The organism is Scytonema sp. PCC 10023, assembly GCF_963920835.1.
GTDB lineage: Bacteria > Cyanobacteriota > Cyanobacteriia > Cyanobacteriales > Nostocaceae > Kalymmatonema.
This window is the reverse complement of sequence record NZ_CAWUDP010000007.1, coordinates 1-115343: the sequence shown is the minus strand read 5'-3', so window position 1 is coordinate 115343 and position 115343 is coordinate 1. Positions and strand designations below refer to the sequence as shown.

At 43.0% G+C, this 115343-nt stretch carries 85 protein-coding genes, 1 other RNA gene and 3 pseudogenes (1 of these 89 running past the window's edge); 41 read left to right on the top strand and 48 right to left on the bottom strand.

All coding sequences use genetic code 11. The features are described from left to right. Positions 1–1868, top strand: partial view of a HAMP domain-containing protein gene (locus ACM0OZ_RS06645; protein ID WP_414582008.1) — the final stretch only. The gene continues 4969 nt to the left of window position 1, outside the view; only the last 1868 of its 6837 coding nucleotides appear in the window; its start codon lies beyond the left edge, outside the window; its stop codon occupies positions 1866–1868. Between the two features lie 276 nt (positions 1869–2144). Here ACM0OZ_RS06645 and ACM0OZ_RS06640 read toward each other — a convergent pair whose 3' ends face one another. Beyond that, positions 2145–2990, bottom strand: coding sequence for a CAP domain-containing protein (locus ACM0OZ_RS06640; protein WP_414582007.1), 846 nt, complete (start codon positions 2988–2990; stop codon positions 2145–2147). 1062 nt (positions 2991–4052) lie between these two features. Between ACM0OZ_RS06640 and ACM0OZ_RS06635 the strand changes: the two genes are divergently transcribed. Next, positions 4053–5831, top strand: coding sequence for an alpha/beta hydrolase (locus ACM0OZ_RS06635; RefSeq protein ID WP_414582006.1), 1779 nt, complete (start codon positions 4053–4055; stop codon positions 5829–5831). Positions 5832–5960: 129 nt separating this feature from the next. Here the strand turns inward: ACM0OZ_RS06635 and ACM0OZ_RS06630 are convergent, their stop codons facing one another. Further along, positions 5961–6275 (bottom strand): hypothetical protein, encoded by a 315-nt coding sequence (locus ACM0OZ_RS06630; protein ID WP_041034643.1) that lies wholly within the window; start codon positions 6273–6275, stop codon positions 5961–5963. 766 nt (positions 6276–7041) lie between these two features. Between ACM0OZ_RS06630 and ACM0OZ_RS06625 the strand changes: the two genes are divergently transcribed. From ACM0OZ_RS06625 to ACM0OZ_RS06585, 9 genes are all read left to right on the top strand, one after another. Next, positions 7042–7299, top strand: a complete 258-nt coding sequence (locus ACM0OZ_RS06625) for a hypothetical protein (RefSeq protein ID WP_414582005.1) — start codon at positions 7042–7044, stop codon at positions 7297–7299. A 64-nt stretch (positions 7300–7363) separates the two neighbouring features. Then, positions 7364–7852 carry a pentapeptide repeat-containing protein gene (locus ACM0OZ_RS06620; protein ID WP_414582004.1) on the top strand — a complete coding sequence of 163 codons (489 nt, stop codon included), beginning with the start codon at positions 7364–7366 and terminating at the stop codon, positions 7850–7852. Further along, positions 7849–9000, top strand: coding sequence for a 5-(carboxyamino)imidazole ribonucleotide synthase (locus tag ACM0OZ_RS06615; RefSeq protein ID WP_414582003.1), 1152 nt, complete (start codon positions 7849–7851; stop codon positions 8998–9000). The genes ACM0OZ_RS06620 and ACM0OZ_RS06615 overlap by 4 nt, the downstream gene beginning before the upstream one ends. A 60-nt stretch (positions 9001–9060) precedes the next feature. Continuing rightward, positions 9061–9245: non-coding RNA, 6S RNA (gene ssrS, locus ACM0OZ_RS06610), on the top strand. 270 nt (positions 9246–9515) lie between these two features. Beyond that, positions 9516–10793, top strand: coding sequence for a M16 family metallopeptidase (locus ACM0OZ_RS06605; protein WP_414582002.1), 1278 nt, complete (start codon positions 9516–9518; stop codon positions 10791–10793). A gap of 167 nt (positions 10794–10960) precedes the next feature. After that, positions 10961–12244: a M16 family metallopeptidase gene (locus tag ACM0OZ_RS06600; RefSeq protein WP_414582001.1), complete on the top strand. Its 1284-nt coding sequence runs from the start codon at positions 10961–10963 to the stop codon at positions 12242–12244. A 113-nt stretch (positions 12245–12357) separates the two neighbouring features. After that, a complete protein-coding gene (locus ACM0OZ_RS06595) occupies positions 12358–13614 on the top strand; it encodes a peptidoglycan-binding protein (protein WP_414582000.1) in 1257 nt (418 codons plus the stop codon). Between the two features lie 327 nt (positions 13615–13941). After that, entirely contained in the window at positions 13942–14295 is a 354-nt protein-coding gene (locus ACM0OZ_RS06590) for a phage holin family protein (RefSeq protein ID WP_414581999.1), read from the top strand. 229 nt (positions 14296–14524) lie between these two features. Then, positions 14525–16009, top strand: coding sequence for a serine hydrolase domain-containing protein (locus tag ACM0OZ_RS06585; protein ID WP_414581998.1), 1485 nt, complete (start codon positions 14525–14527; stop codon positions 16007–16009). Between the two features lie 209 nt (positions 16010–16218). Here the strand turns inward: ACM0OZ_RS06585 and ACM0OZ_RS06580 are convergent, their stop codons facing one another. The 3 genes from ACM0OZ_RS06580 to ACM0OZ_RS06570 form a co-directional block, all read right to left on the bottom strand. Then, entirely contained in the window at positions 16219–16611 is a 393-nt protein-coding gene (locus tag ACM0OZ_RS06580) for a cobalamin biosynthesis protein (RefSeq protein WP_414581996.1), read from the bottom strand. Beyond that, on the bottom strand, positions 16592–18361 hold the full coding sequence (locus ACM0OZ_RS06575; RefSeq protein WP_414581995.1) for a hypothetical protein: 1770 nt from the start codon (positions 18359–18361) through the stop codon (positions 16592–16594). Before ACM0OZ_RS06575 ends, ACM0OZ_RS06580 begins: the two co-directional genes overlap by 20 nt. Before the next feature lie 258 nt (positions 18362–18619). Then, positions 18620–19900 (bottom strand): ankyrin repeat domain-containing protein, encoded by a 1281-nt coding sequence (locus ACM0OZ_RS06570; protein WP_414581994.1) that lies wholly within the window; start codon positions 19898–19900, stop codon positions 18620–18622. Positions 19901–20166: 266 nt separating this feature from the next. Between ACM0OZ_RS06570 and ACM0OZ_RS06565 the strand changes: the two genes are divergently transcribed. Then, positions 20167–20637, top strand: a complete 471-nt coding sequence (locus tag ACM0OZ_RS06565; RefSeq protein ID WP_414582059.1) for a DUF4079 domain-containing protein — start codon at positions 20167–20169, stop codon at positions 20635–20637. Positions 20638–20698: 61 nt separating this feature from the next. Here ACM0OZ_RS06565 and ACM0OZ_RS06560 read toward each other — a convergent pair whose 3' ends face one another. Next, positions 20699–21382: a DUF1997 domain-containing protein gene (locus tag ACM0OZ_RS06560; protein ID WP_414581993.1), complete on the bottom strand. Its 684-nt coding sequence runs from the start codon at positions 21380–21382 to the stop codon at positions 20699–20701. Positions 21383–21571: 189 nt separating this feature from the next. On the opposite strand from ACM0OZ_RS06560, the gene ACM0OZ_RS06555 reads away from it, so the two are divergent. Next, positions 21572–22231, top strand: a complete 660-nt coding sequence (locus ACM0OZ_RS06555) for an SDR family oxidoreductase (RefSeq protein WP_414581992.1) — start codon at positions 21572–21574, stop codon at positions 22229–22231. A gap of 187 nt (positions 22232–22418) precedes the next feature. After that, positions 22419–23033 carry a glycoside hydrolase gene (locus tag ACM0OZ_RS06550; protein ID WP_414582058.1) on the top strand — a complete coding sequence of 205 codons (615 nt, stop codon included), beginning with the start codon at positions 22419–22421 and terminating at the stop codon, positions 23031–23033. Between the two features lie 294 nt (positions 23034–23327). On the opposite strand, the gene ACM0OZ_RS06545 is transcribed toward ACM0OZ_RS06550, so the two are convergent. Then, positions 23328–24377, bottom strand: a complete 1050-nt coding sequence (locus tag ACM0OZ_RS06545; RefSeq protein WP_414581991.1) for a 3-deoxy-7-phosphoheptulonate synthase — start codon at positions 24375–24377, stop codon at positions 23328–23330. Between the two features lie 167 nt (positions 24378–24544). After that, positions 24545–25351 carry a 2-succinyl-6-hydroxy-2,4-cyclohexadiene-1-carboxylate synthase gene (gene menH / locus ACM0OZ_RS06540; RefSeq protein ID WP_414581990.1) on the bottom strand — a complete coding sequence of 269 codons (807 nt, stop codon included), beginning with the start codon at positions 25349–25351 and terminating at the stop codon, positions 24545–24547. Positions 25352–26202: 851 nt separating this feature from the next. Here menH and ACM0OZ_RS06535 point away from each other — a divergent pair. Next, complete coding sequence (locus ACM0OZ_RS06535; RefSeq protein WP_414581989.1) at positions 26203–27825, top strand: GAF domain-containing protein; 1623 nt, start codon at positions 26203–26205, stop codon at positions 27823–27825. A 713-nt stretch (positions 27826–28538) separates the two neighbouring features. Here the strand turns inward: ACM0OZ_RS06535 and ACM0OZ_RS06530 are convergent. Beyond that, positions 28539–28940: a metal-sensing transcriptional repressor gene (locus tag ACM0OZ_RS06530; protein WP_414581988.1), complete on the bottom strand. Its 402-nt coding sequence runs from the start codon at positions 28938–28940 to the stop codon at positions 28539–28541. Positions 28941–29263: 323 nt separating this feature from the next. On the opposite strand from ACM0OZ_RS06530, the gene ACM0OZ_RS06525 reads away from it, so the two are divergent. Beyond that, on the top strand, positions 29264–30478 hold the full coding sequence (locus ACM0OZ_RS06525) for an HhoA/HhoB/HtrA family serine endopeptidase (protein WP_414581987.1): 1215 nt from the start codon (positions 29264–29266) through the stop codon (positions 30476–30478). 126 nt (positions 30479–30604) lie between these two features. On the opposite strand, the gene ACM0OZ_RS06520 is transcribed toward ACM0OZ_RS06525, so the two are convergent. The 6 genes from ACM0OZ_RS06520 to ACM0OZ_RS06495 all read right to left on the bottom strand — a co-directional run bounded on the left by ACM0OZ_RS06520 (position 30605) and on the right by ACM0OZ_RS06495 (position 43260). Then, positions 30605–33709, bottom strand: coding sequence for a plasmid replication protein, CyRepA1 family (locus ACM0OZ_RS06520; protein WP_414581986.1), 3105 nt, complete (start codon positions 33707–33709; stop codon positions 30605–30607). A gap of 118 nt (positions 33710–33827) precedes the next feature. After that, a complete protein-coding gene (locus tag ACM0OZ_RS06515; protein ID WP_414581985.1) occupies positions 33828–35135 on the bottom strand; it encodes a serine hydrolase in 1308 nt (435 codons plus the stop codon). Between the two features lie 401 nt (positions 35136–35536). Further along, entirely contained in the window at positions 35537–39289 is a 3753-nt protein-coding gene (locus ACM0OZ_RS06510; protein ID WP_414581984.1) for an MHYT domain-containing protein, read from the bottom strand. Between the two features lie 395 nt (positions 39290–39684). After that, entirely contained in the window at positions 39685–40968 is a 1284-nt protein-coding gene (iscB, locus tag ACM0OZ_RS06505; RefSeq protein ID WP_414581982.1) for an RNA-guided endonuclease IscB, read from the bottom strand. 420 nt (positions 40969–41388) lie between these two features. Further along, the gene (gene obgE / locus ACM0OZ_RS06500) at positions 41389–42417 is read right to left on the bottom strand and encodes a GTPase ObgE (RefSeq protein ID WP_414581981.1); all 1029 of its coding nucleotides are present in this window, start codon (positions 42415–42417) and stop codon (positions 41389–41391) included. Positions 42418–42567: 150 nt separating this feature from the next. Beyond that, positions 42568–43260, bottom strand: coding sequence for a Mo-dependent nitrogenase C-terminal domain-containing protein (locus tag ACM0OZ_RS06495; RefSeq protein ID WP_414581979.1), 693 nt, complete (start codon positions 43258–43260; stop codon positions 42568–42570). A gap of 283 nt (positions 43261–43543) precedes the next feature. On the opposite strand from ACM0OZ_RS06495, the gene ACM0OZ_RS06490 reads away from it, so the two are divergent. Both ACM0OZ_RS06490 and ACM0OZ_RS06485 read left to right on the top strand, forming a co-directional pair. Further along, the gene (locus ACM0OZ_RS06490; RefSeq protein WP_414581978.1) at positions 43544–44362 is read left to right on the top strand and encodes a class I SAM-dependent methyltransferase; all 819 of its coding nucleotides are present in this window, start codon (positions 43544–43546) and stop codon (positions 44360–44362) included. A 38-nt stretch (positions 44363–44400) separates the two neighbouring features. Continuing rightward, positions 44401–45504, top strand: a complete 1104-nt coding sequence (locus ACM0OZ_RS06485) for a glutamate--cysteine ligase (RefSeq protein WP_414581977.1) — start codon at positions 44401–44403, stop codon at positions 45502–45504. 159 nt (positions 45505–45663) lie between these two features. On the opposite strand, the gene ACM0OZ_RS06480 is transcribed toward ACM0OZ_RS06485, so the two are convergent. Continuing rightward, positions 45664–47115 (bottom strand): RNA-guided endonuclease InsQ/TnpB family protein, encoded by a 1452-nt coding sequence (locus ACM0OZ_RS06480; protein WP_414581976.1) that lies wholly within the window; start codon positions 47113–47115, stop codon positions 45664–45666. A 65-nt stretch (positions 47116–47180) separates the two neighbouring features. Here ACM0OZ_RS06480 and tnpA point away from each other — a divergent pair, with 65 nt between their 5' ends. Next, positions 47181–47594 carry an IS200/IS605 family transposase gene (gene tnpA / locus ACM0OZ_RS06475; RefSeq protein WP_414581975.1) on the top strand — a complete coding sequence of 138 codons (414 nt, stop codon included), beginning with the start codon at positions 47181–47183 and terminating at the stop codon, positions 47592–47594. A 62-nt stretch (positions 47595–47656) separates the two neighbouring features. On the opposite strand, the gene ACM0OZ_RS06470 is transcribed toward tnpA, so the two are convergent. Beyond that, a complete protein-coding gene (locus tag ACM0OZ_RS06470; protein WP_414581974.1) occupies positions 47657–47857 on the bottom strand; it encodes a hypothetical protein in 201 nt (66 codons plus the stop codon). 342 nt (positions 47858–48199) lie between these two features. Between ACM0OZ_RS06470 and ligA the strand changes: the two genes are divergently transcribed. After that, positions 48200–50263 carry an NAD-dependent DNA ligase LigA gene (gene ligA, locus ACM0OZ_RS06465; RefSeq protein WP_414581973.1) on the top strand — a complete coding sequence of 688 codons (2064 nt, stop codon included), beginning with the start codon at positions 48200–48202 and terminating at the stop codon, positions 50261–50263. A 91-nt stretch (positions 50264–50354) separates the two neighbouring features. Here the strand turns inward: ligA and ACM0OZ_RS06460 are convergent, their stop codons facing one another. Then, positions 50355–50534, bottom strand: a complete 180-nt coding sequence (locus ACM0OZ_RS06460) for a hypothetical protein (protein WP_414581972.1) — start codon at positions 50532–50534, stop codon at positions 50355–50357. Positions 50535–50582: 48 nt separating this feature from the next. Further along, positions 50583–51236, bottom strand: a complete 654-nt coding sequence (gene lipB / locus ACM0OZ_RS06455; RefSeq protein WP_414581971.1) for a lipoyl(octanoyl) transferase LipB — start codon at positions 51234–51236, stop codon at positions 50583–50585. A 670-nt stretch (positions 51237–51906) separates the two neighbouring features. On the opposite strand from lipB, the gene hpf reads away from it, so the two are divergent. Continuing rightward, positions 51907–52563: a ribosome hibernation-promoting factor, HPF/YfiA family gene (gene hpf, locus ACM0OZ_RS06450; RefSeq protein ID WP_414581970.1), complete on the top strand. Its 657-nt coding sequence runs from the start codon at positions 51907–51909 to the stop codon at positions 52561–52563. A 98-nt stretch (positions 52564–52661) separates the two neighbouring features. Here the strand turns inward: hpf and ACM0OZ_RS06445 are convergent, their stop codons facing one another. Next, positions 52662–53120 carry a peroxiredoxin gene (locus tag ACM0OZ_RS06445; protein ID WP_414581969.1) on the bottom strand — a complete coding sequence of 153 codons (459 nt, stop codon included), beginning with the start codon at positions 53118–53120 and terminating at the stop codon, positions 52662–52664. A gap of 86 nt (positions 53121–53206) precedes the next feature. Next, complete coding sequence (locus ACM0OZ_RS06440) at positions 53207–53332, bottom strand: hypothetical protein (RefSeq protein WP_414581968.1); 126 nt, start codon at positions 53330–53332, stop codon at positions 53207–53209. A gap of 258 nt (positions 53333–53590) precedes the next feature. Between ACM0OZ_RS06440 and ACM0OZ_RS06435 the strand changes: the two genes are divergently transcribed. Then, positions 53591–54724 (top strand): acyltransferase family protein, encoded by a 1134-nt coding sequence (locus tag ACM0OZ_RS06435; RefSeq protein WP_414581967.1) that lies wholly within the window; start codon positions 53591–53593, stop codon positions 54722–54724. Between the two features lie 67 nt (positions 54725–54791). On the opposite strand, the gene ACM0OZ_RS06430 is transcribed toward ACM0OZ_RS06435, so the two are convergent. From ACM0OZ_RS06430 to ACM0OZ_RS06395, 8 genes are all read right to left on the bottom strand, one after another. After that, complete coding sequence (locus ACM0OZ_RS06430) at positions 54792–55373, bottom strand: hypothetical protein (protein ID WP_414581966.1); 582 nt, start codon at positions 55371–55373, stop codon at positions 54792–54794. A 245-nt stretch (positions 55374–55618) separates the two neighbouring features. Continuing rightward, positions 55619–56722, bottom strand: coding sequence for an ATP-grasp domain-containing protein (locus ACM0OZ_RS06425; protein ID WP_414581965.1), 1104 nt, complete (start codon positions 56720–56722; stop codon positions 55619–55621). 160 nt (positions 56723–56882) lie between these two features. After that, positions 56883–58097, bottom strand: coding sequence for a DUF4336 domain-containing protein (locus ACM0OZ_RS06420; RefSeq protein WP_414581964.1), 1215 nt, complete (start codon positions 58095–58097; stop codon positions 56883–56885). 880 nt (positions 58098–58977) lie between these two features. Beyond that, the gene (bchB, locus tag ACM0OZ_RS06415; protein ID WP_414581963.1) at positions 58978–60504 is read right to left on the bottom strand and encodes a ferredoxin:protochlorophyllide reductase (ATP-dependent) subunit B; all 1527 of its coding nucleotides are present in this window, start codon (positions 60502–60504) and stop codon (positions 58978–58980) included. A 661-nt stretch (positions 60505–61165) separates the two neighbouring features. Beyond that, positions 61166–62557: a two-component system sensor histidine kinase RppB gene (gene rppB, locus ACM0OZ_RS06410; RefSeq protein WP_414581962.1), complete on the bottom strand. Its 1392-nt coding sequence runs from the start codon at positions 62555–62557 to the stop codon at positions 61166–61168. Beyond that, complete coding sequence (gene rppA, locus ACM0OZ_RS06405) at positions 62535–63248, bottom strand: two-component system response regulator RppA (RefSeq protein WP_414581961.1); 714 nt, start codon at positions 63246–63248, stop codon at positions 62535–62537. Before rppA ends, rppB begins: the two co-directional genes overlap by 23 nt. 40 nt (positions 63249–63288) lie before the next feature. Beyond that, a complete protein-coding gene (locus ACM0OZ_RS06400; RefSeq protein WP_414581960.1) occupies positions 63289–63774 on the bottom strand; it encodes a DUF2808 domain-containing protein in 486 nt (161 codons plus the stop codon). 185 nt (positions 63775–63959) lie between these two features. Then, complete coding sequence (locus tag ACM0OZ_RS06395; protein WP_414581959.1) at positions 63960–64433, bottom strand: hypothetical protein; 474 nt, start codon at positions 64431–64433, stop codon at positions 63960–63962. A 224-nt stretch (positions 64434–64657) separates the two neighbouring features. Here ACM0OZ_RS06395 and ACM0OZ_RS06390 point away from each other — a divergent pair, with 224 nt between their 5' ends. Next, a complete protein-coding gene (locus ACM0OZ_RS06390; RefSeq protein WP_414581958.1) occupies positions 64658–64882 on the top strand; it encodes a hypothetical protein in 225 nt (74 codons plus the stop codon). A gap of 17 nt (positions 64883–64899) precedes the next feature. Here ACM0OZ_RS06390 and ACM0OZ_RS06385 read toward each other — a convergent pair whose 3' ends face one another. The 8 genes and pseudogenes from ACM0OZ_RS06385 to rpmI all read right to left on the bottom strand — a co-directional run bounded on the left by ACM0OZ_RS06385 (position 64900) and on the right by rpmI (position 73236). Continuing rightward, the gene (locus ACM0OZ_RS06385) at positions 64900–65397 is read right to left on the bottom strand and encodes a hypothetical protein (RefSeq protein ID WP_414581957.1); all 498 of its coding nucleotides are present in this window, start codon (positions 65395–65397) and stop codon (positions 64900–64902) included. 146 nt (positions 65398–65543) lie between these two features. Continuing rightward, a complete protein-coding gene (locus ACM0OZ_RS06380; RefSeq protein WP_414581956.1) occupies positions 65544–68669 on the bottom strand; it encodes an efflux RND transporter permease subunit in 3126 nt (1041 codons plus the stop codon). Between the two features lie 45 nt (positions 68670–68714). Continuing rightward, positions 68715–70400 carry an efflux RND transporter periplasmic adaptor subunit gene (locus tag ACM0OZ_RS06375; protein ID WP_414581955.1) on the bottom strand — a complete coding sequence of 562 codons (1686 nt, stop codon included), beginning with the start codon at positions 70398–70400 and terminating at the stop codon, positions 68715–68717. A gap of 298 nt (positions 70401–70698) precedes the next feature. Next, positions 70699–71010, bottom strand: a pseudogene (locus ACM0OZ_RS06370) (alkaline phosphatase); the annotation flags it as partial. Between the two features lie 125 nt (positions 71011–71135). After that, a complete protein-coding gene (locus ACM0OZ_RS06365; RefSeq protein ID WP_414581954.1) occupies positions 71136–71660 on the bottom strand; it encodes a tetratricopeptide repeat protein in 525 nt (174 codons plus the stop codon). Positions 71661–71819: 159 nt separating this feature from the next. Beyond that, positions 71820–72647: a transporter substrate-binding domain-containing protein gene (locus ACM0OZ_RS06360; protein ID WP_414581953.1), complete on the bottom strand. Its 828-nt coding sequence runs from the start codon at positions 72645–72647 to the stop codon at positions 71820–71822. A 12-nt stretch (positions 72648–72659) separates the two neighbouring features. Then, on the bottom strand, positions 72660–73016 hold the full coding sequence (rplT, locus tag ACM0OZ_RS06355; RefSeq protein ID WP_073633973.1) for a 50S ribosomal protein L20: 357 nt from the start codon (positions 73014–73016) through the stop codon (positions 72660–72662). A gap of 22 nt (positions 73017–73038) precedes the next feature. Then, positions 73039–73236, bottom strand: coding sequence for a 50S ribosomal protein L35 (gene rpmI, locus ACM0OZ_RS06350; protein WP_069349133.1), 198 nt, complete (start codon positions 73234–73236; stop codon positions 73039–73041). Between the two features lie 323 nt (positions 73237–73559). Here rpmI and ACM0OZ_RS06345 point away from each other — a divergent pair, with 323 nt between their 5' ends. Continuing rightward, positions 73560–74180: a Uma2 family endonuclease gene (locus ACM0OZ_RS06345; protein WP_414581952.1), complete on the top strand. Its 621-nt coding sequence runs from the start codon at positions 73560–73562 to the stop codon at positions 74178–74180. A 111-nt stretch (positions 74181–74291) separates the two neighbouring features. Here the strand turns inward: ACM0OZ_RS06345 and ACM0OZ_RS06340 are convergent, their stop codons facing one another. Both ACM0OZ_RS06340 and ACM0OZ_RS06335 read right to left on the bottom strand, forming a co-directional pair. Further along, complete coding sequence (locus ACM0OZ_RS06340; RefSeq protein WP_414581951.1) at positions 74292–74816, bottom strand: hypothetical protein; 525 nt, start codon at positions 74814–74816, stop codon at positions 74292–74294. A gap of 123 nt (positions 74817–74939) precedes the next feature. Next, positions 74940–77423 carry an ATP-dependent helicase gene (locus tag ACM0OZ_RS06335; protein ID WP_414581950.1) on the bottom strand — a complete coding sequence of 828 codons (2484 nt, stop codon included), beginning with the start codon at positions 77421–77423 and terminating at the stop codon, positions 74940–74942. A 173-nt stretch (positions 77424–77596) separates the two neighbouring features. Between ACM0OZ_RS06335 and ACM0OZ_RS06330 the strand changes: the two genes are divergently transcribed. The 7 genes from ACM0OZ_RS06330 (at position 77597) to lepB (ending at position 94029) form a co-directional block, all read left to right on the top strand. Then, positions 77597–79372, top strand: a complete 1776-nt coding sequence (locus ACM0OZ_RS06330) for a glycosyltransferase family 39 protein (RefSeq protein ID WP_414581949.1) — start codon at positions 77597–77599, stop codon at positions 79370–79372. Positions 79373–79726: 354 nt separating this feature from the next. Continuing rightward, complete coding sequence (locus tag ACM0OZ_RS06325; protein ID WP_414581948.1) at positions 79727–82123, top strand: ATP-binding protein; 2397 nt, start codon at positions 79727–79729, stop codon at positions 82121–82123. A gap of 6 nt (positions 82124–82129) precedes the next feature. After that, positions 82130–82612 carry a response regulator gene (locus ACM0OZ_RS06320; protein ID WP_414581947.1) on the top strand — a complete coding sequence of 161 codons (483 nt, stop codon included), beginning with the start codon at positions 82130–82132 and terminating at the stop codon, positions 82610–82612. Further along, a complete protein-coding gene (locus tag ACM0OZ_RS06315; RefSeq protein WP_414581946.1) occupies positions 82612–85896 on the top strand; it encodes a PAS domain S-box protein in 3285 nt (1094 codons plus the stop codon). Before ACM0OZ_RS06320 ends, ACM0OZ_RS06315 begins: the two co-directional genes overlap by 1 nt. A gap of 25 nt (positions 85897–85921) precedes the next feature. Further along, positions 85922–87034 carry an ATP-binding protein gene (locus ACM0OZ_RS06310; RefSeq protein ID WP_414581945.1) on the top strand — a complete coding sequence of 371 codons (1113 nt, stop codon included), beginning with the start codon at positions 85922–85924 and terminating at the stop codon, positions 87032–87034. Between the two features lie 36 nt (positions 87035–87070). Beyond that, positions 87071–93091, top strand: a complete 6021-nt coding sequence (locus ACM0OZ_RS06305) for an AAA family ATPase (protein WP_414581944.1) — start codon at positions 87071–87073, stop codon at positions 93089–93091. Positions 93092–93456: 365 nt separating this feature from the next. Continuing rightward, positions 93457–94029: a signal peptidase I gene (gene lepB, locus ACM0OZ_RS06300; RefSeq protein ID WP_414581943.1), complete on the top strand. Its 573-nt coding sequence runs from the start codon at positions 93457–93459 to the stop codon at positions 94027–94029. A 31-nt stretch (positions 94030–94060) separates the two neighbouring features. On the opposite strand, the gene ACM0OZ_RS06295 is transcribed toward lepB, so the two are convergent. Further along, entirely contained in the window at positions 94061–94594 is a 534-nt protein-coding gene (locus ACM0OZ_RS06295; protein ID WP_414581942.1) for a helix-hairpin-helix domain-containing protein, read from the bottom strand. A 22-nt stretch (positions 94595–94616) separates the two neighbouring features. Next, positions 94617–94982 carry an NINE protein gene (locus tag ACM0OZ_RS06290; RefSeq protein ID WP_414581941.1) on the bottom strand — a complete coding sequence of 122 codons (366 nt, stop codon included), beginning with the start codon at positions 94980–94982 and terminating at the stop codon, positions 94617–94619. A gap of 415 nt (positions 94983–95397) precedes the next feature. On the opposite strand from ACM0OZ_RS06290, the gene ACM0OZ_RS06285 reads away from it, so the two are divergent. Continuing rightward, the gene (locus ACM0OZ_RS06285; protein ID WP_041034719.1) at positions 95398–95721 is read left to right on the top strand and encodes a DUF1825 family protein; all 324 of its coding nucleotides are present in this window, start codon (positions 95398–95400) and stop codon (positions 95719–95721) included. Between the two features lie 56 nt (positions 95722–95777). On the opposite strand, the gene ACM0OZ_RS06280 is transcribed toward ACM0OZ_RS06285, so the two are convergent. Then, positions 95778–97703, bottom strand: coding sequence for a transglycosylase domain-containing protein (locus ACM0OZ_RS06280; protein WP_414581940.1), 1926 nt, complete (start codon positions 97701–97703; stop codon positions 95778–95780). 170 nt (positions 97704–97873) lie between these two features. Between ACM0OZ_RS06280 and tyrS the strand changes: the two genes are divergently transcribed. From tyrS to ACM0OZ_RS06265, 3 genes are all read left to right on the top strand, one after another. Continuing rightward, a complete protein-coding gene (tyrS, locus tag ACM0OZ_RS06275; RefSeq protein ID WP_414581939.1) occupies positions 97874–99043 on the top strand; it encodes a tyrosine--tRNA ligase in 1170 nt (389 codons plus the stop codon). Between the two features lie 317 nt (positions 99044–99360). Next, positions 99361–100074 carry an orotidine-5'-phosphate decarboxylase gene (gene pyrF / locus ACM0OZ_RS06270; protein WP_414581938.1) on the top strand — a complete coding sequence of 238 codons (714 nt, stop codon included), beginning with the start codon at positions 99361–99363 and terminating at the stop codon, positions 100072–100074. Then, entirely contained in the window at positions 100071–100820 is a 750-nt protein-coding gene (locus ACM0OZ_RS06265) for a hypothetical protein (RefSeq protein ID WP_414581937.1), read from the top strand. Before pyrF ends, ACM0OZ_RS06265 begins: the two co-directional genes overlap by 4 nt. Here ACM0OZ_RS06265 and ACM0OZ_RS06260 read toward each other — a convergent pair. The 5 genes and pseudogenes from ACM0OZ_RS06260 to ACM0OZ_RS06240 all read right to left on the bottom strand — a co-directional run bounded on the left by ACM0OZ_RS06260 (position 100724) and on the right by ACM0OZ_RS06240 (position 103252). Beyond that, positions 100724–100993 (bottom strand): hypothetical protein, encoded by a 270-nt coding sequence (locus tag ACM0OZ_RS06260; RefSeq protein WP_414581936.1) that lies wholly within the window; start codon positions 100991–100993, stop codon positions 100724–100726. The two genes, ACM0OZ_RS06265 and ACM0OZ_RS06260, sit on opposite strands and share 97 nt — an antisense overlap. A 195-nt stretch (positions 100994–101188) precedes the next feature. Then, positions 101189–101710, bottom strand: a complete 522-nt coding sequence (locus ACM0OZ_RS06255; protein ID WP_414582057.1) for a uracil-DNA glycosylase — start codon at positions 101708–101710, stop codon at positions 101189–101191. Positions 101711–101827: 117 nt separating this feature from the next. Further along, positions 101828–102502, bottom strand: a pseudogene (locus tag ACM0OZ_RS06250) (hypothetical protein); the annotation flags it as partial. Between the two features lie 51 nt (positions 102503–102553). Further along, positions 102554–102949 (bottom strand): annotated as a pseudogene (locus ACM0OZ_RS06245) (uracil-DNA glycosylase); the annotation flags it as partial. Positions 102950–103039: 90 nt separating this feature from the next. Continuing rightward, on the bottom strand, positions 103040–103252 hold the full coding sequence (locus tag ACM0OZ_RS06240) for a hypothetical protein (RefSeq protein ID WP_414581935.1): 213 nt from the start codon (positions 103250–103252) through the stop codon (positions 103040–103042). A gap of 405 nt (positions 103253–103657) precedes the next feature. Here ACM0OZ_RS06240 and ACM0OZ_RS06235 point away from each other — a divergent pair, with 405 nt between their 5' ends. Continuing rightward, on the top strand, positions 103658–104188 hold the full coding sequence (locus ACM0OZ_RS06235; protein WP_414581934.1) for a hypothetical protein: 531 nt from the start codon (positions 103658–103660) through the stop codon (positions 104186–104188). 366 nt (positions 104189–104554) lie between these two features. Beyond that, positions 104555–105751 (top strand): acyl-CoA dehydrogenase family protein, encoded by a 1197-nt coding sequence (locus ACM0OZ_RS06230; RefSeq protein WP_414581933.1) that lies wholly within the window; start codon positions 104555–104557, stop codon positions 105749–105751. A gap of 277 nt (positions 105752–106028) precedes the next feature. Here ACM0OZ_RS06230 and priA read toward each other — a convergent pair whose 3' ends face one another. After that, positions 106029–108713: a primosomal protein N' gene (gene priA / locus ACM0OZ_RS06225; RefSeq protein WP_414581932.1), complete on the bottom strand. Its 2685-nt coding sequence runs from the start codon at positions 108711–108713 to the stop codon at positions 106029–106031. A 1206-nt stretch (positions 108714–109919) separates the two neighbouring features. Here priA and ACM0OZ_RS06220 point away from each other — a divergent pair. From ACM0OZ_RS06220 to ACM0OZ_RS06205, 4 genes are all read left to right on the top strand, one after another. Next, positions 109920–111089: an RpoD/SigA family RNA polymerase sigma factor gene (locus ACM0OZ_RS06220; RefSeq protein ID WP_414581931.1), complete on the top strand. Its 1170-nt coding sequence runs from the start codon at positions 109920–109922 to the stop codon at positions 111087–111089. A 181-nt stretch (positions 111090–111270) separates the two neighbouring features. Continuing rightward, positions 111271–111765, top strand: a complete 495-nt coding sequence (locus ACM0OZ_RS06215; protein WP_414581930.1) for an N-acetyltransferase family protein — start codon at positions 111271–111273, stop codon at positions 111763–111765. 766 nt (positions 111766–112531) lie between these two features. Further along, the gene (locus ACM0OZ_RS06210) at positions 112532–114640 is read left to right on the top strand and encodes a TonB-dependent receptor plug domain-containing protein (protein WP_414581929.1); all 2109 of its coding nucleotides are present in this window, start codon (positions 112532–112534) and stop codon (positions 114638–114640) included. 224 nt (positions 114641–114864) lie between these two features. Then, entirely contained in the window at positions 114865–115161 is a 297-nt protein-coding gene (locus ACM0OZ_RS06205) for a hypothetical protein (RefSeq protein WP_414581928.1), read from the top strand. Positions 115162–115343: the final 182 nt, after the last annotated feature.

The following is a 115343-nucleotide window of genomic DNA, read 5'->3' as shown; positions in this document are numbered from 1 at the left end:
CGAATGCTTTTAAATTTACAGAACGTGGAGAAGTGCGTTTGCACGTCTTTGTGGCAACGCAAGGGTGGAGTCCCGATCATGGAACTTTGAGGCACGCTCAAACTGTAATCGCCTTCGCAGTCAGCGATACAGGAATTGGCATTGCCCCTGAAAAGCAAAGAATTATTTTCGAGGCGTTTCAACAAGCTGATGGTACCACAAGCCGCAAGTATGGTGGTACGGGGTTAGGCTTATCAATAAGCCGCGAAATCACCCGTCTTCTTTGTGGAGAAATTAAACTAACGAGCCGTGTTGGGCAAGGGAGTACGTTTACACTTTACTTACCCCAGTCACTTGGGTATCATCAAGAAATGGGAACATGGGAAGATAAGCAGAGGATTTCACCACATCAGCCCACCACAGCACTTCGTCAAACACCCCAACCTTTGCTAAGCCCTATGCCTTCTCCTGACGGAGACGGTACGCGTGCCTCGCGAAGCGAGGAGCTTACGCTAAGGCGCAGCCTGTCCGCAGGACTTACAGCAAACCAGCAGCGAACTAGCACGCCAAGCGAGACACCGATTGCGCAAAACGCACCGCAAGCATACGCGGACTCTAGCCCCGAAGAAGCCGAACTGACAACAAGCCCCAACACCATATCACCAGAGCAAGTCACCACTTCTTTGCTTGATGACAGAGGCAATATCCAAGAGGGCGATCGCGTACTTCTGATTGTCGAAGATGACGTTCATTTTGCTCGTATCCTTTTAGATATGACGCGGGAACAAGGATTTAAGGGCATTGTCGCTCATAGTGGTAGTGCGGGTTTAGCGCTGGCAAAACAATTTCAGCCTTCAGCGATCATCTTAGATATCCGCTTACCAGGAATGGATGGTTGGACAGTACTGGATCGCCTGAAGCATGACCCAAGTACCCGTCACATCCCAGTCCATATTATGACAGTTGAGGAGGGACGACAGCGCGGATTGCAACTAGGCGCAATTGCTTATATCCAAAAGCCGGTTAGTGGTGAGGCGTTGCATCAAGCATTAACCAAAATCAAAGGTTTCGTCGAACGCCGGGTGAAAAATCTGCTCGTCGTGGAAGACGACGAGAATCAACGGCACAGCATTGTGGAATTGATTGGCAACACCGATGTTGCCACCACTGCTGTCCGTACCGGTGCCGAGGCGCTAGAAGCCATACAAAATGGGTATTTTGATTGTGTCGTTCTCGATTTGGGTTTGCCCGACATGAGCGGGTTTGAACTGATCGAAAAAATCAAACAACAACCCAATGGTGAAGCACTACCAATTATCGTCTATACTGCCAGAGAGTTGAATAGAGCAGAAGACACTCAACTCAGGCGCTTAGCAGAGACGATTATTATTAAAGATGTGCGCTCTCCAGAACGTCTGCTTGATGAAACAGCTTTGTTCCTGCATAGAGTTCAGGCAAATATGCCTGCCCCCAAGCGACAAATTCTAGAACAGTTGCATTCCACTGACTCAGTACTTGTGGGTAAAAAAGTTCTGATTGTAGATGACGATGTCCGTAATATCTTTGCCCTCACAAGTATGCTAGAGCGTTATCAAATGCAGGTCTTATATGCCGAAAATGGCAGAGATGGCATCGAAGTTTTGCAAAATACACCTGATATTGATGTGGTTTTGATGGATGTGATGATGCCAGAAATGGATGGTTATGAAACAACCCGCCAAATCCGACAGAACAATCAATTTAAATCCCTGCCGATTATTGCACTGACCGCAAAGGCAATGCAAGGCGACAGAGAAAAGTGTATTGAAGCAGGTGCATCAGACTACATCACCAAACCTGTAGATATCGAACAGTTGCTTTCATTGTTGCGGGTGTGGTTATTTCGGTAGGAATAACTTCAACATCTACAAAGCTAATTTGTGATCAATGCAGTAGCACTTTATGACGAGCTATATAGAGACGTAGCGTGCTACGTCTCTATGGACTCAACCGAGAACCGCTATAGTTATGATTTCCACGTTGAGTGCACCCCACCCCGCGTTTATCTGCGCTTAGGCTCCCCTCCCCGCTGGCGGGGAGGGGATAAAGGGGTGGGGTTCTTCAGGAATGATAAGTAATCAACCGAACCTGATATAAGTCCGGTTAATTACAGAAAACCTTTGTAACTAACCTTTGTAACTAAACGGTATTGATCCTGCTGGAATCAAAGCATTAGCGTTAACATCCTGTACTTGCGCAAACAAAGTTCCCGTATTCCTATCTTGAGTTAGAGTTTGGTTACTTATTTGAGTTTGAGGGGCTGGTAATATCTCAAACATTGTGTCGAAACCTGTAACAACTTTGTCGTTGCTGAGTTGAAGGTTTTTAATCCAGTCAGCGTTTGCACCTTCACCAACTACGAAACCCTCACCTTTAGGAGTGGCTGAGAGCGTGTTGTTGTCTACACCACCGTTAAGCAGCCAATCATTACCTTGATTGGCTATGATGTTCTCACCAGTTCCTTGAGTGTTAGAACCAGATTCAGGTGTAGGTTCAGAAATAGAGGTGGATGTTGGGGCAGGTGCTGATTGGGCTACAATCTCTGAGTTAGATGTAGAGCCTGGTATCTTGCTAATCGGGTTTGTATCACCACTACCAAAGTCCTGAACCCAATAGTTGTTATAAAAACCAACCCCGATATCAGTATATTGGGACTTGAGGATATTAGCTCGGTGTCCGGAGCTATTCATCCAACCTTTTACAACCTGTTCAGGTGTTCTTTGACCTGCAGCTATATTCTCTCCCATGATTCGAGCTTCATAGCCAACTGCCTCAGCTCGATCCCAAGCTTTAGAGCCATCTGGTCCTGTATGACTCAAGACACGACGTTTTGACATCTCTTCAGCATATTTGTCTGCAGCATAGTTCAACTCAGCATTTGCTTTCAGAGGTGAAAGACCATTCTTAGCTCGTTCTTGGTTAGTGAGTTCAAAGACTTGCTGCTCGAATGTCTTGTTGTTTGATGATTCCATGAATCCGTCCTCCTAAAGATTTGTTCAGATGAATTCAGCAGGGATAACAATTCTGCTGCAACTTTTGGTAGAAGCAAACCTGAGGAGCGCGACTCCCTTTCCACGCAAAGATTACCCATGATGGTAGCTTTCGGGAGCACTTGGGTTGCAGGGCGAGAGAAAATAGGAAATTTTACACTTTTATCGGCAAGGAACATCCTAGGATTTGTGGTCTAATCATTGAATCCTGGATCCATCAGATTTACAGATACGTTCTACAAAACACCCCGCATCCTCAAACAAAATGGAAACCTTTGTTGACGTAAAAGGTTAACTTGCAAGGGTATTTTGTAGTTATCGGAACCGCATACACTCAGAGCGGTTTGCTACTTTGCTTGATTGACAATTAAGCAAGTAGAAGCAAGCATCTCAATAAAAAAATGAGATACTTGCAAAATCTAGGGATTTGGATGCAAACCTGTATACGTACGTTGTATGGCGTATTTGCTTTAGAAGAAGTATATCAACTTGAGCGATTTTTGTATATATAAAAAATCGAAAATAGTTCTTCTGATTGAAAGATAAGTTAAAGTATTACCTTTATGACGTCTAGTCCTGCATATATGAAGTAAAGCTATCAAAACAAGCTGTTTCAGCAAAAATCATGCCGTTTAGTATGTTAAAATTTTCATCAACGTGAGGAAATTAACAATAATGTTTTTATACTAAAAAAATCATCAAATTAAGTAATAATATTGAAATTAATTTTCTACAATTGTAAAAAATTAATCAAAAATCGCAAGTGCAATTTTTAAGTGGCTTACAGCGCCCTTCACATGATTAGACCACAAATCGTAGGGTGGAGAGAAGTCCTGCAGGCGGGTTTCCCGCCGTAGGGAACTTCGGGGCATTGCCCGTAAAAGCTCATTTGGTGGACATTTGACATATTCGTGAGCAATGCCCACCTTATAGAAAACCGCTGTAAACACAGTTAAAGTAGGGGCACAAGGCATTGTCTTGTGCCCCTACCATGTAGTCCATGCAATTGAGAACCGCTATACGTGGGCAAGTAAAATTTTTCAAATGATAATACCTCACAACCAAACAAAAGTTAACACCAAAGTCCTACCAGGTGTGGTAAAAGATTGGTCTGCTCGCAAAAGTTGGCTACAAACATTATTAAGTGCTTTCACCTTCGGAATCCTCTCCAGTATTACCACGACAACTCCGGTACTAGGAGCAGAGGGAATTGAATTCTTCTATCCTCCGTTTGGTGAGTTTTCTATCTCCACAGCTTCCTTAGAAGTGTTTGCCAAAGAAGGTAAGATTACTAAAGAATTTTCCTTCTATGCTAATCGTGTCCCACCACAGCAGTTGGCACAACTGCGAAACTTCCTCCAGACAAGGTTTAATGTTACCCCCACCCTAGTCTCTCAATTCACCTACTCAGCCATTGGTGAAAACTTGCTGAAACGTCTGGGCGAATTGCTACTTACAGAAGCTAGACAAAGTGGTTTCTACGCTCTACGTTCTGCGCTCATCTTGGCTGCTGCTGACTCAGAAGGCTTAACTGTTGTGAATGTACTCCGTCGGTATCCGAGCCCAACTGTCAGGCTGAATTTGAGCGAAACCCAAGGAATTATCGCTAACTTGTCAGAACTCCTTCAGAAAAGAGATGCAGTTGTTGTTGTACTCAAACAAATAGCAGAAACAGAAGCAGCAAATCAGGCAAGCACTGTTTTTTCAAAACAGCCAGACTTACGACGTGCAGGTTCTTTTCGCTTCTCAAAACAAACCCTGACTCTCAATGATAACTCTCGAAGTCGGCGTTTTGAGGCTGATTTATATCTACCTCAAACAGTAACGAAAACTCAAAATACCCAAAAGCCTCCTTTCCCCGTGATCGTGATTTCTCACGGCGTAGCGGAAGACCGGGAGACATTTGCTTACGTGGCTCAGCATTTAGCTTCTTATGGCTTTGCAGTTGCTCTCCTCGAACATCCTGGGAGTGATGCTAAGAAATTTGAGCAATACTTTGCTGGTTTGGCTGGTCCACCACAACCTACAGAGTTAATTAATCGTCCATTGGATGTCACGTTTCTCTTGGATGAACTCCAGCGTCTTTCTGAGACTAACCCCACCTTTAAAGGACAACTGAATTTGCAACAGGTAGGCGCAATTGGTCATTCTTTAGGAGGATATACTGTTCTCACCTCGGCGGGAGCAACAATTAATTTTGAGCAAATCCGTAAAGATTGTTATCCCAATCGTTCTTTGAATTTATCAGTTTTCTTACAATGCCGAGCTGGTGAGCTGCAAGCTGATAACTATCCCCTACAAGACCAAAGGATTAAAGCAGTGATGGCACTCAATCCCTTGGGTAGTACGATTTTAGGACAAGAGGGATTTCACCAAATCCAAGTTCCTGCGATGCTGGTTGGAGCTAGTCAAGATATTTTTACGCCAGCTGTACCCGAACAGATTCGTCCGTTTACCTGGCTGCAAACTCAAAATAAGTACCTTGTCTTAATCGAGAACGGAACGCATTTCTCTACTGTGGACAAAATAAATCCTAATACGGGACTTTTACCTGTTCCCCCGAGTTTAATTGGTCCAGATCCGGCGATCGCTCACTCCTATGTCAACGCTCTTAGCTTGGTATTCTTCCAAACTCATTTGATCAATCAACAGCAATATCGCCCTTATCTGAGCGCATCCTACGCCAAATTTATTAGCCAAGCACCGTTAAACTTGAGTCTGGTACAGTCTTTTACAGCCGAACAGTTTGCCCAGATATTTAATGGGACGTATCCACAGTCAGGCACCTCTTCCAAAAGTCAACCAACCTTAAACACGCCCTAGCACCGCTGCGCGGAAGTCAAAAGTCAAAAGTCAAAAGTCAAAAAGCTTATGATGTAAACTTTTCGTTGATTTGGAATGGTAGCTTTATTTCCGCCGTAACGTACTAGTCACAATAACTCAACTTTTAGCTCACTCTACCTCAAGTTGAGCTGCCGTCACTGCATCAAAAGCAAAAGCCAAAACTAGAGGCATTGGACATTTGAGCAAATAGGTAGACATCACAGCTACAAGTGTGCCAATAACTGCTGATATCGACCAGAATTTTTCCTCATATGTGAGTCCCTTTTGAGCTTTAATCAATTTGAGAGTGTGAGTCGGAATTGGCTCAGGCATGACTGCTCCTGGAGGAAATGCCCAGTAGTTGTTACACCGCTCCTCAAAGAGATCTGTCCAGCCATTTTCTAGGCACCATTCCTCAATCCATTCATTACGATAATGCTTCATATTGGGGCTAGGAAGTTGAATTGGCATAATGTTTAGAACCTGAATAGAAATTACTTGCGCTCTTTTTGACTAGTCAACCAATTGGTATAGAACTAAAGATTATTCACTAATTGTGAAGCTTTGTTAAGAGTCTGAAACACCTGTAATAGAGTTCAATTGCTGCTTTGCTCAATTCACAGGCTAACAGTATTTACCCTATTCTTGCATTAAAAGAAAATAAATTTGGCTTGGAAATTTGAAATGCAATAATTCTAAACAAATCAGTGATTGCTCTAAAAACAGATATGGTGGGTTTCAATTGCATAGAATACCTTTTGAAAAAACCCAGAATGCTTCCTGATTGGTGAGTTCTGAGTTCTCGCTCTTGTTAGATATACTTCACAAATTGGAAAATGGCTGCTTTAAAGCTTTAGCTAAGTAGGTAGAAGAAACAGAACTACTTTAAGAAATATAAACTCTAAATCAATAGATATAAAAAAATGTGACAAAAACAAAGCCACCAGAAATAGAGCGTCTATATAGCGCTTCGAGTAATGGTTTTTGCTTAACAATGCAAAGAAATAGAACAGAGGAGTCAGGGCATTCCCAAGTCAGTATTTCTACCCTGGGCTAGTAGCTTAACAAAGAGTATTAACAGGTAGAAGCTGCTTTGCAATGACAATATCCAAGGAGACAGCATGCCTAATGCCGACTTTCAGAATAATCGACCATTGATTCTTGTTGTAGATAATGAAAAAGCTTTTCGCTTGGTGCTACAGCGAGCTGTGTGATTCCTTGTGCCAAACTATCTGCATCCGATCTCCTGACAATAGCCGACTCATCTGTTGATCAGGCAAAGCAAGAAGAATGCGATCGCATGATTGCGGGGCGTAGCCCCGAAGCGCTTTTGTGCCGATCTTGGGGGGCGATGCTTCCTCTAGAACCCACCCAAAGGGCGATGGCGGTTTGCGCCCACCCCTGCAAGGCGATTGCGCGGAGCGCAGTGCCCGCGCATGGCGATCGCGTTGTGATTCTATCACTCTAAAGTCTTGTAACATAGTGGTGCTAAGCTTAAAGGCAACATCTAAACACCAAACTGGCTATCCAATATGTTTTGGCAGCGATTGGCGGCTGTACTTTCGCTCATAAGTGTCTTCTTTTGTGCCTCCCCTGCACTGGCAGACTGGACTCATCCTATGTCATTTAGTAATGCAGACTTGACAAATCGCGATTTTTCTGGTCAAAGTTTGCAAGCAGCAGAGTTTTCTAACGCTAATATGGAACTGACTAACTTCACGGGCGCTGACTTGCGAGGAGCAGTTTTGAGCGCTTCTGTGATGACGAAATCGAATTTGCACGGAGCAGATTTAACAAATGCAATGGTAGATCAGGTAAACTTAACAGGGGCAGATTTGAGCGATGCTGTTTTAAAAGAAGCCCTCTTGTTCCGCGCTATATTCAATAATGTAAATATTACTGGTGCAGATTTTACTGACGCAATTCTAGATAAAGCGCAAATTAAGGAACTGTGCCAAAAAGCAAGTGGCGTAAACTCTAAAACTAACGTGGAAACTCGTAATTCCTTGGGGTGTCGATGAAGCGTGTTGGTGTCATTGGTGGCGGACAATTGGCATGGATGATGGGAGATGCCGCAAAGAAGTTGGGAGTAGAATTGGTGGTACAAACTCCTAGCATGAACGATCCAGCTGTATCTATATCAGTAGACAACATTTTAGCCTCAGTCGATGATGCTAACGCTACGGCTGAACTCGCTCAGAAATGCGATGTCATCACCTTTGAAAACGAGTTTGTTGACATAAAAGCTTTATCAAAGTTGGCACAACAAGGCGTTTGCTTCCGCCCTCAACTCGAAGCTTTGACTCCGCTTTTAGATAAATATCACCAACGCTGCTATTTACGGGATGTGGGTTTACCCGTTCCTCGATTTGTCGCCCTAGACTTGGCTTTTGCTGATGATGCGACTTTCAACCAACTGGGCTTTCCTGTGGTTCTCAAAACCCGACGCCACGGTTATGACGGTCAGGGGACTTTTATAATCAAGGAAATAGAAAGTTTAAAGCAAAAATTAGAATTTCATAACATAAATGAAAGTCAAAATATTTTTCTTCTAGAAGAATTTATTCCTTTTGAACGGGAATTAGCAGTGATTGCGGCGCGTTCTTTTCGTGGCGAGGTAGTCATTTACCCAGTTGTAGAAACCCAGCAGGAAGAACAGGTGTGCCGTCGAGTTATTGCACCTGCTGATATTTCACCAAACGTGGCTGTTGAAATAGAAAAGATTGCCCGCACTTTACTAAATAGTCTCCAAGCTGTGGGAGTTTTTGGCATAGAGTTATTCCTTACGGCAGATGACAAAGTGCTGGTCAATGAAATTGCACCGCGCACTCACAACTCAGGGCATTTCTCTATAGATGCCTGCGTGACTTCTCAATTTGAGCAGCATCTGCGAGCAGTTTGTGGTATGGAGTTAGGTAACACTGCTATGATTTGCCCTAGTGCTGTTATGGTTAACCTCTTGGGGTATGAAGTTTCCGAGAGTGATTATATGAGCAAGCGCCAGCAAATAGAGCAAATTCCTCAAGCACGCGTCCACTGGTACGGTAAAACTCAATCGCGTCCTGGGCGCAAGCTAGGACACGTTACCGTTTTACTCGATAGTCACAATCAGGAGCAGGCGATGCTTGCCATTGCCCGAAATATAGAATCTATCTGGTATCCGAATTAAATCTGCCAAAAATTTTCATCTGGGGACACACAACCGATTTTTGAAAGCTATAATAGTTTTGTTGCACTGCAACGTTGGTGACTGCCATAAAGTTTTTTGATCTATGTCCGAAAAGAAAAGGGAACCAAACAATTCTCGTGGCAGTAGACCGGGCTAAGTACCCGGAAACTTTAAACGAGAGACATCGGTACCCACCTGGTTTATCCAGGTCATAAACTTAGGTAAAACGGCGTTGCGGTGGACTAAAATATAGAGCTCCCTTGGTCAATTAGAACATGGGAGCTTTAATTTTAAAAATGAGTCAAAAATGTAATACATAAACAAACTTCATGTGCATTTGTGCAACTCTACACATTCATAAGCTTGTTTTAGACTTCATAATTTATAAATAATGTTCCCATCTTATCAAAAAAAATCTGTGTAAAGTCATCCTAATTAAGATACCAATAAGAGTTAAAATCGCAACAATTAAGCGAAATTTTGGTTAAAGCTGTACAAAATTGTTAAAAAACCTGATGAATGCCGCGTTTCCAGCCTCGGTTTTCCAACTAAACAACGGTTTAACTTTGATTCATCAAGAAATTCCTACTACCCCTGTAGTTGTGGCAGATGTTTGGGTACGTGCAGGTGCGCACTTAGAAAAAGAACCGTGCTTCGGTATGGCTCACTTTTTAGAACACATGATTTTTAAAGGGACTGCGACACTAGCGCCAGGGGTATTTGATCAAAAGATTGAAAATCGAGGTGGAGTAACCAATGCGGCGACGAGCCACGATTACGCCCATTACTCTCTCACCACAGCAGCGGTGCATCTAGAAGATACTTTGCCCCATTTGGGAGAGTTGCTACTTAATGCGGCAATACCAGAAGATGAATTTAGCCGCGAACGGGATGTTGTGCTAGAGGAAATTCGTCAAGCACATGATGATCCAGATTGGATAGGATTTCACGCTCTGATATCTAGCGTCTACCAACATCATCCTTATGGACGTTCCGTGTTGGGTAGTGAGCAAGAATTAATGCAGCAATCTCCAGAACTCATGCGCTGTTTTCACCGCAATCACTACCAACCAGAAAATATGACGGTGGTGATTGTGGGCGGAATAGCTGAAGAATCTGCTGTGAAATTAGTCAGCCGAACATTTGTTGATTTTGGCGATTGCCTTGGGCACTGCGCTTTGCGCAATCGCTGCTGTGATTGTCCGGAAAAAAAAGAAGTGACACCAGTGATAGCTGGAATTCGCCGTCAAGAACTTCATTTACCTCGTTTAGAACAGGCGCGGTTGTTAATGGCGTGGACAGGACCTGGAGTGGAACAACTTTGCACTTCCTATGGTTTAGATTTGTTGTCTGTATTACTTGCAGAAGGGCGAACTTCCCGTTTAGTGCGCGATTTGCGGGAAGAGCAGCAATTGGTACAGGGTATTTGCAGTAATTTTTCACTGCAACGAGACGCAAGTTTATTTACAATTACAGCCTGGTTAGAACCAGAAAATGTAGAACGTGTGGAATCGTTAATTCGCCTTCACTTGAATGATTTAATATCCAATCCAATAAGTGAGCAGGAACTAACACGCTGTCAACGGTTGCTGTGTAACGATTATGCGTTCTCAACCGAGACACCAAATCAACTTGCAGGGCTTTATGGATACTATAACACCATCGCCCAAGCTGAATTATCAGTGACTTATCCCTGGCAAATTCAATCTTATAGTGCAAAAAAACTGCAAGAATTAGCACAAGAGTATCTTTCACCCAATCATTACGCGGTTACAGTACTCAAACCCTGTTAGTCATGAGTCATTCGTCATGAGTTATTAGTATCAAAAATAAACAAATGACAAAAGACCGCCCGTAGGGGAACCGTAAACCCTGCGGACAGGCTATGAATTACGCGTAGCGTCTCCGACGGGACAAGGAAAGGTAGGACAAATAACAAATGACAAAGGACAAATGACAAATGACAACATCTGTGCAAAAATCGCATATCCATCGCACTGTATTGAACAATGGCATTGTGGTGCTGGTGGCAGAAAATCCGGCGGCGGATATTATTGCAGCGCGGATTTTTATCCGGGCTGGGAGTTGTTATGAAAACCAGGAGCAAGCTGGGTTAGCACATTTGCTATCAGCGGTACTTACGAAAGGCTGCGAGGGGCTTTCGAGTTTGAAGATTGCAGAACAAGTCGAGTCTGTTGGGGCGAGTTTGAGCGCAGATACTGCTACTGATTATTTTTTGCTGTCGTTGAAGACAGTTACATCTGATTTTGCCGAAATTTTGAGTTTGGCATCACGGATTTTGCGATCGCCAACATTTCCAGAAACAGAGGTAGAACTAGAACGGCGTATTGCTCTACAAGATATTCGCTCGCAACAAGAGCAGCCGTTTACCATTGCCTTTGACCAATTGCGGGATGCAATGTATCAAAATCATCCTTATGCAAGGTCGGTATTGGGAAATGAAGCCACAATGAGCCGCTTAACTCGGAAAGACTTAGTCGAGTATCATCAAACTTATTTCCGTCCAGATCATGTCGTGATTAGTATTGCTGGACGAATCACACCAGAAAATGCGATCGCTCTTGTGGAAAGAGTTTTTGGAGATTGGCAACACGCAACTCAGCCGCTGCAAAAACTAGATTTACCAGAACTCAACGTTGAACCCCAAATCAAAATTAAGCCCCAACAGACACAGCAGTCCATCGTCATGTTAGGTTACTTGGGACCATCTGTCCTATCTGCTGATTACGCTGCATTGAAGTTGCTCTCTACTTACTTGGGAAATGGTCTTTCCAGTCGGTTGTTTGTGGAATTGCGCGAAAAACGCGGCTTGGCTTACGAAGTCTCAGCATTTTACCCCACACGGCTCTTTCCAGCATCATTTGTTGTTTACATGGGTACAGCACCAGAAAATACCCAGCTAGCCCTTTTTGGTTTGCAGACAGAAGTTGACTTACTCTCCACAGCGCAGCTAGAGGAAGATGCACTGCAAGCGGCTAAAAACAAAATACTAGGGCAGTACGCCTTGGGGAAACAAACCAACGCGCAAATAGCCCAGATATATGGTTGGTATGAAATTTTGGGACTAGGAATTGATTTTGATCGGAACTTTCAGGAAACAATTACCTCAGTTACTGCTCTTGATGCAATGACAGCTGCTTCCCGATATTTACGGGAACCTTATGTGTCATTAGTAGGTCAAGAGGAAGCGGTGAATAGTGCAATTGTATATTTCAATTCTTAATACAGATTTAGAATACCGCAACTATAGCAACTATAATAGTTGCATTATACACCAATTACCGATAAGTATATTAGCATGAGATTACCCAGGGGCAATTTTCCATGAAAGGCAGCATGAAAATAAGTATCTTGAGTGGCTTAGGGTTTCTCAACCCGTCCGTAAATTGCTGTGCAATAAAAAGGGAGCAGAGGTATAAATCTTTGTTAGGGGTTGAAATACTGCTGTACTGTGCTGTGTCTGGGTTCCTTGGCTTCTTTGCTACAGCATCGCTTGCAGCTCAACCACAACAAATCGCACAGACAACTTCGCCCGAAGCCATCAACCGCCCGACTCTCCAAGTTGGTAGCAAAGGAGAGCGTGTCACGGAACTTCAAGCAGCTTTAAAACTTTTGGGCTACTACACAGGGACAGTAGATGGAGTTTATAACGAAAGTACTGTCCTCGCTGTTTCCCGCTTTCAGGAAGCTGCAGGTTTGAAAGCAGATGGTGTTGTTGACGCAACGACTTGGCAAAAGCTTTTTCCAAACGAGCCAACGGTAGCGTCTTCTCAATCATCACCGAACACAAGCAGGTTTCCTGTTCCGTCTGGAACTTCCAACACGAATAAAGTTGTTGTTCCTACTTCTGAAAGATCTACAACTTCAACTGCAACTACCGACACCACAGTTGTTACTTCCAAACCTGAGCCAAGATCTACAACTTCAACGACAACCACTAGCATCAGAGGAAATAATTCTAACCCTGAATCAAGATCTACAACTTCAACGACAACGACTAGCACTACAGTAGAGAATTCCAAACCGGAACCAAAACCTGTAACACGGAATACAGCGACTAGCACTAGAACAGAGAATTCCAAACCGGAACCAAAACCTGTAACACGGAATACAGCGAGCAGCACTAGAGCAGAGAATTCCAAACCGGAACCAAAACCTGTAACACGGAATACAGCGAGCAGAACTAGAGCAGAGAATTCCAACCCGGAACCAAAACCTGTAACACGGAATAGAACTGCTAGTTCACAAAGGACGTACACACCACAATCAACATCTACTCGTTCTAGGCAAACTTCTCGTACTCAACAAAGCGATCGTCCTAGTTCAACGACTCGTACTCAGCAAATTTCTTCAATTCAATACACCTCAGAAGGATTAGCGATTTTACGTATAGGGGCGCGTGGTTCTGAGGTTACTAAGTTGCAAAGACGACTGCAAAGGCTCGGTTTCTTGAATGAGGGCGATGTTGATGGCAATTTTGGCGCAGCAACCGAGGCTGCAGTGATAGCTTTACAAAAGCGTTATGGTTTGGATGCTGACGGTGTCGTTGGTGGAGGAACTTGGGAGATTCTCATGCGACGGCGCGGACGATAAACAATTCAAAATTCAAAATATAGCAATTTTAAATCATTGGTGAACAACAAGATTCCCGACTTCTTCAAGAAGTCGGGAATCTAAGCCAATGGATTTTTAGAAATTAAACAGGATTGCTATACTAAAGAGTCGATTTTCAGTAGCTAAATTTTAGCTTTTAGAAAATTGGCTTTATATTTTTATAGAAACCGTTGCAAAGTTGAATTGAAACCAACCCTTGTAATACGATAAAGATACCCCCAACAACAAGGTATCATTAAATGTCAGTGCCTAAAAAGTCTATTTTTTTCAGAAAAAATAAAAACTAAGAAGATTCTAAAAAAACTTATGAGACACTTTTTATTAACTTGGTTAGGCACTGCAGTAGCGTTGCTCATTACGGCTAATATTGTTCCTGGATTCTCTATAAAGAATTTTGTAGCTGCTCTTGTTGCTGCGATAATTATCGGGTTGGTAAATGCAATAATTAGACCTTTTTTAAGCATTTTGACATTTCCTATTACCTTGCTCACTTTTGGGTTATTTACATTTGTCATCAATGCTCTGACTTTATTGATAGCAAGCGCCCTTACCCCTCGTGAGCTTTTTGAAATTAGTGGTTTTGGGGCTGCTTTGTTAGGTTCAATTGTGTTAGCAATAGTTTCTAGTATTATTAATTATTTTTTAAGAAGAATTGATTGAAAGATATGATTTTAGGAAGTGTTTATTAAATTTGTTGTAAAAATCTGATTTAGGGTTCTTTGGAACCGCAGATCCACGCAAATACAAGCAGATAGACACAGATGAATTATCTGTGTCTATCTGTGTTTCTCTGTTAATTTGTGTCACGATGCGACAACCATAGCTTTTATTACATCGAACTAGGTAAACTCTGATTTGAGTAGAATCAAATAGCACTGACAAACCCGGAATGGGAAAGCGGGGTATACCGATGCAGCAGTCTGTTGACGAACGCATTGAGCGTGTCATCAATCATCTTCTACCAGCAACAGCGCTAGAAGGAAAATTTGGTTCACCGAAAACTCTGTACGAGCAATTGGCGTATTACCGCACACCAGGTATCAGTATTGCTGTCATTAATGATTTTGAAATCGAATGGGCGCGTGGATTTGGTGTGTGCGAGGCTGGAACAAAGAGTGAAGTTACACCAGACACATTGTTTCAAGCAGCCTCAATCAGCAAACCTGTTTTCGCTTTAGCGGTAATGCGCCTTGTGCAGGAGGGGCGGCTTAATCTTGATGAGGACGTTAACAATTATCTCACCTCATGGCGTGTGCCTGCCATCGGAGATTGGCAACCTCGCGTCACGCTACGCCAGTTGTTGAGTCATACTGCAGGCTTGACGATACATGGCTTTCCTGGCTATCGAAACTCAGAGCCATTGCCTACCACAGTTCAAGTTCTCAATGGCGAGCCTCCAGCTAATACCGACAAGGTGCAAGTCAATATCATTCCTGGTTTGCATTATCGCTATTCGGGTGGCGGCACGACAGTTGCCCAACAGGTATTGGTTGATTTGCTCTTGCAACCTTTTCCAGAAATCATGCGCGAATTGGTGCTCGATCCGTTGGGCATGACAAATAGCACCTACCAACAGCCGCTCCCAAACGATTGGTTAGCAAGGGCAGCAACGGCTCATCCGTTCTCTGGTATCCCACTTGAAGGCAAGCACCACGTTTATCCTGAGATGGCAGCAGCAGGTTTGTGGACGACAGCATCAGATTTAGCCAAAGTCGGAGTCGAACTCTTGCGAGTATTGCGTGGGTTACCTCCCACCGTGTGGAGTAAACAGACGATAGAAGAAATGTTGCGTCCCCAACAGCCAGAGCAAACACAAGGAGCGAATCAATCATTTGTGGGATTAGGGAATGGATTATTTGTGGGATTAGGATTCTTCGCGGGTGGTGGAATTGGCGATGGTTTCTACTTTTTTCATAGTGGTAGGAATGAAGGATTTGTATCACTGATGCGTGTTTACGCGCATATTGGAAAAGGTGCTGTTGTTATGCTCAACTCCGATGAAATCGAGCTTATGCAGGAAGTCATGCGAGCGATCGCGCTTGAGTATGACTGGCCTGATGTGTTCCCGCAAGAAAAAACAATCATCACCTTGTCGCAAGCACAGAGCTACTCAGGGTTATACTTAACAAAATCTGGATTGCAGTTCAAAGTAGTGAGCCGGGATGGGAATTTGTTCCTACAATCTGGGCTGCAACCGCCGTTACAGTTCTTCCCGACATCAGAGCTAGAGTTCTTTGCTAAAGCCGTGAATACGAGTATTTCCTTTGAAAAGGATGACGCAGGCAATATTACTGCAATGACGTTAAGCCAAACAGGTGTGACGAGTTTAAGACAACAAGCCGATGAACAGATTAGAGCAGAAAGACAGGAGTGAAAAAGACACGTTACGTGCAACAAGCGCAGCCTAACCAATGGCTGCACCGGAAGGTACATAGGTTATACCATTTTGGATTGTGTTCACGCGTAGCGTCTGGAAGAGAAAGAATTATTGGTAATCGCTTTTAGCGCTAAGAAAGTCGCAATCATTTTTCACGCTTGGTATTAGTTGTTTAATGTAAATTCGCCAACAACATCCATTGCTACTCACGCGTCGGCAACAGCTACCGTTACCACTCCTGGTTGCCCCTCTAAACGGAAAATTTGTTTAGCAACTAGTAACCTCACCCCCAACTTTTCTATAGTCTCCTTGTTGTTGTGAAGAAACTCCAAGAAGGTGAGGTTGGAGGCTGCACACAAAGCAGCTGCTTCCGCCACGCTAGGGGTTCCCACTTGTTTGGCGACAACTTTAAATGGGTTAGGGACTGAAACTTTGCTCAGAACATCACAGGGAAATGTTTTCAAAGGCAAATTGCGCTGCTGGCAAAGTTCTACTAAACCAGTTTCATGAGATTTAATATCAATGGTGGCAATACCTGCGATCGCACTTTCTGCCAGTTGATTTTCTCTAAAAACGTGTTCAATTGCCTTTTGGATCAACTGTCGTGAAGTTCCCCTTGTGCATCCAATTCCCACCCACAAAACCCGATGCTTCCTCGCTAGTTCGATCATTTGCTTGGTTTAACAGCTCGTTACTTACAGGATGAGAACTTGAACTAGAATCTTTAATAGCTCCGCGATAAATCAGCGCCCCTATAGTTTTTAGTCTAAAGCCCCAACCTTTGGGCAAATTGTTATCACCATCATTTTGTCCCAAGTCTACATAAATTCGCGGTGGAACAAAGTAAGTTAAATCGCCCGCACCCACCAACTGATCTGCTTTTTTCATAATCTGATCAACAGTGAGATCAAATTGCTCGTAACTATCAAATTTACGTTGCAGTTGTTGTTGCACAAAGGCGATGAACTGACGTACGGCGGCAATTTTTGCCTCATGAGATACAGTAGAATTTGAAGGTGTAGGAACTTGATGCACTGGTGGAGAAATTCTGGGTATCGGAAAGTCACCAGGAAGCAAAGTACCTTCAGGAATCGGAGTTTCTCCTGGTACGGGAGGATTATCAAGACCCAATTGCTTGAGAATTAATGGTTCTAGATATCCAAGCAGTTTTGTTTGCGCTTTGACTATCTTGAGATCATTCACAGCTTGCTGACGGGGAAGCAAAGTGCGGAAAGCGCGGCGCAGCAGTTGGGAAAGTTTGAAAGGAGGAAAAGGGATGCTCTTAGGGTCAATCTTTTCTCCATTCTTTGCCATCAACACGTCCAAGGGTGGTAGATTTTCCGGTACTACTGGCATTTGAATGTTGAAGGCTTTAAATTGCGGGTTGTTGCTTTTGACGCTGATGATATTTTCCCGTCTGCTATTTTGGTATTCTTGGAGTTTTAGTATCTCTATTGCCTTGGCTTCGTCGCCATCCAATACCAAAGTCAAACCCTGCTTGTTAAAAGGGTAGACTGGGGTATTCAAGCTGACATAAATAAATTCAGCGCAATAAAGTGTATTTTCTGGATTATAGAGGAATTCTATGGCTTCTCGTACGCCGAGACTGGCGAGAGCGCAGTTTTTCAAAAACTCTTTGAGTGTGGGGCGATCGCACACACGAGTCGGATCACCGCCGTTAAAGTTGTTTACAGCAAAGCTGGCAAACGGGTGTATCAACGCCATCCAGCAAATGATACTGTCGGTATAGCCACGTGCCTGCTGTTGGGTGATAAATTTAGGAAACACCAGACGCTGAGCCACAGCGACAAACCCATTGTTTCCATACAGACCATTGTGGTAGTCATCTGGCTCGTTGAAACTGGCAAACGCCTTCACCCCACCAAACCGCTCTGCAGGTACAATCGCTCCTGAGTGGTGTCCCTCGTTTTTGATGAAAATTTCCATCAAATCACCTTGCTCCTCCTGTCTTGGGGGGGAGATCAGGTCAATAACTTGACCGTATCGGTCTTTGTGATATTGATAGGTGCAGATCAAAAGACCGTATCTATCTAGAAATTTAATGATGTCCTCATACCCAGAAACAGTATTTTCCTGGGGATCTATCACTTGCTCTTCATCTGAAATGCCTATAAATCCTGGAACTTTGAGAGTTTCCACACTCAGTAGTGTCTGATCATCCACAACTATCCGCTTCTGGAATAACCGCTTTATGTCCCTGACTGGAACGCTTCCCTTATCATCTGGTCCTTTATAGATAGGAGAATTGAAAACTGACAAATCGACATCTTCAGGCGATCGCAACGGTAGGCTGTCAGCAGCTTGCTGTAAATTCTGATTTTGGTTCATAGTTGATTTTCTCAGTAAACCTGTATGCTGCAATATTTTTTTTCCAAAAGCCGCCGAAGTATAAACCGGAAAAATCTAAATATTAATTCTTACATACACTCCACAGCAAGTTTCGTTTTTTACAAAATGTGTAAAAAAAATGTGATTTTTCATACCGATTTCAAAAAAGAATGCGACAGATACACACTCCCAAACCCTCGTTATCTTAGGCTTTCTTAATGCCGTACCTTATGAATGAGCGTTCTTAGTGAATTGGTATTACTCCTGTGCGCCCGCTACGCGCAGGCTCCGCACGACACCGGGATAGTCATTAAACTCTGCGAGCATCAAAGCTGTATAACCACCCTGATTTTTGACATTCACGTCTGCCCCAGCCTGTAGCAATAATTGCACCGCCTCGCCATAACCCTGTGAAGCTACCCACATCAACGCTGTCGCCCCTGCTGAGTCTTGCAAATTCACATCTGCTTGCTTTGCCACAAGCTGATGGATCACGCCTATATGGTTGCGTTCTGCTGCCTTAATCAAAGCGGTTTTTCCATCATCCGCTCGAGTATTGACATCAGCACCATAATCTAGTAAAAACTTGACGATTTCAGTGTGTCCCTGCGTTGCTGCTAGCGTCAACGGGAACTCACCCAAGTTTTTTTCGTTCACATTCGCTCCTTGACGCAGCAGTGCTTCAACAATTTGGCTGTGTCCCTGCAAAGCTGCCAAAAGTAGCGGTGTATCTCCTAAATGGTTCCTGATTTGCACATTAGCATTTTGGCTGAGTAAGACTGCTACCACATCCGTATAACCTTCTACCACAGCAAGGTGCAAAGCTGTTTCTCCATCTTTATCTTGAAGATTGACATCAGCACCGTGAGCAAGTATTGCTGCTGCTACTGCACTATGTCCCGCTGCTGCTGCTGCTGATAAAGCTGTACTCCCATCAAGGTTTCGCACCTTGACATCAGCCCCTGCTGCTAACAGTGCTTGCACAACTTCCAAATGTCCCAAGTCTGCCGCAATCATCAATGCGGTTTCTCCCTCTTCATCTTGGGCATTGACATCTGCATTCTTTTGTAGTAATGCTTGTACAACTGCGGTATGTCCAGCGCGTACTGCCACCTCAAAAGCCGTATCCTCATCTTTATCTTTGACATCTACCTTGGCACCAGCAGCAAGCAAGGCTTGCACCACCTCAGCGTGTCCTTTGAGGGCGGCTATCATCAAGGCAGTGCTGCCATCTTCATTCGTGGCATTGACATCCGCACCTCTAGAGAGTAAAAGCTTTACAATGTCAAGACTGTTGGCACTCGCTGCTAACATCAAAGCCGTCAACCCATAGCGCTTTCTTTTCAAGTTGATGTTGGCACCTGCATCAAGAAGCGATCGCACAATTTCGGTGTAGCCTAAATGAGCCGCAAACATTAAGGGCGTAGTGCCATCGCGATCGCCTGTGTCTACAACAGCATTAGCATTCAGCAGTGAATGCACCTGCTTGATATCACCATTTCTAGCAGCCGACAGCAGCAAATCGTTATTTTTAATCATTAGTCATTAATTGGGAGTTGGAAGGTGGAGATCACAACTCATACCATTTCTCTATGAAGTTGAGCTTAATTCAACTGAACTGTAGTCCCCCCAAGGCATCGGGGGGACGCCAAAGGCGGGGGGTAATTATTAAGCGCATTGTTACAGAGAATTGGTATCAGGAGTTTTTGCGATCTCTCTCATCTGTCAATCTCATCTTCCCATTTACCTATTCCCAATTAGGTTATGCTAATTTTTATGAAGATTTAAGGATAAGGGGAACAGCTATGAATCTGGAACTTTCACCATCAGTAAAATACTGGTCAAACTTCTTTCACCCAGTCTTAATGTGGGCGCTCTTACTACTTTCGTTATATGCGGCGTACCTAGGACTGCAAGTCCAACGTACCAGAAATGCTGAGGGTGAACAAAAGAAAGAATTAGTAAAAGGCAGATACAACGTCAAACACTACCAAATTGGCTCTATACTTTTGGCTTTGATGGTCACAGGCTCTATCGGTGGTATGGCTGTTACCTATATCAACAATGGTAAGTTGTTTGTTGGACCTCACCTACTAGCAGGGCTTGGTATGACAAGTCTGATTGCCTTCTCTGCTTCTCTGTCGCCTTATATGCAAAAAGGGGCAAATTGGGCGCGTCTGACTCATATTTTATTGAATTTCGCACTTTTAGGTCTTTTTGTTTTGCAGGCTCTTAGTGGCGTGGAAATTGTCCAAAGAATTCTCAGCCAAGCATAATAATTACTTATGAGTCAAGAGTCAATAGTCAAGAGGGTTTTCCTGACTATTGACTCTTGATTTAGCGCTTTTTATTGGAATTGATTGGAAAGGGAATACCAGATGATTGGTGAAAATCTTCCTGCACTTTGCGAGTCAAGCGGCGAGACACTTGGCGGACAATTTGGTTAAGTAGGCGATCGCCTGTAGATTCAATTAAAGACTTGGGTAATCGCTGAATAAACTTGGGAAAATGAATATCAACTGTCAAATCCAATTCCCATTCGACTCGTGTCATTTCACCAAAGCTCATTGAAGCATCGTTGACCACGTTTTCTACTAATCGTAGCGATGAGCGGTAGTCTACATCATAACCAGGAGGCTGATAGTCAGGAACGGCGATCGTACGGGTACGGTAGACCCCTTCCTCTGGCGGTAATAGTTCCAAACCAATTTTTGGCTCTACTTCATAACCAAAAGCACCAAAGCGACCGATGACTAAAGCATAGCCATTTTCCCCCAGAGGTTCCACTTTCATGGGTTCAGCACACCGGGAAAACCATGAAGCGTGACTATCGAGATATTCTGCAACGGTTCCAGGTGCAGCGTACATTTCCATACAGTCGCTATAACGACCGTAAAACCTTGTTGGTGTCCCTACAGCTTTCTCTTGGGTTGCGTCAGGAGCTTCTTCTAGAGTCGATGTCACAGACAAGACTGCTTCAGCTGTTTCAAACGATTGACAATCGGTGTTTTTTGAAAGCATAAAAGGGTTCTTCTATAGTGAGAGCGTTTGTCTAAATTAAGAATTCCCCTCACAGGGACAAAGTTTCGCACTAAATCCCCATTTTGGCGGAAATCTCAATCATCTGTCATGTAGTTCATCTAATCTCTACATAATCTCTACAATAGAGAACTGAAAAACAGATACTAGTTTTCTAGGATAGCGCTTATTATGAAAGCATTAGTAGCAGGGGCAACAGGTGAGACAGGTCGCCGGATAGTACAAGAGCTGATAGCGCGGAATATTCCCGTTCGTGCCTTAGTGCGGGATGTACAGCAAGCAAGGAGTATTTTGCCAGCGGAGGCTGAGTTGGTGCAGGGTGATGTGTTAAAACCAGAAACCATAACTGCTGCTTTGGGAGATAGCACAGTACTACTGTGTGCCACCGGCGCAAAACCAAGCTTTGACCCGACCGGACCTTATAAAGTGGATTATGAAGGAACTAAAAATTTGGTAGATGCAGCAAAAGCAAAGGGAATTGAGCATTTTGTCTTTGTTTCTTCTTTGGCTGCTTCTCAACTGTTCCATCCACTGAACTTGTTCTGGCTGATTTTGGTTTGGAAAAAACAAGCTGAGGAATACCTCCAGAAAAGCGGTCTGAACTATACAATTGTGCGACCTGGTGGTTTAAAAAATGAAGATAACTCCAACTCAATTGTGATGCAAAGCGCTGATACATTGTTTGACGGCAGCATTCCCCGGCAAAAAGTCGCCCAGGTTTGTGTTGAGGCATTGTTTGAGCCAGCAGCCAAAAATAAAATTGTAGAGATTGTTGCTAGGGAAAACACTCCCGCGAAAAGCTTTGGAGAACTTTTTGCCAATGTCGCCTAAGTTAAGTGCTTGGTGCTAAGTCAAAAGTTAATAGTATAATAACTATTGACTTTTGACTAATTTTGTGAAATTTTCCGGAATGAGTGCGTTAAACACTGTTGTTATACTTTGATGACAATAGCAGGTAACTGTAAGGAGTCGGACTCTGAAAAAAGGCTTAGAACGCAAAGGCGGCGTTGAACAACTCATAGGACCAATAGCCGCGCTTCTTGGCTTCGTATGTTTGTTGCAGTGGTATGTCTTTGGAGATTTGCGATCGCATTCTGATCCCACCTTTGGCAACAAACAGCCCCCCTTAGTTCTGAAAGGGGGCGATCCTTACATCCGCGCTTTAATGCGAACTATCTCAGCAAGTGAAGCAAGTAGCTTTCGTCCTTATTCAGTGTTGTATGGTGGACAGCACGTTGACAACCTCAGCCGCCATCCTCAGGTATGCGTCACCATTGTCACAGGTCCCAACAAGGGAAATTGTTCTACGGCTGCTGGCAGGTATCAAATCATTAATACTACCTGGTATAATATAGCTCGTCGCTATCACCCAAAGCCCGGACAATTTATGTTTTGGGTTTCTTATAGTTTTGAACCAGAGTATCAAGACGCAGTGGTTTACCGCTGGCTGAGCGATCGCCAATCTTGGGGGACTGATATTTCTCAACAGTTGCGCCAAGGAAAGTTACAAGAAGTTTTGCGGCGGCTGTCTCCTACGTGGACAAGTTTGGGATATGGTATTGAAACTAATTCTATGACTCGGTCTTTACCACAGATTTATCAGAAAATGTTGCAAGAGGAATTAAAACAGTGAACAGTGAACAGTGAACAGTACCAGCCGCAGTGCGTATGGTGGGGGATTTAAACCCGCCACCAACGCTTATGCCTACGGCACGTCTCTTGACGAACGGTGCACAGGAGTGTGGTGTTTCCCCCGGAGGATGAAACTGATAACTGATAACTGATAACTGATAACTGGTAACTGTTAAACGCAGTTGGGAAGTAAGTGTGAGAAGACGCTTATCATTCCTTTTTGAGGAAATGAAACAATCTTAACTTCATCCAAGAAGTCTTTCTGTACTCAAAAACTTTTTGCAACACAATGTTTCTACTTTAGTTTCCTGTGAGCCGCCAAAATAATTTCTTCTGTTTCTTCCCAACCAATACACCCATCTGTTACAGAAATACCATATTGTAATTGCTCTCGTTCACCAGGAATCAGTTGATGACCTTCATACAAATTGGATTCTAGCATCATGCCAACTATTGATGTATTACCATCCACTATTTGTTGAATAATTTTTTCCAGAACAGAAGCCTGTAATTTATATTGTTTATTTGAATTACCGTGGCTACAATCGATAACAATTCTCGGTGGTAAATTTGCCTCTTTTAATTTTTCTTCCACCAGTTTTACATTAGCGGCATCAAAGTTAGGCTGACCATTACCGCCTCGTAAAATAACATGACCATAGTCATTTCCTCTCGTTTTAAAGATGCTCACCTGTCCCTTTTGATTAATTCCTAAAAAGTGGTGAGGTTTCTGAGCTGATTGAAGAGCATTCAAAGCCACATTAATGTTACCATCAGTACCGTTTTTGAAACCTACAGGCATCGAAAGTCCGCTTGCCATTTCGCGATGAGTTTGTGATTCGGTCGTCCGTGCTCCAATTGCAGACCAGGTAATAAGTTCACCAATGTACTGAGGTACTATAGGATCGAGTGCTTCTGTACCGACAGGTAATCCCAATTCAGCAATTTTTAGCAGTAAGCTACGTGCAATTAATAAACCTTTTTCTATATGGAAAGAATCATCCATATCAGGATCGTTAATTAATCCTTTCCATCCTACTGTTGTTCTTGGTTTTTCAAAATATACCCTCATGATAAGCAGCAGTTTATCCTTGACTCGCTCAGCAAGAATTTTTAGTTTCTCTGAATATTCAATTGCTGCTTCTGTATCGTGGATAGAACATGGACCAACTACTATGAATTTTCTCCTGTCTTGAAAATTTAGAATATCTTCTATTTCTTGTCTGTATCTTAAAACTGTCTCTTTTGCTAAAAGTGTTAAAGGTAATTTTGATTTGAAATCATCTGGAGTTAATAAAGCCTGGGAACTTTCAATGTGAGTATTAAATAATTTATTGTTTTCCATAAAGTGCACTTCCTGATTTTGGGATATTCACTATTGATTTTGGTTATACAGTATAACTCAAGAATCTGACTTTCTTCTTGATTTTCAGATTTAGATTTTTTATGAAACTAACAGTTACTGCGATATTTTCCGGTGTGCAACGTGGACAATACTTTTAAAAGGCTCTTTTACCATAAAATGAGAACATTTTTCACAAATTGTCTGACATTTTCAAAATGAATATTATGTCCTGAATGACTAATTATGTTTAGATGGCAAAAATCACAAATTTGAGTCATGTCTGTATTGATATATACAAACTTTTCATCATACTCTCCTGCTAATAAAAGGATAGGGTTTGTATTCTCTTTTAGTTTTTTCCACAAAGAAGGTTGACATCCAGTACCCATGAATCGTAGTGATTTAGCTAACTCAATTGGATTATTTTGTAAACGAACTTCTACAAGCTGCTGAAATTGAGGATAATTTTTAATAGAGCCAAAAATGGGTTGACTATACCAGTTAGATAAAAAAGCTATAAAATCATTCTTGTCAATACTTCTTTCTAATTTTCTGGCTATTTGCTCATCACGTTTTACTCGTTCTGCTCGTTCTACTTCTGTTAACAAACCAGGAGAAGCTGATTCCAGAACAACTTTAGGAAAACGATGAGGAAAATACAGGGTTAGGTATAAAGCTAATCTCCCTCCCATGGAATAACCAACCAAAAAGCATTTGGTAATGTTTAAAACATCTAGTAAGTTGATTACCGCTTGGGCAGTGTTTGGCATTGTATAACACTCATTACTACCTAAAACTTTAGTTGCTCCATGTCCAGGAAGGTCAACTGTCAGACAGTAAAATTCATCAGATAGTAATGATATGGCTTCATCAAATTCATGAATGTTACCCATGAATCCATGTAAAAAAAGAATTAGTGGTTTATCTGGATGACCACTGAAAGAATAGTGAAATTGATAATTATTGAGGGTCATATTTTAGCCTATCTGATCACACACATTGCCTTGGTGAATTCTAATCGCGCGCCAGTTGCACCGCATTAGTGACAGGTTAAGATTATGGCGCATTTGTCAATATACCTAATTATGGAAAAATCTGCCAAAAGCGGTGGTAGAAAACATCGTTTTTGAGTTCGCGATCGCACGGTTCGCAGTGCCTTTTGGGCAATCGTGTAATCTTTGTACTCATCATTCAATTTTCTGCAAAAGCTAGGTACAAAGCTTAGTTTGATACCTGATTTTTCACTGGCTTTTCAGCAGAATTTTTAATTGACAAAAGCAATGTTATCTGTGATAAGCTCACAAATGTTGCACCGACTGTCGGGCATTGCCCGCAAGGGGGCACTGGCTGGGCTACACAAATAAAACCCGTCAGCGCGGGTTTCAATCATTTTCCCCACCCGTCATCTGTTTGCTTTACATAAGCTTTTTTGATCGCATATAGGACTTACGCACTGTACAAAAAGATTGGACCCGTGCATAACGTGCGCAATCATGAGGTAAGCATTGTCTATATCTGCGGCTCAATTGCACTACGGCTACAAAATGTTTCAGCTATCTACAATCTACGTTTCATCTTATTAAGTGCATAAATTGATTTCACTTACACCTATAGAATAAGTAGAAGGAGGGCTTATGTCTAGTATAGTGAGCACCAGACAATCAAAATTGTGTCAATACGTAAGGTCTAGAATATACTTTGAAATAACCAATGAAATTGAAGTGTTTTAATTTTTGTAATTTTCAAATAAAAAGTAAAAAATAAAAAAGATTTTCATCAAATGAAAATCTTAGTTTTTTTTGCAAATTTCAGCAAGATTTCCTATATGACCCAAGCTATCTCAAAACCAGGTTACTCACCTGTTCCCCCTTTAGTAAAATCAATTCTACCCGTAGTCATTGTCGCAATTACGATCGCTGGTATTGCTGCTGTCTTAGACCGTTTTGGGTATCTACAGCACATGGCTGTGAAGGAGTACCATCAGTATCTAGTAAAATACGGTTTATCTGATCAATTCTACATTTATTATTTCCTAATTTTTGAATTGCTAATTGCATTAGCGTTCATGATTACTGGGGTGATCATCGCCTTTCGCAGACAGGCTACCTGGAGCTCAGTATTCGCTGCGCTCGCGCTAATGATGTTTGGTGCAACAGTCCCTCCTCCTTTACACTCGTTAGTAGTAACAGAAGGGACTTTTAGTGTATCACTACATCTGTTGCGTTCCATCGGCTTATGCTTATTCATCATCTTTTTTTACATCTTTCCTGATGGACGCTTCATTTCCTCCTGGACTCGTATTCTAAGCATTGTTTTGGTCGTATGGTCATTGATTTGGCCTTTTTACCCGGCTTTAGACCCGTATCGATTACCAGGTGGATTCTCCTTTCTGGTGTTGCTGTTTTGGTTTTCTACTGGAGTCATTGCCCAAATCTACCGTTATTTTCACGTATCTAATCACACAGAAAAGCAACAAACTCTGTGGATTGTATTTGGCTTGACAGTAGCCTTTGTGGGAGACTTGGTCACCCATGCACCTTGGTATGTTTTGCGATCAATAGACACCGGACCTGACTTAATTATTTCATTAATCCACCATCCTTTTTACGCCTTATCGCAGTTGGTTTTACCAATATGTATTTGTGTTTCGATTTTTCGCTTTGGGCTTTGGAACATTCGGTTGATCATTAATCGTACGCTAGTCTTAGCTCTAGCAACGGCGTTGCTGGCGGGTCTGTGGGAAGTTGCTAAAAGAGTGCTGGGAGGAATCTTTGAGAAGTTCCTGGGTACACATATGGAACCGTTGGCAATGGGTCTGGCTGTTGTAGTAGCTACCCTATTATTCGGGGCTACATTCAAGCATTTAGAAAATTTAGCCAATCGTTACCTCTTTCCTTCAAGAGTTAATTTTTCCAAGGATTTGAGCGAATTTTTACCCGAAGCACTAGCAACTACGCATGAGTTCGGAGAACTATTGCAGATACTAGTTGAGCGAACAGCTGAAATCGCTCGCATTACTCATGACGCAATCTTTTTGTATAATCCTGACGAAGAGCTTCAACTTGAAGCAACGTACAATTTAAACTCTATTGATGCTGAGTCTCAGAGATTCTCTAAAAACTTAATTGCACAAATGCAAGATGGCAAAGTCATTACACAAGAAGAAAACGCTACTTTTTCACTACTTGTGCCGTTAGTTATAACACAGGGAAAAAAGTTCAAATTGATTGGGATTCTTGCTATTGGACCCCGAACAGATCGGCGTGGTTTCTCCACCGAGGAAATATCTTCATTCAAAGCTTTAGGAATTAAAGCTGGAACAGCTATCTATATAGCTCAATTAAATCAGGAAAATAAAATGCAATTCCAGAAGCAAATAAACTCTCTTGAAGGGCGGATTGAAGCTATGAAGAAACAGCAAGGAAATTCTGATGAAAACCCATTATAAGTCAATACGGTTCAGATAAGACCAGAACCCTTATCAGGAACACAATGTAGAGACGCGCCATGGCGCGTCTCTACACACGTGATTTTTTACACATTAACCTTAACTGAACCGTATTGCATTATAAGTAATATTTAAGTCCGCCTATTGAAGAAGGCAGAAGGTTTTGTACAGAAGGGGATTCCGACCCCTCCAGGAAGCGAGCCACGCTCACAAGGGTTGGATGCTGCTCGGTTAATTTTGTGCATATCTAGGCAAATGTCTGAATTATTGCCCATCGGAATGCGGAAACTGTACGTTTGTTGTTGTATAATCAATCAACGTTTGATTAGTACGGGATCTCATAGCTTACTTGGCGTGAAACCCTTGAAACACTTGGCACAAACTAATTATTAAAAATTGAATATTTTTTAAGTCTCGTATTGAAATTCGTTTCAGTATCTCTAACTGGGGATTAGTGGTCAAAGAACCTGAGCTACGAAGCAAGGGAACCAAGCTTCCAAGCGCTTCTAATCGAGCGAACTTATACCGTGGAGTTGAGCTTGCCCATATTTACGGACTAATGCCCAGATATGCTTCGGTTTTTAGAAGCGGTTCAGTGGGGGTCTTAAACCCTTGTTCCCGGAGGTCACGGGCTTCAGGTCTGGAGTCAGAATTCCCGGATGCCTTCTGCCTCCTGCCCTCTGCCTTTCCCGATAAAACTTTTCAAAAATCCTCTAAGGTAAAAACCTATCCAAAGCTGCTTTAAGTTGTTCCAATTCAACTTCAATATCGCCCTCTTTTGCTGCTCTGGCAATACACTCTGTTAAATGTTCATCTAGGACAATTCGCGCCACGCGATCCAGCGCTCCCCGCACTGCGGCAATTTGGAGTAAAACATCAGGACAAGGACTACTTTGCTGCACCATTGTCTTAATACCGCGAACGTGCCCTTCTATACGCGATAGCCGATTGACTATTCGCCGCAAAGACTCTTCGCTATGAACGTGAGAATGAACCGACTCTTCATGGTTATGAATATGCTGTGTATTGTCTTTGTCTGTATCTTTAAAGAGTAAATCCTCATTCTGTTTAGAAGTGGGTGAGGATTGTTTTGTTAATCGGTTCGATCCATTCATAGGTTTTTACAGAGGTGCTGCCAGTAAATAAGATCCTAGCCTAGACAAGAGAGGAGGGGATGGGGGGGATGGGGACTGGCGGAGGTGGTGAGGTGGGGAGGTGGGGAGATGGGGAGATGGGGAGATGGGGAGAATCACTAATATTTTTTGATAATTTAATAAATTAATAAAGAAATGACTTTGAAGGATTAGGGAGAAAAAGCGAAACCTGGAGCAATAAGCGAACGTCAATGGATAGTGATTTTCATCGAACCTGCAAAAATAGTTATAGAGATATTTTTCACGATTAAACAACAATTAGGCTGAAACATTAGGTTGTGGTTATGCGATCCAAACTACCCCGCTCAATCCGCCAACTCAGTACTCATGTGTTAGCCATAATTTTGGGAGTTTTGCTAACTGTTGGCACTTTGCGAGTCTCACCCTCCCAAGCAGAACCTGCACCAAATTCCGTGACTGCTGAATCTCCACAACTCCTTGCCCAGAGGCAATCACCAGCCACTGCTGCTATTGGTAGTAGTAGCTTTGTTACAGCGGCAGTAAATCGCGTTGGACCAGCAGTCGTCAGGATAGATACTGAGCGCACAATTACCCGACGAGTCGCCGATCCATTCTTTGACGACCCCGTTTTCCGGCGGTTTTTTGGTAACGGTTTCCAGGGGCAGTTGCCTCCTGAGCAATTACGCGGTCTTGGCTCTGGTTTTATTATTGATAAGAGTGGATTAATTCTGACTAATGCCCATGTGGTGGACAAGGCTGATAAGGTGACAGTCCGCCTTAAGGATGGACGCAGCTTTGAAGGAAAGGTACAAGGCGCGGATGAAGTGACGGATTTGGCAGTAGTCAAAATTAATGCTGGTGGTGATTTACCAGTTGCACCCTTGGGTTCTTCAAATAATGTACAGGTGGGTGACTGGGCGATCGCAGTTGGTAACCCTTTAGGATTAGATAACACCGTCACCCTAGGAATTGTCAGCACCCTCAGACGTTCTAGCGCCGAAGTTCGTATTCCCGACAAGCGCTTAGAGTTCATTCAAACCGACGCCGCTATCAACCCCGGTAACTCTGGTGGACCACTCTTGAACGGTCAAGGTGAAGTCATTGGAATTAACACAGCCATTCGTGGTGACGCGATGGGTATTGGGTTTGCTATTCCTATAGATAAAGCTAAAACAGTCGCAGCTAAACTAGAACGAGGAGAAAGAATCGCTCACCCATTCATCGGCGTCCAAATGGAAGAGTTAACGCCCGAACTGGCAAGGCAATTCAACTCTAACCCGAATTCTCCTATTCAATTACCAGAAATTAATGGTGTTTTGGTCAGGCAAGTGGTACCCAACTCACCAGCAGCAGCAGCAGGTATACGTCCGGGAGATGTGATTGTTCAAGTTGATGGACAACGCATCACTAAGGGCACACAGTTGCTTGATATTGTGGAAGCTAGCCGTGTTGGTCAGGAGTTGCAGTTGAAAGTGCAGAGGGGTAACCGGACACAACAGCTATCAGTACGCACTGCTCAAATGCAAAATGCTTCATAAAAATCTTGCAATTTGATAGAAACTTTGTTTAGCATTAACCCCTCCTACTTTTTCCTGTGGAGGGGATTTTATTACTTAAGCAACATTCTCTGAACACCTACGATTTTACACTACCTGTGACGTTCATTATAAATAGCCTGCGTAGGCAGCCTTGGTTTTGATAGCCTCACCCATCCAAAGTGAAGAATAATCAACCACACCCTTGATATTTGCCAACATCAACTCATCCCGTTGCTGCCAAACTGCAAATATTTCTTCTCTGCCATCATAAAGCGTTCCAGTGTCAATTTTATAGATTGCATTACTTACACGCTTCAGCTTCAAACCCAACAAATTCAACAACCGATTAAGTATTTTGATTGGTGAAATAGACTTTTTCTCATTCAATAAATTAATACCAACTGCCCTTTTGATATGTTTACTACATTGATTAGTAATATTTTTCAGTAACAACAAATCAGCTTCATTTTCGGTAAATTCTCTTTCTGGTTCGAGGAACTGTAGCACTCCTAACGCCGTCAACGCCTCAACTTTAAGCGTATTAGTCTTTAAATCTGGCAGAAAAACTTTACCTTCTCCCCAAGACAATTGCTGATGCCATTCTTGCTTATCTCTCAGCCGAAGAAACTCGCTTTCGTGAGTTAGATAATAGTGTGTTAATAATTGGGAATAATACCCTTTGTCATCCCGCAATTTCAGCAGGGGAGTGACTTCAATACCATACTTTTGTCTGAGAAGATATTTATTAATTTGGTTGCGTTCCTCATCCGTGAGCCAATGTTTCACCAAAAGCTGTTCATATTCCACGTAATCAATATCCTGAGCATGAGCTACAGCATTTGCAGCCGCTAATTGATTTCGCCGCTTGATTTCTCTGATTTTCATGTCAATTTCTTTTGATTTTTTGCGGCTATGCGACCAATCTTTCTGGACTTTGAAGATTTCTAAAATCAACCTTTTACGAGTTGCGAAATCGTTGGTGTCAGTTGCTAGAAAGGCAAGGCGTAAATCTCGGATAATATTTGTTTGTACATCATTGTTGCGTACATGAATTTGATGTCCGTCAGCAATCAAACCATCTTTCATAGATTGACGGTAGAGGGTAACAGAAGCATTCACCCTTGCAGCCAACTTTGCCCAAGTTCGTAAATGCATTGGATCATACACTAACGGCAAATCTACATCAATTTTATGCAGCGGACTTAATAAAGCTAAGTTTTCTTTTTGATTTTCCTGATACCAATAAGACAACGAACGATAATTTGTGCTTCCAGTACCAATGAAGCCAATTCCTCGCTTTGCACACCAGACAATGCGCGGTACATCATCGCGTACTCTGAAGAGTGCTTGTCGTGCTTCCGAGTCAGGAATGACTCCTTGAAAAATACCATAAACGCGGTCGAAATGTTGGACATCAATGCTAATTCCCGTACCAAGGCTAGGAGTGACAAAAACAGTGCTGTATTCAGTCACTTTTTGATTGAGATTTGCAACAAAATCAACAGCTTCATGACCAGGTGTGTTTGTCGTGTGACTACTGATAACCAGAGTTTTGGGAAATTGCTTTTGCAATCTTTCTAAACGCTCTTTAAGGTAACGTTCTATTGTTTCACAACTGTAACGTCCAGTGCGGCTATCTGTTGTCACATAACATTTATGCCCTAGAATTAAATCTAGTTCCAGTTGATGAATTAAGGGAGTTGGGTTTGGACAATCATAGAAAGTGACGTCCCAACCTTGCTGTGGTTTCCACTGATTCACAACCACCCAAGGCATTATTTCAATTCCTGCCAATTCCTGTAAATATTCTAAGGACATATCTGATAAATCAGCATCTTGGGCAATAATTAATCCTCCAGTTCTTAGTACTGTAGAAATAATTTTTTGGAATACTTTTAAAATTTTGACGCGCTTATCTTTACAAGTATTGCTATTAAGGAGATGCCACAAAGACTGTTCTACTTCATCCAAAATTATTATCGCTCCTCGCCAGTCCTCAGGATTCAGCTTCCAAATGGAATCGATGCATAATCCGAGCGATTGGTTATTAGGATTGTAGTAACTGCTTAAGCGTTTATTACCAAACCATTCTCGATTATCCATTCCCCATTGAATGCCGATTTTGTCGCATAAAAAACGCCCAAGTTGGATTCTGTGAGTGATTAATAAAACGGGTTGATTTCTACTGTTGGCTTGATTAACAACACCTTGCAGTGTTGTGGTTTTTCCTGTTCCTTTTGCAGACTTCACTCCCACTAATCCAGATGTAGGGAACGGTATTTCCCCTAAATAGCGACGGTTAAGGGTGAGTGCAGCAGGAATGGTTAACTCGGTGTGGGGTTTGATTTGGGCAAGGTAAACTTCTAAATCAATGCTTTGGCGATACATCGCCTCGAAAGCACTTGCACCTTTGGCGACGATAAAATCATCAACTCCTTTTTCTATTCCTGGAAGTTGAATGACTTGAACAAGGCAATTTTTTTCTTGGAAGAGAAATCCTAGCTGGGAGATGGCATTATTTACCGCTGCGATTTTCTGAGGTTGAGTTTCAAAATCAAAGCAAATGTAAAAGATGCGCCGAGTATTGGCAAACGCTGCTAAGTCGGGGATAAGCTGGCGAGTAATCACTTTGCCAAAGTCATCTTTGATGACGCGGTAACCACTGGTAATTCCAGGGATGGCTAAAGCTGCATATCCTTGTGTCAACAGTGCTGCTGCTTTTTTTACACCCTCGCAAATCATGACGGGGATGTTTTGTTCCATAACCCATTGCCAAAAGCCTTCGGCTTCACCATTACAGGCAATGTTGATATTGTCAGGTATGGCGACATTGTAACGTTGGGCGACTTGCTGCCAAATACGTAGTGATACCCGCAGACAAAACACCCGCGTTGGTGTGCTGGGGGGATGTTCGTACTTAATCAACTTGTTATTTTCATTTAATCGAGGTTGGTTGGGCTTAAAGCACCCCCACTCCATTGCTTGCCAATGATTCAGGGGATCAAGTCCAGAACACCACCAACCACCTTCAGCAATATGGGCGTAACGCTGTAACCACCCACTTCTTACCATTCCAGTATTTGTACGGGGAAGATGTTCAGAAATTAATAAGTAGTCGTAACAGGTTCTGCCTTGTAGAGACATAAAATTGAGTCTGGCAAGGTCTAAGTCTATACCGCTACCTTTAACTAATTCCTCAAGGTGTTGGGGGTTTAAATAGTACAAATGCATTGGCTCAGGCGGCAAAGGATGACAAGGGACTTAACACCTTATCATGCATTTGCTGTTTTGAGATCAGCGATTGTGAAACTTTTGTGAGACTTGTTGCTTTGTTTCAAATTATACATTTTTATTTGGAACTGCGAGAATTCATGCGGTCATAGACAAGACGAGACATCTTGGGAAAAATATCTACCTCATCAGCATATGCCGAGTCTTGAGCAAAAATCGCCAAAATATAAGTAGCTTTGTTATTTTCTGTTGCAACCATTGCCGCTTCTGCGCGAGAAATAGAAGTCCAGCCAGCTTTAGAATGTAAACGAACACGAGTATGGGGTAAAGACTCACCAAAAAAGGTGCGTACAGGGTTGAAATCATAAGAGTCTGGCGATCGCCAAACTTTGGGATTTAAATCTCTTTTTAGCCATCCACACATTTTTTTGCTAGCTTGCACAGAAACAGCCTGCCCGGCGTAACAAATTTCGTACAATAATCTGGCTGCGTGTTGAGTTGTTATCCTATTCCAGTTGTGTGAGTCCTCTAGCAGTTGCGATTCACTTCCGTCAGGCTCTGGAAGATTAATGTAGTCAATGGGAAAGGTTTTTTGAATAACACTAATATTTTTGTAACCTGCTTGTCGAAAAAATCGGTTAACTTGCTGACGTTTATTTTTCCACAGTTTAAACTTTTCACTTTTTAGTTCTGGTTCAGAACGTGTCCCTGTGACTTCGTCAAGAATAAAGCTAGCAGCCTCATTATCAGACTCCTTTATCATTTTTGCCAGATAAGGAGCAAAATCTTTTTCATTTTTCCAAATACCCTTTTCTATTTGGGCATACAAAACAACCATCCAAAACATTTTAATGACACTCGCTGGATATCTTGGTGTATCTTGCTGATATCCGGCTGTTTCGTTCGTTTTAGCATCTATTAAGGTAATCGATAAAGGCTTTGTAGGCATTTGATCACTAGCAAGCTCTACAACATCGTTAACAATGGCTTGCAACTCTTGAGAGTGTTTAAAATTTGGAGGCTTTTTGAGATTGTAGACGACTTCTAAATCTTGTTTTTCTGGTTGACGAGAGGGAATAGGCAGTGACTTGGCAACAGCCCAGTCAGGAACTGGTGGAGGTGGAGTGAGTGATTTGGAATTTTGTCGAGAGGGTGATTTGGCAGCAACCTCGACAGCAGGAGTTGGCAAAGGTGCAGTTGGTGAATTGGCAGCAACTTGGACACTAGCAGGTGAAGCCGATGTCGGTAGATTCAACGAATATTGAGCAGATGATTTTACAAATTGTTCTGCCATATACTTGGTTATCAAAATGGCTATCAATACACTTAGAATTGTGAATCTAAGTGCCAGATGATTGACTTTGCTAGCCAAGCTGAGCTTTGAGAATTGGTTAGAGAGAATTTGATATTTACGCCGTTTCGGCATTTTATTTAATTTTTAATTGGTTTTTGTAAGGACAAAAAAGTTAACATGACGCATTTTAGCAAAAAGGTGTAATTTATACCAAAGACATTTAGAGAGATTTTGAAAATCAAGGCAACTGTAGTTGTAGCGGTTCTCATTTGCCTTGAATACAGTTTTTGTAGGCTGTTCTGCCCTGCGATACGTGTCAGCTTCAAGCTCAAATACCCAATTTACCCTCGTTTTAGATCCCCGAACCCCCTTAAAAGAGTAAACAGTACCAGCCGTAGTGACGCTTTCTCGGGCTGGTGTAGTTGTACTGGCACCAACGCTTTCTGTGCTCTTGGTGTAGTGTTTCCCCCGGAGGATGAAACTGATAACTGATAACTGATAACTGATAACTGGTAACTGTTAAAAAATGCTGATCATTTTTTTGATTGAGTCAGTGCTATGACTTGCTCGAAGTCGAAATTTTCAACCAAAACTTTCAAAGCCTCGATCAAATCTACTTTGTCTGCTGGAATTTGTTCCATAAGTTGAACAATCAGCAAATCATTGCCTTGGCTAGCAGCATTGTGAAGCTGTTGTATCCACTCAGCAGGCATACTTGCTATCTCAGCAGCCAAGTTAGCAGAATTGGTAACAACCTCACGCATCGGTGGAGTGATATCTGCATTTGGAATGTGTTCTTGGTAAAGATATCGCACACCCAAGTATTTGCTTATTTCTGCTAGCAAATCTTGTTCTTGAAACGGTTTACTCAAGACATCGTCACAACCAGCGCTCAATATTTTGTGTTTTTCTTCTTCAAAAGCGCTTGCTGTTAGGGCGATGATGATGGTTTGGTGAGGATCAGGAACCATCTGTTTCATCTGCTTCTCCCTTGCCTTAATCAATCTACTTGCTTCATAGCCATCCATCACCGGCATCCGCATATCCATAAAAATCAAGTGAGGTTGCCATATTTCCCAAAGAGTGAGAGCATCTTGACCGTTGGTGGCTTCCTGTACTTGAAAGCCTAAGCTGTCCAGCAGCTTGACTAATACCATACGGTTGGTTTGCTTATCCTCGACAACTAAAATCCGATAACTTGGTTGCTGGGGAGCTAAACGTATGGCTTTTTGACTCGTGAATTCAAGAGTTTGTGTTTTCGCTTCTGTTGCCTGACGCGCTGGAATAAAAAAGGTAAACTGAGTTCCAACCCCCAAGGTACTGCTAACGTGGATTTGCCCACCCATGATTTCCACGAACTTTTGAGTGATGGATAAACCTAAACCAGTACCTTGACCAGATTTTAACCCAGTTGTGGTTTGTGCAAAGGCTTGAAATAATTTATTGAACTCCTGGGGGTCAATGCCAGGACCAGTGTCTGTTACCTCGAAGTGTAGGGTGTAAGGGGGAGAAAAAACTCCTCCTTCTTCCGTATCTTCGTCTATATCGCCAGTTGCGCCATCTGTGAGCGACACCCGCAGAGTTACACTGCCTTTTTCCGTAAATTTAATAGCATTGTCGAGTAAATTAATTAATACCTGACGTAGTTTATTTTGATCAGTTGTAATGTATTGCGGCACTTCGGAGGTTCGCTCAAATACTAAGTTTAAACTCTTGGATTGAGCCTTGAGTTTGAGCATGCCCTCTAAACTATCGAGCAATCGATGCAAATCAAAGTCATTTTCATTATATGAGAGCCGTCCTGCTTCAATTTTAGACATCTGTAAAATGTCGTTAATTAACTCCAACAGATGTTCGCCACTACGATTAATGATTTTTAAGAATTGCTGATGCTCTGCTTTTATGGAGGAGTCGCGGTTCATCAGTTGGCTAAAGCCAAGGATTGCATTGAGTGGCGTTCTCAGTTCGTGGCTCATATTTGCTAAAAATTCGCTTTTAGCGCGGTTAGCTTTATCAGCGATTTCCTTAGCTTGTTTGAGTTCGGTTGACTGCTTCTGCGTTTGTGCTAACAATTCTGCTTGTTGAATTGCCACTCCCAACTGTGCCCCAATCTGAACCACCATTTTTATTTCTGCTTCTTTCCAATAACGAGGAGCAGAATTTTGATACACTCCTAGCAAACCCCACAGCTCATTGCTACAAAAGATAGGAACTGTGAGATAAGCCCTTGCTTGAAATTGTTCTAATAATTCAAGGTAACAAGAGTCAAAACCAGCCTCGTAAATATCCGAAACGCAGCGATAGTTTGTGCCAGAACGGTACATACCGCCTTGGGTGTTGTACAGATAGGTGTCTTGTATGATCTTATCTACATTCGCAAAACCTTTAATAGCACAATTGTCTTGATTGACAGCAACCTGTGTCAATTCGGGTTGATTTTTTTGTTCCTCTATCAGTGCTTTCCAACCTTCTGCTACTGACTCGGAGACAAATTCTCCACTCCAATCCGGATGAAAGCAATAAACAAGGACGCGATCGCACTTTAAAACTTGTCGCAACTCTTGCGTTGTCGCGCTAAAAATTTGCTCTATTTCCAGAGTTTGACGCATCCGTTGAATCACAAAGGCAATTGCCCTTTCTCGTTCTGCACTTGAAGCGAGCAACTCTTCTGCGAGTTTCCGTTCTAGTTCAGCTCCTGCACGAGCCGCAAAAATTTGTAAAATTGACTCTTTGCCCAAATCAATCTCTAATGGTTTGACATCCATCACCACCAAGTAACCGATAACCTCCCCGTTCGAGTCAACTAGGGGCATCAAATAACTGTAAAGATTCGACTTGCCGACATCTTTGTCTCTACGTAGAACCACTGAAACGTTGTCGTCAACTCCGCCAAAGACTGGTTTACAGTGTTCATCTGTAATAGCGGCTATATTATACTCAAAATTGTGACCGTAGTCAACATCATTCCAGAATGCCAGGGTACGAAGCTGGCTTTTCAGCTCATTAGTAAACTCACTGACAAAAGCGTAACGAACTTCTAAAACTTGGGCAGTATAGCATACGCACGAGCGAAAAAACTCATTACCAGTTGTATAAGCTGTTCCCTCAACAATCAATTGCAGTGTCGCTTCAACTTGCTTTCTTTGAGTGATATTGCTAAAAGTGCAGACAACTCTGTCTACGCTACCATCATTTCCCATCTGAGGGTCTGCATTCACTAACAGCCAGCGTTGCTCTTGGCTTTTGGGATCTTCAATCCCCATAACTATATTGTGAATCGGTTTTTGTTGCGTTATTGCTTTGTACACAGGTCGTTCTTCTTCTGGGAGAGGCGTACCATCTTCACGCAACAACAACCAACCTGTACCAAACACCTGGCGCTGTTTATTATTAGGATCGAGATTGAGGAGATTTTTTGCTGCTTGATTGCTGATCAGAATTTCGCCATTGCAATTAAGCAACAAGACTCCCACTTGCATTTCTCGGATGAGCGTCCGAAAACGTTTTTCACTTTCTTCTAAAGCTTGTTGTTGTAATAACTGAGCTGTTAAATGCTGGTCGAATAGAGAAGTTAATAAAGCTAAAGTTAAGACGAATAATGTCGAAATGCTAATGGCAATCGCCAACCAGGGCTGACTTATGACAGGAGATTCCACTTTTGATAAATTCTTGTGGGCGATAAAGTGAGTTGCCCACATTCCAGTGTAGTGCATCCCACTGATGGCAATTCCCATTAAAAAAGCGCTGCCAACTTTCTGCCATATTACCCCTTTCAAGTCTTGATTTTTTTGCAGCCTAAATGCCAGCCAAAGAGCTGCAAAAGAGGCAATAATTGCAATGACAACTGACAAACAGACTAAAATTAAGTCATACTCAATCTTCGCCTGAAGTCGCATAGCTGCCATACCTGTGTAGTGCATCCCAGCAATGGCAACTCCCATACAAACGCCACCACCAATGACAAGCGGTGTTGAAATAGAATGCGAGAGTAAGAATAAAGCGATGCCAGAAGCTAGGACTGCACATAACAGAGAAAGCACAGTGATCCATACATCGTAAGTCACTCTCTGAGGCAATTCAAAAGCGAGCATGGCAACAAAGTGCATTGACCAAATGCCTGTTCCCATAGCTACAGATCCCCCCAATAGCCACAGCAAACGCCTCCATTTGCTAGAAAGCAGCACTCGTCGTGATAAGTCTAAGGCTGTATACGAGGAAATAACTGCGATCGCCAAGGAAAGTATTACTAGTTCTAATTTATACGTTCCTGTCATTTCGCTATACATATTTTTTTATGCACCTAACCGATGACTGAAATTTGATCTGGCTATTTTCAGGAAGTGTCATACTTATATTTTTTAGGGATGCAGGAATATACCCTACTGGGCATTTTTAATTTATAGAAGCACTTAATAACATTATTTTCTCAATTTATGCTTATTTCCAGCTGCAATCTCAGATAAATCCTATCCTCCACATCATCTGCATTATGTAAAAACTCTATATTTATCAATGATGTTTAAGTAAGAAAACGATGAGGAAATCTATTTTATTTCGGGAATAAATACGTAATTTCACGTATAAAGTTAATTTTGTGATTTCCCATCACCGAATACCTCGCACCGTGGAAGCCCCTGCATTTATGCATGGGGGTAAGGTGCAGGCGATTTTAATCGCCGTCTTAAAATACATACGAGTAACCGTCCTTTTTGTGAATATGCTTGCAATACTTATACGAAATCCCTTGAACTAGTCCATTTTTAGTTGAGATGTTGAAACTCCCTGTTGCACGAGTAGCAATCCTTCCGACATATTCCCCAACCTTTTTACCACTAGTTACGATTGCTTTAACGATGTCTCCAGTTTGAAAACCAAAGTGAATCTGTTTATTTGAGCGGTGTCTACTCGGAAAGCCAAATTTGTCAGTTCCACACATTTGACGCGTGCCGTGTCCATTAGCTGTAATCAACAAAGGCTTAACTCCCTTGATATTCAGAATTGGCGTTGACTTGCCAATGCAAGCAGCATCTAGCCAATGAGTTTTCTCTAGGTTTTGTTGATTGCGGTTGAACTTGGTTAAACCACCAGAGCCTGTTTCTACGGGCAATCCAGTTGATTTTAAAACGTTCAACAATGCAAATCTAGCTGTGTTGACTGCTGCTGCATCGGAGAGCGGTATGCAGGCTTGTTTCAAAATTTTATCCAACCTATATTGGTCTTTTTTGAGAAACTCTTTAATATCTTTAGTTCCTTTCTTTAAGTTACATTTCTCACAACTTAAGGTCAGGTTAGTAATTGAGTTCGTTCCTCCTTTAGCTCGTGGATGAATATGCTCTATCTGAAGTGGAACATCCTTAACTCCACAGTAGGCGCACTGTCTATTCCACTTTTCTAATAGAAATTCTCGTGTTTCGTAGCCTGCAAGAGTACCTTGTTGATACTCTTTGCCTTGAATATCTGGATTACGCATCAATTGCATATCAAAACGTACTAGCTCTTGACTGATGGCTTCAATCGGCGCAAATTGGCGTAACTTGTCAACCCAGGTTTTGATATTATCAACCCGACTTTGTAAACTAGGCGCTAACCACCCTTGTAGACGAGTTCTATTCAAAAATCTCGGTTGACGATATCTAGTTTTACGATTTCTTCTACTACGTCTTAATTGTCTTCTAGAGGTTAAAGCATCTCGGATTGCAAAGCCTCTATGCTTTAACTCGGCTGCAAAAACTACTTCACCTGTTGAATCGTTGACTAATGCTATGCCAGTATGTTTAGCTCCGGGGTCAATTTTTAATCTTAGTGGTTGAACTGGAGCTTCTGCAAAAGCTTCTTTCAGAATAATTGTAAAAGGAAAACGCCTAAAAACTGCTGCTTTCTTGTTTCGTAATAATTGTCTCGCTTGTGCTGGGTGAACTGGATCTAATGGTCGTTTGTTAGTGTCTAGAACAAATATTTTGGACATGAAGTCCCTCCGCAGCGGGTAATGTTAGCTTCGCCAATGTTAGAGGTCGGTACTACCCAAGCTGCACTTCCTTAACCCTTGTACAGATGTTTAACAGTTTGGTTCTAGAGCAGGGAACTAGCGAGAGCATCCCCTGGTAGGTCTTTAACTCTTGCCTCTAACGTAGTTCAGTTAAGAACTTAGGCTGGTCAGATGGGCTTTTTCAAGCCCCCGGATTTATCCGTGGGGTTTCTGACAGCTATACCAATTCTTTGTAACGATGAGCTTAATAATTACCTCCGTTTCGGCATTCCCCCTTGCCTTGGTAAGGGGAAACTACAGAAGGGTCGGAGAAAGCTCCTAGTCATGGAGAATTAGTAATACTACTTGTGTAATTCTCTCAAATGTATTGTCAGGAGTGTTTCTACTAAAAGATAATCTTTACAAAATCCTCTCGCTAACTTCAGGAGCATTAAGTTGGTCAAGAATGGACCAAATGTGCTGTAACATTGGTTCCAAACCAGCACCCGTAACTGCCGAGATCAGAAAAACAGGGGAGTAGGAGAGGTGATTGAGCTGTGTCGCTAGCGCTTCCAAATCCTTTGTTTCCCGATCAACAGCATCAATTTTATTCAGTGCCAAAACTTGCGGACGCTCTACTAAACCCCGTCCATATGCTTGCAATTCTTGTTGAATTGTGTTATATTCACCGACTACATCATCGCTAGTTGCATCAATCAGATGTAGCAGCACGCGCGTGCGCTCAATGTGACGCAAAAAATCGTGTCCCAGCCCTGTTCCTTGGGAAGCACCCTCGATGAGTCCAGGAATATCAGCAAAAACCGTGCCATCTCCACTGGGTTTGCGCACGACACCCAAATTTGGAATGAGCGTGGTAAACGGGTAGTCAGCAATTTTGGGACGTGCGGCGGATAAAGCTGAAATCAAAGTTGATTTTCCGGCATTTGGCAACCCAATAATCCCTACCTCCGCTAAGAGTTTCAACTCCAAACGGAGTGACTTGATTTCCCCTGGTAGTCCTGGGAGGGCGTACTCAGGGGCGCGGTTGCGGTTACTTAAGAAATACTTGTTTCCCAGTCCACCTTTACCGCCAAGAGCAACCACCAAAGTTTGCCCAGGTTCGACTAAATCCCCGAGTATCTCATCAGTTTCCGCATTATAAACAACAGTACCGCAGGGAACCTCAATGATCAAATCCTTGCCATTTGCCCCTGTGCAATTATTTGGTCCCCCACGAGAACCGTTTTCTGCCTGAAAGCGGTGGTTATATCTAAAGTCAAGCAACGTTTGCAGGTTTTGTGCAGCAACTAACAATACTGAACCGCCTTTTCCCCCATTCCCCCCAGCCGGACCACCCGCTGGTACGTACTTTTCTCTGCGGAAGGCGACAATACCATCGCCTCCCTTTCCTGCTTCAACTTCAATTTCTGCTTGGTCGATGAATTGCATAATACAGTCCTGAGTTATGAGTCATGAGTTATAGTCATGAGTTATAAATTATAAGTTTTTCACCAACTCCTCACTTTGTCTTTGGTTAAAACCAAAGGCTCACCTGATTCTTTACTTGTAACTCAGGACTCAGCACTCAGGACTCAGCACTTAGATATATGGCGAAACATCCTCACCGCAGTCATCCGCAAGATAGGATAGAGCGCGGAAACGTAAGCCCACAAGTTGTTCATACAGTGGGTTGAGTTTGCACAGCGGGGGGATGTGAACAATTTTGCGTTTGAACAGCGTGACATCACGCTCGAAGGGACACTGATTAGGTATCATCTTACATAAAAAACGAGCAACTCTAGGGTCTTGGATGTCTAGCTTGTCAAGCCAGTCGCGCATAGGGCGCAGTGCATCAATTTGACGCTTTGTTGGTGCAGCTTGTAAGGGAATTGGAGTCGTCGTTCCGGAAACCTGCGGCTGTGGGTGTTCGACGGTGTGACGGAGGGCTTCTAAGAGATCCTCTGGCTGTTCTAGGGCTTGGCACAACTGGTGCAGCAGATAGTCCTCGCTAGAAGAATACGTACCGTCTGCGATCGCCACCATAACTGCTGTGCGTAAGAAATTTTCTGCTGTTTTTGTCCCTTTCCCTAAAACAGCGGCTAATTCCTCTGGTTCTATTGGGTCTAATGACTCTATTTTGATGCCAGGAGCCAGGTCATCTTCGGTGATGGTGGCAATTAATTCCTGTTCTTGGGCATCGAAGTCACCATCAGCCCAAGCAATGGTGAGTAATCCACGTAGCCAAGCGGCAATTTGTTCGCTGGTATAGGGAGATTTCACGGCACTTGTCATAAAGTTACGCCTCAAGCAACTCTCACGTCCATAGTAACCTGCGCTTAGATGACAAACTGTGGTGCTTATTGCCAAAGCCTTTAATATTCCTAAGTACTGAGCAATAAGTTTTGAGCCATTTTTTCCATAATTTCTTGTACCCTACTCAGCATTCAGCACGGTCTTGCGTACTTTACTTAGCACTCAGTACTGACTTGCGGTACAATCCGTCTGAAGGGAATATTGAAAATTTTTTCTACTTAGAACAACAAACAGCAAATTAAGCAATTCTGTCGAGGTGTTGATGACTAAAACCAAAGTTGACTTAGGCATCGTACAAGAAACACTACTCCTTACCCTTTGGGCAAGAGCTGCTGAACTACAGCAACCTGATCCGATTATCTGCGACTCCAAATCGGCTGAGATACTTGAGGCAATTGATTACGATTTTGATAAATTGGCTACTGCAAAAGGGTCTCAAGTAGGCTGCTGTTTGCGAGGGCTGATACTTGACAACTGGGTACGCAGTTACCTTAAACAGCATCCCCAAGGTTCGGTTGTCGAGATTGGTGCAGGACTGAACACGCGCTTTGAACGAGTGGATAACGGCGAGGTGCGCTGGTTTGATTTAGACTTGCCAGATTCAATGAGACTGAGAAAGCAGTTTTTTGAAGAAACCGAACGGCGTAAGTTTATCACTGCTTCTGCTTTAGAGACAGACTGGATAGCGAATGTAAAAGCGGTGAGTGCAGAACCTTGTCTGTTTGTAGCAGAAGGGGTATTGATGTATTTTAACGAACAGCAGGTCAAGCAGTTGTTTGCCAATCTTTTAGAGCATTTTCCTGGTTCTTGGTTTGCCTTTGATTCTGTATCTCGATTATTTGTAAAGAATCAAAAAAGACATGGAACACTAAAACACACTTCGGCAAAATTGGTTTGGAGTATCTCAGATATTCACCAGATTAAAAACTGGGACTCCCGATATCAAGTGATGGAAGCCTGTACTTTTGCAGACTTACCAGCTAAATATCTGCGACGTTTTCCTCTGATATATCGCTTGCTATTTTCGTATATTCCTCCCCTACGAAATTCCTATCGCTTGGCTTTAGTGAAATTAGGTTGATCAAGTCATTTAAAGTTTACACAGGGGCATAAATCATAATGTTCTATTTCGGTATCGAGCATGAAGTGGCTTTCCTAAATCAAGAAGGAAAATTTGCAGATTTTTCCTGTACAAAATTTGATGATTTCCATGAAATTGTTAAACAACTTCCCATATATCCCAATGACTATTATCAACTGCGTCTTGGAGATGCGGGGATTAGGAAAAAAAGATGGTATATTGAGGGATTTGAACGTTTTGCAGATTCCGAACAAGTTATTGATTGTGTTCCTAAAGGTATCGAAATCAGAACAACTATACACTCTAACATTCAAAGCACTATTGCTGAATTATCAGAAAGCTTTCATCTGCTGTGTGAGGTTGCTGCACAATTTGGTTTTTCGCCGATTTTAGTCAGTTTTAATCCGTACCGTACTGTTTATCAGCCTGAGCCACCATTAAATGATTATGAAATAAGACAATTACAGGGTGATCCGGAAGAGCAAACTGCCAACATTCACATGGTGACATATGGACCAGATTTAAATATTTCAGTCGCTGACTTGCCTGTTGAACATCTAATTGATATTGGCAGAAAGCTGACTTATTACAGTCCCTACATCGTTCCTTTCAGTTATAGTTCTCCTTTTTATAAAGGTGAGTTGTGGCAAGGACTGTCAGTACGAACGTTTATTAGGACAGGAAAAAGACCAGCAACGCTGGTTTTTGTAGAGAAACAGGAACAACTGATTAAGAGTGTCCCTTCATTGACGAAAATAGCACGTATCCCAGCAGAAGTAGGTCGTATCGAATTTAAGGCGTTTGATAGTTGTGCTGATTTTTCTATTTATGCTAGTTTATTAACCTTGTTGAAAGGTCTTATTTTAGACCAATCCCTAATGGGTAGAGCAACAATACCCGATGTCGGTTTGCACCAACTCTCGGCGCAAGAAGGATTTGACAACGAAGATATTTTTGCGATCGCCTCACCGGTTTTGCAAGCAGCTGAAGTTGCGCTTGTGGACGATCCAGATGTTCATTTGTTAACCCCGCTCAAAATTCTTCTCCAAAAGCGAAGAACCCCAGCGCATGAACTGATTGAGGTTTACAAGAGAGTAGGTGTGATAGAACAGGTACTGAAACAGACTTACTCAGCACAATAAAAACGTTGTAGGTTGAGTGAGCGTAAGCATTACCCAACCCCTGTGGCATGAGAATTTTCATAAGGATAATCGCTTTTTCAACAACTTTGTGGATAGGCGATTACTCCTTCAAAACCTTTGATAAGAGAGGGCGATCACAATAATTGACATCTCCCCCTTTTAGAAAAAGGGGGATTCTAGACTGTTGCAGCTACGGGGTCTACAAGACCACCGCCAGTTGCCTGCTGTCGGGAAACCCTCCCGCAGCACTGGCTCCACTTCGCTGCGTCTACGATATGATTTATTTAATCGCGTAAACAAGTCATATCGTTGTGGCGTTGCCAAAACCGCCCTACCTACCTCGACTAGGCTTACGCCTAGCTGTGTAGCTACTTTACGTGCAATATTTGCTGCACCGTTTGCATCCGCGTTTATCAACAAACCCGATGCTGTTTTATACAATCCGCGCTCTATTCTTCTACCCGATGGCTTCCAACATGTGGGTTTTTCACCAAATTTATGAAGACTATCGCCATCTAGGAATGAAGCTTTGCTGGTATAAGCTTCTTCAGTAACTGTTACTACAATTCCATACTCACCCGCTAGTTGTTTTAACCGTGTAATCAACCGTCCTGTTGGAATGGGGACAAAGTTTTGATTATTCACTTTGCCCATTTCAGATCCAACTTTGTGTCCCTCGTTCCATCCAATTATGATGTTGCCAATTTTGTCACTGAGGCAACGATTGACGATGAATCGCGCAGCTTTGTTGATTGCGTCTCGCATCTGGTTGTTGCGTCGTCGCTGCACTCGGTCAAGGTTGCTGTCCCAATAAAAGTCTGACTTGCCTGCTTTATATTTGGCAACTAAACGACAATAACCTTGGTTCATTGCCTTCAGTTTGCGACCATCAATAATGAAGCTTTTGCCACGTGTTGAAATACCAGTCAACCAGTTTGTGCCACCGTGGTCAAAGGACCATGCTTGGCTGTAATCAAGGTTTGGATTGGTTTCAATTGGTTGCTTGCCGTCATCAATTACCCAATCGATAACAAACTCGCCGAGAGTTGGACGTATTGTTACCTCTTTCACCCAATCAGAATCTATAAAATCAGGCAGCTTTAGCTTAATTTCAGTGATGAGTTCCGGCTTTGTTTCTTTGCTGATTGATGGCCTTACTTGTCCATCTTTAAAACTGAGAGCCTGACGTGGGAATGTTACTGCTGCCAGTCCTCCTTTCTTGCGGTATTTGGGTAAAGACGGTCGGTCAACCTCTCCCTTGTAGTAAGCCTTGACCAATCCGTTGTAACTGGTAATTGACTCACCGACTGACTTTAAGGTTTGTTGTGCTGCTTGTGCTGCCAATCCTTTGTAGTGTGGATTGTCTTTGAGGACTTTATCTAATTCTGGATAAGAACTGTTGCATTGATATGTCTTCCAAGCACTGCGTAGCTCGTCACCGCGCCAGTAAGTGGTATATGCATTATCCATCTCTTGAAGACGCGCATAATGAGTTTGACGTGTATGATAAATAGCACAATTAAGCAAACTATTAGCGTGTTGACATTGGTCTAACCAGAACGCTTTCTCTTCTTCCGTAAACTTTGCTTTAACTGGGATTGTTCTGTACAACTAGCCTCACATCCTGTTGTTTATTATCATTGTAACTACATTAGTTAGCAACACAATTACGGAAAATGGCTAAACTTTCTAGTAAAGATTATGAATATCGGCGCACTGAGAATTCAGTATCGTCAATAAACTATCATTTTGTATTTGTTCCAAAGCGCAGAAAACTTGTACTTGTACAGGACGTAGCAAAGCGTTTGCAAGAAATAATCTTTGAATTGGTGACAGAGCACGGTTGGAAAATGATTGCATTAGAAATCATGCCAGACCATGTTCACTTTTTCATTAATGCCCCCACCAATGAATCAGCCGCAGATATTGCAAGATGGGTAAAAGGTAGGGCTTCCCATCATCTAAGAAAAGAATTCCCGCAACTAAAAAAACTACCCGCTTTGTGGACTCCGACTTATTTTGTAGCGACGACAGGTCAAGTCAGCACCGAGGTAGTAAAAAAGTACATTGAAAATCAACGCGGAAAGTAGAGAAACGCCGGGTTAAAACCCGTCGGGTCGGATTTCATCCCCTGGCTAAAGCCTAGGGGTTCTCATCCTCCCGCTTGCAGCCTGATAGATAGAAAATCTAGAACGTTTGCTGTCATGTCCAAAGCAAGATAGAAACGACTAGCTACAATAGGCTTGTTGCGCTCATTCGTTTTCTTGGTGTACTTCTTGGCGACGCCAGTCGCCTGGCTGTCGGGAAACCCTCCTGCAGCGCTGGCTCGTCTTTGCGCCTCTGCGCGAGACATAATAACATTTATGCAATCTTGTCTAATATCGCGGCAAATTCTCTATTGAGAAAGTGTGCTTCTGCTAGGAAGTAGAGGACGATGCTTGTTAAATTTGATTAAGCTATTAGCTACTAGCTACCAGCTGTCAACTTTTTGGGTATTGGGGTAACTTACCAACTAACTCCTATCATGTGCGCTTATATAACCCTGCGGAAATTCGTAGTAGGGACTTTAGTCCTCTTTACCGACAAAGCAAGGACCGAAGTCCTTACTACAAAGAAGTTTTATTATGGGTAATTAAGCGAACATGATATCAATCCCTAAAAACGCAGACGGCTGATATCTAGTCGCTATTGATTAATGGAGATAAATTTGGTGGAAGCGACAAACACAGAAGCCAAACAGCGTGTTCAAGAACTGAGACAACTACTACAAAAAGCTAGCTACGCCTACTATGTCCTCGATTCGCCCATCATGGAGGACGCAGTCTACGATCGCCTGTATCGAGAATTGCAACAGCTGGAAAATCAGTATCCAGAATTGGTAACACCTGATAGCCCGACTCAACGGGTGGGAGAAAGACCAGCAACCCAATTTATCTCGGTACGCCATAATATTCCACTATATAGTTTAGAAAATGCGTTTAACATTGAAGAATTAAAGGCATGGGAAGGGCGTTGGCGGCGACAAGCACCGAATGTCGGTGAGGTAGAGTATGTCTGCGAGTTGAAAATTGATGGTTCTGCCTTAGCATTGACATATGAAAACGGTGTTCTCGTAAGAGGTGCAACTAGGGGTGATGGGGTTACGGGTGAAGACATTACCCAAAATGCACGGACAATTCGCTCAATTCCCTTGCGGTTAAATGTAGAAACGTTGCGTGAAAATTCTCTCCCAGAGAGGGTAGAGGTGCGGGGTGAGGCGTTTTTGCCCTTAGAAGTGTTTAAACAAATTAATGAGGAAAGGCAAAAAGCAGGTGAAACAGTCTTTGCCAATCCTCGAAACGCTGCTGCGGGAACCCTCAGACAACTGGACTCCAAAATTGTCGCCCGACGGCGCTTAGATTTCTTTGCCTACACGCTGCACATTCCAGGGTTGGATGATGCTAGTATTGCTAATACTCAGTGGGAAGCGCTGGAACTGTTACAAAAGATGGGATTTCGCGTCAACCCTAACCACAAGCTGTGTCCTTCTCTACAAGATGTTGCCCAGTATTACGAATACTGGGACACGGAAAGATTGAATTTGCCCTACATGACAGATGGGGTGGTGGTGAAGCTGAATTCTTTTAAGCTTCAGGAACAGCTGGGGTTTACGCAAAAGTTTCCTCGTTGGGCAGTGGCGCTAAAGTATGCAGCAGAAGAAGCACCCACGCGCGTGGAAAATATTGCTGTGAATGTGGGAAGAACCGGGGCGCTGACTCCGCTTGCAGAAATGCGTCCGGTGCAACTCGCGGGAACAACGGTTTCCCGTGCTACTTTACATAATGCTGACCGCGTTGCTCAATTAGATATTCGCATTGGCGATACAGTTATTGTTCGCAAAGCTGGGGAAATTATTCCGGAAGTGGTGCAGGTACTTAAAGAACTCCGTCCTGATCATACCAACCCCTTTGTCATGCCCTCCCAGTGTCCGGTTTGCGGTCAACCTGTGGTTAGGGAAACGGGAGAGGCGGTGACTCGCTGCGTCAATGCTTCTTGTCCAGCTATTCTTAAGGGGGCGATCGAGCATTGGGTGAGTCGCGATGCTTTGGATATCAAGGGAATGGGCGAAAAGCTGGTGCATCAACTTGTGGATAGAGAAGTGGTGCATTCTGTTGCCGATTTATACGACTTGACAGAAGATAATTTGTATGCGCTGGAACGAATGGGTAAAAAGTCGGCACAGAAGTTGGTGGAGGCGATCGCCCAATCGAAAAACCAACCGTGGTCGCGCGTGTTGTATGGTTTGGGTATTCGTCACGTTGGTAGCGTAAATGCTCAATTATTGAGTGAGAAGTTTCCCACAGTGGAACAGTTGGCGCAAGCAACGCAAGCTGAGATTGAAACTGTTCACGGTATCGGTGAGGAAATTGCCCAATCTGTACACCAGTGGTTCCGCATTAGTGCGAATCAAACTTTGATTTCTCGCTTGCAAGATGCTGGGTTGCAATTTGCTAGCGCAGTGGAAGAAACATCGGTGAGTCAGAGTCAGCAAAAGTTAGCTGGTAAAACTTTTGTGATTACTGGTACGCTTCCTACGTTGAAGCGGGATGAAGCAAAGGCTTTGATCCAAAAAGCTGGTGGGAAGATAACAGATTCTGTGAGTAAGAAAACAGATTATTTGGTTGTAGGAGAAGAAGCAGGTTCTAAGTTGACAAAGGCGCAAGAGTTGGGTATTCCGCAGTTGAGTGAAGAACAGTTGTTGGAGATGTTGCAGGATTAAGAAACCGCAGAGGCGCGGAGGACACAGAGGAGGAGAGGATGAGGTTCAAACATCCTCAAATCTAATAAAAAAGCCAAGTACTACGCAAAATTTAACTCAATCTACGAGTAAACATTTGCTCTACTGTTGGAACACGTTCATTTTTTGTGCCGCCGTTACCAGTGACTTTTTCGTATTCCAAAAAATCCCCGAATTCTCTTCTCTCTTCTTCTGTCATACGGAATTCTTTGGCAACAGCTTCTACCTGCTGGATATCTTTTTTATTCCCCAAATAAACTCTCTCTGCAGTAGGATGACACGCAGCTTTTACTCTGTGATTTTAGTCAGTGACCAGTTCCACATCAAAAACTTCTGCGAAGCACTGCGCTACGTGAGAGCGTACCTCTAACAAAGAAATGTCAGGAATCCATTGCGCTAAACTGCCTACTGGTTGATCAGCAATACCGCAGGGTACAATGTGCTCAAATCCTGTCATGTCAGGACAGACATTTAATGCAAAGCCGTGCATCGTAATCCAACGGCTGACTTTAATCCCAATAGCAGCGACTTTATGCCCTTCTAACCAAACACCCGTGAAGCCGGGATTGCGCTCTCCCTGTAATCCATAGATTTTGATTGTACAAATTAATACTTCTTCTAATTGGCGCAAGTACCAGTGGAGGTCTTTACGGTAACGTTGCAAATTTAAAATTGGATACCCCACCAGTTGACCAGGACAGTGGTATGTGACTTCGCCGCCGCGTTCAACTCGATGGACTTCATACATAGTTTTCGTGGAGTCAAATTTGAGAAATTCTGAACTGGCTCCTTGTCCCAAAGTATACACGGGTGGATGTTCTAGCAATATTAGCACGTCCTCTAGGCTGGGGTTTTTGATGCGCTCGGCTAGGAGAGTGCGCTGCCACAAGAGTGCATCTGAGTATGGTATGACTCCCTGGTTATATAACAAACATCGGCGATTGTGCAAAGACATATTACAAATTAAGGAAAAACTGAATCAGAATAGAGAGCAAAGTGTATCTCATATGACTAATATGAGTCAAAGAATGTCAAGCTTTGCAAAGGATTTTAAAGGAAAGTCAAGGGAATCGGTTTTGCAAAATACAAGGTGCTAGTTTTGAATATATAACCTCAATGGTGTTGGGAGGAATTCTCTGCAATAACCGTCACGCCAAGAAAATAGTAACAGATGTACTGGCTGATGACGCCTAAACAATGGTTGACATAAAATACAAGATTAAGAAGTGCAAAAAGACTTGTGTATTTTGGGAAAAACAATTAAGCCTCCAGCAAGGAGAAGACCTACGATGTCTGCGTGGATATCCAATTGCTTTTCAACCAATTTGGAATCACAGCAGAAATTCGTCGTAGATAAACACAGGCTACACGTCGAAAAAACTCGGCTTTGGTGGGCTTAAGGTAGTAGGTTGTCAACATGAAGTTGATATGTAAGTCTTTGTAGTCAGCGCTTTAGCGCTAAATCGCTGACTACGAAACCGTCAAATCAATGTTGACATAGGCGTCATACCAGCAGTAAGTCTAATCTAAATCTGTCCAAGATTGGTTGTGGCGGCAGTGATAGACCTTACCGCATTTCCTTTTCATCCACACCAAATTTACATACATTGAGCGGGAGAGTTTACATGAAGCTTGTCATCCACGGCAAAAATATTGAAATCACCGAGGCAATTAGGGATTACGTACATCAAAAGATTGAAAAAGCAGTAAATCATTATCAAAACATCACAAATGAAGTGGATGTGCATCTAAGCGTAGCTCGTAATCCTCGAATTAATCCCAGACAGGCGGCTGAAGTCACTATTTATGCCAATGGCAGTGTCATTCGTGCGGAAGAGAGTAGCGAGAATCTATACGCCAGCATAGATTTGGTGGCAGATAAAATAGCCCGTCGGCTCCGTAAATACAAAGAACGGCGTCAAGAGAAGAAAACACACGCCCAAGAGACAATCGAAGGAACTGTCCAACCGACAGTCGTGACAGATTTGATTGGCGATCGCACTCCCGAACTGCCTGAAGAAGTTGTCCGCTGCAAATATTTTGCCATGCCACCCATGACTATGGCAGAAGCTCTAGAACATCTGCAATTGGTGGGACACGACTTTTATATGTTCCTCAATGCTGAAACTGGCGAAATCAATGTCATTTACGAACGTAATCATGGCGGTTATGGTGTGATTCAACCCCGTAATACTCACACGAACGGCAAGAACGGCAAGAACGGGAAGACAGCCAATGGTTATGTTCCTATGCCCGAGAAGTCTGTCCACAATAAGGTGTAGTAGTCTATCAATTTTGATTTAAGGAGTTCGTAGTGAGCGCTTTAGCGCTAAAGCGCTTACTACAAACAAAAACGCTACAAATTTCTAACTAGTTGTACTTAGGCTGTTTGCAGTTGTTGCAACGTTTTGAGTGCTTCCTCAACGTGACCTTTAAAGTTAAACATTGAGTCGAAGACATACCGCACAGTTCCTTGTGGGTCAATGACATAAGTCACACGACCAGGGATTAAACCAAAAGCTGCGGTTGCACCGTATTGCTTCCGCACTTGGTCGCCTTTATCGCTTAAAAGGGTAAAAGGCAACTGGTATTTTGCGGCAAATTTCTGGTGAGATTCGGGTGAGTCGCCACTCACACCGATGACTTCTGCACCTGCTGTTTTGAATACCTCATATTGGTCGCGAAAGGCACACGATTCCGCCGTACATCCTGGTGTGTCATCTTTGGGGTAAAAGTACAGGATGACTGGTTTGCCACGAAAATTATTAAGGCTGACTGATGTACCATTTTGGGAGGGTAAAGTGAAATCGGGAGCTGTGTCTCCTACTTTGACTGGCATAGATTTAAAATTCCGAATCTAGTGTATGTGTGTATATGTAGATTAACTAATTATTTGTCAGTGTTAATTAACTTACCAACGCTTGATCATCGCTCATCAAGTTTATTGGCAATACGTTCAACAGCACGAACAAGTCGATCGAGGAGAGAAAGAACGTAGAGAATGGTGACTATATACAAAAAGAAGACAATTAATGGTACGAATACTTCCATACAAAAGTCCTTCAACTAACTGATACCTAATGCTACCAGCAGCACTCATTAGGAAGTGACACTTAAAAGTCAATAACAAATTGAAGTCCCAGATCCTTCTGGGTAGGAAATTCTAACACTTAAAGCAGACAAATAATTCCTCACTGTACATCTAGACACTTATTAACAAAATTTTAACTTGTGTGTTGCTTTACAAATTTATCTTGATGACCTGCATCAGGCGGAGTACTCTATAGTATTTCATCCAAAACTCCGTCTATGGGTCGTCTGACTTCACTTGATGTTTTTCGCGGCATGACTATTGCTGCGATGATTCTCGTCAACATGGCGAGTATCGCTGAACCTAATGTCTACCCTCCACTACTCCATGCAAAATGGCACGGCTGCACACCAACTGACTTAGTCTTTCCTTTCTTTTTGTTTATTATCGGTGTGGCGATGACTTTCTCTTTGTCAAAGTACACTGACGACAACAAACCCACAGCACCTGTTTACTGGCGTATCTTGCGCCGCGCCGCGATTTTATTTGCTTTGGGGTTATTACTCAACGGCTTTTGGAATAAAGGTCCTTGGACTTTTGATTTGAGTACTATCCGTTTTATGGGAGTGTTGCAACGCATCAGCCTGACATACCTACTTGCTTGTGTTGCAGTTCTCAACCTTCCGCGTAAAGGACAATGGATACTGGCGGGGGTGTTACTCATCGGTTACTGGTTAGCAATGATGTATGTGCCAGTTCCCGGTTATGGTGCTGGAGTGCTGACGCGAGAGGGAAATTTGGGTGCTTATATAGACCGTTTGATCATTCCTCAAGCACATCTTTATAAAGGCGACGGTTTTAATAATCTGGGAGATCCAGAGGGACTTTTTAGCACGATTCCCGCTGTTGTTAGTGTGCTGGCTGGCTACTTTGCTGGACAATGGATACGCAGTCAGCCAGTCAAATCTCGTACAAGCATAGGTTTAGTATTATTTGGTATTGGTTGCTTAATTATTGGTTGGGCATGGGGCTGGACGTTCCCAATTAACAAAAAGTTGTGGACGAGTTCTTATGTAGTTTTCGTTAGTGGTTGGGCATTATTGTTACTTGCAGCTTGTTACGAACTTATTGAAGTGCGACGGGTGCGGCGCTGGAGTAAACCCTTTGAAGTGATGGGATTAAATGCTATCTCCCTTTTCGTTGCTTCTGCACTGCTGATTAAAATCTTGGTGAGAACCAAAGTTGGATCTGGGGAAAATGCTCCCAGCACCTACAATTGGATTTACCAAAATCTGTTTGCCTCTTGGGCTGGGGCGGTGAATGGTTCTTTATTGTTCGCCATAGTCACTGTATTAGTGTTGGTAGCAGTTGCTTATGGAATGTATCAGCGACAATGGTTTTTTAAGGTTTGAGGTTGACGCAGTTTGGCATAAGGCAACACTTGCACCTCAGCTTATGCCAACAGTTGATGGGGTGCTGCTAGTTGCGGATAGTGACGCGTTCCCCAGTGAAGGTGAACCTGAACGGCTCACCCTCGCCCACCGGAACATTATCGTCTAGGGGATTTTGGCTTAGGTCGAAGGTACGAATTTCAAATGTCCCTTGCAATGTCTGAGTTTTTGGATTAAACGTCGCACGATAATCGGCTCGACCAGTCGTGACGGGCTGTGCGCTTTCCGGAGAAGGAAAATTGAAGTTGAGTGCCGTGGCGGTAATTTCTCCCTTTTCAGTACACTTCCAAACGCCTTGTCCATTGGTGAAACGATTGTTGGGGAAGGACTGAGCGGCGCTGGGGACGCCCTGATTACCGCCTTGGTTCGAGTCAATGGCAAAAAAATTGCCGTCTTCAGTCAGTGTTATCACCCTACGTCCTACAAAGTCGCCATTAAGAAACGTTCTCACGGAGTATGTACCGACGATTGATTTACGACAATCCGTTTGGTTATGACTTGCATCCGTCACGAGTTGAGCCTCTGCAAAACGTGGGAAAAGGGCATCCGGAATGGTGAGCGCTGACAAAGCACAAATTGTCAACACGGTGAAAGTTTTACGAGTTATCATCACTGCCCCTGTATTTGATGTGATTAGAGTCCCTAAAGACGATAATTGCTTCTGCTCGAGAAAAGCGTAAATTTTTATTAAAATCGGTAGAGCAAGAGACTCGTATTGTTTCTCAATCGAAGCAACATCTAAATATCAAGTCCAGATAAATACCAGTAGCGATCGCGCGGAGCGCACTGCCCCTTGGGCAATCGCTCTCACTACCCGCCCTATCCTATAACAAGTGCAGGGAGTATGTGACCCGCTCAAAATCGCTGTTTCAAATAGGCTCTCAGTTCATTCTGCTTTTGAACAGTTCCAGCAAGCAAGATACTAATTTTTCCAACCAGAATAGTGCCCCAGTTGACCAGCACAACACCCGTATTGCTTTCAGGATTAAACTCAATATCACTTAAATCAAGGTTTTCGAGTGAGCAATATTGCGTCTTGAAGGTTTCGCACGTCCAGCTGAGCATATTAAGCTTCTTAGCAATACCGGTGGGATATGATGCCCCATTAAAGCGTGGATTGCACTCGATCGCCAGATAACGCGTCTGTGTTGCATCTTCCACGACAGCAACATCAAAAGCAAATACCTCTTTCATTCCACGTTGCGCCATCCATTCGGCTATTGGTTCAACAGTTTCCCAAGGTTGATGCGTACTGGGATAGCGATTGCCTATATGGGCGTAGCCATCAAGTATTTGAGAAGTTACGGCGAGACGTTGAAGCTTTGAAGCTTCAACACAGTATTGCAAATTTAAAAAGGAGGAAGCTGTGACTTCCTCCTGGATTTGCAAAGGTATTTCATCGGGAAAGGTTTTCAGAATTTTGGAAAGCTGTTGTTGGTTTTCACATCGGCTAATCCCAGCACCATCAACGGAAATGGTAGGCTTGAAATAACACGGATAGGGAAACTCAGATAAGTCTTTGATAGCAGCCTTGTTTTGAAAACAAAACGTTAGAGGAACGCTAACTCCCAGCTTTTGTGCAAGCTGTATGAAGTTGTTCTTGCAGTTCATAAACTTAACCGCCTTCAACCAGTCGGAATCTAACTGGCGAAACCAATCTTCATCACAATCGGCTTTGCTTGCAGAATTGCCGAAGAAAAAAAGGGAAACGTTATGGTTAGGATACTCTTCCAAGACTCTTAGCGAGACATCCCAGATGACATTTTTGCTATGGCTTAAACCTATCCGTCCATAGTGTTCGGTAATAATATTCCATTGTGATTTTAAATCTGGGTGCAACTGAATAATATCCTCTGGGTCAGTCAAACCTAGCACCCTACCAGAATAAAGATGATTACCTATGACAGACTCATGGGTGCAGACCATGATGTCATGGTTGAAAATTTTATAGTGAGTCACTTTTCAATCGGTATTGTTAGGTTAACTGAAAACTGACGAAATATGGCAAACTTAAATTTATACTCTCACCAGATAAAAATTATAAAAATATATCTTTAGATAGATATTGAAATAATGTGATGGTATCTCCGCTTGCAGTGTCAATTTTCGCCCGGACACCTCAAACCTTCTCTTTAGGTGGCGTCGCGATACCTCGCCGGATCAGATTTGCCTCAAGTTCCTTGATGAATTTTAAGTCTTCTTCCAGGAGGGGCTGGCTTGAGCTTCCAGACGTGTTCCTCTCAAGGAAAGCAAATGCTTGCCGGAATTCATGTGGACTCGTCGGAATTGGTGAGTCAAAGTGACAGGAAATAATCCGTCCAAAATCCCAAGTTGCAACCTTGTCAGCCCAGCTAAGCACTTGGTTTGGTGCTTGGGGAAGAATGAGGGTTTGCAGAATCGGTGCCACAAATGGACGCCCATTTCCTCGTAGGGCATCAAATGACTGCTGCCAATTTTCTTTCCATCGAAACGGAAATAAACCAAAGTATGCTTTTGGGGACTTATTCGGTGCTTTGAGAGCATCGCGTAACGTCTGCCCCATTCCAGCTGTCTCCAACACACTTGGACGCAAGTAAATCGCAAACAATGAGATGCGTTGCCATCCCTTGCGACGGTTTGCCTCGTTGTCCTCGATGACTTCCACGGCATTGTCCCTGGCGTGAAAAAGCAAGGGGTACGGATCTAATTGGACGATCGCCGGTGGTTCTTCTGGCACACATAACACAGAATCAGTCACAAGTAAAGTGCGCGATCGCTTGTGCAAGACTGCAACTTCTGCAAAAGAACCCCGTCCCAGGTTGATGTCCAGCACCGCGTAGTCGAACTCATCAGCGAAGGGAGTTCCGCTTAAATCCTCTGGGAGCACGTGAGTTCGTTTTTGAGGAAACCCAAGCCAACTCAACGGTAAGTTGAATGGGAAACTCCACTGGTGCGGTGCGACGAACACCTGCGCTTGTGGAAAGCGTCTGGCAAAGGGACCAACGAAGACCTTATGCTCCAAACCAGAACTCGTTGGCAGGATGATATACTTAACGTCACCGTGAACAGCCACCAATTCGTTCACTAAGCGGACACACTCTATCGTCGGAGCAACAGGTGCATAGACAAGGAGACCGCCTGCAGCGAGCTTGACGACGGACATACGAATTGGCACGACGGTGTAGAGGATGCCCTGAAGCTGATCGAATGTCCAGATAGTGTCCTTAACTATTTCCCTGCGAAGCGTCCGCCGCTTGTTGTAGGGGTAGAGCGGTACAGCAGGCCAAAACGGCCAAGACCAATCTCTCGGATGCTCCTGTGGCTGTATCTTCCTTTGACGTTCCTGTGAGTTCATCGTCCTTCTACCCCTGGAGTGTTTCTTTGTAATAGACTTCTTGCAAAAGTATGATTTAAGGATATTTAGAACCACATCGGACTTACGCAGAAGAGATCCCCCAACCCCCTTCCCAAGGGGGCTTTTAAGATTCCCCCCTTTTTAACAGTGAACAGTACCAGCCGCAGTTATCAGTTAAATAAATACGAGTGGTCGCGCGTCCCCCACCAAGAGCACCTTTATGCGTTGGTGGCGGTGAGCGCATCCCCCACCATACGCCGTCAGGACTGATAACTGATAACTGATAACTGATAACTGATAACTGATAACTGATTTAAGGGGAGCCAGCCTTGTTTTGGGGGTTCCCGAGGCAGTGCGTTGCGGGGGTTCCCCCGACGGTGCAAACTGCCGTCCCGTTGAGCGGACTGGCGTGGGCTAGGGGGGATCGAGGTTTCGGGTGTTCAGTGCGTAAGTCCTGCCACAGATGGACACAGATAATTAACTAGTGTCCATCTGTGGTTTAATTTTCTCCAATTTTGACTTTTGTAAGAGACTCCATAAGCTAAAGCTTACAACCAACAATAAAAATGGTTATTCCTTGCTTCTTCTATCCTTGGAGTGTTTCTTTCCAATAGGCTTCTCGCAGTTATGATTTTAAGGATATTTAGAACCACAGATACACACAGATTAATACACATAAATTCTCTGTGTGCATCTGTGTCCATCTGTGGTTTAATTTTCTCCAATTTTGACTTTTGTAAAAGACTCCATAAGCTTTAGCTCACAACCAAGCTCACAACCAAGTAGTAGGGTGGGCAGTGCCCTAAACTTATGTCCATCTCATCAGATTTTACTAAGCACTGCCCACCCTACAGTCGAAAAATGGAAACCCATCTACAAACTACGCGCCCACAGATTCCTTAGCAGCATACATCACTTCTACGGTAATTTGAGTGATATTCCGCTCACGAGCAAATTTCTCGGTGTTGCGCTTGACTTTACCACGCACAAAGCCAGGAATCTTGTTCAATTCTGCTTGCGCATCCTTAGCCCATGCTAAATCAGAATCAGCAGAAATGCCCTTGGTAATGACTTCTTTGGTATCGTGTCCGCCGAAGATTTCCAACAGGTGGTCTTCCATTCCTAGGGTGAAGGAATTGTAAACCAAATCTGCAATTTGGTTTGTTCCTTCGTAACCCATGAAGGGCTTGTAACCAATGGGGAAGTTCTGGATGTGAATCGGTGCAGCAATCACACCGCAAGGGATATCAAGGCGCTTCCCAACGTGGCGTTCCATTTGGGTACCGAAGATAGCAGAAGGTTCGACGCGGGCGATCGCATCCCCAATTGCACCATGATCTTCGGTGATTAGCACTTCATCACAATACTCGCTGACCTGTTCGCGGAACCAGTCTGCATCATACTTACAGTAGGTGCCAGCCCAAACAACGTGAATCCCCATTTCCCGTGCCAGAATTTTGGTCATAGCAGCAGCGTGGGTGTTGTCACCAAAAACCACAGCTTTTTTGCCGGTCAAGTTCTGACAGTCAATGGAACGGGAGAACCAAGCAGCCTGAGAGACATACAGGGTTTGCTCGTTGATGTATTCTTCGTAATCCACATCCGCACCTTGACCGTTAATTACCTGCTGAATTTTACGGATGCAACGAGCAGTTTCCACAACACCCATCGGGGTAATGTCTACGTAGGGCGTTCCAAATTGTTCTTCCAGGTAACGAGCTGCCATTAAGCCGAGTTCACGGTAAGGCACCAAGTTAAACCAGGCTGTAGGCATCTTCTTCAACTGGTGAACCGAAGCACCTTCGGGAATGACGGTATTCACCTCAATTCCCAAATCAGCCATCAGCCGCTTCAGTTCGGTGCAGTCGTGCTGGTTGTGGAAACCAAGGGTGGAACTACCGATGATGTTAACGGAGGGCTTTTCTGTTTTACCTTCGGGGAGTTCGCCTTTCTTGCGGGCTTTCTCGATGTAGTATTGGACGATTTGTTGCAGAGTGCGATCGGCAGCTTGCAGTTCGTTGAAACGGTAGTGATTCACGTCCGCTAGCATCACGTCTCCTTTCGCTTCTAGCTGCGCCCGCTCCACAAAGTTGTGCAGGTCTTCTTGTAGAATGCTGGAGGTGCAGGTGGGAGTTAACACAATCAGGTCTGGGCGTTCTTCAGCGTCTTTGCGGGTGATGTTGTCTACCACCTTCTCTTGGGAGCCGCGTGCCAAAACGTTACGGTCAACGACACTGGTTGTCACAGGGGTGAAGTTCCTTTCCCGCTCTAACATGGAGCGCATGACGTTGAAGTAGTCATCACCCAGTGGCGCGTGCATAATGGCATGAACATTTTTAAAGGAACTGGCGATTCGCAAAGTGCCAATGTGGGCAGGACCTGCATACATCCAGTAAGCCAATTTCATGTTTGTGTTCTCCCTTTTTGTGAAACAAAATGTATCCGATGAGAGGTGGATTAATGAGTGCTTGTTTTTTAAATCGTTTCTGATTTTCTCAGAACTTGCAGCTTGGAAGAAGCGAGGGTTAAGAAAGTTCAAATAGAGGAGCAATTGCTCTGAGGGCACTGTGCCTTGCGCGATCGCCCAAACCTCCTTGCTGATTATGATTCGGCTTTCGACTTAAACAACATCTATGTTGTCAAAGTGATATGAATCTTAATTTTTAAGCAAAGTTCTTAATAAGTAGTGGCTTTGTGGTGTTGATATTGTTTGCGAGTGCGTGCCCACACGGCATAGGGACACGTTATATCGTGTCCGCTTAATTACTTATAATTCCTGCTTTACCTCACCCCAACCCTCTCCTTTTTAAGGATAGGGTGCCGTAGGCTCTTGAGGTTATTCGTTTTTTATAAGTGTTTATCCGGACATGAAAAGCATTGCCCCCTTTGAACAGAACTCCAGAACGAGTTGCAGCACCAATGGCGCTGACAATCGAAACGGGGGTGGAAATCACTAAAGCACAAGGGCAAGCGATGACCAGCATGACCAGCGCCCGATAAATCCACACGGTGTAAACTCTTGCGATCGCTACGATTAAAGACGTGCTTAATATAAGGATTAATGTTCATCAGCTACGGGGGAAGTCAGAAGATGGGGTATCTGTCAAGGGCAAGCGAACGATGAAGGTGCTACCTTTACCAAGTTGGCTTTGCACCTGTATGCTACCCTTGTGCGCCTGAACAATTGCCTGGGCTAGAGCCAATCCCAATCCAGAACCACCAGTGCTACGCGAGCGATCGCTATGTACTCTGTAAAAACGGTCAAAAATCTGGTTTTGTTCGTTCGGTGCAATGCCAATTCCTGTATCTTCAATTTCAATCACTGCATCACCGTTGCTGCGCTTAAGGATGACTGTGACGTAACCGCCAGTAGGGGTATATTGAATGGCATTAGCAATTAAATTAGAAAGCAGACGTAAAAGTTGGTCTTCGTCCCCCATTACATATAACGGCTGATGGCAGAGAACTGAAGAAGTTAATTGCAAAGATGCTGCACTTGCTAACGCTGAATACTCTTCTATAAGGTCATTAATCAAAACGTTGAGACAGCAGGGTAGCCATTGTGTCGCCAGCGTTCGCTGATCCAATCGCGAGAGTAGCAGCAAATCAGCAACCAGTTCAACAAGTCGATGATTCTGACGCTTAATAGATACTAGGATATCTCGCGCCTCTTGTTCAGGCAGATGCTCTAAATCGAGTACAGTTTCCACTGTTGCGTTAATTGCTGCTAGAGGAGTACGCAACTCATGAGAGGCATCAGAAGTAAACTGTTGCATTTGTTTATATGACTTGTCAATTGGTCGCATTGCCAAGCCTGCTAGCCACCAACTAGAACCGCCAACTAGCAGTACCGTAATTGGCAATCCGAGTGCCAAAACCAATTTTAAAGCAGCGAGACGATTATCAAGTTCTTTGAGAGAGCGCCCCACCTGTATATAACCCCAAAGCTGATTATCTTGAGTGTGCAACGGCAGAGACATTTGACTGTAACGATTGCTTTGCGAGTCTTTGACAGTTTGCCACACTTGTGTTGTTTGCACAAGGGGCGGCAATTCGTTAGGTTGAAAACCTGCCACAGCAATCAACCGTCCCGAACTATCGACAAAACGGATATAATACTGTTTATCTTTGTAAAGAACATCAACAATGCCGTGTTCAGAGTGGGCAAGTTGATTGTGGCTAAAGATTTTTTGGGTGGGACAGCCCGAAGAAGCTTGACAAATATTTGGTAAAACTAACTGAAAAACTGGCTCCGTGCGACCAGGTTTTTTCAGAGTCGCTTCAATCACATTATGCAGTGTGCCTGTTACAGACTCCAGTTCCCGATTGATAGAAACCAGGTAAGCTTGGATGATTACCTCATACACGGCGAAACCACATAGGGACATAATCAGACCCATAACCCCTGCATACCAAAAAGCAAGCGTTGCGCGAGTCTTATGAAACAGTTTCATCTGCATTGCTAGGATTAAAACGATAACCCATGTTAGGGACGGTTTCAATTAAACCATCACAACTATATTCCGACAGTTTACGTCGTAAAAGTCGGATTTGAGCAGCCACCACATTACTAATACGTTCTGCGCTGAAGGTATAAAGATGACTCAAAATTTGGTCACGGGTAACAATGACGTTAGGACGTTTCATAAAGTATTCCAGCAGATGGAATTCCTTCTTTGTTAAAGGAATTACGTGCCTGTCACCATTAGGGTGCTGACGAGAAACTGTACAATTGCCGTAGTCTAGGATGAGACAACCAACTTGAAGTTGCTGAGGTTGGAAGGAGGGCGAACGCCTTTGCAAAGCCCGCAACCGCGCTAGCAGTTCCTCCATGCCAAACGGCTTCACCAGATAGTCATCAGCCCCTGCATCTAGTCCAGCTACCTTAGCTTCCATGCTGTCTTTTGCTGTTAGCATCAGCACGGGCAAAGAGGAGCCGCGAACCCGTAAGCGCTTACACAGTTCTAAACCTGATATTCCTGGCAGTAACCAATCAAAGATTGCTAGTGTATATTGCGTCCATTGGTTTTCTAGACAACTCCAAGCTTCATTCCCATCTAGAACCCAGTCAACAATATATTTTTCCTTGCTCAATTTGCGCGCTACTGACGCACCCAGGTCTGGTTCATCTTCAACTAGCAGAACTTTCATGTATAGCGTCTGTGCTTCTTTAAGTTACCATAAGTTACCATCAATAACTATGCAGTTGAGCTACACCAATCGGTAGCTCTGCATTATTACCTTCTAGTCTTGCAAAAATTCTATATAGCTTATCACCCGTGGTCGCGGCGGATTTTTTTACCTTGTTCATATTTATAGTGAGTATAGTGCCGGGGGCAACTGGTTCAGCGAATGCCAGTATAACTTTTTTGTCATTGATAGAAATATTGGCATTAATTTTTTTACCAGACTGGTCAGATACATCAATATTATCTCTGACAGTTATGTGAGATGGAGCTTCGATAGTTAGCTGGGAAAGAGCCTTGCATTGTTGGGGAATTTCTAATCGTAAGGTATGTCTGAGAACTCTCCAGTGGCGAATGCCTTGAGGAGATTCCACTAAGCTAATGACATGAGGAGAATTAAGAGATTCTGTTGTAGGATGTGCATAAGTACTAGAAACTGAAACTGTCAGTGTTAAGGTGACAGCAGCAGCATAAATGAGTGTTCTTTTCATTTGACGCCTCTAAGCAATGAAGTAGGTCAATCAACCATCAGAGTCGTATGCAGGCGAATGACACTGTTACTCAATAGCTTGACAGAGCGAGATGAAATTTGGATGAAATTTTAGCCTGTTAAAAGGAATTTACAAAAATTAGTAGATTTGCTAAAAGTTCAGCACTTGTCGTAACAATTGATAAATTAAAATGTAGAAAATTGAGCTACACCTACCGGAATTTCTTCGTCACTGCCAATAACTTTAGCGGAAATGCTGTAAACAGAAGCAGAACCTTGTACTGGTTGTTTTACTTTATTAAGTTTAATTAACAGTTTAGTGTTAGAAATACCTTTCTTAGGAAAATCTATTATGATTCTTCTATCATGTGCAGAAACGTTAATATTAATTTTTTGACTATTCTCATTCAACACATCAATATCATTGCTTACAGCTACAGTAGATGGAACATCAATTAGAATCTGGTCAAGAGGGTTTTTATCTAGGGGAATATGTACTCGGAAAGTATGTTTAACAATCCGCCAACTGCTAGAAGAAAATTCCACATTATTAATATTGGGAACTCTACTATTATCTGTTGCGGCAGTTGCAGACCGAGCAAAAATTGAAGCTGCGGTTACTAAAGTGAATGTAGCACTGTATATCAAAATTTTGTTCATCTTAACTGTCAAAGCAATAAAGGATGACAACCATATTGCAGAATTCCGCACCCTCAACTGTTACACCTTGACCAACATTGCTAAATGAACTGCGTTCACTATCACGGATGGCTACCCACCTACACAACAAGCGTCTACAAAACATTTTTGCCCCTGGGGTCATTTTGCTTGAGTAAGTTCGCCACGTTGTAAGATGGGTACGAGTAGCATGATCTCGACTTCTAATGACAATTGACGATAAAAACAGGTACAAAAAAATAAAAGTTATAGTTTTGGCTGGCGTAGCGACCGCTGCCATAGTCCTTGGTGTAATAGCATTAGTGTGGAGAAAAACTTCTTTTTTACCTTCATCAACAATACAGCCACCTACAGCACCGTCATCATTGCCAGCTAGTGAACATGATGACGATAACGACAATGATGATCACGATGATGACGACGACGATTAATAAGTCAACTGCTCAAATTATTGATTAACAGTAAAACGACCGTTTACCTTTTCACCGCCAACATCAGCAGTAACTTTTACCGGATATTGACCAGTTACATTTCCTGGAAGCAAAGCTGTATAGTGCTTACCTTCAGTATCATATTTGAAATTTAAGGTTTTCTGAGTTCCATCTGGTAGCTGAACTTGAGCGGTTACTTTGGCGTCGGTTACTATTTCGTGTTTTTCCCCTTTTTCTAAAAAGAAATCTAAATGAGAGTTGTTGCCTTCTTTCTCAGAGACTAACTCCAAATGATACTGACCTGACTCGACAACTTGACCACCATGAGAATGCTCTTTGTCACTATGCTCGATTTTGCCATGTGATTTAGCCGTCTCATTTTTTGAAGTATTGGCTGCGGTAGAAGATTCTGTGTTACTTGCTGAATTACCTCCTTGAGTTCCATTACTACAAGCACCTAAGAAAAGCAGCCCCACAGTTCCTAGAACAATCAAGCCTGATTTTAGTAATTTCATTGATTGACTCCTCATCTAGAATAATTAAGAATCGAGACACAATTGGGTAAACTTGCATTTTCATACAACCGACCCTTGAGCAATGTTAATGTTTTGCAGTTGCATGGTCTTTTTAGAAACCAAAAAGCTGCCAAACATGGTATTAACTACCGCTCAAAAACTGCTTGAACTGCCTTACCATTTTCTACAGATGACACAGTTCGCTTTGGCATTAAGAAAGAGCCAAATTTGGCATACAACGCTGGTAACACTACCAGAGTTAACGCTGTAGAAGTAAACAACCCACCTAACACCACTATCGAAAGAGGTTGTAGAATTTCCTTTCCTGGACCACCTTCAACGACCAAGGGTGCTAATCCTAAAGCTGAGGTAAAAGCTGTCATCAAGATGGCGTTAAGACGTTCCATTGACCCTTTCATTAGAACTTCTTTAAAAGGCATTCCTTCAGCAAATTTCGTGTTGTAATTATCCACCAACAGCAAACCGTTACGGGTAGCAACTCCAAATAAAGTGACAAAACCAACCAAAGAAGCAATGGAAATCACGCCTCCAGTCAAAGCTACCGAAAATATTCCCCCCACTAACGCCAAAGGCAAGTTAATCATAATCATGATTGTAGAGGGCATAGATTTGACAGAAAGGTACATAATGACTGAAATCACGACAAAGGCTACGGCACTAAAAATTAAGATATTGTGGGTTGCTCGTTCTTGCGCCTCGAATTGCCCTGCATACTGGATATAGTAACCAGGGCTTATCTGCATTTTCTGCTTAATCTTGTTGCGAACTTCGTTGACTACAGAACGTAAATCTCTACCACTAGCATTCGCAGAAACAACAATCAAACGAGAAACATTTTCACGGTTAATAGTATTGGGACCAGTACCATTGCCAATTGTGGCAACTTGTGCTAAAGGAATCTTTTGACCGTTAGGAGTATCAACTAATAAATTACCAATGGTATCCAGGTTTTGACGGGCATCTGGCTTTAACCACACAATTAAATCAAACGTTTGTTGTTTCTCCAAAACTTGCGACACCACTCGTCCATTGAAGGCAGTTTCAATAATTTCAGAAAGTTTTCCGACTGTTAAACCATATTGAGAAGCGGCTCTTCGGTTAAACTTAATTTGTATCTGTTCTACTGGGACTTGGGGTTCAAGTTGCAAATCAACAATTCCCTCAACCGTTTTCATCACATCATTTACCTGATTCCCAATGGTACGGAGTTGTTCTAAGTCAGGACCGAAAATTTTGACGGCGATCGCACTCCTCACCCCAGACAATACCTCATCCATCCGGTGAGAAATAAAACCGCCAATATTTGGTGCTACCCCTGGTATCTTGGCAAATTCCGACCGCAGCTTTTCTATAGTCGCCTCCCTGTTTTTCATCCCTGAGTCACTCAACTCAATATCAATATGTCCTAAGTTCACCCCAGCGGCTTCCTCATCTCTTGGCGCACGTCCGGAACGCAACTGTACATATGGAAATCTCTTGTCATCTTTAAGCGCTGCTTGGAGTGCTTCGCCTGCTGCATTGGTCGCTTCTAAAGAAACCCCCGGATAGAGAGTCATAGTATTTACCAAAGTTTGCTCCTGAAACTCTGGTAAAAACACGCTTCCAAAGGAAGGAACAATGACCATTGCGGCTATGAGGCTGGCAGCAGCGACAACTAATATAATTGCAGAATATCGTAGAGCAAACGTTAACAGGGGATGATAAAGTCGCTTAAAAAATCTTGCTACCCAAGGTTCGGTTTCTGGCAGGTGTCCGTAAGGCAAAAGAATTGCACATAAAGCTGGGGTTACAGTTAATGCTGTCAGACTAGAAGCAATCACTGCTGCTAAATATCCCAATCCCATCGGAATAAAAATGCTTCCTTCTACACCAGTCAAAGCAAAAATTGGAGAGAAGACAACTATTGTAATGATGGTAGCTCCAAAGACTGAATCACGCACTTCCTGACAGCCATCAAATACCACATCTAAAACGGGACGTGGATTGAGAGAGTGTTTATTTTCTCGCAAACAACGGTAGACATTTTCTGCATCCACAATTGCATCGTCAACCGCCGAACCAATTGCGACTGCTAACCCTCCCAAAGTCATTGTATTTAAACCTTGTCCCAACCAATTGAGCAACATCACGCCAACCAGCAAAGATAGTGGAAGCGCTGTTAAACATACAGCGAGGTTGCGCCAATTCATTAAAAATGGAATGAGGATAAGGGCAACAATAATACTGCCTTCAACTAAAGCCTCTCTCACATTTTCAATAGAAGAATCAATATAATTTTCTTGTCGAAATGTAGCAGTTACCTTGATATCTTTGGGTAAACCTGCTTTGATTTCTGACATCGCCGCTTCTAAGGCACGCGTGACAGTGGGAGTATCAGCTTGAGGCTGTTTATTAATCAAGACAATAATTGCCTTTTGACCGTTAAAACTACCATCCCCCCGTTTAATAGCTGCACCAATTTGCACATCAGCAACATCTAATAGTTTCACTGGTGTACCATTGCGAGCAGTAATAACAGATTGCTGTAATTCTTCGATAGATTCAATCCGCCCAACACCCCGAATTAACCTTTCTCGATCAGGAGTGATTAAGTAGCCACCAGGCGCATTGACATTGGCAGCTTTGGCAGCTTCTGCCACATCTTCTAAAGTAACATTAAAGGCGTTTAACTTCTCTGGGTCAACCAAAACTTGATATTGACGAATATCGCCGCCATAAGCCACAAGCTGACTTACACCAGGAACAGCCAACAGACGGTTTGTCACTTGCCAATCAACAATACGCCGCACTTCCATTAAAGGTGTGCTAGAAGAAGTGAAGGCATATTGCAATACAGTCCCAATAGGAGAACTAGTAGGGGAGACTTGGGGTGTTTCCACACCTTCAGGAAGCTTACTTTGAGCTTGTTGCAATCGTTCTGTGACTAGCTGTCTAGCTTGATAGGTATTCGTTCCCCAGTTAAAAATGATTCTGACAACCGAAATTCCCGATGCACTCGAAGAACGTACTGCTGTCACACCCGGAGTCCCATTAATTGCACTTTCAATTGGTAAAGTCACCAGTGATTCGACTTCTTCTGGTGCTAGTCCCGGCGCTTCTGTTTGAATTTCAACTTGAGGTGGTGCAAAACTAGGGAAGACATCTAAGGGCATTTGGATAATTGTTTGGAATATCCAAAGAGTGACGACAATTGCACCCAGGATGACTAACCAACGACGCGCAATTGCCCATTTTATAATTGCACTTAGCATTTTTATTTATTATTTATTATTTATTTATTACTTAATTAATTATTTTTATTTCTGATTGGTAATTTTTGACTCATGATGAATAGCGCGGTGATGATCAGTAAATTCTGTTGATTCATCCCCAGATACTGCCGTTACCTCAGAAACTGGACTGGAGAAAGATTCACTGCTTTGAGATACTGGAGTTAGACCTGGTTTGGTACGACGACCTAGTATGAAACCAGTGAGTGCGATCGCACCAGAACCTGGGATGATCCACCACCAGGGCAATTGCACTCCGCTTTTGTTTTGTACCGTCGCTTCACCTGAGTTATGTTCTTCTTCTGAGTGGTCGTGACCGTGTTCATGTGAGTCAGATTTGCTACCGCCCCTCAAAGATTGTGCATAAAGTTGAGGCGCACGTTGTGTAACAACCAAATCTCCATCGAACAAACCACTCTTAACCTCAACTAAATCTCCAGAAGTTTGACCTAATGTCACGTCAGCAGACTGGAAGGCATTACCATTTTGCACATAAACCAATTTTTTACCATTTGCCTCTACTACAGCAGAGCTAGGAATTGCCAACATAGCTGTGGATGTTCTGTTTGTTATCACCTCTAGTTCGGCGAACATCCCTGGTTTAAGCTGCCCACTAGAGTTATCCAGTTCGGCTTGTACTGGTACGACTCGCGTTTCCCCTTGTACCAACGAGCCAATCCGCGCAATTTGTCCGGTGAAGGTACGATTAGGCAAGCTAGCCACTTTCACCCTGACCCGTTGACCAATTTTTACTTTGTCTAAATCTTTTTCATAGATGTTCGCTGTGGAAAAAACCCGACTGTCATTCACAATCGTCATCAGCTTGCCACCAGCGTCCTCAAATGATTGCCCAAGGGTAACTTCCCTGTCAGCAACCTTACCAGAAATGGGTGCTGTCACCGTGACCAGTCCCTTAGCATTGGCGCTATTTCCCAATTGTTGCAGCCGAGTTTCATACGCAGCATTACTAAGTTGAATACGTGAATTTGCTACCTCAACGGCTGATTGAGCACGTTTTAGTTTATTTTCAGCATCAATAACGTCCCGGCGGCTACTGGCTTTGGTAAGTTCGGCTTTGGCTTGTGCAAGCTGAGTTTGGGATTCTAAGGCATTGCGGCGGGGGAGAGCGCCATTATCAGCTAACACCTTATCTTTGTCATACTTTTCTTGGGAGAATGCCACTTGGCTTTGTGCTTCGGCTATTTCAGCTGCGGCTATCTGCTGATATTTTTCGTAGTTTTGTTGAGCTAACCGTAAATCAGCTTGCGCTTGTTGTAAATCAGCCCTACTTTCGGCAAGTTTTTCCTGAGATTCAACGCGCAGCGTCACCAAGTCAGGACTCGTTAATACAGCTACAGGTTGACCTTTTTTTACGCTTACACCAGGTTCCACCAACAACTCAACCACTTTCGCCCCAGAAATTGGGGTAGTGACTTCCACTTTTTGACTAGGCAAGGTTTCAATCTGTCCGGTGGTTTTAATGCCAACATCTAGCCGATGCCGTTTAACAGGCTCAACTTTAATTCCTAGCCGTTTGGCAGTTTCTGCATCAACTTCAACTTTTGCAGTTGGTTCGCTTGCGCCTTGAAATTCATTTCCATGATTACCGTGAGCTAAAACAGCTGCGGGGGCAGTTAGCAGCAGCACGCTCAACATTGTCAAAGAAGCACAATGGAGTGACGTAGAACGTTGAAAACGGTTAGAGATTCGCATCGCTTGAAGTGTCCTTGAGTAACTAGGAAGCAGAATCGCGCTTAGATGTTGGCATTTTCAGTGGAATTGGGTATTAAGCTTTGTTTAGTTTAAGACTTCGAGAGGTGCAAGTTGTTTATGCAACCTAACTGCCACTCCTTCACTAGTTTTTCATACCGCTATGAAATTAGGATGAAATTTTGAGGAGTATGATTCTCGTTCGCTCATAATATAGAAATCTATAGAAATATGCGGTAAGATATTTGCAGGTCGATAAAATTACCGCATGAAACTATAACTACCTTTATGCAATGTCAGGACCTTGGTAGTAAACTGGTACTGGACGGTTGGAATGATTTCCCCAGCCGTACTTGACATCGGGGTTAGAACCCCAGAAGTGCCCTGCTTGTGCTGGTGTGTCTAAATCCGTCAGCGCTTCACCACCAAGGCTTTGCACCAAAGAGGGGAAGTTCGGATTTAGGGTTAGATAGTGGTCATGGTCAGCTGTGACAATCAGCTGGTTCTCTTCCCAGCCACCGTTGTTTTCAATCCAATTAATTACGGATGTAACAGCTTTGTCGAAGTCCAACACGGTGCCAATCAGGTTATCCATGTTGTTGTCGTGGGCAGCCACAAGCAACTTCAGATGCTCCTGGTTGACCTCTCGGGGCGTAGCGTCTGGCACAGGAGAAGGGAACGCTTTGCGCTTAGAAGGTATTCACAAGGCAAAGCGCGGGAACGAGAAATACTGGAAAATTATGCTGAAACTAAGCGCCGCAAAGAGTCAGAACGGCGTTTTGCCGTGGTGTTAGTTGGCTGAAGTTTCAGTGCTTCTTCATAAGCTTCCAGGGCTTGAGCATTTAATTTTTTCCGCTCGTATGCATGACCAAGATTGTTCAGCGCTGTCACATAGTCGGGTTTAGATTTGAGGGCTTCTTTATAATTACGAATTGCTAAGTCATACTGTTCTTGTCCGAAGTAGGCGTAGCCCAGCCCATTATAGATATAGGCTACATTTTCTTCTCCTTCTTCTTCGGCAGCTTTGATTGCTTTTTGAAAGATAGTTATTGCCTGGGAAAATAGTTTTTTCTCGGAATAAATACTGGCTAACTCGTAATATTCTTGAGATGTCCCTTTTTCTTTAGTCAGCTTCTTTCGTAAGCGTGACATGGTGCTTTCCATCTTACGACTTTTCAATACCTGGCGAAAAACGCTGACACTTGCAATTAAGAGGAGACCCACAAAAATTGACAGATAAATAATCGCTAGATTGTTATCCATTGTCTTTATTTAAAGTTTCTTCTTTTTCTATTATCAACTTACACGGAAGACTGAAAATTATGATTTATAAAAAAATTAATTTCTTAGTAAAGGGGGCTGGGAATTGGGGATTAGGGATTGGGGATTAGGGATTGGGAAGCGCGGTTATCAAACGAAAAATTATCGAAGGGGTAATCCCCAATATGTAGCGCGTTGCTGGAGCCAACCAGAATTAATATAACGGGCAATGGCTTCGTTTACCCGCCTTCGTAATTCATCGTACTGTAATCCCTTGGGCATGACCACAGATAATGGTTCGGTTGATAGCTTGGTTGGCAGTAGGCGATACTGGGGATATTGTTGCACCCAACCGCTAAGAACGCTAGCATCTGCGGCAAAAGCATTTGCTCCATTGTTTTCTAAGAGCGCAAAGGCTTCTTGATAAGAATCTACTCCGACTAACTCAGCATTTGGTAAATAATAGCGCACGTTGGCAATGGTGCTGGAATTTTTGAGGACGCCAATTTTCCGTTTTGCTAAATCGCTCAGCCGTTGCAAAGAGGTATCTTTTGTGACTAAAACAGCACCATCAAAGTAGTAAGGAACACTGAAACTTACTAAGCGAGAGCGTGAGGAGGTTGCTGTGACTCTGGCGATCGCCATATCAACTTTATGATCTAAAACTGCAGATAGGCGATCGCGATTTGCCACAGGTTGCAATTTCACAGCATTTGGTTTGCCTACTAAGTCAACTGCCAATGCCTTTGCTAAGTCAATTTCCAAGCCTTGCAAATTGCCGCTTGCATCTCTAAATCCTAGTGGACGCAAGTTATCTTTGACGGCAACATTTATATAGCCCCGCCGCTGAATTTCGGGCATTTCTGCGGCAGATGCTGATAATTGTGTATCTGCTATCACACACGAGAAACTCAAAAGCAAAAAAATGGCAGCGGATATCAGCAGATGTAACCGACAAGCTGCTTTCCATCTGTTACATCCGTTATCCATCCGTTGCCACCTTTATCCTTTTGCTTGGCTTGCCAATTCTGCGACTTTGCTAAAGCTTGCTGGATCGAGGACTGCCAATTGTGCCAACATTTTACGGTTGAGTTGGATATCAGCTTTTTTCAGATTTCCAATCAACTGGCTGTAACTCAAGCCATGTAGACGTGCAGCAGCGTTGATGCGGGTGATCCACAGGCGGCGGAAATCGCGTTTGCGTTTTTTGCGATCGCGATAGGCGTTCCGCAGCGCCTTCATCACTCTTTGATTGGCGGTTCTAAACAGAGTTGAGTGGGAACCGCGAAAACCTTTCGCTATTTTGAGAATTTTTTTGCGGCGTTTGCGAGCAACATTACCGCGTTTTACCCGTGTCATATCGTCTTAGTTCCTGAATAAATTACAAATAGGGGAGCATGAGGCGCACGTTTTCTTCATCGCGCTCGTTGACAACTGCCATTTTCGACAGGTTACGTTTCTTATTGGAAGATTTGTGCTGTAGCAGGTGGTTTTTGAAAGCTTTGCGACGTACGATTTTCCCGGTACCTGTGGCACGGAATCTCTTTGCCGCTGCTTTACGGGTTTTGAGTTTAGGCATGGGGCTGCTTTAATTCGACACAATCTATAATTATAAAGTAAGAATCCAAAGCTGATGAGGGGAACTTGCCTGTTGCTATATTAGGTAGTGCGATCGCGCTTTCTAGCGAGGTACTTGAGAGTGATCGCGTCTTAACTCCCTTCCCGCTAGAAGATTACTTATAAAAAACCGCCAAGACGCCAAGAACGCCAAGGTTCAAGTTCGGTAATTTTGTACCGGGAAGGGAGTAATTCGAGTCAGACTTTTTTATTCCAAACGGATCACGCCATAAGCAAAGCTTGAACCCTCTGGGTTATCGGACTGTAGAACGAGGAACAATCACAATGGTTCAATCAGCCCCGAAACTTCTAACTGTTGATGAGTTTATTACCTACTACGGTGATAGCGATTGCAATGAACTTATCGATGGTGAATTAATCAAGATGGAACCAACCGGACCGCACGAGCAAGTATCCGCTTTAATTGGCCGAAAACTGAATGTAGAAATTGACCGTCAGGATGCAACTTACTTTATCCCCCATCGATGCCTAATCAAACTGTTAGGGACAGAAACAGCGTTTCGTCCCGATGTCATTGTGTTAGACCAAACTCGACTGATAAATGAGCCATTGTGGCAACACCAACCAGTAATTACATCAGGAAACTCAATTAAATTAATTGCTGAAGTCGTCAGTACAAATTGGCAGAACGACTACGCCCGCAAAGTTGAAGATTACGCTTTGTTAGGAGTACCTGAGTATTGGATTGTTGATTCTTTGGGCATTGGTGGGAGAGAATATATTGGAAAACCAAAGCAACCAACAGTTACAATTTCTACACTCGTAGAGGATGAATATCAAAAACAGTTGTTTCAAAATAATGATCAACTTGTTTCCTCAATCTTTCCAAATTTGCAGCTTACGGCAAGACAAATATTTGTAGCAAGTCAATCTGTTGGAATGTAGTTTATCTTTAAATGACTAATTACCAATAAAATTGGTAATTAGAACGATATCCAAACGCTCATGGAAAAAGCAAGACATGATCAATCTGGGCAAAATTAACCTGAGTAAAGGTTAACCTTTGGCTGCACTAACCTTTGGATCTACAACGATTTGTGAGCCGGATTGGTTGACATGGTAAGTCCAAGAATCGTCTCCCACCTCAACAACGGCTTCCCAACCTTTAATCGGCTTGTATTCCCTGGTGCAAACTTCTCCAAATTTGAATTCGCAAGGATTTCCAAAGGTTTTTGGAGTGGCTTGAGCAATTTCCAACTCACGGATTGCTACGCCAGAACGTTTGGAAGCATCACGTAAAATAGCATTTGCTATCCGTCTTGGCAGTTCGTTTGAGTTCTGGTTTGTGTTTTGAGATATTTGAATGCGGCTGTAGGTTGAGAACTGGTCTGTGTTTTGGGACATTTTTATACTGCTGTGGCTGCTCTGTATCTGCTCATCGCTAGCAAAAGCAGCAGTATTGTTCCCTGCAAGCCCCAGTACGCTTGATAGCAGGCTTGTTAACGTTAAAGTTAACAAAACACCCTTAGAGGACTTGAGTGTTTTGTTAAGTGCAGGATATAGTTTGTTTATGTCTTTCATAGAACACCCTTAAAATTGAATAAGTTAAATTGCCACTAAGAGCTATGCCCTTAGCTTGGGTTTTGCACGTTTTGATTTTGCTCTACTCCTAGAGACTTCAAACTCAAGTCCGAAAGTTTCCGATTATGTGCCGCTTTTGTTTGTGTCTGCTCGGGGAATTGTTACTAGAGAAACTACGCATTGGGGAAACTGACGTTTGAGTGCTGGAAATACAGGACAAGGCGTTTGCTCTTGTAAATTCTCTGGTTTACTCCAGGTAAATGGAGCTTTAGAAGCCGCAGACATCCACAGTAGGCGCTTTGCCCTTGTCATGGCAACGTAGAGTAAGCGATACTCTTCGGCTGTTTTTAGGTGTTTTGCTTGTTCCCAAGCAGCAGTGACGCTGGGTAAGGTAGATTTCGCGTGGAGAGCAGCGCGAATTTGGGCGCGGGCAACTTCTGATAAAGTAAAGTCACCTAAAAACTGGCTTTGGGGAGGAACCCAAAATCTGCCAGGAATTAAGTTTTCATGCACAAAGGGTATAAAAACATAGTCCCAATCCAGCCCTTTTGCCTTATGCATGGTGATAATTGTGAGTTGACCGGGACGGGTGTATCGTGCTTCTAAGTCTTCTGTTTCCACGGGTTCAAACCGTTCGGAACTGACGATTTCACTTAATACATTCAGCATCGCCCCCATTGAAGTATTGCCAGCTATTTGCTGATTGACTCGTTCTGCTAATTTGTCGGCTGTTGCTAGTTCTGCTTGCTCGTAATTGAGTGTTAGGGCGATGAATGAAATTAACTGGTACAGGGGCAGTTCTAAATGGGCGCGAAGTAAACTGCGACACAGATGTGCAGCTTTTTGCACTGGCTGTGGCTGAGGTGCAGCCAAAGGACCTGGATACAAAAATTCTTCGGGCAAAGTGGCGAGGGCGTTGAGGTCTTGCGTTTCAATCAATCGCCGCTGTACAAGAACTTGTAATGCCCGTTTGAGGTAGTCGGGGGAATGAGGGCGATCGCAAAATTGCAGAACTGCCAAAATCTCTTCCGGGACATGAGAATGGCGATCGCGTTCCCCGACATCATAAATTGGAATTTCATGCCTTTTACACACTGAACTCAGCGCTTCTGCCAACCACCGTCCTTGACGGTTCTCCCGCACCAAAATAGCTGCACTGATTTTGTCTGGGTCCTGGGAAAATAACTCTACAACCCTCTCGGACAATAACTCAACTGTGTGATGAATATCACGGGGCGTGTACAGTTCCAGTCCCTGTCCCACAGCTTGCGGATTGACATCATCTTGACGGTGATTCAATTCAACAGGGCGAATTCTTTGGAAACGAAAGGGAGATGGGGAGATGGGGAGGTGAGGAGATGAGGGAGAGGGGGGAGATGAGGGGGATGAGGGGGGAGATGAGGGGGATGAGGGGGATGAGGAAGATGAGGTAGAAATTCTCCCTTGTCCTCCTTGTCCTTCTTGTCCTGTTTTCACATAAAGACTATTCACCCATTCCAAGGTAAAGTTGGCGGCGTCGATAATAATTTTGGTACTACGACCGGCTTGATCCATTGTCACCAGTCGTCCTTGCGCGTCACACTCTTTGCAGAATTGCCGAAAATAAATTGGATCGGCTGGGGTGAAGGTGGAGTTAATCGCTTGGTTGGGATCACCAACGCGAATCATATTTGGCGGTTGGTTGGGGTTATGGGAGTCAGTGGCGAGAATTGTTAAGAGTCGCGTTTGCAGTGGGCTAGAATCTTGTGCTTCGTCTTCAAAGACGGCGAAAACTTGGTTTTGCTCGATTCTCCGAGCGTTTTCGTTCTCCAAAACGCGCAGGGCGGCTAAAATCATGTCATCGTAGTCGATGAAGTCACGCGATCGCATTAAATTTTGATATTGCTCGTACAACCCAGCCGCGATGCTTAAGATTTGATATTCGTCTGTGGTTTGTTGGCTGAACTCACGCAAATCTTGGGGGAATAAACCAGAACTTTTTGCCTCATGAATGACTGTAGTCGCCAGTTCTGGCAAGACTTCTGTCCGTAACACTGACTGACGCCGCAGTCTTTCTGTTTCTTCACCGTCAAATTGAATACCTTCTAGTAACCGAGAATATCGCCCTGGATGGCTGTTAATCCATTGCTCTACAGCCGTTCTGATGAATCTGTGGCTTTGGTTTGGAGTAATTAATGTGACATTTTCTAACTGTAAACCTGATAAATCCGGATAGCGGTTGGCTATATTTAAGGCAAGACCATGGAGCGTGTGTACAGTAAAGCCTGTCTGAGGTAAAGATAATTTTTTTAAGTATTCGCGAATTTTAACTTTAATATTGGCAACAGCTGAGCGAGTAAAGGTAACAACAATCAGTTGACGACGGCTATTGCGACGTAATGCAGAAGATTGATCATACTGACGGGCGATCGCAATTGCCGCTGCTGCTGCCATTCCTGTGGATTTACCAGCACCAGGAACCGCCGAAACAGCGAGTGAACCAGACTCCCAGTCAACCATGTGCTGCTGTCCCAGACGGAGAGTATTACGGATGCTTGCTATACCTATCTCTCGCAGTGAAGACACAGGCGATGAAGATACTTCTATTGATTGAGATTCTTGAGGCACTGATTTGTACAATTAGCGTCTTATCTAATAAAATTTTAAATTTTGAACCGCAGATAGAGGCAGATAGACGCAGATAAATATCTGAACATTATCCGCTACAGTCTGCGGTTGCAATTTTGGACTAGGAATTGTTAGTTGTTCTACTAACCGCTAACGACTAACTATTGAAAGGAATGGCAAATCGCAAACTGTATCTACATTATCTCGCTTTAGCTGGGGCGATCGCCTTGGGTGCAATCTTGCGTTTTTGGAATTTGGATCTCAAACCTCTGTGGATGGATGAGGTGATTACTGCCATTTTCAGCTTGGGTAAAACCTACAATGATTTGCCTTTGGATGTCGTGTTACCCCTGGAACGTGTACCAGAGATTTTTAGTATCCAACCAGGAGTGAGTTGTTCTCAAATTGCCAAAAACCTTGCAACCCAGTCTACTCATCCGCCGCTGTTTTTTTGTGGAATGTACAGTTGGTTGAGCTGGTTGAGTCCTTTGGGAAGTGAGTGGGTTGTAAAATTGCGATCGCCAGCAGCGTTTTTTGGTGTCGGTGCAATTGTAGCAATTTACTATGTTAATCGTATTGCCTTCTCTCGCTCTGCGGGGATAATCGCAGCAGCTTTTATGGCTGTTTCTCCCCTAGCTGTTTACCTTTCACAAGAAGCACGACACTACACATTACCCATGCTCCTGATCACTTTATCTTTACTGGGGCTGGTGCAAGTTGTCAAGGATATCGAAAAGCGACAGAAAGTTAGACTTTGGGTTTTGCTGGGATGGGCAATCATTAACAGTATCGGTATTTATGTTCATTATTTTTGCATTCTTGCCTTCATTGCCCAAATTGGTACGTTACTGGTGCTGATATGTTGGCGCAGGGCAAATATCATTAACAAACGCCAAATTTGGCTAGCACTGATTCTATGTGTAAGTGTTGTTGCAATCAGCTTTTTGCCCTGGCTACCAGTTGTCCTTAGTAACTATAACCGTTCTGAAACTGGCTGGCTGGATCCTCCACAAAACATTTCTCCACTCTATCAAACTCTCGTTAGTTGGCTGCTGATGGTGATTTCTCTTCCTGTAGAAAATCAGATCCTTGCAATTGCAGTTATATGTGGATTGTTAATGCTATTGTTTGGTGTATGGGTGGGTTGGCAAGCTTTCAAAGGGTTAAGGCAGCTATGGTGTGCAAAATCAACGCATTTAGCGACACTTACTCTCTTAAGTTTTTCGATTTGCGTACTATTAGAATTTTTTGCCATTGCCTATTTTTTAGGCAAAGATATTACTCCTATTCCCCGTTATCACTTTGTTTATTATCCCAGCTTTTGTGCCTTGCTCGGTGCAAGTTTTGCTCAGGGAAACAAGAAAGACAAAAGAAAAAGTTCTATCTTCAATCTTCATTCTTCTATATTCATTCTTGTCCTTGTCGGTATTCTCAGTTGTGTTTTTGTTGTTTCCAACTTAGTGTTCCAAAAACCCTTTGAACCTGAGCAAGTCGCGCGAAATATGAATCAAAATCCCTCACTTCCCCTGATGATGGTGGTGGGATACAGAGATTACCAAGATGTGGCGTTAGGGTTAAGTTTCGCTTTAGCACTCGAACCACTTCGGGAATTAGGGAAAGACAAATTAATCTCCTTATCCCCCTCATCCTCCTCATCTCCCTCATCCCCCTCATCCCCCTCATCTTCCTCATCCCCCTCATCCCCCTCATCTAATATTGCTTTCTTCAAGCAATCGCCAGACTTTGCTCCTGTCTTGCAAAAACTTTCGCAACTTCCTACGCCAACTGCAACTGAGCTTAATTTGTGGGTTGTTGGTCCAGGTAGAAAACGCAAAGACTATCCACAGCAAATCACACTTTCGCAGCAAATGACTTGCACTATAGATTCCTTGCAGCACTACCGCGTTGGTGTTCCCTATCAGCTGTATCGCTGTGCAACAAGATTTTGAATTTTTGATTATTGAAAATCGATTGGGTCAGATTCCCGACTTCGCCGAAGTCGGGAATCTTATTGTTCAATTTTAATAATTAAAAAATATTCCTCAGAATTGATGGCTGGCAAATTGGAGCGTTTATAAGTTAAGAATGATAAAATTTTGTTATAAATAATGTATAAGCAAGTTTTAAGTAGCGATCATGAACTGCGTACATCAGGACAGATGAAAATGTATTTTTTCTTCTGCGTTCTGCGTTCCTAGCTGCGGAGTTCTATTTTCAAATCAGGTACATTTTTTCTATTTTAAAGTAACTGTTGACTAGGTGCATTTAACCAAATACCCATGCTCTCTACACAAAGCTTATCCATGAATTTACAAGATGTGATAACTGCTGATAATGTTAATTTGACAAATTGCGATCGCGAGCCGATTCACATTCCTGGCTCTATCCAACCTCACGGTATTCTCTTGGTTTTATCTGAACGTGATTTGGCAATACTCCAAATCAGCAATAATACAGAGACTTTACTCGGTATCCCACCTGAAAACTTGTTAGGACAGCACTTATCTATTCTCCTTGAACCAGATATGATAGCTGCTATTACTGGCTGTATTCAGGGAGATTTTGAACATCTCAATCCCCTGAAACTTTTAGTTCGCGCTCTAGGGAAATCGACTGAATTTAATGGCGTTATTCACCGTTCGCCGCAGAACTATCTCATACTAGAACTAGAACCCTGTAATCTTGAAACAGTCAGCAGTTTTGTCAACTTTTACACTCTAACACGCGGCACACTTACTAAACTCCAACAGGTTTCAAACTTGAGTGAATTAAGTGCGATTATTGTGACAGAAGTGAGAAAAATCACAGGGTTCGACCGAGTCATGGTTTACCGGTTCGATACCACTGGTTCAGGTGAGGTGATTGCCGAAGATAAATTAGAGAAATTAGAGCCTTACCTAGGTTTACACTACCCAGATACTGACATTCCCAAACAAGCAAGACATCTGTATATTCTCAATCCACTGCGCTTGATTCCCGATGTCAACTATCAACGTGTACCAATTATCTCCTCATCTCCCTCACCTCCCTCATCCCCCTCATCCTCCTCATCCTCCTCATCTCCCTCATCCTCCTCATCCTCCTCATCTCCCTCATCCTCCTCATCTCCCTCATCCCCCTCATCCCCCTCATCCTCCTCATCTCCCTCATCCCCTACACCTCCCCTCGATTTAACTTTCAGTGTCTTAAGGAGCGTTTCTCCGATTCACATTGAATATCTGAAAAACATGGGAGCTCAAGCTTCCATGTCAATTTCACTTATAAAGAACAATAAACTCTGGGGCTTAATTGCTTGCCATCATCACACTCCTCGATTTGTTCCTTATGAAATTAGAACAATTTGTGAGTTTTTAGGAAAGGTGATGTCTTTAGAACTCATCTCTAAAGAAGAAAATGAAAATTTAGATTCCAAATTGCAGTTAAAGTCGATTCAAACAAAATTTATAGATACAGTAGCCCGATCGCAAGATTTAACTGATGCCTTAGTGCAAGATAGAGCAACTTTGCTCAAAATAGTCAACGCTGAAGGTGCGGCAGTATGTCTTGATGGTCATTTGATGCTGATTGGTAAAACACCGAAGGAATCAGATATTCATGACTTAATTGCCTGGTTAAATGGCAAATTTCACAACTACCTTTTTGTGACCGATTCCTTACCTCAGCAATATCCTCCAGCGATGGAGTTTAAAGAAGTCGCAAGTGGTTTGTTAGCCCTTTCCATCACCAGAATTAGCAACAATTATGTATTGTGGTTCCGTCCAGAAAGATTGCAACAGGTGAGTTGGGCAGGAAATCCTCAAAAGCCCACAAAAATAGAACCTGATGGTAGTTTAACAATCTTCCCGCGTCAGTCGTTTAAGTTGTGGCAAGAAACTGTATCCGGCACATCCTCACCTTGGGAGCAGTACGAAATAGATGGAGCAATGGAACTGAGAAGTGCGATTGTTGGGATTGTTCTTCGTAAAGCTGATGAACTGGCTGCTATCAATTTGGAGTTACAACGCAGTAATAACGAGTTAGATGCTTTTTCTTACATTGCTTCTCATGATTTGAAAGAGCCATTACGCGGCATTCACAACTACTCAACATTTTTGCTAGAAGACTATGCCAATGTTCTGGATGGAGAAGGAATCTCGAAGTTAGAAACTTTAGTGCGCTTGACAAAACGCATGGAGGATATCATTAATTCCTTGCTGCATTTTTCCCGATTGGGACGACAGGAATTAAATATGCAGCTGATAGACTTTAACGAGCTGGTGAAGAATGTTGCTGAAGTCTTTCGTATGAGTTTAGGCGATGCCAATATTAATATCCGGATTCCCAAACCTTTGCCAACAATTCGGGGCGATCGCATTTTACTTGAGGAAGTCTTAACAAATTTAATTGGTAATGGCTTCAAATATAATGACAGCCATGAAAAATGGGTAGAAGTAGAATGTTTAGAATCCCAAAACCAACCTCAGGATGCTAGTCCTTTTTGGACATTTTCCGTCCGCGATAATGGCATTGGCATTCGTAAAAAACATCTGGAAACCATATTTCGCATTTTTAAGCGGTTGCATGCTCCTGGCAAGTACGGCGGTGGTACGGGTGCGGGTTTGACCATTGTCAAGAAAATCATCGAACGACACGATGGTAAAATTTGGGTCGAGTCTACCTACGGTCAGGGCAGTATTTTCTATTTCACGTTACCACGTTAAACAGATATGCAAGACTCATTACTTCAGTCAGTTCTCAATACGCAAAATATCAACAAAGCCATCTTATTGGTGGAAGACAGCGACGAGGATTTTGCAGCATTTAGCCGGATGCTCTGGGAAGCTGCTTTTTTCAACCCAGTGTACCGTACCTGCGATGGCGACGATGCCTTAGACTATCTCTACCACCAAGGCGAGTACGCCGATCCAGCCACGTCTCCTCGTCCAGCCATCATTTTGATAGACCTAAATCTGCCTGGAACTGATGGACGAGAGGTGATTGAACAGGTCAAGCAGGATGAGGCACTCAAAAGTATTCCTATTGTAGTATTTACCACTTCCTCTAGCCCAAAAGATATTAAAAGTTGTTACCAATATGGTGTGAATTGCTATATGCTTAAACCGATTGGTGTGGAAGCCTTAAGAAAAACCGTCCGAATTTTTTTAGATTACTGGTTTAAAACAGCTGTTCTTCCCAACTCTACACAGTAATGAAGGAGAGTCAACGCACCATTTTTATTATCGATGACTGTGTAGAAGACCGCACAGCATATCGTCGCTACTTAGAGCACTTAGAGCGCAGCACCACAGAGCATCGCCAATACAGTTATCAGATTGTAGAATTTGAATCCGCAGCAGATGCGATTGAGCGTTGCCAGCATTCGATGCCAGATCTCATCCTGCTCGATTTCATGCTACCAGATGCCAGCGGGCTAGAATTTATTGAAGAATTAAAGCTTTCTACTGGTAGAAACCTGTTGCCCATAGTCATGCTGACGGGATACGGAGATGAAAGCGTTGCTGTGGAGGCGATGAAAAGCGGTGCGCAGGATTATCTAGTCAAGGGAAAACTGACAAGCCAAGCTCTCAATCGTTGCTGCCATACGGTTATGGAACGGGTGCGCCTGATGCAGCAGCTAGAACAGCAGCAAGAGCAGCAACGTTTGATTGCAACAATTGCTCTGCGCATTCGTCAATCCTTGAGCTTAGAAATTGTTCTCAATACAGCAGTCGATGAAATCCGTGACTTTCTCAAAACGGATCGGGTGCTTGTCTACCAGTGTCCTCCAGATATGAGCGGCACAATTGTTGCAGAATCTGTTTTGTCTGGGTGGAACTCGTGCCTCAATACCACATTTGAGGATACCTGCTTTCAAAATATCAGAGCAAGCGATCATCACCGTCGCTCAGGTGCAGTTAATGATATATATGCAGCTAAATTGTCTGACTGCTATGTTCAAATGCTAGAACAGTTTCAAGTCAAGGCAATTTTGTTTGTCCCGATTTTTTGCAGTACTCAACTCCAAGAAGCTGAGCAATCTGTTTGGGGTTTACTAGTGGCTCACCAGTGTTCTGCTGCGCGTCAATGGCAGTCATGGGAAATAGATTTGCTAGAGCAGCTTTCTGTGCAACTGGGGATTGCAATTCAACAGGCACAACTTTACCAAAACTTGCAAAACCTCAATACACAGCTAGAAGTTAAAGTCCAAGAGCGCACAGCTCAATTACAGCAAAGCGAACGCAAATTCCGTGCCATTTTTGAACAGACTTTTCAATTTATTGGCTTATTAGCTCCAGATGGCAAAGTTTTAGAACTTAACCAGGCATGTTTAGAGTTTTTTAGCAAGAAACACGATGCTGCGATTGGCAAATTCTTCTGGAACTTGTTCTGTTGTCATGCCCCAGAAGCGCACAGAGGATTACGAAGAGCGATTGCCCAAGCCGCTCTTGGTTATTGTACTCACTGTGAGGTGAAAGTACCTAACGGACAATGTGTTTTGAGAACTGTTGATTTTTCCTTCAAGCCTATCCTTAATAATACAGGGCAAGTTGTCTGGCTCCTTTTAGAAGGACGAGATATTACAGAACGCAAGCAAGTAGAAGAAGATTTGTGTCAACTCAATCAAGAGTTGGAAGCAAGAGTCATACAGCGCACCAGTGACTTAGAGCAGGCAAATGCTAAGTTACGCAGCGAAATTGCTCAACGTCAACGGATAGAAGATGAACTACGTCAAAGTGAACAGAAGTTTCGTCAACTAGCAGAAAATATCCGCGAAGTTTTCTTTATCTATAACCATGACTTGAGCGAACTGATTTATATCAGTCCAGCTTACGAAGAAATTTGGGGCAGATCCTGCTCCAGCCTATATCAAAACCCTGCATCTTGGTTTGAGCTTGTCCATCCTGAGGACAAAGACACTGTTTTGCAGGATGTCAACAGAAGTATCAACATTGAAGGTTTCAAACACGAATATCGAATCATCCGAGGTGATGGAGAGATTCGTTGGATTTGTACCAGAAGTTTTTATGTTCGAGATGACGCTCTTGAAGTTCAACGCGTTGTCGGTTTGGCTGAAGATATTACCGAACGCAAAATTAGAGAAGCAGAACTTCGAGAAACTAACGCCTTACTCCAAGCAATTATTCAATCTGCGCCAGTAGCGATTGATTTAATTGATCCTGAAGGCAATATTGTCCTGTGGAACCCAATGTGCGAGCGTATCTTGGGTTGGAATGAGCAGGAAGTCCTTGGCAAGCCTTTACCAATCATTCCCCTAGAAGAACACGGAAAGTTTCTCGAATTTATGCACCAGACGCTTGCTGGTGACGGATTAATCCAAGTAGAAACTCATCGCCTCAGGAAAGATGGTTCGATAGTTGATATTAGTCTTTCAACAGCTTTAGTACGGGATACCCAAGGAAAAATCATTGGTGGTATTGGAATTTCTCAAGATATTAGTGAGCGCAAACAAGCTGAGTTAGAGCTTATTCGTAATCGGGATTTGCGAGAAGCTATTTTTAATGAATCGGCGGATGCCATTTTCCTGGTAGATGCTGACACTCTTTTGATAATTGATTGTAATCGCCGTGCTGTTGAGTTGTTTGAAGCATCTAGCAAGGAAGAACTAATTAATATTCGCGGCAGCACATTACAAAGATATCCGTTCACTGCCGAAGATATAGAGAAAATCCTAGAAGAAATTAAAATCAAAGGCTTTTGGAGTCAAGAAATTGAATACGTTACCCGCAAAGGCAATTTCTTCTGGGGTCATTTAGCTTCCAAACAAATTAGTGTTGCTGGTAAAGTTCATAGGCTGATACGGGTAAGCGATATTAGCGAACGTAAGCAGACAGTCGAACAACTTCAGCATTCATTAGAGGAAAAAGAGACTCTGCTGAAGGAAATTCACCATCGCGTCAAAAATAACCTGCAAATCATCTCCAGCTTATTACGAATGCAGTCCCGACGTGCTCAAGATCAAGCGACTATGATCTTATTTCAAGAGTCTCAAAATAGAGTGCAATCTATGGCACTGATTCATGAACATTTGTACCAGTCGCCAGAACTCTCCCAAATAGACTTTGGTCAATACATCCACAGCTTGACGAACAACCTTTTCCGCTGCTATGGGATGAGCCAAAAGACGATCGCCCTGAAGATTGAAACCAATGGAATTAAGCTTAGTCTCGATACTGCTATTCCTTGCGGGCTGCTTATCAACGAACTGGTTTCCAACTCTCTCAAGTACGCTTTTCCCAACGACAAAAGTGGCAAAATCATTATTCGTCTTGTGCCAGAGACTGATAATACGATTACGCTAACAGTAGGCGATAGTGGTATTGGCATTCCAGAAACTCTAGATTGGCAAAATACCAGTTCTTTGGGTTTAAGAATAGTACATAATTTAACAAAACAGCTTAAAGGTAACATACTCCTTGAGCGCGATCGCGGTACCACGTTCCATATCACCTTTCCCAGGGCTTTAAAACCTTAACACCCCTTGCACCAGAAAATGAATTATGGTTCCGATAAAAATCTTGGTTGTTGAAGACGAACAGCTCGTTGCTGATGACCTCAGGGAAACACTGGAATATTTAGGATATCTTGTTCCTGCTCTTGCGGCAACGGGAGAAGACGCTATTGTTATGGTAGAAGCACTCCAACCTGATTTAGTATTAATGGATATCAGACTTGCGGGTGAAATGGACGGAATCGAAGCTTCATTTAAAATTCGATCTCGTTTCAACATACCCGTAGTCTACCTTACTGCCAATGCTGACCGAGCAACTCTAGAACGAGTCAAAGCCACGCAGCCTTTTGGCTATATTTTAAAGCCCTTTGATGAAAAAATACTTTCTACCACAATTGAAATTGCTCTCGGACGCTATCAGGCAGAGTTTGAGATACAAAAGGCGTTGTCTATAGCTCAAGCAGATAAGCAAATTGCCCAGTTCCAATCTCAGCTAAAATCTCAATACCTCTACATGGCGGCTCATGAATTTCGCAATCCTCTAACGACAATTAGGTTGGGTTCAGAAATACTCAAACACTACAGCAACCAATTACCAAAAGAAAAAATACAAAAGCACATCGATCGCATTCAATCTGCCACAGATAGTTTAACTGATCTATTGAACGACATCCTAACACTAGGGCAAGCTGAATCCGGCATCATTCAATGCAATCCTGCACCAATGGATGTTGTTACATTCTGTGAAGAACAAATTGAAACTTTACAGTTGGTAGCAGGAGAGAAATATGAAATCCAATTTTCAGTTATTGGCAACCAACGTATTGCCTATCTCGATGAAAAACTCCTTTGGCATTTGCTCAATAATCTGCTTTCTAATGCCATTAAGTACTCGCCAAAAGGTGGCATAATATCCTTAACCCTGTCTTGGGAGGAAAAAAACATTTGTTTCCAAGTACAAGACCAAGGAATTGGAATTCCAAAAGAATCTCAGGCAAAGCTTTTTGAACCTTTCCAACGCGCACGTAACGTTGCAAATATTCCAGGTACAGGATTGGGGCTAGCAATTGTTAAGCAATGGGTCGAGATGCATGGAGGCACGATCAGTTTTGAAAGTGAGGTCTGTCGGGGTACAACTTTTGTCGTTAGGTTGCCCCTGTGAAATTCGTTAACTAAGTACACCTGCGAAAAGACAACAATGAGTATCACCATTGGCGGTTACAACCTCATCAAGCTCATTTATGACGGTGCCACGACCCGTGTTTACCGTGCTTTGAGGGAGTCAGAGCAAACTTCGGTGATTATTAAAACCCTTAAAGCTGAGTATCCCACTATAGAACAGATCTCTCGATTAAGACATGAATATAAAATACTCCAATCTTTAGAAATAAAAGGAATTATTAAACCCTTAGCCTTAGAAAGCTATCAAAATGGTCTGGCATTAATCTTGTCAGATTTTGGGGGAGAACCTCTGAAAAATTTTATCAATGCTCAAAAACTTGAGTTAAGTCAGTTTTTGCAAATTGCTATTCAATTATCTTCAACGCTTGCTCAGTTACATCAACATAATATTCTTCATAAAGATATTAAACCGCACAATATTCTTTTTAATGCGAAAACAGGTAACGTTGAAATTATAGACTTTAGTATTTCATCGCGTCTATCGAGTGAAAATCAGACAGCCAATAATCCCAATTTGCTTGAAGGTACTCTAGCCTATATGTCACCGGAGCAAACAGGGAGGATGAACCGCTCAATAGACTACCGAAGTGACTTTTACTCTTTAGGTGTCACCTTCTATGAAATGCTCACAGGAGAGTTACCCTTTCAAGCGGCTGATCCATTGGAATTAGTTCACTGCCATATTGCTAAAACACCAGCATCGCCTAAAGAAATCAACCCAGAGATTCCTCAAGCGGTTTCTGATATTGTGATGAAATTATTAGCAAAGACTGCTGAAGAACGATATCAAAATGCTTTGGGGCTAAAAGCGGACTTAGAGGAGTACCTAACAAGACTACAAGCAACAGGAAAAATTGAAGATTTTATTGTCGGTCAACTTGATTTATACAGCCAATTTATTATTCCGCAAAAACTTTATGGTCGGGAAAAAGAAGTTGCTTCCCTAATGGATGCCTTTGAGCGAGTCAGCCTTGGGGCAACCGAGATAATGTTAGTAAGTGGTTACTCAGGTATTGGCAAATCTTCCTTAGTGAATGAAGTTCATAAACCCATTGTTCGCCAGCGGGGTTACTTTATTTCTGGTAAATTTGACCAATTTAAACGGAATATTCCTTATGCTTCTTTAATTCAAGCGTTTCAGGAATTAATCCAGCAGTTACTAACAGAAAGTGTTGACAAGATAAACGATTGGAAAGCAAAAATTTTAGAAGCATTGGGTTCTAATGGTCAGGTAATTATTGATGTTATTCCCGAAGTTGAAAGGATTATTGGTGTTCAGCCAGATGTTCCTCAATTGGGACCAACTGAATCCCAAAACCGATTTAATCGGTTGTTTCAACAATTCATTCATGTATTTACCAAACCCGAACACCCATTGGTTCTGTTCTTGGATGACTTACAGTGGGCAGATTTAGCTTCCTTGAAGTTGATTCAGTTGCTTGCCTGTGAGCCAAATAGTCAATATTTGCTACTCATTGGAGCATATCGGGATAACGAAGTCAGTGCAAGTCATCCATTGATGTTGACTTTAGAAGAAATTCAACACAAGGGTGCAGTTGTTAACAATATTGTGCTCCAACCTTTGCATATCACTCATGTCAATCAATTAATCAAGGATACCTTCCGCAGTGACACGTTAAAGACAATATCCCTAGCTGAGTTAGTGTTTAACAAAACTCAGGGAAATCCTTTCTTCTTAACTCAGTTACTCAAATCACTATATAACGAAAACCTATTGTCCTTTAATTTCAATCAATGTTGCTGGGAGTGGGATATTAAGCTACTGAATGACATTGATATCACTGATAATGTCGTTGAATTGATGATTAATCAAATTCATAAATTATCACTAAAAACACAAAATATTTTAAAATTGGCTGCTTGTATAGGAGATAAATTTACCTTAGATGTTCTAGGTATTGTTAATCAAAAATCTTTGTCTGAAACAGCAGCAGATTTGTGGGAATCTTTGCAGACGGGTCTAGTTTTACCCTTAGACCAATCTTACAAAATTCCTTTAGTTATTAGTACTGACCAAAATGAACAACTCACAAATGACCTAGATACGCAAGCAGCTTCCCGCAAGGTAGAACAACTGACAATTACTTACAGGTTTCTACATGACCGAGTACAGCAAGCAGCTTATGCTCTCATTCCAGATTCGCAAAAAAAAGAAACTCATTTCAAAATTGGTCAATTGTTACTACAAAATATTACGCCGGAAGAACGAAAAGAAAATATCTTTGCTTTGGTCAACCAATTGAATTATGGTACTGACTTACTCACCTTAGAGTCGGAAAAATATGAACTGGCTGAACTTAATCTTATAGCAGGTCAGAAAGCGAAAGCAGCTGCGGCGTATGAGTCTGCTATGCGCTATCTAAAGGTGGGTTTAGAATTATTGGCAGTAAATAGCTGGCAGAATCAGTATGAGCTAACACTAGCACTTTATGAGTCAGGAGTAGAAACAGCGTACCTGAACGGCGATTTTGAGCAGATGGAGAAATGGGCAACCGTTGTCCTGCAGCAGGCAAAAACCCCTATTGACAAAATGAAAGTCTATGAGGTCAAAATCCAAGCCTGCATGGCGCAAGTGAAACAGCTCGAAGCGATCAAGATTGGGTTACAAGCACTAGAACTACTTGGGATTCGCTTCCCAGAGTCGCCTAGCGCCTCGGATATTGAGCAAACACTGACTCAAACAGCAAGAAATTTGAGCGGGAGAAATATTGAAGACCTGATTAACCTACCATTAATGACCGAGGTCGATAAGCTAGCAGCTGTACGGATGTTAGCATGCCTAGGTTCTCCGACTTATCAAGCTGGACCTGCCTTGTTGCCGTTAATTGCGTGCGAACAGCTGAATTTGTCAATCCAATATGGAAATTCACCCTTCTCAGCTTATAGTTATGTTCTTTACAGCATCATGATAAACGGGTTGTTTCAGGACATTGAGTCGGCTTATCAATTTGGCAAGTTGGCTTTAAGTCTTGTAGAACGATTCAATGCTGTAGAACTTAAAACAAGTGTCTTTTTCGTGGCAGGTTCATCTGCGTTTCATGGGAAGGTTCATGCTAAGGAAACGTTGCCACTTTTACAGGATTCATACTCTAGTGGATTGGAGAACGGACATTTTGAATATGGTGGCTATGCCGCCATGCAAAAATGCTACTATTCATATCTCATCGGTCAAGAATTGGCAAAAGTTGAACGAGAAATGGCAGCAATCAGTCATGTCCTTGCTCAACTCAAGCAAGAGAACGCCTTGAGTTGGAATCAAATATTTCAGCAGTCAATTCTTAATTTGCTAGAACCTTTTGAAAAACCGTGCTGTTTATTGGGTGAAGCATACAACGAGGAAAAATCTTTACCGCTGCTTAAGCAAGCCAATGACAGAACCGGACTTCACTACTTCTATTCAAGCAAACTGATACTCTGTTATTTGTTTGAAGAGCACCATCAAGCATTGGAAAATGGAGTTCAAGCCGAACAATATTTAGATGGGGTAAAAGGATTCTTGATTGTGCCAGTGTTTCATTTTTACGATTCTTTGGCACAACTAGCGATTTATCCATCAGTACCACACTCACAACAAGAACGCCTCTTGAGCAAGGTGACGAAGAACCAGGAAAAGATGCGAAAATGGGCTGATCATGCTCCAATGAATTTTTTGCATAAGTATGAGCTTGTGGAGGCAGAGAAAGCGCGGGTATTAGATCAATATTGGCAAGCAATGGAATATTATGACCGAGCCATTGCGATCGCTAAAGAGCAAGGATATATCCAGGAAGAAGCGCTAGCAAATGAACTAGCAGCAAAGTTTTATTTTGAGTGTGGCAGAGAAAAGGTGGCTCAGACTTATCTAACTGATGCTTACTATGGATATATTCGCTGGGGAGCAACTGCAAAAGTTAGAAATTTGGCAGCAAGATATCCTCACATTTTCTCCCAGACACTGAACCGACAAACCAAAGGTCTAGAGATGAATCGGACAATTAGCTCTACGACTACAGGTACTCCCCGAGTTCTGGATTTCGCCGCAGTTATGAAAGCATCTCTTGCTCTTTCTGGTGAAATTGTTTTGGATAAATTGCTGGCTACATTAATGCGAATTGTTATTGAAAATGCTGGTGCAGAAACAGGATTTTTAATTTTAGAAAAGGCAGGACAGTTACTCATACAAGCTTCAGGAAGTATCGGGCAAGATGAGATAATCGTGCAACCATCGATACCTGTAGAATTAAGTCAGCAGCTACCCATATCTGTCATTAATTATGTGTGTCGTACTCAAGGGCATATTGTACTGTACGATGCTAGCTCTGACTCAATATTTGCAACAGATACCTATATCATCAACAATAAACCAAAATCTATTTTATGTGCGCCAATTGTGAATCAAGGTAAACTAATTGGCATTCTTTATTTAGAAAATAACTTGACAATTGGAGCATTTACACCAGAGCGATTGGAAGTTTTACAACTTTTATCTTCTCAAGCAGCAATTTCGATTGAAAATGCACGTCTTTACAATGATTTAGAAGAATATAATCGGACATTGGCAGTTAAAGTCGAAGAGCGTACGCTGGAGTTACAAGATAAAAATTTGCAACTTCAACAGGAAATCAAAGAACGCCAACGAGCAGAAGAAGTAGCCAAAACTGCTAACCGTGCTAAGAGCGAATTCCTGGCAAACATGAGTCATGAACTCCGTACACCGCTCAATGGTATTTTGGGTTATACTCAAATTTTTCAGAAAGATAAAACTTTAACTGTTCAGCAAAAGAATGGTATAAACATCATTCATCAGTGTGGCGAACACCTACTGACACTGATAAATGATATTTTAGATCTCTCCAAAATTGAAGCACGGAAAATGGAACTTTATCCAACAGATTTTCATCTTCCGGTCTTTCTTGAGAGTATTGCTGAGATTTGCCGCATCCGTGCCCAACAAAAGGGAATTCCGTTAATTTATCAAACGTCTTCTCCTCTACCAAAACTCATTCGAGCAGATGAAAAACGGTTGCGTCAAGTCTTGATTAATTTACTTAGCAATGCGGTCAAATTTACAGAAAAAGGTAGTATAACTTTCCAAGTAGGCTATCAACAGGAAAAACTTCGGTTTCAAGTAGAAGACACAGGGATTGGCATTGCACAGGAGCAATTAGAAGAAATATTTTTGCCATTCCAGCAAGTGGGTGAGGAGAGTCGTAAGACTGAAGGAACAGGATTGGGATTGGCAATTAGCCGTCAATTAGTTCAAATGATGGGCGGTGAACTAAAGGTGAAAAGTACTTTAGGTAAAGGCAGCGTTTTTTGGTTCGATTTGGATTTGGCAGAGATTTTCCAAAAAAGTGACGTTAAGAGAATCGATGAAGGTAATATCATTGGCTTTATAGAACCTCGGCGGAAAGTTTTGGTAGTAGATGATAAATGGGCAAATCGCTCTGTTTTAGTGAATCTACTAGAACCTTTGGGGTTTGAAGTCACAGAAGCAACAAATGGTTTAGACGCTCTTGACAAAGCGCGTGAATTTAAACCAGATGTGATTTTGATGGACTTAGTCATGAGCGTGATGGACGGCTTTGAAGCCACCCGTCGCCTGAGGATGTTACCAGACTTTAAGGACGTGATCGTGATTGCTGTCTCAGCTAGCGTTTTTGACTTAGATCGCAAGCAAAGTCGAGAAGTCGGTTGCGATGATTTTCTCCCAAAACCAATCCAAAAAGCGGAGCTTTTAGAAAAATTACGGGTTTACTTGGGGTTGGAATGGGTTTATGAGCAGCAGGAAAGCAGACAACAAGTAGAGGCGCAAGGTCTTTCCTTACGGACTCAGGACTTACTTGTGGCTCCACCAGCAGAAGAACTTGCGATTTTGATCGATTTGGCGATGAGGGGGGATTTAAGAGGAATTATACAACGAGCGGCATTGTTAGAGGAGTTGGATCAACGGTGGCTACCGTTTGCCGCTCATTTGCGTCAACTTTCTAAAGATTTTAAAGGGAAACAAATTCTGGAGTTTCTCAAAAAATATTAACAAAAAGTACTCAGAATTCCGCAGCTAGGAACTCAGTAATCAGAATGGGGAAGCAGCTTGGGAAAGTCATGAATTGTAGAGTTCTCGTAACTGCTGCGGGAAAACACCACACCAAAATTGAAAATTTGGTGGTCTAGAATTATGTCTGTGGTTTAAATCCCCCACTAATTGCATGTCTTATTCCTAGCTGCGGAATTCTGCATTGTTCTTTAAGAGGTTTTTTTGTAGAGGCTATTATTAGCAACAGCCTAAGTAATTTTAGTGTAAAAATTGCGACAACGCAAAGCTCTCTTGGTTGTAAAGGTCGTTTTAGCGTCAAAATAATCAAGGATTCGTCTAATTTATTAATCGGACTTTTCGTTTCTATGACTCATCAAGAAAGCAATGCTAAAGAATCTTCTGTGTCGTCGCGAGGATGGCGAAGTTTACAGGAAAATCTGATTCTGATTGCGATCGCCTTATGCTTGGCACTGTTGATTAGGACTTTTGTTGCTGAACCCCGCTACATCCCTTCAGATTCAATGTTACCAACCTTGCATAAAGGCGATCGCCTGGTAGTGGAAAAAATCTCCTATCTTTCTGGTTCCCCACACTTAGGCGATATCGTCGTTTTTCAGCCACCAGAGGAACTGCAACAGCGGGGATATCCCAAAGACCAAGCTTTCATTAAACGCATCATTGGTACCCCTGGCAAGACAGTCAGTATTGCGGGTGGCAAAGTTTACATTGATGGGCAACCAATACAAGAAGACTATATAGCTGAACCACCAATTTTACCAATGGAAGGACGGCAAGTTCCCCCTAACGAATTCTTTGTTATGGGAGATAACCGCAACGATAGTAACGACTCTCGCTACTGGGGGTTTTTACCCAAAGAAAATATTATTGGTCGGGCAGTGTTTCGCTTTTGGCCTTTTAATAGAATTGGGGTTATTTGATTGTAGAGACGCGCCATGGCGCGTCTGTAGATTAAAATCGGAGATAGTACATAAGCTGAGCGATCGCATCACCAGGTAAGTTTAACCTTTGCTGAAAATCAGCCAAATTCCGGTAAAATCCAGCTGATATGCGGTTATCCACCACTGCTTGCGCTAAGGACAAATCAATCAATGGCACATTTGCTAGAGCCTCAACTGTTGCCGTGTTAGGGTTTACTATATTGCTGGGAAGAACTAGAGATTCCGAGTCGTAATAACTAAAATTTAGAATAGGTTGGAGTGGCTCTAGCCTATGTACTGGCAGACTTAAAGCTGCGGCAATATCTTCAATGCAGTAAAATTTCACACCAGCACGAGAAAGTTCCACAAGCGATCGCGCTTGATGAATTGATAACCCTGGTAGACGCAACCAATCATCAACAGTAGCTTGATTGGCATCAATGCGGATACCCAGTTGTGCGGCGATCGCAATTTCTTCCCCTGATTGTAGTCGGTAGTAGGGGTCGTTAAGCAGCTTGGAGCGTAGCTTTTGTAACTTGCGATTTAAAGGTAGCCAATTTTTCATAATATTGGTTGCTTCCAGAAATTCACTCTAGCAACTGGCGGCGCTTTTGCTCAAATTCATACTCACTTAGGAGTCCATCTTGGCGCAAACTTTCTAACTCCCGCAAGGCTTGAGCAATTGCTGCTACTTGATTGCTAGCCGAGTGTGAGTTTTTGATAGCCGATTTACCTAAATTAAAATTACGGTCAAAAGCTTCTTCGTCTTGCGCTAAAAACCAAACTCCTTCAATAGCGCTTGCTACCTTAGGAATGGGTGTCCAGGAAAGCAACACATATAAAAGACCCCACAGCGGCTGTCCTAGATAAAATTTATGTAATCCCGAAATTGTCAGCGTACCGGAAAAAGCTAAAATCGCGGCAACGCTTCGGCTTTTTCGCTGATTAAACATAATTAAAGCACCATAATAAATTCAGCATTGCTGATATCCTAGCCGAAACCCAATATCTGAATCTATTGTATTCCTAAGCTAGGAGCGATGAGCGAGTTGAGACTCAGGACTGCATGGGCATTTATAAATAAATATGAAGTAATTATTTATCTGTGTCCATCTGTGTGCATCTGTGGTTCATTATTTCTTTCTTTTTTGAATTTTGTATACGCTGCGGACACCTGAACCCTTGCGTACCGCAGGCATAGGGCTTGCGTGAATTTGAGTGCTGCGAGGGTCAAGTGTTGAAATTGCGGTAAAAAACCGTACTCAAACCGAAGCTAGTTTTCTAGATTATTTCTCTAGACTAGAATAAAGTAATAGGCATCAACTATGAAAGCTACTGAGTGTCGCCCCTCAGTGGAGTGTAGGCAAAATGGGATTTTTTGATTCTGACATAGTTCAGCAAGAAGCCAAGGAATTGTTTGAGGACTATCAAGCACTGATAACACTTGGCGGCAATTACGGCAAATTTGACCGCGAGGGCAAAAAGCTGTTTATTGAGCAGATGGAAGCCATGATGGAGCGGTATCGTATCTTTATGAAGCGTTTTGAGCTATCAGAAGATTTCATGGCGCAAATGACCATACAGCAGCTCAAGACTCAGTTGAGTCAGTTTGGTGTAACTCCCCAACAAATGTTTGAGCAAATGCACCTCACCTTACAGCGGATGAAAGCTGAACTGGAAAAACAATCATAACACAAGAGTTTTGAGTTAGGAGTTCTGAATCAACTTAGAACTCCTAATTTATAACTCTAATTTGATTTTGGGCGAGGAAACTGATAAGGCGACTTAAACTTCTCCACAGGTACACCCTTAAGCGCCCTCAACATAAAATCGCGCCAGATAGGAGCAACCATAGTGCCGCCCGTCGCACCACTCGCCAAAGTTCTGTTGTCGTCCCGACCTACCCAAACAGCAGTTGTTAATTGGGGTACGGTACCGACAAACCAAATATCCTTCTCCGAGGAAGTTGTTCCTGTCTTACCTGCTGCTGGGCGGTCTATTGCAGCATTTTTACCAGTACCATCATTAATGACAGAGCGCATCGTATCAACAACTGCTGCTGACGCCCAAGGATCGAGAACTTGCTGCGGTTTGGGTGTGTTGTCAAGCAACACGTTGCCACTACTATCAGTCACACGAGCAATAATCGTCGTTGGCGACTGCCAGCCATAATTGGCAAAGGTCGCATAAGCACCTGCCATTTCCAACGGTGTCATACCAATAGCACCTAAAGGTAGAGAAGTCACAGGTTCCATCGGACTCATAATACCCAAGGTGCGGCAGGTTTCGACAACCTTATTCATCCCCACAGCCTTGCCAAGCTTAATAACCGGAATATTACGAGATAGCTTGAGAGCGGTACGAATTGACATTGCTCCCCCATAGCCACCATCGTAGTTTCGCGGATGATACCAACCATCACCATCGCGATAGCTCACAGGGGTATCGTACACTGTTGACTCTGGTCCATATTTACCAGTTGCAAAGGCAGCGTAGTAAACAAACGGCTTAAAAGCAGAGCCAGGTTGGCGAAATGCTTGAGTTGCGCGGTTGAATTCGCTGGTTTTAGCATCTACACCACCCACCAGTGCTTTGACAAAATGGGTGCGCGGGTCAACTGCAACTAGAGCAATTTGGTTTTTAGATAACCCTTGCCCACGTAGTCTATTATGCCACTTACTGACTGTTGCCTCCGCCATCCGTTGGAAGTCGGTATCAACTGTGGTTTGAATTCGCATCCCACCCTTGAGCAGCGCTTCACGACCAAATTTTTTCGCTATTTCTTGGGCTACGGCGTTTGTTACATAAGGTAAAGCGCTGCCTTGGAATGACCTAATCTTACCCAGTTTGATTGGTTGTTTGAGGGCGTTGTCGTACTCTTGTTGCGTGATCCAGTTCAAATCCTTCATCCGCCCCAAAACTATTTTCTGCTGCTCTTTTGCCTTGTTCATATGAATGAACGGGCTATAGTCTTCTGGCGCTTGGATCAAAGCAGCCATCATCGCCGACTCAGCCAAGTTTAAGTTTTCGGCAGACTTATTAAAGTAACTCCGTGCTGCTGTTTGTACGCCATAGTTGTTATGACCCCAATAAACTTGGTTGAGGTACATTTCCAAAATTTGGTCTTTGCTGAGAATTTGCTCCAAGCGAATTGCCAGTACTCCCTCGGCTATCTTACGGGTAACGGCACGCTTGTGAGACAAGAAAAGGTTTTTCACCAACTGCATGGTGATGGTTGAACCACCCTCACGCACGCCACCTGCTGCCCAGTTGGTGACTACTGCACGTCCAACGCCTTTAGGATTAATGCCGTGGTGATAATAAAAGTCGCTGTCTTCACTCGCCAGTACTGCTCGTTTGAGATCTGGAGAAATTCTATTCAAGGGTATGACCTCACGGTTGGCTTCTCCGTGGATACTTGTCAACAGTTTGCCCTTGAGGTCATAGATATAAGTCGTTTCTGATGGCAAGAAGCTGCGTAACTGTCTAACATCAGGCAAATTGCGGAAACTAACGGCTAAGCCAACCAGTCCTCCCGCTACAATAGAACTTGCCAGCATAGTGACGGATAGTAGAGTACCGCCAGTTACCTGACCTACTCCTTTGAAAAACTCAAAACCCGACGTAGCTGGCTGAGGTTGGGGCTGCTTATTTTCAAAAGTCCTGGACGACACGGCGATTTCACTTCCTCACTTGTAAATATAAGTGTAATGTCTTGGTAAGCAAGGCGGCTAATTTTTTGCAATTATATTAGGTTGGCAGATGAAAGTAATACAAATTGTCAGTGACCATAACCAATCCTACTTTGATAGTGCAAAGCGTAAACAGTCAATCTCCTAGTAGTATGACCCAAGATTTTTCTTGGTTGCGTCGTGGTGTTGTTGAAATTTTCCCACAACCTACTGATTCTGAAAGTGAAATTGAAAGTCTAGAAAAGCGTTTGACAATAACTGACCGACCTTTAAGGGTTAAATTAGGTATTGATCCTACAGGTGCGGATATTCATTTAGGTCATAGCATACCAGTGCGAAAACTGCGAGCGTTTCAAGATGCTGGTCATACGGCAGTACTCATTATTGGTGATTTTACCGCTCGCATTGGCGATCCGACAGGCAAATCTGAGGTACGCCGCCAACTTACAGAAGAAGATGTGGCGAAAAACGCCCAAACTTATCTTGACCAAGTGCGACCTATTTTAGATTTTGATACACCAGGTAGGTTGGAGGTGCGTTACAACTCCGAATGGCTGTCTAAGCTAGACTTGGGCAAAATTTTAGAGTTACTCTCTACAATGACAGTGGGGCAGATGCTGGCTAAAGAGGGCTTTGCGGAGCGCTATAAAAAAGAGAATCCTATTTTCCTTCATGAGTTCCTGTACCCGTTGATGCAAGGCTATGATTCTGTCGCCATTGAAGCAGATGTGGAATTAGGAGGGACTGATCAAAAGTTTAACATTGCCGTAGGGCGTGATTTACAGCGCCATTTTGGGCAAAAGCCTCAGTATGGGCTGCTGCTGCCAATTTTGATTGGCTTGGATGGTGTACAAAAAATGTCCAAGTCTCTAGGTAATTATGTGGGTTTATCTGAACATCCAACCCAAAAATATCAAAAGCTGCAACAAGTTCCAGACCATTTGCTGAAAGATTATTTTACACTGCTTACGGATTTACCATTAGAGAAGCTGCCAGATAATCCACGCGATCGCCAAAAACTCCTAGCACAGGAAATTGTTAAGCAGTATCATGGTGAACAAGCTGTTAAGGACATTGAGGCAGGTGACGTTCCAGAATTTTCCCTAGCGGTCGTCCAGTTTCCAGCAAAGCTAGCCTACATCCTGAATGTCAGTGGCTTGTGCAAAAGTAGTGGGGAAGGCAGGCGGAAAATCCAAGAAGGTGGAGTGCGCCTCGATGGCGATCGCATCACCGATGTTGACACCACTTTCGCTGACAAGAGTGAATTGCACGGACGAGTTTTGCAACTGGGGAAAAATAAGTTTGTCCGACTGATACCTTAATGAAATGGGGGTGCTAGTACCGCAAGGCGGAAGTCACGCATTCAAAAGTCAAAAGTCAAAAGTATTATGGAATGGGCTTTTTAGGGATTTTAAATGGTTGCCCTATTTACGCCGCTCTGTACTAGGCACTGCGCCCCTTGTGTTAAAAAATCATAAAAAGAGATTTAGAACCACAGATGGACAACGGACACTTGCTTCAACGGGGGGAACCCCCGCAACGCAGTGTCCTCCAGATGGACACAGATAATTAACTAGTGTTCCATGAGTGTTAATCTGTGGTTTGATTTTTCTTATTCTTGACTTTTGCCAGAGGCTTAATGAATATAAAAGAGCGAATTATCGTACCTCTAGATGTACCAGATGAGCAGGCGGCGATCGCCCTCATCGAACGACTTGAATCAGTTACTTTCTGGAAAGTTGGCTTGGAGTTATTCACAAGCACAGGACCAAAAATTCTGGAGGTGCTAAAATCTCGGCAAAAACGTATTTTCCTGGATTTGAAGTTTCATGACATCCCCAACACCGTTGCTGGTGCTACCCGTGCGGCTGCTCGTTACGGCGTTGATTTGTTGACAATTCATGCTTCATCTGGTAAAGATGCCTTAAAAGCAGCAACTGAGGCAGCATATGCAGGAGCAACAGATGCGGGTGTGAAACCACCAAAGTTAATTGCCATTACCCTGTTGACAAGTATTTCTTCCAGGCAGCTAGCGTTTGATTTGAAAATTCCTCTAGAATTACCAGAATATGCTCAACAGATGGCTTTGATGGCTCAAGAAATGGGCTTTGATGGAGCGGTTTGCTCACCCCAAGAAGTGGCACAATTGCGACAAACAAGTGGAGATGATTTTTTGCTGGTTTGTCCGGGAGTACGCCCAGCTTGGGCTGAGAAAGGTGATCAGGCGCGATCGCTCACTCCTGCACAAGCCTTCAAAGCAGGAGCAAATTACCTCGTCATTGGGCGTCCCATCACCGCAGATCCCAATCCAGAGTTAGCCTGGAAGAGGATTATTGAAGAATTAGTGACATGAAGTCAGGAGTCATCAAAAAGAAAAATAAAAGCTTGTGGCTTCTTGGTTGTGGCTTCTGGCTGTTATTATCAAATGCCTTGGATACCCCAGCAAAAGCGAAGAACCTCACCTCCAACCCCTCACCACAAGCCCAGAGGGAAACCATTGGTGGGAAGAAGTCTTCTTGCGCTAATCAAAATCTAGAAGCTTTAACAACTGGGCTGTTGCGAGATTTACCGAGTTATGCCAATCGCGCCAGTCAACGCGCCCGTCGTTTAAGCAGGGCAACTGACGTTTACAGTTATATGGTAGTCGCGGGAAGACCTGAGTTTGCACCGCTGCCTCTTAACCCTAGCGGATACACCACAGATTCCCTGAAAACGGCGTCAGTTGGAGTAGAACAAGTCTTTTTTACAACTTTAGAGCGACAGTACACTGCTGGCAAGCCAGTTCAATTGCAGCAATTCCACTGGTTGTTTTTAACAAAAACAAAGAGTGATTGGCGTTTTGTGATGATGTATTCTCAAACTGGTTTGCATCCAAAGAACCAACCGCCTACACCACCACGGGATAGTAGTAATGGTGACATTGCTCAAGCAATTAATGCTTGGTTGCGAGATTGTCAAGCGGGAAGCGTGCGTGTGCGTTATAGGAATTTGGAAGACTCGCGTCAAAAGCCGCCACCGCCACCATCACAACCGCCGCCACCGCCGCCACCGCCATCAAAACCGCCTCCACCACCGTCGCAACCGCCGCCAGAGTCATAGCTGCTACCGCTGTCATATCCTCCAGTATCGCCACCGTACCAACCACTGTAGCTGCTACCAAGAGAAGAACGGTTACGAGATTTGCGTTTACCACCTCTAAATGAACTGCGTGGAACTTTAAGAATTAGCACCACTAGCACAACTATAAATAAGATGAAGAACCAGCCCAACATAAGCTTTCTCCTTGGCAGTAGTACGTGACTCCAGGCTCAACCATCTGCCCTAAATTGGCGAATATTTTTGGACTGAGGGTTATTAGCTACTGGAAAAACTGTATTCCTAAATAGGAATACAGTTACCTACCAAGTGAAGCGACAGCATTCCGGATTTTCTACCAGTCTTTTAGTAAAATAACTGATGCTTGCTAGCTAGTGGTTATTCTGGATTTCATCAAACTTGGCACGCACAGCTTGTACATCTTGCCACATCAACCATTTCGGGCTGCCGACTTCACGAGATTGGTTACGTAGCAAATAAGACGGGTGAAAAATCGGCATACACAACCGCCCGTCCCACTCGAGCCACTGTCCGCGAATTTTACTAATTGCGCGTTTATCACCAGTTAATCCTTTTACAGCCGTTGCACCTGCCAAAAGAATGATTTTTGGGTCAACCAGACGAATTTGTTCCAACAAATAGGGTTTGCAAGCCTCCATTTCTTCAGTGGTGGGAACTCGGTTACCAGGGGGACGGCAATTATGTACAACGCCTGCGGGTGTCACAAAATTGGCTGTATCTTCAACGTCAATACAGTACACCAGATAAGAATCAGACTTTGGTGGTAAGAGCCTTTTATTAACTGGTTTCCAGTAAGTTATGACTGCTTCTTCCTGGTAGGCTTCCAAATTATATGGAATTGAATGAAGTTCCTCTGGCAATTTGTACCGCATAGAGAAAGGAACATATTCGGCAATATGCTCTAAAAATCTGATTCCTTCTCCATATCTAAAACAGAGTCTCCAAGTAGACCTAAAAACAGCATAAGTTTGATAACCTTTGCTTGCAAAAAACTTAATAACTGTTTCAACAGTTTCTTTTGTAACGTCTCCTAAAGCAATTTCAACGTCAATAGGTTTCCTTATTTTTCCTTCTTTAGTTTTTCTTCTCCAATAGCCATCATCCATATACCAAATGGCTAAACCAAAACCGTCTAACTTTTCTAATGCTGCACTAGGAAAATCTTTTTTTCCGTTAGGATACCATTCTTGACGCAGGTCATGCAGATAATAAGTTTTTGCCAATCCCATGGTAATAGATGCGTGACTAGCGCCATTCTGAGTCTTCGCCAAATACTCTCTCAACTGCGGTCTAAATCCATGTAATACTCTTGCTTTCAGCTTTAAGTAAGCCTCTTGCTTATCACTGTGATTTTCTATAAATTGACCATTGGCACTAATACAAGCATCACCTAACAAAGAACCAAGTAAAATTTGTAGACCTCTTTGCCCAGGCGCAGGTGTGCCAGTGGCAACTAAATCATCATCCCTTAATTCTTCAACACTAATCCAACCTCTTTGGGTGAGAACCTGATGGTCACCCGTAGCAACGTAGCCTACTTCACCTTTATTATTTAATTTGCCATTTTTGAAAGACACTTTGTAGAGAGGTCTTCCTGCTAGCCTTGATCTGTACCAACCAGTGACTTTTTTCCAAACAAGACTACCATCGTTATCAACACTCAAAACTTCACCTGACCACTGGTTTTTTACAATCCAGTTAAGTCGTTTAACACCATCTTTTGTAAAAACTTGGGTGTAACCGTCAAGGCATTTATTGATGTTACTAATGTAAACATCTTTTTCAGTATCTAACTTAACAGATGCCAAAATTTTCTCCAGCAACTGTCCTGCCTTTCCCACAAATGGCAACCCAGTTTCGTCTTCATTTTGACCTGGTGCTTCGCCCACAACCATGATTGGTGCTTTAAGATTGCCACGTCCAACAACGGCATGAGTGCGTGTGTCTCCCAATCCACAACGGTGACACTGGTTGCAATGCTGTGCAACTTCAGTGATACTGGCATAGGTTCCAGGAGGGATGGGAATTTTAGCATTTGTGGGAATTAGCTCTTTTTGGTCGTTTGAGTCAAAGTTTGACTCCTCAAAGAGGCTGAGTTGTTCGTTGCTCATGAAAATTTTTAATATTAGCGCAAGTGCAAGCTATAACGTCTGGGTTTTCTCAAGAGTGTGGGTCAACCTAACTCTATTACGGATATTGAATCAAGAATCTTGTTGAAGTTGTGTTTGTACTGGTTTAACAACAACACGACCATTTTCCACAACAGTGCACTTTTTAGACGTGCTTTTACCATTATTAGCTGGCTCATTAGCACATCGTGTTTTATCAGTACACTGCGTTTTATGGTATTGAATATTTTGCTCTTGTTGTTGATTAAGGGTGACAGCACAACAAGCAGAAGTAGTTGATAACATATTTTATAGTATTTTGATCTGTGTATACTATTATCGCTCGATTAAGTCTTGGTTTTACAGCAAATACTTATCTGCTTAATAGTCCTTGAGTAATAATACTTAAGCAAGATGACATGGAGCAGAAAAGTTTATGCGTAAGAATTCTTTAGAGTGGCGGATGATTTGAGGATTCAAGCCCTCACGAAGAATGCATTCTGACTCCTGAATTCTGTGCCTGCTCCGGAGGAGCTGCGCATTAGCGTAAGCTCCCACCGGGTGAAGGCACGGGTAGCGTGTCCGCAGGACATATTCTGGCTTCTTCTTTTGACATCTTTCTGTCATATTTGCACCTCAAACTAAAAGTATGTTGTCCATAAATATCAACTTCAATTACGTGAGTCGATACAAAGGGGTTGATGACTATTAATGTTGAAATTTTTAACTGTCGGTGCTGTCATAGCTACTGTTTTTAACACGCAAGTGAATGGCAGTCTATTAAGTTCACCGGAAAGCGTTGTTAATCAGACACTCAAAGCTAGCCCATTAAATTTAGTAGTCACAGATGTAATAGCTAATGCTCATACTGAATTGACTAATACTCAAGCGTCAATAGATTTTCCAGACTCTAGTGATAGTTTAGAAGTGGTAGAACCAATAGATCCAACAGGGATAATGTTAGGTCTATTCGTACTTGGTAGTGTTGCTGTTGTAGTTACTCTCAGTACACAAAAAGGCAATAATCGCTCTATTACTAAAATCAGCCAACAGAGCAAAGCAGATACGATTCTCCTTAAGCAAGCAAGTCCTAGGCTTCAACAGAAACTCCTGAGACTTTTGCATAATGATTGGGATGCCGCAAACCGCCTTTTATCCAAAGTCAAAATGAAAAATCCTAATAGGTCGGTTAACTGGTATGTAGAGAAAGTGATTTATGATTTGGAACGCGATCGCGCTTAGCCCAGTGCTGCTCATTCTGGCTATTAGAACCAAATCTTTTGTGTTAATCCCCTATAGGGGGGTTAACACTGTTGATTTTTTTATCTGTAATTTTGACATCTTTTTATCTTATTATCATTGACTCAATGACTCTTACAAAACCTGAAATACTTGTACAACAAGAACTTTCGTATTGTTAATTAACTCATCAAACTGAGATTATAGAGTTGTAGACAACATTTTTATACCACTTCAGGAGCTATAGGATAGTTAACTAGATGCCATATTTTCATGTGGCTGCAGTGATCATGTTGCTGGAAATGCAAATTTCAAACTGCTCCTAGTTATGGCGTCGGTGAACATCCAACGACGAAGGAAGAACAAATCATGATTGACTTCAGCCTCACTCCCGAACAGCGGATGTTGCAGTCAAAAGCGCGTGACTTTGCCGAAAGAGAGATTAAGCCTATTGTTCAAATTATTGAGGAATCTAATAATCCAGAGCTTGAACCTTGGGATTTCTGTCAAAGTGTGTTCCGCAAAGGAACCGAACTAGGATTCACGTCATTGTTGCTTCCAAAAGAGTACGGTGGTTTGGGAGGAAAATGTGTAGACCTTGTTTTGGTTCTGGAAGAACTGGGTGCTGCTGATTCCAGCATTGCGTCTAGCTACTTCAATTTGACGGCGGCGATGTCGCTTTTTGTAAGTAGGGCTGGAACAAGCGAACAGCAAAAGCGGATATTATCGCACGTCCTTTCTGGAGAACCTCACTTGTATAGCGCTGCGGAGAGTGAGCCAAACGTCGCAACCTCAGATTTGTTCTGTCCGCTACCAGATGCCAACATCGGAATTAAGACCTTTGCACAACGCGATGGTGATGCATACATCCTGAATGGTGAAAAGTCATCGTTAGTGACAAATGCTGGCATCGCCGATGCATATTTTATCATTGCACGTACAGCTCTCGATAAGCCATTGGGCGAGAGTATGTCCATATTCTACGTGCCAGCAAATACTCCAGGTCTTAAATTTGGCAAGCGCACCGAGATGATTGGCTGGAAACCCTCGCATCATGCGTCCATTCATCTTGATAACGTCAGAGTACCCGCAGAAAATCTCCTTGGGCAAGAGGGGGAAGCGGCAAAACTCCTGATGTTGCTTCCTGAAGTGGCTATTGGACTTGCAGCTTCTTATGTGGGTTTAGCTCGGGCTGCTTATGAATATGCCCTAGATTATGCTAAAAAGCGCGTCAGTTGGGGGCGTCCAATTATTCAGCATCAGGCAGTAGCTTTGAAGCTGGCTGATATGATGATAAACACTCAAGCTGCGCGATTAACGGTATGGGACGCAGCTTATACCGCAGACACTAATCCCCAACTCGCTGCGATGGTTAAGGCACCAGCAGCTAAGACTTTTGCTGTGGATGTGGCAATCAAAAACGCGCAAACAGCAATGGAAATTTTGGGTGGCTATGGAGTAACCAAGGAGTCCCAAGCGGGTAAATTTCTTGCGGATGCCTCTATTGGATACTCATGTGACTTCACGCGAGAAGTTTTGCGTCTTGGGCTTGTTAACTGTTTGTAAGGGTTTAATGGGACTTTGAAACTTTCTGGAATCAAAAGTGGCTGAAAACCTTTCTAGGCAAGGGGAATACGTCAATAAGAGAAAAGTGTCCCAAACCCAGTACTGATTCAGTTAATTAATTATGATTCCCACGATGTCTGAACCCCACCCCTTAATCCCCTCCCCGCAGGCGGGGAGGGGAGTTTTGGCGCAAGACAAAACCGGGGTGGGGTTCAGAGGGAATTACAAGCAATTAAATCAACTTGATATCAGCAGAGTTTCTAGGAAACACGCTTATTCACATCATATTTAATGGGTCAATATCAATTGTTAAACTGACAGACTGAGGACAAAGTTTACGCACTTCCTCCCAATCTGGCAACTGTGGCAAGGCATGGGGCGCAAATTTTAGCAATATCTGCCAGCGGTAACGATTCGCTACCCGTAAAACACTAGCTGGTGCTGGTCCCAAAATGTCTAACCCCTCATGTTGAGGCAAACTAGCTGCTATGATTTGTGCCGTATTTTCCACTTGGATTGCCTCGGTACTGCTTAAGCGCAATAAAATCAATCGTCCGTAGGGAGGATAATTGAGTGCTTGCCTTTGTTCCAATTCGATATCTATGAAAGACTGATAATTGTGATTTTGCACTGCTTCAATCACAGGATGTTCTGGGGTGTATGTTTGGATAATCACTCTTCCTGGCTCTTCTCCTCTACCAGCACGTCCAGCAACTTGTGTTAGGGTTTGAAATGCCCGTTCGCTAGCGCGATAGTCTGATAAATGCAGCAACCCGTCAGCAGCCACAACACCCACAAGTGTGACTTGAGGCAGATCCAATCCTTTGGTGAGCATTTGCGTACCGACTAACAAATCTGCTTCACCGTTCGCAAACTGAGTCAGAAGAATACGGTGCGCTCCCTTTGTACGGGTGGTATCGCTATCAAAGCGGATGCAGCGCAATTCGGGAAACTGTTTTGCTAACTCCTGCGTGACTCGTTGGGTACCACTGCCGAAAAATTTCAAGTATGGAGAACTGCATTCGGGGCAGTTTTGGGGATGCGATCGCACAAAGTTACAGTAATGACACCGTAGTATTTGTGGCGCATTCTCCTCTGTGTGGTGATAAGCCAGCGACACATCACAGTTGGGACACTCTAGGACATATCCACAACTGCGACAAGAGACAAATGTGCTATGCCCCCGACGATGGATAAATAAAATTCCTTGCTGACGGCGTTCTTGCAGTTGCTGCAAAGCTTGTTGCAAGGAACGACTAAAGATAGAACGATTTCCTAACTGCAATTCTTGCCGCATATCCACAACTTCTACAGGAGGTAGAGGACGGGAATAGATGCGATCGGGGAGGGAGAGGTAGTGAGTGGGGGGAGATGAGGGGGATGAGGGGGATGAGGGGGATGAGGGGGATGAGGGAGATGAGGGAGATGAGGGGGACAAGGAAATATTTTCTCCCTTGTCTTCCGTGTCTTCTTCTACTCCCCCTGCTTTGCAAACACTTACCCACGTCTCTAGTGAAGGAGTTGCCGAACCTAGCACCAAAGGACAGTTTTCTAACTCGGCTCGCCATTGGGCGACGGTGCGGGCGTGGTAGGTGGGGATGGGAGAATCTTGCTTAAAGCTGCTGTCGTGTTCTTCATCCAATATTATTAAGCCCAAGTTTGGTAGAGGGGCGAAAACTGCACTTCGCGTCCCTATAACAACTTGGGCTTCTCCTGTCAACATTTGCCGCCAGGTATCGTAACGTTCACCGTCTGAAAGGGCGCTGTGGTAAACGCTGACTTTGTTTCCAAAACGAGCGCTGAAACGGTCAGTTAACTGGGGTGTGAGTCCAATTTCTGGCACTAAGACGAGAGCAGACTTGCCTTTCGCTAGTAGAGGGGCTATTGCTTGCAAATACACCTCTGTTTTTCCAGAACCTGTGACACCATGCAAGAGTACCGTAGCACATCCATCTAGATGGGTAATGACCCCTAACGCTTGCGATTGAGCTGGTGTTAGTATTTTTGTCTGTTCCAATGCTAGCAAACCCCCTTGCGTTCCATCTGTAAGTGGGGGGAACACAGGAGGAGTTCGTAAGACTTCTCGGTCTTGGATGACGATATACCCCTTTTGTTCTAACGTCTTAAGAATGGATGTACTTGTGTTACAAACTTGTAACAGTTCAGTTTGCCACAACTCGCCGCCGCGCCTCCGCAGCACTTCCAAAACTTCTCGCTGGCGAGTGGTTAAGTCACTGTCAGATGTACTGCCTATAAGTGTGACTGCTTTTTGCTGTTTTGGTCGAGTTGGTCGTGGGGGTTCTAAATAACTTTCCACTAAACCCCGTTGCTGCAACTCCCGGACACCCCGGTAAGCTGCTTTTACTTGGCGTTGCAGGTAGGCGAAGCTGTAATCTCCATCTGCTTGCGCTTGTAAAAGTTCCAGAATTTGCTGCGCTGCTGGGGAGAGGAAGGGTACGGGGGATGAGGGAGATAAGGGAGATGAGGAGGATGAGGGAGATGAGGAGGATAGGGAGAGTGTCGGCTTGTCCTTTCTAATAAGGCGGATGCGACGCTGCGATCGCCCTAACAAACCGGGTGGTAAAGCGACACGTATAACTTGAATCAGGGGTGTGTAGTAGTATGCTGCAACTCGATTCAAAAGTTCCCAATAAGTCGAGGGAAAAAAGCCTACACTAACGACATCTTCTACATTCCGAACTTTTTCTAGTGGTAGATCGGCTGGAGGTTGTGTTAGAAAACGAATGGCGATTCCTCCTAGCTGTTGCGTACCAAATGGCACACTTAAAATATCCCCTGGTTTTACTTCCAACTGATCGCTTAGCCGATAGGTGTACAGTCCTGAAGTTCCCGGACAGTCTACTAGCACTTCAATCCAACGATTTTCAGTTCTTCCTGACTGGTACGATTCTCCAGCTTGGGCAACTACCAAAGGGGGCAAACTAACGCCATTCATGTACATAGTTTCTAAATTAATAGAACAGATATTTCTCTTACCAAAACAGTCCTAAGTGCCAAGTGCCGAGTGCTTAGATATCCCCTTTTTGTTTTCTATCCTCCAGAGTACTCAAGCCCTTAAAAAAATACCGAGAAGCCCGTGAATTGATTCTTGGAGAAAAAGAAAAATTTTTCCTTGTTCTATCCCCTGGATTCATCCATAGGGATTGGATCATAACTCAGGGCTTAGGACTCAGCACTGATAAACCAGTTTGTCTATCTTAACCAAGTTTCCTCAACTCTAACTGTATGCATCCGTTAACAAAAAATGTAATTGGCAATACTGTCATAAGACATAATACTTGATAAGTTTCGTCTTAGGTAATTCTGCAGAAAATTACTCCTAACTGGAGAAGGCAATAAATAATGTCTACTCAACGAAATGAGACAATAGCTGCTTTTTTCAGAATATTTTCTCTGATTACTAAATTGATTACTAAATAGGGAATAAGCCTTTTCCGCCCATTGATAGATATTCTACGCTGTAAGTATGTGAGATCCTTTATCAGGAGAATACATTGCTAAACTTTTTACTTGCCAAATTCCTTATACAGGGGAAAGCTCAACAGCGATGCATAACCCCACTATCAAAACTCAGATACATTAAGCGACTACCAAGGCATAAAAAGTCAAAAATTTAGAAAATTACATGAATATTTAAGGTTTTGGAGACAGACAAATGAAGTTTTTATATTTGTTAAAATAGGGCAATTTTAATTGAGGAGGGTGTGAAATATTTTTTAATTAAGAAAAAAAGAGGAAAATATATGTTGGCAGTCTGAGAGAATGTTTATCAGGTGCAATTACCAGGATTAGTTAAGAACAGTATCTATCTGGAACCGACAGCTGAAGTCAACTGAGGTTTAAGTGTTAAGGATGAAGTATGAATAAACCCCAAGAATAAATGAAGCGGGGATTGTCTGCCAGTGTTCCCTATTTTTTCATTCTTATGCCTTGATCCCAGCCTATGGTAAGTCACCTTCCAAACATCTTTACAGTCCTTAGCCTAAGACACTTTTGCCAAAGCGGGAAATTCCTGTAATAACAGTATAGATAACGTTGATCAAACTCACATAAATTGTGGACAAAGGCCCGTATTCTATGATTCAGCGGGTGTATTTGTCCCTCAGAAAAACCACCAAGCATTTTTGCAGAGCAGCTGTCACTAATTATGTACCAAACAGAGCAACAATCCCTGAAGGAAACTATGAATATTGCTGACTTGGGAACAATGGAAACAATGGGAAGTGCTGCTGATAATGAAGAATTATTTATCACGTTAGATGCAGTGGCAGATGAAGAAGCCCCAATTGTTGTAGAAAATCTGGAAGCCGAAGATCGCGCAGGAGATCAAATGGCGGCGGCTCGTCCCTCGGGATATAACAAAACCGAGTATGATGATGCCGTCGGCGCTTTTTTTAAAGAAATGGCTCGGTACCCCTTGCTAAAGCCAGATGAAGAGGTGGAATTAGCGCGGAGAGTCCGGTTTTTAGAGGAAATTAGAGAATTACAAGCTTCCTTGTCTGAACAACTAGGAGATCAAGCGAATAAGGCAACTGTCGCTTCCCATTTGGGGATGACAGAAAAACAACTAGAACATCGCTTGTATCAAGGGCGAGTCGCAAAACGTAAAATGATTCGCTCTAACCTACGGTTGGTAGTATCTATTGCTAAACGATATTTAAATCGCGGAGTTCCTTTTCTAGATTTAATTCAAGAAGGAGCAATGGGGTTAAATCGTGCTACGGAAAAATTTGACCCAGATAAAGGATATAAGTTTTCTACTTATGCCTATTGGTGGATTAGACAAGCAATTACACGGGCTATAGCCAACGATGCCCGGACAATTCGCTTGCCCATTCATATTGTTGAAAAACTTAACAAACTTAAAAAAGCGCAACGCGAACTCAAACAGAGATTAGGGCGCAATCCTACCGAAGAAGAAATGGCGGAAGCTTTGGAAATTCCCGCGCCACAACTACGCCAGCTGCAACAACTACGACGACAAGCACTTTCCCTCAACCACCGTGTTGGTAAAGAAGAAGACACGGAATTGATGGATTTGCTAGAAGATGAAGATAACCTCTCTCCAGAGGCGAAAATGAACGAAAGCATGATGCGCCAGGAGATTTGGGAAGTCTTAGGTGACGTACTCACTCCACGGGAAAAAGACGTCATCTCTCTGCGGTACGGTTTAATTACCAGCGAACCCTGTACCTTGGAAGAAGTTGGCACTATGTTTAATCTTTCCCGCGAGCGAGTTCGCCAAATTCAGAGCAAAGCTATGCGGAAGTTGCGGCGTCCTCACATCGCCAAACGCTTAAAGGGGTGGCTTGTATAGTCAACAGTCAACAGTTAACAGTCAACAGTTAACAGTCAATACTCAAGAGCAACCAGCGCTACAGGAGAGTTTCCGTCTGTAGACAACTGGCGTTTTAGAGTTAAAAAACTTATGACTATTGACTATCCACTATAAAATATGGACTAATGACTAATGACTAACAACTCATGACTCATAACTAATGACTTCGCGTAGCGATTTAATTTTGCGTTTTGCTGAACCAGCCGATTGCAATGTATTGTTTAAATTAATTAAAGCGCTGGCAGAGTACGAAAAATTATCTCATGCCGTCACTGGTGATGCTGTGGCACTACAGGAGCATCTATTTGGCTCCCCCATATACGTAGAAGCAATATTAGCAGAATATACAGGGCAAGCTGTGGGGTTTGCCCTATTTTTTCATAATTATTCAACATTTTTGACAAAACCAGGAATTTACCTAGAAGATTTGTTTGTTTTACCAGAATATCGACAACAAGGTATTGGCAGAGAACTGATCACCAAAATAGCGCAGATAGCTGTAGAACGGGGTTGTGGAAGGTTAGAGTGGAGTGTGTTGGATTGGAACGAACCAGCGATCGCATTCTATCGCCGTATGGGAGCCACTATCTTAGATGATTGGCGAATTTGTCGCGTTACTGATCAAGCGCTGAGCAAATTAGGTTGTCAGGGATAGAAATAAATTGACAAAATTCATAAAATCTGCATTCTAATTTAAGTATTTACATCAAGCTAAAGCAACGTGAGTTCGACGAAACCTAACCCCAACCCCTTCCCTACAAGGGAAGGGGCAAAAAATCCGCAACGCACGTACGAAAGAATAGGCTTTTTAAGCCTCTCCCCGCTTCGGGGAGAGGAATGGAAGCGGGGTTCTTCATCATCTATCGAACTCACGTTAAAGCAAATTCCTAACTTCAGCGGGTGAAAGTATTTCAAAGAACCTTGGTGTTTCCTAACACAGACGCTAGGCGAAGACTAAGGTTGGCTCATGGATAAAATGCTACTTGAAAATGTAGCAGCATACGTGGTGGAACAAACCGACAAAGGCTAGAAGTAGCTCACGCAAAGGCGACCCAGCGCTGCAGGAGGGTTTCCCTCGTGCCGGCTCTGGCGTTGCAAAGAGAACCTTTGTCTTTGTGTATTTGCGTGAGATAAATTTATGAATTTGCTTCCTCTACCAGGATACTACATATTTTTCTTTTGAGGAAGTTTTACACCTTGTCTTTTGACAATTTTTCTGATGACCCGTAAAGTGACGAAATCTCTTACTAAGCTAAAACACTTATTGATTGCATAGTTTTAAAGTGAGGGTTGTCTTTTGTCATCAGTCGTTTGTAAAAACACGCGGACTAATGATGCTCATCACAAAAAATTAGGTGCAATTTTTATGTGGAACAGCTTAGGGTGCTGTGTCATAAGGTTTTTTTGTGGTGAGAGAGAAAATGAAATTTAGTTTCCTGATTTTTCAAGTTTTATTAATTAATTTTGCTTTCGCTTCCGTTACCTTTGCACAAGAAAATAATTTAGCTTACAAAAAGACTTCTATAAAGAAGACATCAGAAATTCCATACTTAAATGAAATAAAGCTACCATACACTAGTGCAGAATTATTGACTCAAACGCCAGCCCCATCTAAAAAGCCACAAACAACTGATAAACCAGAACCAAATTCCACACCAAACGAGTTAGAACCCACAGTTGAAGATGATGCCATTATTATAGATGTGACAGGGGAGAAAGATGACCTTCCTCAATCTACTCCAACATATGTTATTGAAAAAGAGGAAATTGAAAAACAGGGTGCGACAAGTGTATCTGATGTTTTGAAAAAATTGCCTGGATTTGCTATCAATGATACAGGTCATGGTGCAGATATTCACACAGGTACATACTATCGCGGAGCCTCAATTAACCAATCTGTATTTCTGATTAATGGCAGATCTATTAACACCAATGTCAACACCTATCATGGTGCAACAGATTTAAATAGTATTCCTGTAGAGTCTATTGAACGAGTGGAGTTGTATAGTGGTGCAGCTTCTACTCTTTATGGTTCATCAGCTTTTGGAGGAGTTGTTAATATCATCACGAAAGAAGGTAGCCGTGTTCCTCGCTTCAATGCGGCGGCGGAATTTGGTTCTTTGAATTTCAATAATCAGCAATTAAGCTATGGTGGTGCAACTGGCTCTTTAAGATATAACCTGAGCTTTGAAAGGTCTTTTATTGATAACCGTTACCGCGTTCCTGTTGGTGCAGCAAATCGTGATGCGCGAGGATATTTATTTAATGCAGATACAGCAAGAAGCACATACTTTGGCAGTTTTGCCTTTGATGTAGATCCTAGGAATACTTTAAGTTTAGATGTAACTACACTCAGCAGTCGTCGGGGATTAATTTATTTTGGCTTTCCTTTACAAAGAGACCGACTAGACCACGATAATTTAAATATTGGCTTTTCTTGGAAAACTCGCCTTGGTAATGGGAACACTTCTGTTGTCACAACCACATTCGGTTATAACCAAGATTACTTTAACACTTACGGTCCTAGCAACCAATTTTATCGTACAGGAACTTTAGATACACAATTATATACAGCTAGAATAGACCATACGTGGCAACTCACTCCAAATTATAAGTTGCGTTGGGGATTAGATTTACAAAACACAGATTTAAATGGGGATGCATTAAGTACAGTTCCTAATCGAGTCGCCTTGAATGAAAATGAAAGCGAGAGTTTATTGAATACCGCATTATTTGCAGTTAATAGTTTAAATATCAGCGATAATTTTCAGGTAGATTTGGGTTTGAGACAAAGCTTTGATAGCAAATTTGGGAATTATCTCAATCCTAGTGTGGGATTTAAATATGATATTGTTCCTGCTTTAGCTGTGCGGGGAAGTTGGGCGGGAGGACAGCGCAATCCTGGTTTGGATCAGTTGTATGTTTATGATACGGTACATGGATGGCTACCTAATCCTGATTTAGAACCAGAAACTGGCTCATCTTGGACTGCAGGAGTTGATGTTAAGTTTTTGGAGAATTTAGTAGGACAGTTCACTTACTTTGGCAGTAGTTTAGATAATCGTTTAGGAGTCGTACAAGGAACATGGCAAAATATCGGGTTAGTTGATACCAATGGTTTAGAGGCGGCGTTACGGTGGACAATTGGTTCTGGATGGTCAACTTTTGTCAACTACACATACACAGATGCCAAAATACAAACAGGACCAGAAAAAGGGTTACAGTTGGGCTTAATTCCCTACTCTGTCGCTTCTGCTGGTATTGGTTATGAAAACAGAGGCTGGCAAGCTAATTTGTATGCTACTTATTATGGTGGCGCTCGTCGAGCCATATACACAAGAGTGGGAGATACAATTACAGAGTTCTCGCCATCTTTCTTTAATTTGGATTTTAGCGCTCGCGTTCCTGTTACGAGAAATTTGGGGTTGACGGTTTACTTAGAAAATTTACTAGATGAACAATACGAGCGAGTCAACCGTATTTATAGCCCTGGGTTTACGTTCCGCTTGGGTTTAACGGCTAATATTTAAAAGATGCGTCATGGCTCGTCTCTACATCTGTTGGCGTTAGAATGGCTGTTATGATATCATGTCCGGCTAATTAGTTATGATTTCCACGTTAATTGCACCCCACCCCTTAATCCCCTCCCCGCAAGCGGGGAGGGGACGTGATAGCGAAGCGTGGCGTTAGCCATAGCGTAGCTTTACAAGGGTGGGGTTGTTAGGGTAATGACAAGTATTCAAGCGGACTTGATATGAGAGCCAGAATTGAAAACAGTGTACTTTTTCTGCACCACGAGGATCTGCCAGAGTACAAGAAAGGCGGTTCCGTGGTGAGGAACAGTTATTTCTGGGCGCTGCGTTCAATTGCGGGTAAGGCTTCGCGTTATGGTGATTGGGAATACGAACCTGAGGTTTGGTTAGCATTGGCGCGGATGCTGTTATCCTTCGCCGAGTCTAGGTATTTGGGGCTTAGAGAAACTGTGCTGGAGTTTCCTCTATCTCAAGGAGAAATTCCTGATGTGCTGCGAGATGTTTCCACCTGGGAATAGGATAGAAGTGGAGGTTAATACGCGCGTTGCAGATCAAAACCTCACCCCTAACCCCTCTCCTGAACTGGAGGCTAATACGCGCGTTGCAGTCAAAACCTCACCCCTAACCCCTCTCCTTGGTAAGGAGAGGGGAAATAAAGCGCAGCTTTATTGGGGTGAGGTGTAAGTCATGAACGCAACTC

Excerpts from the sequence above, each read along its gene's own strand:
- ACM0OZ_RS06640 (WP_414582007.1), bottom strand. The coding sequence starts at position 2,990 with ATGGAATCATCAAACAACAAGACATTCGAGCAGCAAGTCTTTGAACTC.
- ACM0OZ_RS06635 (WP_414582006.1), top strand. The coding sequence starts at position 4,053 with ATGATAATACCTCACAACCAAACAAAAGTTAACACCAAAGTCCTACCA.
- ACM0OZ_RS06630 (WP_041034643.1), bottom strand. The coding sequence starts at position 6,275 with ATGAAGCATTATCGTAATGAATGGATTGAGGAATGGTGCCTAGAAAAT.
- ACM0OZ_RS06620 (WP_414582004.1), top strand. The coding sequence starts at position 7,364 with ATGTTTTGGCAGCGATTGGCGGCTGTACTTTCGCTCATAAGTGTCTTC.
- ACM0OZ_RS06615 (WP_414582003.1), top strand. The coding sequence starts at position 7,849 with ATGAAGCGTGTTGGTGTCATTGGTGGCGGACAATTGGCATGGATGATG.
- ACM0OZ_RS06605 (WP_414582002.1), top strand. The coding sequence starts at position 9,516 with ATGAATGCCGCGTTTCCAGCCTCGGTTTTCCAACTAAACAACGGTTTA.
- ACM0OZ_RS06600 (WP_414582001.1), top strand. The coding sequence starts at position 10,961 with ATGACAACATCTGTGCAAAAATCGCATATCCATCGCACTGTATTGAAC.
- ACM0OZ_RS06595 (WP_414582000.1), top strand. The coding sequence starts at position 12,358 with ATGAAAATAAGTATCTTGAGTGGCTTAGGGTTTCTCAACCCGTCCGTA.
- ACM0OZ_RS06590 (WP_414581999.1), top strand. The coding sequence starts at position 13,942 with ATGAGACACTTTTTATTAACTTGGTTAGGCACTGCAGTAGCGTTGCTC.
- ACM0OZ_RS06585 (WP_414581998.1), top strand. The coding sequence starts at position 14,525 with ATGGGAAAGCGGGGTATACCGATGCAGCAGTCTGTTGACGAACGCATT.
- ACM0OZ_RS06575 (WP_414581995.1), bottom strand. The coding sequence starts at position 18,361 with ATGAACCAAAATCAGAATTTACAGCAAGCTGCTGACAGCCTACCGTTG.
- ACM0OZ_RS06570 (WP_414581994.1), bottom strand. The coding sequence starts at position 19,900 with ATGATTAAAAATAACGATTTGCTGCTGTCGGCTGCTAGAAATGGTGAT.
- ACM0OZ_RS06565 (WP_414582059.1), top strand. The coding sequence starts at position 20,167 with ATGAATCTGGAACTTTCACCATCAGTAAAATACTGGTCAAACTTCTTT.
- ACM0OZ_RS06560 (WP_414581993.1), bottom strand. The coding sequence starts at position 21,382 with ATGCTTTCAAAAAACACCGATTGTCAATCGTTTGAAACAGCTGAAGCA.
- ACM0OZ_RS06555 (WP_414581992.1), top strand. The coding sequence starts at position 21,572 with ATGAAAGCATTAGTAGCAGGGGCAACAGGTGAGACAGGTCGCCGGATA.
- ACM0OZ_RS06545 (WP_414581991.1), bottom strand. The coding sequence starts at position 24,377 with ATGGAAAACAATAAATTATTTAATACTCACATTGAAAGTTCCCAGGCT.
- menH (WP_414581990.1), bottom strand. The coding sequence starts at position 25,351 with ATGACCCTCAATAATTATCAATTTCACTATTCTTTCAGTGGTCATCCA.
- ACM0OZ_RS06535 (WP_414581989.1), top strand. The coding sequence starts at position 26,203 with ATGACCCAAGCTATCTCAAAACCAGGTTACTCACCTGTTCCCCCTTTA.
- ACM0OZ_RS06530 (WP_414581988.1), bottom strand. The coding sequence starts at position 28,940 with ATGAATGGATCGAACCGATTAACAAAACAATCCTCACCCACTTCTAAA.
- ACM0OZ_RS06525 (WP_414581987.1), top strand. The coding sequence starts at position 29,264 with ATGCGATCCAAACTACCCCGCTCAATCCGCCAACTCAGTACTCATGTG.
- ACM0OZ_RS06520 (WP_414581986.1), bottom strand. The coding sequence starts at position 33,709 with ATGCATTTGTACTATTTAAACCCCCAACACCTTGAGGAATTAGTTAAA.
- ACM0OZ_RS06515 (WP_414581985.1), bottom strand. The coding sequence starts at position 35,135 with ATGCCGAAACGGCGTAAATATCAAATTCTCTCTAACCAATTCTCAAAG.
- ACM0OZ_RS06510 (WP_414581984.1), bottom strand. The coding sequence starts at position 39,289 with ATGTATAGCGAAATGACAGGAACGTATAAATTAGAACTAGTAATACTT.
- iscB (WP_414581982.1), bottom strand. The coding sequence starts at position 40,968 with ATGTCCAAAATATTTGTTCTAGACACTAACAAACGACCATTAGATCCA.
- obgE (WP_414581981.1), bottom strand. The coding sequence starts at position 42,417 with ATGCAATTCATCGACCAAGCAGAAATTGAAGTTGAAGCAGGAAAGGGA.
- ACM0OZ_RS06495 (WP_414581979.1), bottom strand. The coding sequence starts at position 43,260 with ATGACAAGTGCCGTGAAATCTCCCTATACCAGCGAACAAATTGCCGCT.
- ACM0OZ_RS06490 (WP_414581978.1), top strand. The coding sequence starts at position 43,544 with ATGACTAAAACCAAAGTTGACTTAGGCATCGTACAAGAAACACTACTC.
- ACM0OZ_RS06485 (WP_414581977.1), top strand. The coding sequence starts at position 44,401 with ATGTTCTATTTCGGTATCGAGCATGAAGTGGCTTTCCTAAATCAAGAA.
- tnpA (WP_414581975.1), top strand. The coding sequence starts at position 47,181 with ATGGCTAAACTTTCTAGTAAAGATTATGAATATCGGCGCACTGAGAAT.
- ACM0OZ_RS06470 (WP_414581974.1), bottom strand. The coding sequence starts at position 47,857 with ATGTCTCGCGCAGAGGCGCAAAGACGAGCCAGCGCTGCAGGAGGGTTT.
- ligA (WP_414581973.1), top strand. The coding sequence starts at position 48,200 with ATGGAGATAAATTTGGTGGAAGCGACAAACACAGAAGCCAAACAGCGT.
- lipB (WP_414581971.1), bottom strand. The coding sequence starts at position 51,236 with ATGTCTTTGCACAATCGCCGATGTTTGTTATATAACCAGGGAGTCATA.
- hpf (WP_414581970.1), top strand. The coding sequence starts at position 51,907 with ATGAAGCTTGTCATCCACGGCAAAAATATTGAAATCACCGAGGCAATT.
- ACM0OZ_RS06445 (WP_414581969.1), bottom strand. The coding sequence starts at position 53,120 with ATGCCAGTCAAAGTAGGAGACACAGCTCCCGATTTCACTTTACCCTCC.
- ACM0OZ_RS06440 (WP_414581968.1), bottom strand. The coding sequence starts at position 53,332 with ATGGAAGTATTCGTACCATTAATTGTCTTCTTTTTGTATATAGTCACC.
- ACM0OZ_RS06435 (WP_414581967.1), top strand. The coding sequence starts at position 53,591 with ATGGGTCGTCTGACTTCACTTGATGTTTTTCGCGGCATGACTATTGCT.
- ACM0OZ_RS06430 (WP_414581966.1), bottom strand. The coding sequence starts at position 55,373 with ATGATAACTCGTAAAACTTTCACCGTGTTGACAATTTGTGCTTTGTCA.
- ACM0OZ_RS06420 (WP_414581964.1), bottom strand. The coding sequence starts at position 58,097 with ATGAACTCACAGGAACGTCAAAGGAAGATACAGCCACAGGAGCATCCG.
- bchB (WP_414581963.1), bottom strand. The coding sequence starts at position 60,504 with ATGAAATTGGCTTACTGGATGTATGCAGGTCCTGCCCACATTGGCACT.
- rppB (WP_414581962.1), bottom strand. The coding sequence starts at position 62,557 with ATGCAGATGAAACTGTTTCATAAGACTCGCGCAACGCTTGCTTTTTGG.
- rppA (WP_414581961.1), bottom strand. The coding sequence starts at position 63,248 with ATGAAAGTTCTGCTAGTTGAAGATGAACCAGACCTGGGTGCGTCAGTA.
- ACM0OZ_RS06400 (WP_414581960.1), bottom strand. The coding sequence starts at position 63,774 with ATGAAAAGAACACTCATTTATGCTGCTGCTGTCACCTTAACACTGACA.
- ACM0OZ_RS06395 (WP_414581959.1), bottom strand. The coding sequence starts at position 64,433 with ATGAACAAAATTTTGATATACAGTGCTACATTCACTTTAGTAACCGCA.
- ACM0OZ_RS06390 (WP_414581958.1), top strand. The coding sequence starts at position 64,658 with ATGACAATTGACGATAAAAACAGGTACAAAAAAATAAAAGTTATAGTT.
- ACM0OZ_RS06385 (WP_414581957.1), bottom strand. The coding sequence starts at position 65,397 with ATGAAATTACTAAAATCAGGCTTGATTGTTCTAGGAACTGTGGGGCTG.
- ACM0OZ_RS06380 (WP_414581956.1), bottom strand. The coding sequence starts at position 68,669 with ATGCTAAGTGCAATTATAAAATGGGCAATTGCGCGTCGTTGGTTAGTC.
- ACM0OZ_RS06375 (WP_414581955.1), bottom strand. The coding sequence starts at position 70,400 with ATGCGAATCTCTAACCGTTTTCAACGTTCTACGTCACTCCATTGTGCT.
- ACM0OZ_RS06365 (WP_414581954.1), bottom strand. The coding sequence starts at position 71,660 with ATGGATAACAATCTAGCGATTATTTATCTGTCAATTTTTGTGGGTCTC.
- ACM0OZ_RS06360 (WP_414581953.1), bottom strand. The coding sequence starts at position 72,647 with ATGGATAACGGATGTAACAGATGGAAAGCAGCTTGTCGGTTACATCTG.
- rplT (WP_073633973.1), bottom strand. The coding sequence starts at position 73,016 with ATGACACGGGTAAAACGCGGTAATGTTGCTCGCAAACGCCGCAAAAAA.
- rpmI (WP_069349133.1), bottom strand. The coding sequence starts at position 73,236 with ATGCCTAAACTCAAAACCCGTAAAGCAGCGGCAAAGAGATTCCGTGCC.
- ACM0OZ_RS06345 (WP_414581952.1), top strand. The coding sequence starts at position 73,560 with ATGGTTCAATCAGCCCCGAAACTTCTAACTGTTGATGAGTTTATTACC.
- ACM0OZ_RS06340 (WP_414581951.1), bottom strand. The coding sequence starts at position 74,816 with ATGAAAGACATAAACAAACTATATCCTGCACTTAACAAAACACTCAAG.
- ACM0OZ_RS06330 (WP_414581949.1), top strand. The coding sequence starts at position 77,597 with ATGGCAAATCGCAAACTGTATCTACATTATCTCGCTTTAGCTGGGGCG.
- ACM0OZ_RS06325 (WP_414581948.1), top strand. The coding sequence starts at position 79,727 with ATGAATTTACAAGATGTGATAACTGCTGATAATGTTAATTTGACAAAT.
- ACM0OZ_RS06320 (WP_414581947.1), top strand. The coding sequence starts at position 82,130 with ATGCAAGACTCATTACTTCAGTCAGTTCTCAATACGCAAAATATCAAC.
- ACM0OZ_RS06315 (WP_414581946.1), top strand. The coding sequence starts at position 82,612 with ATGAAGGAGAGTCAACGCACCATTTTTATTATCGATGACTGTGTAGAA.
- ACM0OZ_RS06310 (WP_414581945.1), top strand. The coding sequence starts at position 85,922 with ATGGTTCCGATAAAAATCTTGGTTGTTGAAGACGAACAGCTCGTTGCT.
- ACM0OZ_RS06305 (WP_414581944.1), top strand. The coding sequence starts at position 87,071 with ATGAGTATCACCATTGGCGGTTACAACCTCATCAAGCTCATTTATGAC.
- lepB (WP_414581943.1), top strand. The coding sequence starts at position 93,457 with ATGACTCATCAAGAAAGCAATGCTAAAGAATCTTCTGTGTCGTCGCGA.
- ACM0OZ_RS06295 (WP_414581942.1), bottom strand. The coding sequence starts at position 94,594 with ATGAAAAATTGGCTACCTTTAAATCGCAAGTTACAAAAGCTACGCTCC.
- ACM0OZ_RS06290 (WP_414581941.1), bottom strand. The coding sequence starts at position 94,982 with ATGTTTAATCAGCGAAAAAGCCGAAGCGTTGCCGCGATTTTAGCTTTT.
- ACM0OZ_RS06285 (WP_041034719.1), top strand. The coding sequence starts at position 95,398 with ATGGGATTTTTTGATTCTGACATAGTTCAGCAAGAAGCCAAGGAATTG.
- tyrS (WP_414581939.1), top strand. The coding sequence starts at position 97,874 with ATGACCCAAGATTTTTCTTGGTTGCGTCGTGGTGTTGTTGAAATTTTC.
- pyrF (WP_414581938.1), top strand. The coding sequence starts at position 99,361 with ATGAATATAAAAGAGCGAATTATCGTACCTCTAGATGTACCAGATGAG.
- ACM0OZ_RS06265 (WP_414581937.1), top strand. The coding sequence starts at position 100,071 with ATGAAGTCAGGAGTCATCAAAAAGAAAAATAAAAGCTTGTGGCTTCTT.
- ACM0OZ_RS06260 (WP_414581936.1), bottom strand. The coding sequence starts at position 100,993 with ATGTTGGGCTGGTTCTTCATCTTATTTATAGTTGTGCTAGTGGTGCTA.
- ACM0OZ_RS06255 (WP_414582057.1), bottom strand. The coding sequence starts at position 101,710 with ATGCGGTACAAATTGCCAGAGGAACTTCATTCAATTCCATATAATTTG.
- ACM0OZ_RS06240 (WP_414581935.1), bottom strand. The coding sequence starts at position 103,252 with ATGTTATCAACTACTTCTGCTTGTTGTGCTGTCACCCTTAATCAACAA.
- ACM0OZ_RS06235 (WP_414581934.1), top strand. The coding sequence starts at position 103,658 with ATGTTGAAATTTTTAACTGTCGGTGCTGTCATAGCTACTGTTTTTAAC.
- ACM0OZ_RS06230 (WP_414581933.1), top strand. The coding sequence starts at position 104,555 with ATGATTGACTTCAGCCTCACTCCCGAACAGCGGATGTTGCAGTCAAAA.
- priA (WP_414581932.1), bottom strand. The coding sequence starts at position 108,713 with ATGTACATGAATGGCGTTAGTTTGCCCCCTTTGGTAGTTGCCCAAGCT.
- ACM0OZ_RS06220 (WP_414581931.1), top strand. The coding sequence starts at position 109,920 with ATGTACCAAACAGAGCAACAATCCCTGAAGGAAACTATGAATATTGCT.
- ACM0OZ_RS06215 (WP_414581930.1), top strand. The coding sequence starts at position 111,271 with ATGACTTCGCGTAGCGATTTAATTTTGCGTTTTGCTGAACCAGCCGAT.
- ACM0OZ_RS06210 (WP_414581929.1), top strand. The coding sequence starts at position 112,532 with ATGAAATTTAGTTTCCTGATTTTTCAAGTTTTATTAATTAATTTTGCT.
- ACM0OZ_RS06205 (WP_414581928.1), top strand. The coding sequence starts at position 114,865 with ATGAGAGCCAGAATTGAAAACAGTGTACTTTTTCTGCACCACGAGGAT.